The following is a 113,031-nucleotide window of genomic DNA, read 5'->3' on the forward strand; positions in this document are numbered from 1 at the left end:
CATCAAAACGCGCGCGCTGGAGGAGGAGCCCCCCGGCGGCACGACCGCCCGCGACCACGTCCTCAAGATCGTCTACGAGGAGATGGTCGACCTCATCGGCGAATCGACCGAGATCCCGCTGGAGGAGCAGACGATCATGCTCGCGGGCCTCCAGGGCTCGGGGAAGACCACCACCGCCGCCAAGATGGCGTGGTGGTTCTCCAAGAAGGGCCTCCGGCCGGCGGTCATCCAGACCGACACCTTCCGCCCCGGCGCCTACGACCAGGCCAAGCAGATGTCCGAGAACGCCGAGGTGGAGTTCTACGGCGACCCGGACAACGACGACCCCGTCGACATCGCGCGGAAGGGACTCGAAGCGACCGAGGACGCCGACGTGCGCATCGTCGACACCGCCGGCCGCCACGCGTTGGAGGACGACCTCATCGAGGAGATCGAACGGATCGACGACGCCGTCGACCCGGACCGGTCGCTGCTCGTGCTCGACGCCGCGATCGGGCAGGGCGCGAAGGATCAGGCGCGCCAGTTCGAGGAGTCGATCGGCATCGACGGCGTCGTCATCACGAAGCTCGACGGGACCGCGAAGGGCGGCGGGGCGCTGACGGCCGTCAACGAGACCGGGTCGTCGATCGCGTTCCTCGGCGCGGGGGAGACGGTCCAGGACATCGAGCGGTTCGAGCCCAACGGCTTCATCTCGCGGCTGCTCGGGATGGGCGACCTCAAGCAGCTCTCCGAGCGCGTCGAGCGCGCGATGACCGAGACGCAAGAGGAGGACGACTGGGACCCCGAGGACATGATGGAGGGGGAGTTCACCCTCAAGGACATGCGCAACCAGATGAAGGCGATGGACCGCATGGGCCCCCTCGATCAGGTGCTCGACATGATCCCCGGCATGGGCGGCGGGATCATGGACCAGCTCCCGGACGACGCGATGGACGTGACCCAAGACCGCATGCGCTCGTTCGAGATCGCGATGGACTCCATGACCGAGAAGGAGATGGAGAACCCCGAGATCATCAAGAGCGACCGGCTGGAGCGGATCTCACGCGGCTCCGGCGTCCCCGAGGAGCGCATCGAGGAGCTGCTCGAACAGCACAGCATGATGAAGCGGACGATGGATCAGTTCGGCAACATGGGCGACGGCGACATGCAGCGGATGATGAAGAAGCTGCAACAGCAGGGCGGCGGCGGCGGAGGCGGCGGCATGGGCGGCATGGGTCCGTTCGGGTGAGGCGAAGCGAGACGGAGTTCGGAGCGGTGCGGTTCCGAGCGAGCCCGACCGGCGGTGCGATCGATTCGTGCGGGGCTGGAACCGCCGATAACTAAATAGACGTTTCGCGGGTTCGATCGACCGTGAGCTATACGACCGTCAACTACCACGACGTCGAACCGGCCGCGGGCGCGATGCATTTCCTGCGCGAGCCGCTGGAGTGTGACCACGTCGGCGTCACGGTCGTGGACTGTGACCCGGGCTGGACCGGGAAGGAACACGACCACGCCGAGCGCGACCACGAGGAGGTGTACCTCCTCGTCGAGGGCGCCGCGACGGTCGCCGTCGACGACGAGGAGCTCGAGTTGGAGCCCGGCGACGCCGTCCGGATCTCGCCGGACGCGACCCGGCAGATCCGCAACGGCGACGCCGAGAGTACGTTGGTGCTCGCCGGCGCGCCGTAGCGCGGACGTCGTCCCCCGCGAACCGCCCCGAACGACCGCTTTCGCTCGCCTTTTGACCCCGACAGCCGTCCCCCGAATCGAATGGGAGCCGGAACCGCGATGAAGCGCAGCCTCCGCACGCTCGCGGAGTACGAGGTGCTCGCGCTCACGGCGCTCATCTGGTTTCTCGCGAAGTTCCTGCGGTACGCGTTTCCGCCGCTGTTTCCCGCCTTCCGGGACACGCTCGGCGTCTCCAACGCGGTTCTCGGGGTCGCGTTCACCGCGATGTTGACCGTCTACGCCGCGATGCAGTTCCCCAGCGGCGCGCTCGCCGATCGGATCGGCGCGCGGCGGGTGATCGTCGCCGGCGCGGTCGTCACCGGCGTCGGCGCGCTCGTGCTCGCGGTTCCCGTCCCCGAGCCGCTCGCGCTCGGCGTCCTCGGCGGCGGGATGTTGCTCGTCGGGCTCGGCACGGGCGTTCACAAGACCGTCGCTGTCCGCCTGCTCTCGCGGCTGTACCCCGGGCGGACCGGCCGTGCGCTCGGGGTGCTCGACACGCTCGGCGCCTTCGGCGGCGTCGCCGCGCCCGCCGCCGTCGTCGCGGTCACCGGCGCGACGGTCGCCGGCGTCGCCGTCCCGTGGCTCGACTGGCACACGCTGTTCCTCGCGGGCGCGCTGGCTGCCGGCGGCCTCGCGCTCCTGTTCGGTCGCAGCGCGCCCGGCCCAGGAGCGACCGACCTCAACGACGACGGAAACACGGGCGACACCGCGGACCCAGCTGATACCGACGACACCAACGACACCGGCGGCACCGACGACGGCGCCGCTAACGACGCCGACGGGCTTCGCCGCTACGCGGCGCTGTTTCGCGAGCCGGTCTTCGCCGTCTTCGTCCTCGCGACGATCTGTTTCTCGTTCGCGTACAACGGCGCCGTCGCCTTCCTCCCGCTGTATCTCACCGACGCCGCCGGGCTGTCCGAGACGACGGCGTCGCTTTTGTACTCGGGGCTGTTCGTCGTCTCGCTCGTCCAGTTGGTCACGGGTGACCTGTCCGATCGCGTCGGGCAGCTCCCGGTGATCGCCGCGACGCTCGCGCTCGCGACCGGCGGGCTGCTCGCGCTGCTGTCGGTCTCGGGCGTCGTCGCCGTCGGCGCCGCGGTGCTGGCGTTCGGCCTCGGCTCCCACGGCTTCCGGCCCGTCCGGGGCGCGTACCTTGCGGCCGTCATCCCGGAGGCGTCCGCGGGCGGCGGGCTGGGCGTCGTCCGGACGCTGTTGATGGGCGCCGGCGCGTTCGCGCCCGCCGTCGTCGGCGGCGTCGCCGACGCGACGGGCTTCGGCGCGGCGTTCGGCGTGCTCGCGGCCGCGCTGGTCGCGGCGCTGGGACTTACCGGCGTCGTCGCGGTCGTCGATCGGTAAACGGTGGCGGGTCGCGGCCGCCGATGCCGCCGGTGCCGACTCAGTCGTCGTCCGCGGCCGCCGCGGTCTCGCGCTCGGCGCGCCAGTCGCGGTTCACGGTGGCGATGAGGTCGTCCAAGCGCTCGGAGTGGACCGGCGTCTGCGGCACCCGGAGCGGGGAGACGCTCGCGTCGCCGTCGACGACGGCCGCGCGGTCGGACCACGCGGGGTAGGAGTCGGCCACCTGCTCCAGCGTCGGGTGCCGGCCCGGCTGGTCGAGGCGCGCCCAGAAGTCCGACTCGAGTCGCCAGTCTCCGTCGTGGGTCTCGCGCTCCTCGGCGGACGCCTCGCGCACGTCGACGCCGTAGTCGGCGAGCGGTTCCGTGAGCCGGAAGTCGCAGTCACCCGCGTCGACGGGGGCGTTCACCGAGAACAGGTCGGCGTCCGCGAGGTCCGCGCGGGAGTCGCCGGCGGCGGAGCCACCGCCGGTGGTGGCACCTGCGCCGTCGTCGCGGGCGTCAGCGTCGACGTGATCGGCGGCCCCTCCTCGTTCGAGGACCTGCTCGGCGAGCAGCCGGGTGAGCCGCGCGGGCGTCTCGAAGGTGAACTCCGCGGGCGGGAAGAACTCCTCGCGGTGGTACGCGGAGATCGCGAGGGCGGGCACGCCGAGGTACGCCGCCTCGACGGCCGCGCCGACGGTGCCCGAGTGGCCCATGATGTACTCGCCGCAGTTGGGGCCGTGGTTGCAGCCGGAGACGACGAGATCGAAGTCGGTCGAGAGCGCCCGGAGCGCGTAGGCGACGCAGTCAGCTGGCGTCCCGTGGACCGTGTGGCCCCACTCGTGGTCGTCCACGTCGACGGCGCGCGAGCGCGCCCGCCCCACACCCGACTGGTTCTCCGCCGGCGCGACGACGGTCACGTCGGCGACGGCGCGCAGTTCCTCGTACAGCGCCGCGAGGCCGGCGGCATCGACGCCGTCGTCGTTCGTCAGCAACACCCGCGCCTGCGAGTTGGTCATGTACCGTGTCTGGTCGCTCGCCACCAAGTGCGCATCGGTCGGTCAGTTCGCAACCAGGTCGAGATCGTACCACGACGGCGACGCGACAGCAACGCGGCGGAGACGCGAACGTGAACGCGACACCGTCACAGCGGAGGCGACGATGGCACCCGACTTTTGGTCTCCGGGGTCGTCGGTACGCGCGATGGGGATCCGCGAGACGGCCGAGGAGGCGTATCGCGAGGCACTTCCGGCGCTCGCGATGAGCGCGGTCGGCGGGCTGTTCGCCGGCGTCGTCCTCGGCGGGATGCGCGCCGAGCTTCGGGCGATCGAGGGACTGCTCGTGCTCGTGCCCGCGCTGCTCGCGACCCGCGGAAGCGTGTTCGGCAGCTTCGGCGCCCGGATCGCGACCGGACTCCACCAGGGGGTCGTCGAGCCGCGGGTCGATCTCGGCGACGAACGGCTGCGCGCGGCCGCGACGGCCGCGCTCGCCAACGGCGTGCTCGTGTCGCTCGTCGCCGCCGTGCTCACCGTCACGGCGCTCACGCTGCTCGGGAGTCCGGTCGCGCCGCTGCCGGTCATGCTCGGCGTCGCGCTGATCGCGAGCGTCCTCTCGGGGCTCGGGCTGACGGCCGTCGTCCTGCTGGTCGTGTTCGCGGGCTACCGTCGGGGGTACGACCCCGACACGTTCGTCGGCCCGGTGGTGACGACCACCGGCGACGTGGCCGGCGTGTTCTTTCTGCTGGTCGCGGCGCGGACCGTTCTCACGCTAGTGGGTGCGTTCGGGGGTGGGCCGTAGATGCCGACCGAGTGGTCCGTTCATGCGATCACCCGTGCGATGTTGCCGGTGTTGCTCGTGCTCGCGCTCGTCGAGTTGGGATCGGGGCTGGTGCTCGGGATCCTGGAGGACCGGCTGCTCCGGTCGCCGTCGCTGCTTGTGCTCGTGCCCGTCACCATCGGCACCGCGGGCAACCTCGGCTCGATCCTCGCGGCGCGGCTCTCGACGGCGTTCCACCTCGGGACGCTGTCGTTCGACCCGGGCGACGACACCCTCGCGGGAAACGCCGTCGCCACCGTCGCGCTCGCGGTCACGCTGTTCCCGGTTATCGGCCTCGCAGCGTGGTCGTTGGCGGCGCTCGTCGGGGAGACGACGCTGGCGCCCGGGACAGTGCTCGTGGTCGCGCTGTCGGCGGGGGTGGCGCTGGCCGTCCTCGCGGTCGCGGTGACCCTTGCGACGACGTACGCGGCCTATCGCCTCTCGCTCGACCCCGACGACGTGGTCATCCCCGTGGTCACGAACGTCTGCGACGTGCTCGGCGTCGTCGTCCTGTTCGCCGCGGTCGTGGCGTTCACGTAGGCGTCAGCGACGGTCCGGGTCGACGGGCGCGCCGTCCTCGGTCGGCGGCGCGAGGTGGTCGATGTACTCCTCGGCAGACGGCGAGCGGACAGTCACCTCGACCGATATCTCGCCCAGTTCGTCGGGCTCGCCGACGGCGAAGTTGACGACCCCCTGGAAGGCGGCCTGCTTCTTCAGGCTGAAGGTGAAGCCGTCGTCGGTGCGGTTGCGCTCGAACTCGCGACGGGCGGTATCGAGGATCTCCTGTTCGTGGAGCTTGTCGGAGAAGTCGTCGAGCGTGTGCGTCTCGGCGACGAGCAACCCCGGTTCGGAGACGAACTCGGCGTTGGGGAACAGCGCCTCGACGGCGTCGCGGACGCGGTCGGTCACCTCGGTGTCGCGCACCGGCGCCTCGATCCGCGCGTCGACGCTGTAGACGGTCGTCACTTCTCCACCTCCGCGCCGTCGTTGGAAGCGGCGTCGACGACGCCGGAGGCAGCGTCCCCGCGGAGCACCGCGCGGACGCGGTCGCGAAACACTGTGAGCGTGTCGGTGTTGTCGATGGTCACATCGGCGGCGTCGATGACCGCCCCCATACCGAACTCCCGTTCGCGCTCCTCGCGGTCGCGCAACGCCTCGACGTCGACATCGGAGTCGTCGCGGCCGCGCTCGCCCAGCCGTTCGGCGCGGAGATCGAACGGCGCGGTGATGGCAACGAGCGTGAAGTCGTCGCCGAAGCGCTCGCGGAAGCGCTCCAGTTCGACGGGCGCTCGGAGACCGTCGACGAGGACAGTGTCCGCGTCGGCCTGGCCGGCCGCATCCTCGATCAGCGGGACGGACCGCTCGGCGATGGCCGCGGGGCCGTTCTCCTCGCGCAGCGCGCGGGCGATCTCGCCGTGATGTTCGGCGGGATCGAGTCCACGGTCGCGACACTCCGCGCGGATGACGTCCCCCATCGTGACTACGGGGACGCCCTCCTCCTCGGCGACCGTGGCGGCCTCGCCTTTCCCGCTACCGGGCAGGCCGACCGTTCCGATAACTCGCATCACCGTCCGTTCGGCACTGGTCGGATTAAAGGCTGCGAGACGACCGACCTCCCCCGCTCGCTCGCGCACGACCGTGCAGGGTCACCCGGGACCGCGCCGCTTTTGACTGCCCCGTGTGTGCCCCTATCCGTGGGCGCGTAGCTCAGTCCGGATTCAGAGCGTCGGACTTCTAACCGCGCCGGGACTCCGGTGGGGGGAGCCATCCGACGGTCGCGGGTTCAAATCCCGTCGCGCCCGTGCAACGAGGAACGTAGTGACGAGTGAACCGGCACGGCGGGATCGGAAGTAGACGAGACGGGCGCAGCGAAGCGAGCACGTCTCGGCGTGGTTCAAATCCCGTCGCGCCCGTAGTGGTCGAGCGATAGCGAGACCTGGAGGGGGGTATACGGCGATTTGAACTAGAGAACGGGGAGCAATGCGACCCGTGAGCATCGTGTCGCGAGCGACGGCGAGCGACCGGAACCGTTCGTGAGATCGGATTCGAAGCAGGGAGCGAAGCGAGCGGTCGACACAAGGGATTCACCGCCTGAGCGCGTTTCCCCGGACATGGCACAACGCTCGCTGTTCACACGCGCGCTGTGGTTCGTCGCCATCGGCTGGTGGGCCACCCCCGCGGTCGTCAACGTCGCGTGGTTCCTCAACGCCACGATCGTCGGCCTGCCGATCGGAATCAAACTGATCAACCTCGTGCCGACAGTGTTGTCACTCAAGGAGCCTCGGTCGCTATCTGCACCCGACCGATCGCGCGGACAGCGGTCGCTGGTCGTTCGGGGACTCTACTTCGTCTTCGTCGGCTGGTGGCTCAGCTTCCTGTGGGCTAATGTCGCCGCGTTCCTCGCGGTGACGGTGGTCGGCCTGCCGGTCGCATACTGGATGTTCAATCGGCTCCCGTTCGTCACGTCGCTGTATCGGTTCAACGGCTGACCCGTCGGTCCCGGGCGAAGCGGGCGCAAAAGCTGAGATCAGCAGTGCCGGACGGCCGATTCAGTACCGCGAGGGCATGTACGCCATCCCCAGAAGGAGGAACGCGGACAGCCCGCTGAGGATCGTAACGCCCCACAGTCCGTTCGTCATCGTCGTCTGCGTCTCGGTTCCCTGTTGGTACTGCTCATAGGTGTCGAACTCCTGCGTGAGCAGCATCGTCGAGTTGTCCGGGAAGTACGCGAAGTACGTCGTTGAACCGACCGTAACGTTCGTCTCGTCGGCAACCGAGATCTCGTTGGTCCGTGGCGCGAAGTATTCCAGCGTCGCGGCGTCCGAACTCACGGACGCGACCGTCGCAGTGTTGTCCTCGATGTTCTCGAGTTCGTCGCCGACGGTGTACTCACGTGTCTCGGGCGCCGGGAAGTACTCGTCCGCAGCGATCAGCGTCCGGTTCCCGTCGCCACGTTCGACCACGTACTCTTGGCCGTCGACGGTCGTCGTCTCGTTCTCGACGTCGGAATCGTTCTGGAGGATTGCCGCGCGATCGACGACTTCCGTCAGGGTGAACGATTCGGACTCGTTGTCAGTGATGACGGTCCAGTCTTGCCCGGCGTAGGTGACAGTCGAATCGTTCGCCCACTCGACAGTGTACCGTGCCGATTCGTTGGTCGATTCAACGGTTCCGGACCGGGTCACCTCCCCCTCCTCGGCCTCCGCGGAGATACCGGAGACGGTGAACTCCTGTCCATCGACAGTGAAGGTGTCTCCCTGACTCAGCTCGTGATCCGGGTTCTCGAAGGTGAGCTGCGGCGCGCTCGCTGTCGTGATGAGCGAGAACGAAGCCGCCCCCACAACGAGGAAGAACGCGACGTAGATGGCCGCGGCGCGTCGTTGCATACGTGAGTCACGGGCCGCCCGGAGTTTAACCGTTTTCTTTCGGGTGACACGAGCCTCACCGAGTAACCGTCACGCGTACGTCGTAAGGAAGCCAAGGGCCGGCCCTGAATGAGGTATATAAGTATGGTTCAAGGCCACACCCAAACCATAATGTGGGTGCTCACGTAGTGTAAACTATGACCACACCCGAGACTCAACTCGAAAATCTACGCGATCGTATCGAAAGCTCCCATAAAATCGACGACGGAGATCGTGAATCTATCAGAGAGTTCGACGACGCGCTGACCCTGATGAAATCGAACTACTCCACCTACCGCCACCTCAAACTGCTCCGACACGTCACTATCCTCGCGGAGCGTGTGGGCGGCGTCAATGCAGCACTAACGGACAAGGAGGCCGCCAAGAACATCGTTCGATGGATTCACCGTAACTACGACAACGAGGAGACGAACCAAGACTATCGGGTGGCGCTGAAAGTGTTCGGACGACATGTGAGCGACGAAGGTGTTGGCGGCGATCCGTACGAACCGCCGGCCTCGCTCGATTGGATTCAGTCGAGTACGTCGAACAACTACGACCCGGCCCCGAAGCCAAGCGACATGCTTGACTGGCACGACGACATACTGCCGATGATAGAGGCGACGGAACACGCCCGTGACGCCGCCGCGATTGCACTCCAATTCGACGCTGGACTCCGGGGATTCGAGTTCAAAGACCTCACGTACGGCGACGTGACGGACCACGAACACGGGCTCCAAGTGACCGCCGACGGGAAACAGGGCCGACGGACCGTGCTACTGATCCCGAGTGTCCCGTACGTACGGGACTGGCTCGACGAACACCCCACGCCGTCCGACCGCGACGCACCGCTGTGGTCGAAACTCACCGAGGGCGAGAAGATCAGCTACCGGATGCTCACAAAAGTGTTCAAGAAGCCGGCTGCCCGTGCCGAGGTGGACAAGCCCGTCACACTGACAAATTTCCGCAAGAGCAGCGCGAGTTACCACGCCAGCAAGGGACTGAGTCAGGCACACCTCGAAAGCCGATACGGATGGGTCCGGGGGTCGACGACTGCCAGCCGGTACATCACCATCTTCGGTGAAGACGCCGACAACGAACTGGCGAAGCTCCACGGTCTCGAAGTGAACGAAGGGGAGACCCAACACATCGGACCGGTGGATTGCCCGAGGTGTGGGTATCAGGAAAAGCGCGAGGCCCACTTCTGTTCCCGGTGTGGCCAAGCCATGCGCGTCGAGGCCGCTGGCAAGACGGAGGACCTGCAGGACGACATCAAGTACGACTACGCCGATACGGACCCCGACGACATCAGCACTCAGGAAGGTATCGAGACCATCGACGCCCTACTCGACGACCCCGATGTGAAATCCGCCCTCCTCGAACGGATGGGGGCTACCGAGTAAAGACTCAACACCCAGCAGATGGTCAGATAGAGTGGTCTACTTTGGGTTTACCTCGTCGACGGCGATGAGGACGACCGCCTCGATCAGGTCGGCCTCAGTCTCGGTGAGGTCGGTGACCCGCAGCGGCGACAGGGGCTCAATCCATCCCTCCGTCCGCCTGTGCCCCGCCCGCCAGCCTCAACCCCGTTCTCCGGGCGTGCGGCGCGGGTCATGCGTTCGAGCGTGACGAACTCCTGGTCGCAGAGTTGGTCGGACACCTCGGACTCGTGATGGTTGAGTCGCCCTGTGCGAGCTTGTCTAGATCCCCACGCAAGGCCAGCGACCGCTTGAAGTTGTCGTCGACATCGTTGAGAAGGCGGCGTTCAATCTCCTTCTCGTCGACGCTGCGAGCGGCCTGCACCATCTTCCCACTCAGACGAACCCTTGTGGGGTTGAAGCCGCCGCCGGTCAAGCTCCGCCTGCGTGATACCCGTTTCAGACGAACCCTTGTGGGGTTGAACCACGGGGTTGGCAGAGATAAGTGCAGCGAACCCATTAATCACTCAGTATGTGAGGGATCGCTTACAGCCAGTCATCAGGAAGTTCATCCTGATGGTCATGGATCAATTGGAGTAGTGGCGCGATCTCTTCCCAGTTTGGACCCTTACTGATCTCATTGGTATCTCGGTTCCAACTTACGTACCCTAAATCGGCGAGTTTCGGGAGATGGGTGTGTACGAGTTCAATTTCAAGTACTTCTGGGTCAACTTCATCAGAGGCAACACCCAACGGGTCCAGATCACGGTCGTCCTGCGGGTTGTGGTCTAACAGAGCCACAAGTAATTGGCGTCGGTACGGATTCGCCAAGATCTCGAACAAATTGTCGGTAGGTTGGGATTTCTGCATACGATTACTCCTGTCACCCGAATAATCACATCTATGGCAGATAAGGTTTCCTGCAGGAATATTCTTGTTCGGTAAGCAACCCCACTTACCGGCTGTTTCACCGTTACCAGTATCGGACTAATAGGATTTCAATAGAGTCACATAGTTCACACATGTATTATACGACCACTTTTTCTGTAGTTATTGTATTTAATAACCCGACATGGCACTCCGGCGAAAGCTGTCGTTTCTCGCCCCAAATGTTACGGTTCGCGCGCGCGATCTTTGTCGTCAAACGGCGGGAGGTCGTCGAAGCCGGTCACGCGGTTGCTCGAAAGTGGCATCAACTACGGAGTTCATCCAGGGCGTCGATAAGCACCCTCTCAGGGACGAGGTCTTCAGTCAGGAAAATAGAGTCCCCCATCAAGCGAGTGGCAATCACGTCGCCGTAAGCGGTCGTCGTCCACCGATCGGTGCCGCCCGTTAGCAGAGGGCGTTCCTTCCAGATCAGGCCTCCATCTCGTTCAACCCCTGCCAGATCTCGTGCTATACGGGTCACCCCGCTCTGGTTGTTCTCCATATCCAGATCAGTGCTCACTTCGGCCGACGACGCAGTTTCGTGCCCGGCGATGGACAGGAGGACATCCTGAGCTGGGACGCTTTTCCACTTCTGGTCGCTCAGGTCGTTGATATCTCCCTGTACCTGTTTTTTGAGCTCAATTCGTTCGACAATCCGATAGTCGTCGAGCAACGACTGGACACGCTGTGCCGTAAGTTCCGATGCCACGTCGAACTCCGTGGAATCGTACTCACCGCAGAAGGCAGCCCACTGTTGGGCAGATCCGTGTGTACCGCCGTCCACCATCGAATCGATGAACCAGTCGACGATACGTCCTGCCAGTCGATAGTGTTCAACGTCTGTGGAGGCAACGGTGACTTCGCCGTCGCGTAGGAGGTCAACCACGCGGATTTCCATTGCCCGTTTGTGGTCTTGCCATCGGTCGGCGTCGTCGGAGTCGGCCCAGAATTTATCGTGGCGCTGTTTCCGGCTCTGGCTTCGGCGATCCAGCAATTCTATGGTTTCTGGAACATAGGCCGGCAACTCCTCACCGAGGATCTCTCGGCTGGGCCGATTCTCGATAAAGAGTTGGGAGAAAACTCCCCACAGAATATCTTGGCGAATTTGGTCGCGGTCGACTGCGCCGGGTGCGAGAAGCAGGTGATCCACCAGCTCACCAAAATTCCGTCCCAGTTCCGTCGGCTTCGAGGTTGGGCTCGCTCCGCTCGGGGGCGATTGGAAGGTGAACCCAGTATCCAGTTGCTCGCGTGTCGGTTCATCGGGGAATCCCAGCAGGTCATACCAGCCCGACGACCACGATTCGTAATCGAGCCGCCCGCTCTCGTCGAGCAAGGCCACATCTTCGAAGAGATGCTGTATCCTCACGGGGAGACTGTCGACCTTCTGCTGGACGAGTTCCTCGGTTTTCGGCTTGCTATACCCTCCCTTTGCCTCGCCCGTTTCGAGATACTCGCGCTCTCCGGCCGAGAGACGGTAACTTTTCTTCGGACCTCTCCGACTGTCGCTGTCTTGTGAGGACATATAAGAGTCGACGTAAGATAATCTCGTGCATGATATAAATCCATCTCTCGGCCCCTCTGGTCATGTATGCGCACGACAGCACGGGTAGTTGACTCGGGTAAAATCACGATACCGGTCGAAATACGCGACGGCCTCGGTATCGAGGAGGGATCGTTGGTCGAACTCGATGTCCGGCCCATCCAGTCGGCGGATTCCCGCACTCATCCGGCAGATGATACTGGTGATCAGCGATGACCTCCCGGGAGAGGTCCGTTGCCGAGAAGATCAACGAGCATCGCGACGACCTCGAAGCAATCGCCGACAGTGACTTCCGGTGCGCAAAGCACGCACAGACACTCCTTGACTTGGCTGACGAACATGGGGGAGGATCAGCGTGACGCTTCGATACTGCCCGACATGCGGGACCCGTCTTCGGATGGGCTCGACCCGAGGCGGTATCCCCCGGAAATACTGTCCAGAGCACGACACCGATTCCGTCTACCTGTGCACCGACGGTGGGGCCGAGCCCATCTGGGATCTACGAAACCTCAACGAAGGGGACGAAGTGATCTGGGACAAACGCAACTGGCCGCACACCGTCGTTCGAACCACCTTCGGCTCGTACATCATCGTCAAGGGGCTAAACGGGAGACGGTATCGGGTCATCCCCGACCCCCGAGAGCATCGCCCAGCGTTCCGACTGGCTCATGGTAGGCCGGTTCGAAACCTCCGTCGAATCGAACGCGCTCCGAACCGCGAGTTCGGACGACCGGAGGATAGGCTATGAAGATGGAGCGGTGCGGGCTTCGACCCTGTGTGCTGGTGCCGCAGACGCACGAACTACAGGTGTATCTAAACTACGACACGGGGTCGCTCGACCTCTATCACGCGGTTGTTGAACGGGCGCAAGGGATAGCCCCCGAGGATGTGTTGGCGTCGTTCGATCGCGACGGACGGACCTATGAGGTATCGCTTCAACCCAAATCGTCGGGCCTCGATGCGCCAAACGACGAGCATGGGTTCATGCTCGATACGAGCGAGGTACTGGAACCCATCGTAACGGTGAACCACCGCGAGACCGACACGAATCCGCTCCGGTTCTACCTAAAGCCCCGATGGCCGGGACAGACCGCCAACGGCGAGCCGATCGCCTTCGACCCGGATTACGTCGGTGTGGGCGTATTCGCTCAGGGATCGAATCACGACCCGGACGCGTATCCCGAATTGTTGCGGGCCGCGCTCCGTGCGCTCGGTCTCCATCCGGGCAATCTCCGTGACCCCCTCCCTTCCTCGTCCATCCTCCGGCTCGCTCGGTACGTCCGGGGCCGCCGCGAGCGGACGAAGCAGCTTGTTCGTGGTGGAGGAGTGTTCGATCGTATCGCTGAGACTGTCGAGACCGCCGACGGGACGCTCCGCGACGACCGGGGCGTCCCGGGCAACCAGCACATCATACCCATAACTGCCGACGGAGCGGCGTCGCTCATCGAGGGCCACAGCCATGCAAAGACGTTGAAGCACTATTACCCGAAGTTTCAACGTTCGGACGCGACCGCTGAGGCAGACGAGGACCCGCTGGCCCACCCGAAGATAGAGGTGTATTTCTCGAAGACACAGAACCAGAGCGGGACCGTCCCGTGGGGGGACCGTGACCGGCTGGTTCGTGAGATAGACGAGCTCCTCACGAACACACTTGTATGGGGTGGGCTCACGCCGACGGGCGACGAACGGTACTATGTCGCGGACGACTACTTCCGCGTCGAGGACGCTCCCCGGGATCTGACGCTCGCCAACGACCCGACAGAGGCGCTGGCTGACGACCAGCAATCGTGGGTCGAAGCGATGCTGTATGGTGAGGCCCGGCCGACGGACGCCGAAATGGACGTGCTGGACGCGGTTGCCGACGGTGGGTCCGCCAGCGTATCGACGGTCGCTGACCGGGCGGATGTCTCTAAGCGGACGGTGTACCGCGCCGCCAGGGACAACCCTGAGGTTCTGTCGGTGCGTGACAGCGTCGTCGATTTCGCGACCGAGGTCGTGCGTGGCGCGGTCGGTGGCCTTCGGGAGCGTGTGGGTCGTATCCTTGACGCCGTGCGAGGCGACGACGACGACACGGACGAACAACCTGACTCAGACGACGAGGCTCAATCGGCGTGGCAGATGTGGCTTGCGAAGTACGTCTCGTCGTTCGATGACCGGCATCCGAAACTCAAAATTGACCTCGGGGAACTCTCTGAGGATGCAGATCCCGACGAGATTCTCCGTGAGGGATACCATAAGTGGCGAGCGGCGGGAAACGAGCCGCGTAGATTCAAGATTGCCAAGGTCAAATACACCCTTCCTGACGAGACGCTGGTGACACACCAGGGTCTCACCCTCCGCTGACACTTGACTGACGAGTGGCAACACTCTCTCGCGGGTGGATTGACCCCAATTTCTCCCGGTAAAAGTAGGAGTAACACCCCCGTTTCAGATGGAAATTTCTCAAAGGTAGGGGTGGGGGTATCGGATTCGCCGGCTTAGGAACACGGCCTAACGGGATTTTGACAGCCGGCGTCACTACCGCAAGTTCGCTCTCATCGCCCTTCGAAGTGAAACACTGGGACTCGGATCCCGTCGACCATCCAGCTGGGTCTGGTCGTCGCCGGGGTTGTGATCACCATTGTGTCCTCCGCGGCGTTTCGTGGGGGATGTCGATCCGTACTCGGTCTCCCTCGGAGAAACGTCCCATTGACCGACGCGTAGCGGTCGTGTCGATAAATCTCCGGCGACTCTGTTGAAACCCTATTAGTTCGATACTGTCCTCGGTGAAACAGCCGTCAAGTGGGTTTGCGTATGTATCTCTGCAGATTCTGCTAAATTTCGTTGATGCCCACACAGCCCTGCGGAATACAGGGTGCGGATTGAGCAGGGCCAAGTTAGTCAACAAACGAAGACGTGGTAACTCGAAGAGGCCTTTCAAGCCCGATATGGTGTGATATCTCCTCAGCTATCCCCAGTAAGTGAACGTTCAAGTTCTTGGCAAAGGTCGAAATTACTCTCTCCGGTTTCGTGTTCCGGATTCGGGACAACGCCAAGGTCTAGAGCAGGCCTGACCCCATCCTCTCCTTCAACGAGGCCAGTCTCGTACCAGATGACACCATTGAGATGCTTGTCTAACAGATAATAGTCGCCTTCGAGACGTTCATCTGGGTTTCTAACGTAGTCCTCGCCAACGGTCTCTCCCGTCTCCTCATCGTAATAGATTCTCACCTGCATCGAGCCGAGGAGCGCTGCTACAACTTGCTCACGGTCAATCTCGGACCGATCGATATCGAGAGCGATGAAACACGGGTTTTCGGCCATTTCCCGTGCCCCGAGGAATTTACTCTTGAACTTGCCCAGAATTTTGCTCTCAGCGTTGTTCGGGATGAACCTGCCCCGGTTCGACAATGCCAGTGGAGTCCATGCTTCAGGTCGGTAAATATCGATGAAGATGTCGTCGACCACCAAGTCGACGTTTCCCCTCGGCTCATCCGTCTGCCAATCATGTAATGGGACCTCCGGCTCGAACGCAACGCTGTGGTTGTCCAAGTGGATGTAGAACATGATTTCGGAGAGAAAATCGTAGAATCCGGTGCTGGCTAGCAGATCGTTACGCTTATCCTGGGGTATCCGGTCCCAGTTGTCCTCAAGGAAATCGAGTTCCCTCCTTTCGTCGCGGAGCAGATACAGGAAGGAATGTGGGGTGCCTGTTTCTATCCTGGTTTCCACGAGATCATAAAAATGCGCTGACAGCGACTCATATTCATCAAGCGTGTCCAAGAGTTCATCGTCAAAATCCCGGATGGTGTGCAATTCGATGAGGAACTCTCTCAGCTCCCCAAGGGCTCGTTCCTCATCGTATGCGTCCGGATCATCCAGATTTAGCCGGTCACGGTCAAGCTCGTGAACGAATTGTTCGCTGGAAAAGTGTTCAACCAAGAACTCGTAAATGTCCGCTACAGTGGAACGATGCGTGTCCTCGTGCTCAAATAATTCACCGAGCGCCTTTCGCAGCAGTTCGATGTAGAACAGTGAGTTCTCTTCGTCATATTTGTCCAGGACGAGCTGTACGAGTTCGTCCGGTCTGGATCTGCCTGCATGAATAAACGAGAACTCTCCTTTGAGCGGGTGTTCGTAGTCGTCGAGCCGGCTGAAGAGTTCTGGGAGATACTCTGGGTTTTCCCGAGAGACATCCTCCGCCAACCGGTTCGACCTCAGCGCATCTCGATTGTCGAGCCAGATGGTGAACTTGGCTAAGGTATCGGTTGCATGGGCGAAGTTGGATTGGAGGAAATGGTTTGCGTGCGTTAAGTCTACGTCTTGGCCGTTTTCGATCCCGTGCTTGAGAATCTGGATGTACTCCTCAAGGTGCTCATCCTCGATTTTGTTCGCAAAGCGTCGGCAGATCCAAGGAATCGTTTTCGGGTTCCGCTCCGCAATTTCCACTGTCATATCCCAGAGTTGGTTGTTTTCCTCGAAGAGGACGGCATTTGCTCGGATCAGTTCCTGTAACGTCGCGGGTTCCGGTTTTAATGCCAATCCTCGAAATGCTGAGATATATTCCTCAGGAACTTCCTGTCCCTGATACTGCTCAAGTGTTGCTTGGAACCCAGCTCGCACCTTTGCACCTGCATCTGCATGGAGGAGGTCGAGAGTGGGTTCACGCATTTGATTCTCCTGGAATTGAGCCAGTGCTACTCCGGCCATCCACGTTAACCACTCGTCATCCGTTTCGATGAGGATCTCGTAGATGTCCCACGTCAAGTCTTCATTCCCGTCCACTCGGCTTCTAAATGCGTCGTGGAGTTCTCGCCAGGCCAGGTCGCCGTCGATATGAGGAGCTAGTCGTTCGAGATCCTCGACGAGTCTCGGTGGGTTGTCGAGGTTGTCCAGGGAGAGTTCGGTTACCAGCCTGAGGTAATGGAAGGGTTGTTCGTCAAAGATCCAGTGGAACAGTTCGTCTTTCTCGCTTCGGGTGAGCTCTTGGCGATTGGCTTCCCACCACTCCCGTTGCTCTTCGTGTCCGAGTTCTAGATCGCGGAGTTCCCCGAAGTCGATACTCATCCTATCCGTTCTACTTGTAGGACTGAAATGACTCTGTTGAAATTCTTCGTAGTTGATGTACCTACCACCGGGAGGGGAAATATTATCAATCGTTGATTAGGTGTATCGGCTGGGAGATTGAGCACCCACTCTGAGTTGCGCGCGCGGCATCTCACCATACAACAGGTATGGCTTTGAACTAAGTATATAAAGTCGGTATCAAGCCAAGGGCCGGATTTGAACCGGCGTGGTTCTCCTCTGCAGGGAGATGCGTATGGCCGGACTCTGCCACCTTGGCGCAGATGAAGAAAGTCGTGTGAGGCGGTTAAGTGTAGCGGATCCGTGTGTCGTAGGGTGATCAGGCGGTGCTGTTTGTGATCGCTGTCGCTCACGACTGCTGTAAATGGAAAAAGCCCACCAGCGGGATGCTGGTGGGCTTGTGTAGTATGAGTGGTGGGCGGCGAACCGGTGTTTCCAGAGGCTCTCGCACTCCAGGACTTACCGGAACGCTGGCGGGCTTAACTTCCGTGTTCGGGATGGGTACGGGTGGTGCCCCGCCGCTGTGGCCGCCCGAAGGCCGACCATCGGGAACGATCCGATGTGATGCCTGCGTCGGTCTCCGACCGATAATGTACGTGCAATCCAGGTAACGCCTGGACCCGTTCATGGGTCCCAGTGCATATGAGTGTGGCTTGGTCTGTTAGTGCTCGCGGGCTGAACGTCTCGTTGCCTCGACGCGTACACCCCGAGTCTATCGAACTCGTCTTCTACGAGTGACCTCCGTGGTACTTCTTTTTCAGGTGGGTTTCGAGCTTAGATGCGTTCAGCTCTTACCCCGTGTTGCGTAGCTTCTCGGCAGCTGCCCTTTCGGACAACCGATACACCAGTGGCAACCATTCGTAGTTCCTCTCGTACTATACGAACGTTCCCGTCAAGTACCGTAACACCCCCAATAGATAGCAGCCGACCTGTCTCACGACGGTCTAAACCCAGCTCACGACCTCCTTTAATAGGCGAACAACCTCACCCTTGCCCGCTTCTGCACGGGCAGGATGGAGGGAACCGACATCGAGGTAGCAAGCCACGCGGTCGATATGTGCTCTTGCGCGTGACGACTCTGTTATCCCTAAGGTAGCTTTTCTGTCGTAAATCCGGGCCATTGAGGCCCTTGATCCGTTCGCTAGACCACGCTTTCGCGTCAGCGTCACTCGCTTGGAATGACACTGTCAGACTTCCTTGTGCTCTTGCGCTCTTCCGCGGGTTCCTGTCCCGCGTGAGGAAATCTTGGGGCGCGCTCGATATCTTTTCGAGCGCGTACCGCCCCAGTCAAACTGCCCGGCTACCGGTGTTCTCCTCCCGGAGTGAGAGTCGCAGCCACTGACGGGTAGTATTTCAGTGATGTCTCGGTGGCCCGCTGGCGCGGGTACCTGTGTGATGACTCCTACCTATCCTGCACGTCAGCGGCCACGTCTCAGCGACAGCCTGCAGTAAAGCTCTATAGGGTCTTCGCTTCCCCTTGGGGGTCTCCAGACTCCGCACTGGAACGTACAGTTCACCGGGCCCAACGTTGGGACAGTGTGGCTCTCGTTGATCCATTCATGCGAGTCGCTACTGAAGCGACAAGGTACTACGCTACCTTAAGAGGGTCATAGTTACCCCCGCCGTTGACAGGTCCTTCGTCCTCTTGTACGAGGTGTTCAGATACCTGCACTGGGCAGGATTCAGTGACCGTACGAGTCCTTGCGGATTTGCGGTCACCTGTGTTGTTACTAGACAGTCGGAGCCACCGAGTCACTGCGACCTGCCCCGTCGAGGGCAGGCATCCCTTATTGCGAACGTACGGGACTAACTTGCCGAATTCCCTAACGTCGGTTGCTCCCGTTGGTCTTGGCTTGCTCTGCCAGGGTACCTGTGTCGGATCTCGATACGAACATCACGCTCGTCTTTTCACGGGCTCTAGATAGGACCGACTTGCGCTGTCTCAGGCTTCTCACGCTTCGTGCCATTACGGCTTCCACGCGGTTCCCTGATTGGACCGGGCGAATGCCCGGCTCGATCGTCTCCAAAGCGTCGACTTTCAGTGCGTGATGGCACTGGAATATTAACCAGTTCCCCGTTTGTCCGGTTCGAATTGCGGCCGGACTTAGGATCGGCTAACCCTCGGCTGATTGGCAGTGCCGAGGAACTCTTACCCTTCAGACCTTCGGGGTTCGCACCCGAATATCGCTGCTACTGTGACCAGGATTGTCGTTACTGAGCGGTCCACGCGAGCTCTAGCCCGCGCTTCCATCCGCACAGTACGCCGACCTACACGGTCCCCCTGTGATGGGGGCGGTTAGGTATCAGAAGTGGATTTGAGTCCCGTTCATTTTGGGCGCCTTGAACCTCGGCCGGTAAGCTGTTACGCTTTTCTTAGCGGGTAGCTGCTTCTAAGCTCACCTCCCGGCTGTTTAGGGCTCAAGACTACCTTCTGAGGATTACACTTAATCCACATTTTGGGTCATTAACCTAACTCTGGGTTGTTCCCCTCACGGTGCCCAAGCTTACCCCGGGACACCGGACTCCCTCCGTCGACAGCGTTCGTACGTTCGGAGTTCGACAGAGAGGCCGACTCCTCTCGGAGGCGGGTCTCTCAATCGGTGGCTCTACCGCACGAACTACCTTAGGAGAGGTCATGCTTCGACATGTTTCGGTCGGAACCAGCTGTTGCCGAGTTCGATGGGCCTTTCACCCCTACTCCAAGATCACGCGAGGGTATTGTAGGACACCAACGCTAACGGACCTCCACGTGCCTTTCGGCACGCTTCATCCTGCCTCGGAGTAGATCACTCGGTTTCGGGTCGTACTTCGTCGACTCCCCGCGCTTGAACACGGTGGCCCTCGTCGTAAGACTGCGGCCATATCGGTTTCCCTGCGCCTTCCTCGATGATCGAGTTAGACTCGCCGGAGAAGTACACTCCCTGGTTCGTTTTTCAAAACGCACGACGCGACTTCGGCTCCCCACTCGTCTTACTGGAGACTCGCGTCTCGGTCATTCTGAGTGGGGCCTTGTAAGCCCCGTCGCTCTATCGCCAGTTGATTTCAGGCCCTATTGCACCGCCCTTCTCGGGGTGCTTTTCAGCGTTCGCTCACGCTACTTGTTCGCTATCGGTCTCGAGGAGTGTTTAGTCTTCTCAGTCGATGCCTGAGATATTCACGAGGGATATCCAACCCCCGCTACTCTGGGAACTGATCCGCAGACCGCATTCGTGATACGGGACTGTCGCCCTGTATCGTGCTCCGTTCCAGGAGACTTCTCACGAATCCGAGCTGCTTGGTATCAGCCCGAACACCACATTGCCTGCGAGGTGTGAACCTCGAGGCTTCGGTTTGGACTGTGTCGCGTTTACTCGCCGTTAGTAACGACATCTCGGTTTGATTTTTCTTCCTGCTCCTACTGAGATGTTTCAATTCGGAGCGTTCCCCATTGCGCAAAGCAATTGTAGAGGGATTCCCATTCGGAGATCCGTAGTTCTTCGCCTCCATGCGGCTCCCTACGGCTTATCGCAGCTTGGCACGTCCGTCGTCGGCTCTCGAGCCGAGCCATTCACCAACTGGCACAGTAGCCAATTGACTGATGGTACACTGTGACCCAGTGAACGGGTCCAGTGGACGTCTGGATTGCACGTACATACGGTCGTCATCGCACGTCACGTGGGTGTCACGCGAGCGTGCTCAACCCTTCCCATCCCCGCTCTCGCGGAATGGTGCATCGGTCTTGCGTCGGGTATCATCGTATCGCCGTCGGCCGTATAAGGCACACGGTTCGCGATGACCCCGAAGACATGGACCCACTGGGATTCGAACCCAGGGCATCCTCCTTGCAAAGGAGGCACTCTACCACTGAGCTATGGGCCCACCCCCGTCAGGGGGCGTGAGCGAGCCTCGATAGTTCGAAGGTGCCCGATCGGCGTCGGGAACGGACCGAAAGGTGAGCCAGGGCGTCGCCCTGGTCTCGATCTGTGGAGGTGATCCAGCCGCAGATTCCCCTACGGCTACCTTGTTACGACTTAAGCCCCCTTGCGAAGCCCAGATTCGACCTGGCAACCCAGGCCTCATCCGGACCTCACTCGGGTGCTTTGACGGGCGGTGTGTGCAAGGAGCAGGGACGTATTCACCGCGCGCTTGTGACACGCGATTACTACCGAATCCAGCTTCATGTGGGCGAGTTTCAGCCCACAATCCGAACTACGACCAGGTTTCTGAGATTACCGTCCCCTTTCGGGGTAGGAACCCATTGTCCTGACCATTGTAGCCCGCGTGTAGCCCAGCCCATTCGGGGCATACTGACCTACCGTTGCCCGTTCCTTCCTCCGCCTTGGCGGCGGCAGTCTCCCTAATGTACCCAACGACCTCGTGGGTCTTGCTGGCAATTAGGGACGCGGGTCTCGCTCGTTGCCTGACTTAACAGGACGCCTCACGGTACGAGCTGACGGCGGCCATGCACCTCCTCTCTGATCGTCTGCTAAGCTCATCACACTGAGCGTCATTCGAACAGTCGGGGCTGGTGAGATGTCCGGCGTTGAGTCCAATTAAACCGCAGGCTCCTCCGGTTGTAGTGCTCCCCCGCCAATTCCTTTAAGTTTCATCCTTGCGGACGTACTTCCCAGGCGGTTCGCTTCTCGGCTTCCCTACGGCACAACACAGACTCGTAGTCTGCGTCGCACCTAGCGAACATCGTTTACAGCTGGGACTACCCGGGTATCTAATCCGGTTCGAGACCCCAGCTTTCGTTCCTGACCGTCGGATCAGTTCTCTCGAAGTGCTTTCGCCATCGGTGGTCCGTCCAGGATTACAGGATTTCACTCCTACCCCGGACGTACCCTTCGAGTCTCCCTGTCCCAAGCCGGGCAGTTTTCGCCGGACGCCTACCAGTTGAGCTGGTAGATTTCCCGACGAACTTGCCCGGCCGGCTACGAACGCTTTAGGCCCAATAAAATCGGTCATCACTCGAGCTGCCGGTATTACCGCGGCGGCTGGCACCGGTCTTGCCCAGCTCTTATTCGTGCACCGCCTTAGGGTGCACAAAAGCGAAGGCACTATGCCTCCGCACTCGGAGTCCCCCTATCGCACTGTCGTGCAGTGTAAAGGTTTCGCGCCTGCTGCGCCCCGTAGGGCCCGGAATCTTGTCTCAGATTCCGTCTCCGGGTTCTTGCTCTCACAACCCGTACCGATTATTGGCACGGTGGGCCGTTACCCCACCGTCTACCTAATCGGCCGCAGCCTCATCCTACGGCGTCGGAACGTTTCCGGCTCCCGGCGTTCCAGCGTGGGAGCAGTATCCGGGATTAGCCTCAGTTTCCCGAGGTTATACCGGTCCGTAGGGTAGATTGGCCACGTGTTACGGAGCTATTCGCCACGGGTCTGAACCCGTGCGACTAGCATGGCTAAATCGGACTCCGATAGCAATGACCTCCGGCAGGATCAACCGGAATGTTCCTCCCCGTGAAGGGAGGGGGTGGCGGGAAGTCACGCGCAAAGCGTGACTTCACCATTGCGTGGTCCATGTTCGGCGACACCGATCGGGTGACACCGAACTATCGAGGCTCACATCAGATACCGTCTTGCGGCGGACCGCAGGGGCGGAATCCTCATCTCTTGCGGATATCAACGTACTTCGCGTGAGGACTTAACCCCTTCGAAGCCCGTTGACGAGGCGAACCGCGGCGGGGTTGAACCGCCTCGACTCGCGTCGTGTCTTCGCATTACATCCGATGCCTTTGCCGCTGATAAGGGCATCGGAACGAACTTCGACACACCCCGGAAGGGTGTGCCGTGTCGCCCGGGGCGTCCCGTGCGACCTTCGCATTTCATCGGATGGTAGGGGAACATAAAAGGCCGTCGTCTCGGACCCGCCACGTCATGCGGTTTCACGGATCGGCGTTGTGAACGATCGTGTATGACAGGCAGTGACTGCAGTCGATCCCGCCCCCGAGGGCGTTCCCACACGGACTTCGAACCGCTCCGACGGTCGGCGGCGTCGTGACTGATGGACCGAGATCCAAAGAACGGACAGTGCGCAGATCAGCTCTCGAGGTGCTCGATACCCTTCTTAGCCACGTTGGCTTCGGTGATCTCGTCGGGCATCCAGTCGGGCTTATTGTCCGGTGCGGACTCTCGCCAGGACCACCCCTCGTAGATGTGGACCTTGTCAGTCCCTTTCTCTCGGAGCCGGAGTTCGATGCGTTCGGCCGCGTCCTCGGAGCTCGCCGGTTCGAGCCGCCGGGCGGCTTTCAGCGCTGCCTGTCGCGGCGTGTTGCCGGAGAAGACGCTCTCCTCGGTGCCGTCGCCCTCGCGTAGCGCGAAGTTCCGCTTACCGTCCTCACGTACCATGGTTTTTCGCCTCCGTGTGAAGCGAACACACACTGTATGATAAACGTATCGGGGAAATTACTGCATCTTCGGGGAAAGATTCATGTGTTCGGTGCGACGAACGCCGGTTCTTCCGGGGTTCATCGCGGCGTCTGACCGCGACGATGGACTCCCTGTGTCGGATCTCTCAGGGGCGTGCCCGAGGGCGACGCGTGCCCGCCCGTCGGACACGGACGGGCGTAAACAACACTTATGTGTCTCGTCGGGGGACTCACGGGGTACCGAAGGCGATGGTCCGGAAGAAGACGCTCAGTCCGAGTGGCGCCAAGGACGAGAACGGCGAGTACCACAACGTCCACGTGAACCTGCACGAGGACGAGCTCGCTGTCGCCGGCATGGAGATCGGCGACGAAGTGTTCGTTCGCGTCCGCGACGGCAAGATTATCATCCAGAAAGCGGACGCCGACGAGGTAGAACACGACTTCTGACGCCAGGTAACCCCCGCAGTTCAAGAGCGTGCCCGGTCTGAGACACCGACAAGCACCGCAATGAGGGCCTACGATTTCGCGAAGCCGGCGCTGTACGCACTTCCTGCCGAAACCGCCCATGAGACCATCCAACGACTGTTGCGCGCCGTCCAAGGAACGCCGATCCAGTCGTTCCTCCGCGATCGATACGCCGTCAGTGACGAACGGTTGGAGACGGACGCGTTCGGCGTCGGGTTTCCGACGCCCGTCGGCGTCGCCGCCGGATTCGACAAGAACGCCCGCGTCCCCCGCGCGCTAGCCGCGCTCGGCTTCGGCCACGTCGAGGTCGGCGGCGTCACTGCGGAACGCCAGCCCGGAAACCCGCGTCCGCGGATGTTCCGCCTACGCGAGGACGAGGCCATCGTCAACCGGATGGGGTTCAACAACGAGGGCGCCGACATCGTAGGCGACCGGCTCAACCGCGAGCCCGCGCCCGACGTCCCACTCGGCGTCAACGTCGGCAAGTCGAAAGCCACTCCCCTGGAGGACGCCGCCACCGACTACCTGTACACGTACGAGCGTGTGGGCGCACACGCGGACTACGTGGCGGTCAACGTCTCCTCACCGAACACCCCGGGGCTCCGTTCGCTCCAGAACCGTGACTCGCTGGAACAGATCCTCGGGACCCTCTCAGACGCCGGTGCTGACCCGCTCCTCGTGAAGTTCTCCCCGGATCTTCCCGAACCCGCCGTCGAGGAGGCGCTCGCCGTCGTCGACGACCTCGGTCTCGACGGCGTCATCGCGACGAACACCACGACCGAACGGCCCGACACCCTCCGGAGCCCCCAGCAGGCCGAACGAGGCGGACTCTCGGGTAAACCGATCGAAGCGCGGGCGACGAGCACGGTCCGGTTCATCGCGGAGCGCACGGACGTGCCGGTGATCGGGGTCGGCGGTGTCTCGGACGCCGCGGGCGCGTACGCGAAGATCAGAAACGGCGCGAGCCTCGTCCAGTTGTACACCGGCCTCGTCTACGAGGGACCGAGCATCGCCTGCGACATCAACGAGGGACTGCTGGAACTGCTGGAGCGCGACGGCTTCGACTCCGTCGCCGACGCGGTCGGCGCGGACTTGTAGCCGGATCAGGCACCGAGCGTGACGAGCAGGACTGCCGCCGAGATCGCTCCGAGGCCGACTCCGAGGGCCGCGAACGCCGGCCGAGAGGCGACCCCGTTCAGGTCGTCCCCGCGGACCAGCGGTCGGCCGAAGATCCACAGAACGCCGAGTCCGACGAGGAGGGACAGTCCGGCGTCGGAGAGCGCGCCGTTCGTGTACTCGACCACGCCGACCGCGATCTGGCACGCCCCCGAGAACGCGAAGCCGCCGAGCGAGAGGACACGCGGATCCGGCCTCACGCGAACAACACCCCGAGCGTGAGGACGGCCGAGAGGACGCCGGACGCGACGCCGACAGCGACGAACAGGGGCCGGGTCGCGAGGCCGTTCAGGTCGTCACCGCGCAGGAGCGCGCGGACGAACACGCCGGCGACCAGCAGCCCCCCGAGGACGGAGAACAGTGGGTTCGCCGGCGTGTCGGTGCTCGCGTACATGGCGGCGCCGAGGAGGACCTGCGAGACGCCGGCGACGACGAAGCCGCCCAGCGAGAGGGCACGTCGGTTCACGGGTGAAGGTGCGACCACGTCGAGAAGACGGTTGGGGTCGACGGCGAGGGAGTTTCCCGGTGAGCGGTTGACGCTGGGAACGCTACTCCCCGTCGTGAACGATGACGACCGCGTCCTCCGGCTGGAGCAGTTCCCCGGTGCCGGAGTAGCGCCGCTCGCGCTCGACCTCGAACAGGTCCGCGCCGAGCGTTTCGCCGGCGACGTGGAGTTCGCCGTCGACGATCTCGTAGTCCTCCTGTGCGAGCGCGGCCTCGATGTCGCCGACCTGCTCGCCGTACTGGGGACCGACCTGCGCGTAGTCGAGGTCGATGCCGACGATCACCGACTCGATCTCGGGCTCCTCGTCGAGGACGATGAGTTCGCCGACGTTCATCACGCCGCGGACGTCGTCGCCGAACGCCGCGAGGTCGCCCTCGCCGTACACCTCAACGCGACCCAATTCGGCGTTGAGCGGGAGCCCGCGCTCGCTCTTGTACCGACGGAGCGCCCCGACGACCGACATCGCGGCGACGCCGGCCTCGTGGTCGGCCTCGACGCCCAGCGGCTCGGGCCAGTCGCGTAAGTGGATCGAGTCGAAGTCGTCGCCCGCGCGGTCCTGGGCGTACATGTCCCGCCACAGTTCCTCCGTGACGTGTGCGATCATCGGCGCGAACAGCTTCAGGAAGCGCTCGTGGGCGACCGACAGCGTGTATCGGGCGGCCGGGTTGTCGTCCTCCGCCTCTCGGACGCGGGTCTTGGCGACCTCGAGATAGTCGTCACAGAACGTGTGCCAGAAGAACCCTCGTAGGTCGTCGCGGGCCTTCGAGAACTCCCGGTTCTCGAGCTGCTCGGTGAGCGTCTCGGTGAGATCGTCCAGTTCCGCGAGCAGCCAGCGGTCCAGTTCGCGGAGGTCCTCGTGGCCGAGGTCGGGGCGGTCCTCGCGCGCGTCGCCGACTAAGGACTCGACGAGCTTCGAGGCGTTCCACAGCTTCTGGAGGAGCTTCTCGCCCGCGCGGAGCCCCTTCTCGTTGTACGGGAGGTCGTCGCCGATGGCCGATCCGGCGGCCCAGAAGCGCGCGGCGTCGACGGGGTACTCCGCGAGCACCTCCCGCGGGAGCACGACGTTCCCCTTCGATTTGGACATCGCCTCGCGGTTCTCGTCGAGCACCATCCCGTTGATGAGCGTCTGCTCGAACGGCACCTCGCCGGTGTGCTCGTAACACTTGACGACGGTGTGGAACAGCCAGAAGCTGATGATGTCGTGGCCCTGGGGGCGCATGTCGAACTTGTACAGCTCCGGGTGCTCCATCGTGTACTCCTCTGCCTCCCCGTCCCAGTCCCAGCCGGCGTTGATGAGCGGCGTCAGGCTGGATGTGGCCCACGTGTCCAGCACGTCCTCCTCGGGTTCGAACTCGTCGTGGCCGCATTCCGGGCAGGCGTCGACCGGCGGGTCGTCAGACAGCGGGTCGACCGGGAGGTCGGTCTTGTCCGCGATGATCTCCTCGCCGCAGTCGTCGCAGTACCACACCGGGAACGGGATCCCCGAGGAGCGCTGGCGGGAGATGAGCCAGTCCCACTGGAGCCCCTCGACCCAGTGCTTGTACCGGGTGAACATCTTCTCGGGGAACCACTCCATCTCCCGACCCGCTTCCAAGTACTCGTCGGCCTTGTCGAGCATCCGGATGTACCACTGCTCGGTGACGAGGAACTCGACGCTCGTCCCGCAGCGCTCGTGGACGTTGACCGTGTGGGTGATGGCGCGGCGGTCCAGCAGCGCGCCCGCGTCGTCGAGGTCCTCGACGATCGCCTCGCCGGCCTCCGTCGAGTGCATCCCCTCGTACCCCTCGGCGACCTCGGTCATGTGACCGGACTCGTCGATGGCGACGCGCAGGTCCAGGTCGTGGATCTGGTACCACTCGATGTCGTTCTGGTCGCCGAACGTACAACACATGACGATCCCCGACCCGGTCTCCATGTCGACGCCGTCGTCCGCGAGGATCGGGACCTCGTGGCCGAACAGCGGGATCTCGGCGGACTCGCCGACGAGGTGCTGGTTGTCGTCGTCGTCGGGGTGGACGAAGACGGCGACGCACGCGGGGAGCAGTTCCGGCCGCGTCGTCGAGATAGTGAACTCCTCCTCGCTCCCTGCAACGCCGAAGGCGATGTCGTGGAAGTGGCTGTCCTGCTCGTCGTCCTCGGTCTCGACCTGCGAGATGGCGGTCTCGCACTCGGGACACCAGATCGCGGGCGCCTTCTCGCGGTACTCTCGGCCCTGCTCGTACAGATCGATGAACGAGAGCTGGGAGATGCGCTGGACGCGCGGCTCGATCGTCTGGTAGGTGTGGTTCCAGTCGACCGAGACGCCCAGTCCCTGGATGTTCTCGGTGAACTGCTCCTCGTAGTTGGCACACACCTCGCGGCACTTGCGCTGGAACTCCCTCCGCTCGAAGTCCTGATGGCGGATGTCGAGTTCGTCCTCGGTGAGCCGTTCGGAGGCGATGCCGTTGTCGTCGTAGCCGAACGGGAAGAACGTCGTCTCCCCGTTCATGCGCTCGAAGCGGGCGACGAAGTCCTGCAGGGTGAACCCGTACAGGTGGCCCATGTGGAGGTCGCCGGATACCGTCGGCGGCGGGGAGTCGATGGAGAAGACGGTGTTCGGGTCGGTCGCGGCCTCCTCGTCGTACGCGTACGTCTCCTGGTCGACCCAGCGCCGCTGCCACTCGGGCTCTGTGGTCTCCGGGTCGTAATCCCCACTGGGCATTTCACACGTACTTCCCCGGAACGCCTGTTAAGCGACTCGGTTGTGGGGAAGCGTGTGCCACGACCGACGGACGGTCGGGTGTCGCAGCGGCGGCATCCGCCACCGCGGCGGCGGCGACCGTCCGGCCAACGGTTATGCTCCGGCCCCCCGACGCCCCTCCCATGACCACAGCAGTCATCGCGGGCGTCGGACCGGGACTGGGCGAGTCGATCGCGCGGCGCTTCGCCGCCGAAGGCTGCGAGGTCGGACTGCTCGCGCGCAGCGGCGGGTATCTCGACGAGTTGGTCGCGGATCTCCCGACGGACGCGGTCGGCGTCGCGACCGATCTGTGCGATTCCGCCGACATCGCGGCCGCCTTCGACCGCGTCCGTGACGACCTCGGTCCCGTCGACGTGCTCGTGAACCACGCCAGCGCCGCCTCGTGGACCGGACTGCGAGACACCTCGCTGGACGCGTTCGACCGCGCCTACGAGGTCGGCCCGCGCGCGGACTTCCTGTGTTCGCAGGCGGCCGTCCGCGACATGCTCGACGAGGACCGCCCCGCCGACGAGCGCGGCGGGACGATCATCTTCACGGGCGCGACCACGTCCGTGCGCGGGCGCGAGGGCGCGGTGGGCTTCTCGATGGCGAAGTTCGGCTCCCGGGGGCTCGCCGAGTCGATAGCCAGAGAGCTCGGCCCGGAGGGCGTCCACGTCGCCCACGCCGTGATCGACGGCGGCATCCTCGGCCCCGAGGTGGAGACGGACACGCCCGAGGAGTACCTCGACCCCGACGCGATCGCCGACAGCTACTGGCACCTCGTGCAACAGGACCGCAGCGCGTGGACGCTGGAGCTGGACCTCCGGCCGCACGTGGAGGAGTTCTAACCGACCACTTTTCACGGGGGCCTCGCGCGCCTCCGGAAGACTCGCTACGCTCGGTCTTCCGTGCTCCCGTTCGCTTCGCTCACGGGAGCTTCGGCGCGCTCGACCCCCGCCAAAACCCGTCGATGCTGCAGGAACGCGAAGCGTTCCTGCTGCTAACCAGACGCCGCAGGCGTCTGGTGATGCGGTCGGATTCGAAGAATCCGACTGCTAATCAGAATCGCTCCGCGATTCTGATGATGATCAAAAGGCCGCTCGCTCGGCCTTCGGCCTCGTTCGCGGTACAACTGCTGGTGACACCGGAGGGGCGCGCGCCGACGGGCCTCCGTGCCCGTCGGACGCGCGCGAGGGACGAACGAGGGCGAAGCCCGAGTGAGTCGGCTGGGGAGGCTCACGCGAGCAAAGCGAGCGTGAGTTCGTCGGAGCTTGCTCCGACGTACGTGTGGCGGTGCGGTCGTGGTCGGGTGGGACTGAAAAGGGCCGCGAGTGTGCGGGAAGCCCGGTCCCGTAAGCACCGCAGCGAAGAGAACGAAGTGACCGTAGTGAGGAGGGCCGCGCGAGCGCACACTCGCGGGGGCTTTCGCGAATCGACCGCTCCTACTCGGACACGGCGGATACGTACACGAACACGACCCCGCCCGATCAACCGCAGAGGGAAAGGTTCATCCGCCGAAGCGCCCCGACCTACTCGTAGTTGCCGGCGCGGTCCGCCGACGCGATCTGACTCGATCCGATCCCCCAACCCCGACCGACCGCGGACCGCGCCACCCCGAGATCCAACCGCCCATGACGACACCCAACGAATGAAAGTCGCAGACGCCGTCCCGGAGTTCGCCGACGCGTTCGGCTTCGAGGAGTTCAACCGCATGCAGCGGGAGGCGCTGCCGGCCATCCTCGAGCGCGACGACAACGTCGTCGCCGCGGCCCCGACCGCCTCCGGCAAGACCGCGCTCGCCGAACTCGCGATCTGTGAGACGCTCAAGGACGACGGTACCGCCCTCTTCATCGCCCCGATGCGCGCGCTCACCAACGAGAAGGAGGCCGAATGGGAGCGATTCGAAGACCTCGGCTACTCCGTGTACGTCGTCACCGGCGAGCGCGACCTCAACCCCCGGCGCGCCGAGCGCGCCGACATTCTCGTGATGACGCCCGAGAAGACCGACTCGGCGACGCGCAAACACGAGTCCGCCCGCTACGACTTCATCAACGACGTGGACTGCTGTGTCATCGACGAGGTCCACCTGCTCGATTCCGACAAGCGCGGCGCCGTCCTCGAAGTCACGGTCTCGCGCCTGCGCCGTATCTGTGACCCCCGCGTCGTCGCGCTGTCGGCGACGATGCCCAACGTCGGCGACGTGGCCGAGTGGCTCGACGCCCCGCCGGAGACGACGTTCGAGTTCGGTGACGACTACCGCCCGGTCGATCTGGAGACCGGCGTCAAGACGTACACCCACGGCGACAATTCCTTCGCGGACAAGTACCGCCGCCTCTACCGCGCGCTCGATCTCGCGGAGCCCCACATCCGCGAGGAGGGGCAGGCGCTCGTGTTCGTCTCCTCCCGACAGGACACCGTCATGGCCGCCAAGAAGGCCCGCGACGAGGTCGGCGAGCGCGACCTCGAGATGGGCGCCCGCGGCGACTACGACTTCCACACCGCGGCGAAGGAACTGGACAACGACACGCTCCGGCACTCGGTCGTCGACGGCGTCGCCTTCCACCACGCGGGGCTCTCGAAGAACGACAAGGACCGCGTCGAGCGGTGGTTCAAGGAGGGGAAGATCCAGCTGCTCTTCTCCACCTCGACGCTCGCGTGGGGCGTGAACCTCCCCGCTCGCTGCGTCGTTATCCGGGACACGAAGTACCACGACCCGCTGGAGGGCGAGGTCGACATCAGCCCGCTCGACGTGCTCCAGATGCTCGGGCGGGCGGGTCGACCGGGGTACGACGACGTGGGGTACGGCTGGGTCGTCTGCGACCGCTCCGACGCCGACAAGTACCGGACCCTGCTGCGGGAGGGCAAGGAGATCGAGTCCCGGCTCGCGGAGGACCTCGACTCGCACCTGAACGCCGAGATCGCCCTCGGAACCATCTCCGGGCTCGACGACGTGATGTCGTGGCTGGAGACGACGTTCTACTACGTGCGCGCGGAGACGAAGCCGGACGCGTACGACTTCGAGGGCGTCCGCGACCGCGTGCGCGACACGCTCGACTCGCTGGTGGATCGGGGATTCGTCGAGACCGACGACCAGCTCGGGGTAGCGGCGACCACACTCGGCCGGCTCGCATCGAAGTACTACCTCCGGATGGAGACGGCCGAACGGTTCGCCGAGCTCGGCGAGCGGGAGACGATCGACGAGAGCGCCGTCCTGCACGTCGTCGCCTCGGCCGCCGAGTTCGACTCCGCCTCCTCGCGCTCCTCGGAGGCCGACGCCGTCGACCGCGTGCTCTCGGATGTGGACACCGACCTGGAGGACGGCAACCGAAAGGTGCTCGCTATCCTCCACGCGGCGGTCCGCGGATCGATGCCCTCGGATCTCCGGTCTGACGCGTGGATCATCCAGCAGAACGCGCTACGCCTGCTCGCGGCGCTTCGGGAGTTCGCCGACGCCGTCGCCGGCCCGCGCGCGGCGAACCTCGTGCGTCGCGTCGAAGCGAGGGTCGAACACGGCGTCAAGCGCGAGGCGGTCGGCCTCACCGCCATCGAGGGCGTCGGCGAGGGACGCGCGGAGTCGCTGTCGGCTGGCGGGCTCACCACCCCAGCGGACGTGATCGCCGCCGGGACCGACCGACTCACTCGGGCGGGTCTCTCGGAGGGGGTCGCCGAGCGCGTGCTGCGCCAGGCGGAGGACCTCCCGAATGCTGTCGTCGAGTGGGGCGCGTTCCCCGACTCGATCGGCGTCGGCGAAAACGAGATACTGGAGGTCACGGTGCGGAACGTCGGCGGCAGCGCCCGCGCCGGGATCCGCGTCACCGCCAACGGCGTCGAGATGACCGAGAAGACGCTCTACCTCAGCGACGAGACGACCGTCCCCGTCGGCGTGTTCGGCGCGCCCGGCGAGGCGGAGATGCGCTATGAGGTGGAGATCGTCTACCCCGAGTTGCCGTTGCTCCCCGAGACGGACTCGCGGATCGTCCGCGTGGACTGATAAGGTCGGTCGCACCTACGTATCGGGTCGACCGCACGCCGGCGTGCGGTCACTCCCGAAGTGACGTACGATCGACCCTGTGACGCACCGCGGCGAACAGCGCTTCCGGGTCGTCCCGGTCGACCACCAGATCCGCCGCCGAGAGGTCGGTGTCCGCGTTGTGGTCGTCGCGGACGGCGATCGTGTACGCGCCCGAGCGAGCGGCCGCGAGCACCCCATTCTCCGAGTCCTCGATCGCGACCGCGCGGTCGACCGTCCCGCCCATGTCGCGGATCGCCTCCTCGTACAGGCCCGGCTCGGGCTTGCCCGGACCGTCGAACTCCTCGGCCGGTGCGATCAGATCGAATGCCAGATCGAATCGGTCGAGTACCACCTCGATCCAGTCGCGCGGCGACGACGAGACGAGCGCGACGGAGACGCCCGCGTCGCGCAGTGCGTCAACGAACGCTCGGGCGCCCGCCAGCAGTTCGACCTGATCGCCGTAGATCGACTTCGCCGTCTCCTCGTACAGCGCCATGAACTCGGCTTTGTCGACGGTCACCTCGTAGTGCTCGGCGAGATAGTCGTAGATCTCGCCGTAGTACATCCCGGTCACCTCGTCCAGTTCCGGGGTCGGAGAGCCGTCGGCGAGCACCCGCGGCAGGATCTCCTCGCGCTCGGCGACGTGCCAGTAGTCCTCGGAGTCGACGAGCACGCCGTCCATGTCGAAGCAGACGACGACGGACGCGGCGGCGCTCGCCTCCGTCTGGACGGTCCCCGGCGTGGAGTCGGGACGGTCGGCCGTCGAGGAGTCGGTCGTGTCCGCCGAGTCGGTGGCTTGGGGAGCGTCGGTCCCGTCCGCCGCCTCCGGGGCATCGCTGTCGGATGACTCAGACATATCCCTACGATGCTCGGGCGCGGGGATGGGCGTTCCGGCCCGGCCACCGGGACCGACTGGCGCGCCCGATCTCCCGGCACGAAGCGAGAGTCCAAGTAGGGAAACGGCACCAGCCACCCTATGCCAGCGACCTCCACCGTCCTCGCGGGCGACTGCACGACGCGGTTCGAGACGACGACCGGCGACACCCGCACCCAGCGCGGGCGCGTCATCGTCCTCACGAAGCCCGACCGCACGCTCTTGGTTCACGACCGCTCGGGCTATCAGCCGGTCGCGTGGCTCACGCGCGCCGACTCGCTCACGGTCGAGGCCGACGACGACGGCTTCGCCGTCACCGCCCACGACGCCGGCCGCACCCTCTCGGTCCGATCGCACGACGCCGGCGAGGTTGTGGAGTTGCCGGTCAGCGACGCCGGCGTCCCCGTCGGCGAGTGTCCAACCTCCGACTGCGGGGCCGCGCTGGTACGCAGCGGCGGCGACGTGGTCTGTCTCGGCTGTGACGAGGGCTACGGTCTCCCGTCGGGCGCGACGGTCCACGACGACGACACCTGCGACGACTGCGGGCTCCCGCTGATGACCGTCGAGCGCGGCGAGTCGCTCCGACTGTGTATCGACTACGCGTGCGACTCGATGACCGAGGCCGTCCGCGACGCGCTCGACCGCCGCTTCGACTGTCCCGACTGCGGCCGGGACCTCCGCGTTCGGGAGCACCGCGGCCGGGCGTTCCTCGGGTGTGACGGCTACCCCGACTGTGAGACGGCGTTCTCGGTGCCCGCGGGCGTGTTTGCCGGCGAGTGTACCTGCGGCCTCCCGCGCTTCGAGACCGCGACGGGGGTGCGCTGTCTCGACGGCACCTGCGAACTGGACCGGCCGGCCGACCCGGACCGACAGCCCTGAGCGACCGTCGACGACGCGACGCATCCGCGGCAGCGATAGCTTCGACACGGCGTGACACGGCGAGACACACGATCACAGCCCCTATACGCCGACCACCCACCCGTACACACAATGAACGCGACACTCGACGGCGACGTCGTCCGCACGCGCGGCGACGCCCGCCAGCGCTTCCACGACGCCCGGGGGTACGGACGGGCCGACGGCCCGGACGTGACCCTCGCACGCGTGGAGGCGGCGCACCTGCTGTACCGCGGCGACCTCGAGTCGGTGTCGGGGAAGAACTTCCGGGCGTTCTTCCGCGACAGCGTCGCGAGCGAACCGGGCTTCGCCGCCCGGTTCCTCGTGTACGCCGACCTCCGCGAACGGGGGTTCTACCTCGCGCCCGCTCGTGCGGGGTGGCCGGGGAGCGCGGGCGGAGCCGACGGGGACGCGGGCCGCGACGGCAGCTCCGACGCCGACATCCTCGTGTTCGAGCGCGGCGAGAAGCCCGGCGGACCAGTCGCCCACCGCGTCCGCGTCGTCGGCGAGCGCGAGGAGTTGACGACCGCCGACCTCGTCGGCCGGACGCTCGCGGTCGTCGACGAGGAGAGCGAGGTGTCGTATTTCGGCTGCGCGGCCGGCGGCGGCTTCGACGGCCGCACCGAGTACGATCTGCCCGTCGACCAGGAGGCTGACCTGCTGGACGACCGCGTCGTCTGCTGGTCGCCGCCGGCGGCCCTGTACGAGTCGGCGTTCTACGGCCAGCCCGTCTCCGGCCGCGACGACGCCGACGTTGACGCGCTTCAGCTGTCGCTGCTGGAGGCCGCGGACCTCGCAGCCCGCGGCGCCGTCGACCTCGACGCCGACGCGGTGATCGACCGCGGCCGTGAGGTCGAGGGCGAGCGGTTCGACCGCCGGCTCTCGGTGTACCGCGAGCTTCGCAACCGCGGGGTCGTCCCGAAGACCGGCTACAAGTTCGGCGCCGACTTCCGGACCTACGACGCGGTGGAGTCCGTGGCAGATCTTCCTCACTCCGAGTGTCTCGTGCGGGTGGTGACGCCCGACCACCGCTTCCATCCGCGGGAGCTCGCGCTGGACGTCCGCCTCGCCGGCGGCGTGCGGAAGCGAATGGTTTTTGCGCTCGCCGGCGACGACTCGAACGACTACCTGACGGTCGAGCGACTCACCCCATGAGCGACGACGACACCAGCCCCGCACGGGGCACCGGCGGAGCCGACAGCGAGGAGGATCGGGCGCGAACAGGCGGAGACGAGGAGCGCTCGCGCTCCGAGGGACGTCGGGCCGTGCCCGACGGTGGCGTCGCGCTCGACCCGTGGGGCTCGGCGACCGTCGCCGACTACCGCGAACTGTTCGAGGAGTTCGGCATCGAGGAGTTCGAGGCGATCATCGACGAGGTGCCCGAGCCGCACTACCTCATGCGCCGGGGGGTCATCTTCGGCCACCGCGACTACGGCGCCGTCGCCCGCGCGCTCGCCAACGACGAACCCGCCGCCGCCCTCTCGGGGTTCATGCCCACCGGCGATCCCCATATCGGTCACAAGCTCGTGTTCGACGAGCTGATCTACCACCAGGGGCAGGGCGCCGACACGTACGGACTCATCGCCGACCTCGAAGCTCATTCCGCCCGTGGCCTGACGTGGGAGGAGATCGACGAGCACGCCCGCGACTACCTCCTGTCGCTGCTCGCGCTCGGGTTCGACCCGGAGGACGGTGAGCTGTACCGCCAGTCGACGAACCGTCGGCTGCAGGACCTGGCGTTCGAGTTGGGATCGAACGCCCGCTTCGCGGAGTTCGAGTCCATCTACGGCTTCGGCGGGGAGACGTCCGTCTCGCACATGCAGTCGGTCGTCACCCAGATGGCGGACATCCTCTACCCGCAGCTCGACGAGCCGAAGCCGACCGTCATCCCGGTCGGGCCGGATCAGGACCCGCACGTCCGGTTCGCGCGCGACATCGCGCGCAAAACGCGGTACTTCAAGGTGACCGAGGCGTTCGCCAGCCCCGAGTTCGACGCCCCGGAGCGCGTGCTCGTCCGCCGTATCTACGACGAGCGCGAGGCGTGGGCCGACGACCCCGAGACGCCGCGCTGTGAGGACGCCGCCGACTACCTGCGCGAGGCCGAGGTCGACGCGGAGTTCGAGACGGCCCGCACCGGCGCCGTCGAGAAGCTGGAGAACGCCGGCATGGAGCCGCTTCGTCCCCGGACGCGCTTCCTCGACCGCAACGCCGACGAGGACGCCTTCGAGGCGCTGATCGAGGCGGTACCGGGCGAGAAGCGCGCCTTCGATGCCCACATCGACTCCTTCGAGTTGGACCGCGAGGAGGCGGAAGAGCTCGCGCGGGAGGTCGAGGTCGACAACGGCGGGTTCGGCTTCTACACGCCCTCGTCCATCTATCACCGCTTCATGACCGGCCTGACGGGCGGGAAGATGTCCTCCTCCATCGAGGCGAGCCACATCTCGCTGCTCGACGACCCCGAGGAGGGGTACGACAAGGTGAAGTCGGCGACGACCGGCGGCCGCGAGACGGCCGAGAAGCAGCGCGAGTTGGGCGGGAAGGCCGACGAATGCCCGGTGTACGAGCTGTACGCCTACCTGCTCGCGGGCGACGACGACGACTTCGCCGAGGAGGTGTACGAGGAGTGCGTCGGCGGCGAGCGCCTCTGTGGCGGCTGCAAGGAGCAGGCGGCGACGTTGATGAAGGAGTTCCTCGCCGAGCACCAGGAGAAGCGCGAGGAGGCCGAGGAGCTGCTCGCGGAGCTGGACATCGATCTCGACGTGGACGGGTCGCGGCGGGGGATCCCCGGCGACGAGGAGTAGCGCGGCCGAGCGAACGGAGTGAGCGAGGCCGCGGGAAACGGCGTTCACAAATCGCTCCGCGATTTGTGCGCTCACGAGACCGACGGTCTCGTGAACGGCGAGCTTTCGGGTGAGCCGCCCAGAAGGATAGCGAGGCGCGAGCAACGCGAGCGCCTCGGAAGGACGGCGGCGAGGGCTCTGTGCCGAGCCGCCGATGTCGACCGGCAGCCGAATATCGGATCCGAGTCGTCGACCGAAAGAGATATTGACACGTCGTGTAAGGTAGGGGTAAATGGAGTATACGTTCGAGTGTGAGTGTGGCGAGGAGGTGTCGGACTTCACGCGGGGAGGCGACGTGGAAGTCAGCACCGTCGCGGTCTGTGAGGAGTGTGGCACGACCTACGGACTCACGATCACGGCGATCCAGAGCGGCGGCGAGTAGCCGGCAGACTCCCGCTCAGTAGCCCTCAGCCGTTCGCACCCGCGCTCAGAACGCGATCGCTATCCCGTCTTTCCCCCTCGCGTCCCTCCACAGGTAGTTCGCGGTCGCCGTGTCCAACACCGCCGAGCCGACGCTCTCGACGACGATCACCTCGTCGGCCGATTCCCGCCCGGCCTCGCCCTCGAACACGTCCGAGAGCGGTCGCAACCGCTCCGGGTCGACGCCGTTGTCGACGATGTCGCCGATACCGGCGACCTCGTCGGGCACGTCCGCGAACACTCGGTCCGCCCGCTCGAACGTCGCGCGGTCGAGTTCGCACATCCCGGCCTCGTAGGCGCCGACCGCGACCACCAGTGTCCCGTCGGCGAGCGTGTCCCCCGGGAACACCGGCGTCTCGCTCGTCGTCGCGGTGACGACCACGTCCGCGTCGCGGACGGCCGCCTCCGCCGAGTCGACCGCCACGGCGTCGATCCCCTCGTGGCGGAGGTCCGCCGCACAGCCCTCGCGCGAATCGGGCGTCGGGGAGTAGATCTGCGCCCCGTCGACACCGCGGGCCGCGTCGATCGCGCGGGTCTGCCAACGCGCCTGCTGGCCGGCGCCGATCACCGCGAGGTCGACCGGTCCCGTTCCCGCGGATAGTTCCCGAGCCGCGAGCCCCCCGATACAGCCCGTCCGGGCGTTCGTGATCCGTTCGCCGGCGAACAGCGCGAGCGGCTCGCCGTTCGCCGCGTCCGTGAGCAGCACCTGCGCCTGCACCGTCGGCCGGTCGACCTCAGCGGCGGCGTTACCGGGGAACACGGACGCGAGCTTCGTCGCGTACGCCGGGTCGCCGTGGATGTACGCGGGCATCGCGAGCCCGGTGCCCGCCGGCTCATCGCGGCCGTCGAGCCCCTCGCCGACCGGGAAGTGCGGCCGGTCGGGACGCTCGACCTCGTCGCGACCCTGCTTCAGGAACGCCCGCTCGACGACCCCGAGGAGGTCGTCCAGCGAGAGCAACGAGGCGACCGCATCGTCGTCGTAGACGTGCATGGACGATAGGTCGCTGGCGGCGGACTTCGGTGTTTCCTCGCGCTTCGAAACGTCGTCGGGCCGCCCGCCGGCCGGGCCGGCGGCAACGTTCATGTAATGCGGTACCATGGGTCGGGACATGCACGTCGCGGTCGTCGGCGGCGGGATCGTCGGGGTGGCGAGCGCGTACGAACTCGCCGTCCGTGGCGCCGACGTGACGCTGTTCGAGCGTGGGAGCCTCGGCGCCGGCAGCACCGACCGCGCGCTCGGCGGGATCCGCGCGCAGTTCTCAACCCACACCAACGTCGAGCTCTCCGTCGCCTCCATCGAGGTGTGGGACGAGTTCGAGGAGCGCTTCGGCGTCGATATCGACCGCCGTCAGACGGGCTACCTCTTCGTGACCCGCGACGGCGACACCGCCGACGTCTTCGCCGATCAGGTGGCGATACAGAACGAGTACGGCGTCGAGAGTCGGACCGTCTCCCCCGAGGAAGCCACCGAGCTGTGTTCCGGGCTCCGCGCCGACGAGTTCGTCGCGGGGACGTACTGCCCGGACGACAGCTTCGCCGACCCGCACCTCGCGCTCCAGGGATACGCCCGCTCGGCGCGGGAGGAGGGCGTCGAGATCCGCACGAACACGCCCGCCGCCGGGCTCGACCCGCGCGAGTCGGGCGTTCGGGTCGAACTCGCCGACGACCCCGGCGGGAGCGTCACGGTCGACGCCGCCGTCAACGCCGCCGGCGCGTGGGCGCCGCGACTCGCCGAAACCGCGGGCTATGATCTCCCGATCGTGCCGCACCGCAGGCAGACCGCGGTCGTCGAGCCGGAGCGCCCGGTCCCCGAGTCCGATCCGCTCGTCATCGACGCGGACACGACCGCGCACTTCCGACCCGAGCGCGACGGGCGCGCGCTCGTCGGCGGCCACTTCTCGGAGACGGACCCGGTCGTCGACGCCGATCGCTTCTCGGAGACGCCCGACACCGACTGGGCCGTCGAGGCGGTCGAGCGTGCCGGCGAGGTCGCCGACTACTTCGGCCCCGAAAGCTGTCTCGCGGGCGGGTGGGCCGGCCTATACGCGGTAACGCCCGATCACCACGCGATCGTCGAGGAGTCCGTACCGGGTGTCGTCACGGCCGCGGGGTTCTCCGGCCACGGCTTCCAGCACGCGCCGGCGACCGCGCGGGTCGTCGCGGAGCTAGTGCTCGACGGCGAGTCGTCGACCGTGGACGTGTCGGGGCTCGACAGGGGTCGCTTCGAGCGCGGCGAGGGCCCGACCGAACGGAACGTCGCGTGAAGCAGTATCGGAACGGCTGAGAGGGCTTCGGGTGAGCGCACGGCCGAGAACTGAGCGTCGGCCCCCCGATCAGATGCTCGCCGATTCCTCGACCGGTTCGTCGAACTCGGTCAGTTCCGAGTCGGGGTCCGAGTCGGATCCCGACTCGGAGCCCTGAGCGTCACCGCGGAGCCGGGCAGGATCCGTCTCGACGGGACCGTCGAACTCCTCGTTGAGCACCGCGCCGACGAAACCGCCGACGGCACCGAGGATCCCGCCGTAGATGACGGTGAACAGCAACGCGACGAGGAAGACGGCGAACGCGACGAGGAGCGCCGAGCGCTGGCCGGGACCGACGATGACGAAGATCGACGCGACGAGCGTGACGAGCACTGCGCCGGGGACCGCCGCCAGCAGCCCCGAGAGCCCGCCGACTTTCGCGCCCTCTGTCCGGTCTGGGCCGTGGAGGTAGCCGGCGACGCCGCCGCCGATCACCGGCGAGAACGGCAGGAAGAACGTCACGAGCGAGACGGCTGCGCCGATAGCCGCGTGTTTCAGGGTGTCCACAGTGGAGGAGTCCATGCGTATCTGTACGACCGCTGGAAGGATAAGATCCGCTGCGACGTGAGGTAGCAGCCGACAGCGACGGGCACATCGACCGAACGCTTTTGCCGGCTGCGACCGCCCTGCTCAGCATGGTGACCAGACCCGCCGCGACGACACAGGCACCGCACCCGACCGCCGACGGGGACGGGTCCGGATTCTTTTTCCCGCGTCGCTGACCCCGGCGGAGCGCGGCGGCGGCCGAGAGGTCGCCGACGCGTGAAACCGAAAGCGGGTCGTCGCACGCGGGTATCGGCCGGCTCCTGCCGGACCGCGCGCGCACCGGAACGACACGACTAACCACCGACCACACCGACACGCACACAACCGAATGCGACTCCCACAGGCGCAGGTCGCGTTGCTTGAGGCCGCCAGCGCGACCGACGCGAAGACGATCGAACAGCTCGCAGAAGAGACGGACTTGAAGCCGGAAACGGTGACCCGTGCCGCCTTCGATCTCCGCGACGAAGGCCTCGTCGCCGTCGAGGAGCGCGTCGAGGAGTCGGCGACGCTCACCGACGAGGGCGAGACGTACCGCGGCGAGGGGCTGCCCGAGGTCCGCCTGTTCCGCGCCGCCCACGACGCCGGCGGGGACATCTCGATGGGCGAAGCCATCGGCTCCGCCGGGCTGGAGGGCCCGGCGGTCGACATCGCGCTGGCCAACTACGCCCGGAAGGGGTACGGCGTCGTCGACTCCGGCGAGGTCTCGGCCGACGCGGACGCCGACCCCGACGCCGATACCGAGGCCGCCGCGCTGGAAGCACTCGCGTCGGGTGACGCCGTCGACGACGACGACGTGCTCGACCGACTGGAGAGCCGGGGACTCGTCGACCTCGACGAGCGCACGGTCCGTTCGGTCACGCTCACCGACGAGGGCGTCACCGCGCTGATGGAGGGCGTCGAGACCGCCGAGACGGTCGACCGACTCACGCCCGAACTCCTGACCAGCGGCGAGTGGGCGGACGTCGAGTTCGCCGAGTACAACGTCGAAGCGGACGCGCCGGCCGTCGAGGGCGGCCGCGAGCACGTCCTCCGCGGCATGTCCGAACGCGTGAAGGACGTGCTCGTCGGCATGGGCTTTCAGGAGATGGACGGCCCCCACGCCGACGCGGACTTCTGGATCAACGACTGCCTGTTCATGCCCCAGGACCACCCGGCGCGGACCCACTGGGACCGCTTCGCGCTGGACGTGCCGCCGGTGGCCGACCTCCCCGAGGGGCTGGTCGACCGCGTCGAGGGCGCCCACCGCGACGGCGTCGGCGAGGACGGCGACGGTTACCACTCGCCGTGGTCGGAGGATTTCGCGCGGGCCATCGCCCTGCGCGGGCACACCACGTCGCTGTCGATGCGTTACCTCTCCGGCTACGCTGACGCGGATCTGGAGCCGCCGAAGCGCTACTTCTCCGTCCAGAAGGCGTACCGAAACGACACGCTCGACGCCACACACCTGCTGGAGTTCTACCAGATCGAGGGGTGGGTGATGGCCGAGGACCTCTCGGTGCGCGACCTGATGGGCACCTTCGAGGAGTTCTACCGACAGTTCGGCATCGAGGAGATCCGGTTCAAGCCGCACTACAACCCCTACACGGAGCCGAGCTTCGAGTTGTTCGGCGAACACCCCGAGACCGGCGAAGAGATCGAGATCGGGAACTCGGGCATGTTCCGCGACGAGGTGCTCGAACCGCTCGGGATCGAGTGTGACGTGATGGCATGGGGGCTCGCGCTGGAGCGCCTCGCCATGCTCACGACGGGTGCGGAGGACATCCGTGACCTGCACGGAACCCTTGCCGACCTTGAGTTCCTGCGGAACGCGGAGGTGACCTACTGATGCCAGTTGTCGACATCGACACGGACGAGCTTCGAGGACTGACCGGCAAGGAGAACAAGAGCGACGAGGAGTTCACGGAGGACCTGTTCGCGCTCGGGCTGGAGTACGAGGGCGACACCGACGACGGCCTGCTCCAGTTCGAGTTCGGCCCCGATCGCTTGGATCGGCTCTCGGTCGAGGGGGTAGCGCGCTCGCTGCGCTACCAGTACGGCGCCGACCGCGGCGTGTACGTCCCGAACACGAACGACGCCGACTGGACCATCGAGGTCGACTCATCCGTTCCGGACGAGCGCCCGTACGTCACCGGCGCGGTCGTCCGCGGCGTCGACCTCGACGAGTCCGGGCTCGACTCGCTCATCCAACTGCAGGAGAAGCTGCACGCGACGATGGGCCGCGGACGGGCGAAAGGCGCCATCGGCGTCCACGACCTGACGATGCTGAAGGGACAGGGGCTCGACGAGGAGAGCGAGACCTCGGGCACGATCAACGCCGCCTCCGCGGACCTGAGTGCGACCGAGAAAACGATCACCTACCGCGGCGTCGACCCCCAGGGCGACCGGTTCGTCCCGCTCGACTCGAACGCGGAGATGACGCCCGGCGACGTGCTGAAAGAGCATCCCACCGGCGAAACGTACGCCGACCTCGTGAGGGGACTGGAGCGCTATCCAGCGATCTACGACGAACTCGGCCTGTTCTCGTTCCCGCCGGTGATCAACGGGAAGCGCACGGAGGTCGACACCGGCTCCCGGGACCTGTTCATCGAACTGACGGGGACCGACCAGTGGACCATCGACAAGATGTGCGTCATCCTCTGTTACGCTCTCTCGGCGCGCGGCGGCACCGTCGAGGAGGTGCAGGTCGACTACACGGAGGGCGCGACGTACCCCGACGAGTACGGTCCCGAACTGCTCCGGCCCGACCTCGAGGTCGACGAGAAGTCCGTCACCCACGGCCGCATCGAGACGATGCTCGGCGTCGAGTTGGAGCGCGACGAGGTCGTCGACCTGTTCGAGCGGTCCGGCCTCGACGCCGCCTACTCGCTGCGTCGCGACGAGGCGGAAACGGACTCCGCCGAGGTGGGCGAGGAGAAGACCGTCTACGACGTGGAGGTCCCGCCGTACCGCGTCGACGTGCTCCACCCGCTGGACCTGATCGACGACGTGGGACGCGCGTACGGCTTCAACGAGTTGGAGCCGACGTACCCCGACATCGGCACCATCGGCGGGCGCCACGAGCGCTCACGGCTCGAGCGGGCGGTGCGCACGAGCCTCATCGGGCTCGGCTTCGAGGACATGCTGAACTTCCACATGACCTCGGGAGGAGAGAACTACGACCGGATGCGCCTCGACGAACGCGAGGCGGGCGCGGACCTGTCGGACGCCCCGCTGGGCGCCGAGCCGCGCGCGGAGATCACCAGCCCGTACAGCGAGGACTACACCCAGCTGCGGACGTGGGCACTCCCCTCGCTGGTGCAGGTGCTGGAGAACAACACCCACCGGAGCTACCCGCAGGACCTCGCTGAGGTCGGGTTCGTCGCCCACCGCGACGACGACGTGAACACCCGCGTCGCCGAGGATTACCGCGTCGCCGGCGTGCTCGCGCGCACCGACGCCACCTACGAGGACGCGAAGGCGCGGCTCCAGGCCGTTTGCGACGACTTCGACGCGGAGCTGGAGACGCCCGCGACCGAGCATCCCAGCTTCCTCGACGGCCGCGTCGCCGAGGTCGCCATCGGCGGCGACTCGGTCGGCGTCGTCGGCGAACTCCACCCCGAGGTGCTTGTCGACCGGGACATGGAGGTGCCCGTGGCCGCGTTCGAGTTCTCGCTGTCGGCGCTGGAGTAGTCTGCCGGCATTGGAGTACCTCGTCGACGCGAAAGTGCCCTGTCAGCGCTGGCGTACCCCGGGTGACCGATCGTCGCGACGGCGGGGGGTCTCCAGTCCGAACCCACGGACTGCAAGCGATCGCAACGTACGCGAGGGGAACACCTTTCACGCCATCCGTCGCAGGCATCCGTATGAGCCTGACCGTCGAACGCGTGCTGGTCCCGGTGGACGGGAGCGACGAGTCACTGACGGCAGTCGAGTACGCCGTCGCCGTCGCCAAGCGATACGACGCGCAGGTCCACGCCGTGTACGTGCTCGGCGAGGAAGTCGTCCGCGCTATCGAGGAGGAAGTCATCGACCAGTCGGAGGTCGCCGAGGACACCGAGGCGTTCACCGACACGGTTCGGGATCTCGCCCACGCGGAGGACGTCGAGGTGTCCTCGTCCATCGCGTACGGCTTCTCGACGAAGCGCAAGACCACTCATCCCGGTTCGGTCATCCTCGACACCGCCGAGGACATCGACGCCGACTTCATCGTCATCCCGCGCGAGCCGCTCACCGGCGAGCCCGGGGAGGTGCTGGAGAAGGCCGCCGAGTACGTGCTGCTGTACGCGAGTCAGCCCGTGCTGTCGGTGTGACCGACGCGGAAGAACACGACACCGAACGCCACGGCCGGAAAGCCGGAAGTAACGCGTGGACCTACGCCGGATCCGCCAGCATCGCCGTCATCTCCAGCTCGAACGATTCGGCGTCGCTCGTCTCGAAGCCGACCTTCTTGTAGAGGCCGACCGCCGCGCGGTTCCACCGCTCGACGGTGAGCCATACCCTGTCGACGTCGTTGGCCGCGCCGTACCCAAGCAACGTCTTCATGAGATGCGTGCCGATGCCGGCGCCCTGGTACGCCTGAAGCACGAAGATGGCCAGCTCGTAGGCGTCGCCGTCGGGGACGAGCGTGGCGTGGCCCGCGACGGTGTCGCCGTCCCACGCGACGACGTTGTAGCCGTCGTCGCCGAGGATCGTCTCCAGCCACGAGCGCACGTCCGACTCCCGGCCCGGGGGGATCCCCTGTGCGCGGTCCGCGGGGTCGAATTCGGTGTACATCTCCACGAGCGCCTCGAACTCGTCCTCGCCGGACTCGCCGTCGGCGTCGTCGGGATACGGTCGGATCTCGATGTCGCGACCCTCGCCGTCGACGAACGACAGCGGCGGCGCCTCGAACGGGCCGGCGGGCTCGTCGGGGTAGACACGGTCGCCGCTCATCGGACCAGTTTCACCGAGACGTGAGAGTTCAGCAGGACGAACTGCGCGATGCTACCGAGGTTGATCTTCCCCATCGGGCTGGTCTCGCCGCCGCCGATGGCGATCATGTCGAATCCCTCCTCCTCGGCGATCGCGACGAGTTGGCTGCCCGCGTTGCCCTCGACGTGGCGGACGGCGGCGTCGATGCCCGCGTCCGCGAGCACCGTTCGAACGCGGTCGTCGACCTCCTCGGGGGAGCGCTCGGACCGGGGGTTCTCGACGACCGCGACCGTGAGGTCGTCGCCGGCGGCCTTCGCGCGCTCGACGGTGTCCTCGAGCGCCCGGAGGGAGTCGTCGCTTCCGCCGATTCCCAGCAGTACCTTCATGCGCCGACGGTCGGGAGGCCCGGACAAAAGCGTGCCGCCGACTCCTCCGTCGATCCTCCGCGTCGTCCGCCGACCGTCGGACGCGCGGGGGACGGGTTTTTCACGGTCGCTCGGCTACGGGGCGCCATGACCGACGACACGGGGAACGAGGCTGGCGGCGCCGACGCGACCGCCGCCGGCGGTGACGACGAGCGGGCCACCGACGGCGGCAAGGGCGCCGGCGAAGAGGTCGGCGGCGCGTCCCCGGACGACGAGGCGGCGACGGAGGAAGCGACCGCGACGGACGGGGCGGCCGAGACGGACACCGACCGAGCGGTCGACGGCGACGCGTCAGGGTCAGTTCCCGGGCCGGACGTCGGCGACGACGCAGTCGACGCCCCCGAGGACGCGGCCGACGACGTACCCGACGATGTGGCGAAGTACGACCGCTTCCAGAAGATGGAGCGCGCGGAGTACGACCGCGTCAACGAGTTCCTTCGCGACCGTACCTACGTGACTGCACGGGAGTGGGCGATCGCGCGGCTGTGTGCGGACTTCCGGACGGAGACGGGCGTCGAGATGACGAAGATCGGCGAGAACCTCCCGCAGTTGGTACCGTTCATGACGGACACCTACACCCCGCAGGCGGTGAATCAGGCGCGCGCCTCCTTCGAGGAGAAGGTGCGCAAGGCGGGCGCGACGTTTCTCTACGGCGCGATGTCGGGCTTCTTCACTGCCGAGGATCTGGACGACGTGATGTACGAGTCGACCGAGGTCGCGAAGTTCCTGCTGGAGGTCGAGGGCGCGGACCTGACCGTCGAGGAGGAACTCGCCGCCGAGGACAAGATCTCCTCGGTAATGCGCGACGTGCGCGAGGCGAGCGCGGAGGTGCGCGGCGAGGAAGTGAAGTGCCCCGAGTGCGGGCACGTCCACGAGCCGTAACCCGGTTACTCGGGCGCGATCGGGAGGTCCTCGATGGTCGTCTCGTGCCCGAGGTGAACCGTCACTTCGACCGACGATCCCTCGCGAGCCGCTCGGTGGGCGGCACACGCTCGGTGGTTCCCCTCCAACAGCGCGGGCGGCCACTCCTCGTCGAACTGTCGGGCGACGAGCGCTCGGACCACACGCTTGAGTAGTCAGCGTCGCGATGGGGAGGGCATGCGAGGATTGACCGACGAAACGGCGCTCGTGACGGGCGCCGGATCGGGGATCGGACGGGCGTCGGCGTGTCGGTTCGCCGAGGAAGGCGCGAACGTCGTCGTCGCCGACATCGACGAGGAAGGCGGTCGTGAGACGGTCGGTCGGATCAGGGACGCCGGCGGCGACGCCGCCTTCGTTCGGGTCGACGTGTCCGACACCGAGTCGGTTCAGCACATGGTCGAGGTCGCCGTCGAAACGTACGGGAGCCTCGACATCGCGCACAACAACGCGGGCATTCTCACCGACTTCGTCGAGACGACCGGCGTCTCCGAGGCCGACTGGGACCGACTGATCGACGTCAACCTCAAGGGTACCTGGGCGTGCATGAAGGCCGAACTGCCCGTGATGGAGGAACAGGGACGCGGCGCCATCGTCAACACCGCCTCCGAGAGCGGGCTGGTAGGCATCCCCGGACTCTCCAGTTACACCGCGAGCAAGCACGGGGTCGTGGGACTGACAAAGTCGGTCGCCCTGGAGTACGCGAGTCGAGGGATCCGCGTCAACGCGGTCGCACCGGGGCCGACGCGGACGAACATCCAGTCTGGAGTGCTCGGGACCGGCGACACCTCGCTCGTGGGGTGGCTGCGGACCGCCGTCCGATCGGTGCGGCTCGTCGTCCGGACCCTCCGTTCCCCGTTCGATACCGCGGCCATGCGCGAGACGCCGATGGGGCGCATCGCCGATCCCGAGGAGATAGCCGGCGTTGTGGCGTTCCTCTGTTCGTCGGACGCCTCCTACATCACGGGCCACACCGTCCCCGTCGACGGCGGACAGGCGGCCGACTGAGCAGCACCGACCCCACCACGTCGCGAGCGGCCGTTCGCCGGCCGCTCACCCGACCGGTGTCGACCGCCGCTCCGACAAGTTAAACCCGAGAACCCCGCTACCTCGGGTAATGAGACCCTCCGATCTCTCGACCCTGCCCGACGGCGTCCCCGAGGCGCTGGAGGCGGAGGGGATCGAGGAGTTCTATCCGCCCCAGACCGACGCCATCGAGAAGGGCGTCGCCGACGGCGCGAGCGTCGTCGCCTCCGTTCCCACCGCATCCGGCAAGACGCTCATCGCGGAACTGGCGATGCTTTCCGCGGTCAAGCGGGGCGGAAAGGCGCTGTACATCGTCCCGCTCCGGGCGCTCGCCAGCGAGAAGAAAACGGAGTTCGAGCGCTGGGAGGAGTTCGGCGTCGACGTGGGGGTCTCCACCGGCAACTACCAGTCCGACGGCGAGTGGCTCGCGAGCCGGGACATCATCGTCGCCACGAGCGAGAAGGTCGACTCGCTCATCCGCAACGGCGCGCCGTGGGTGAACGACCTCACCTGCGTCGTCGCCGACGAGGTCCACCTCGTCGACGACGGCGGCCGCGGCCCGACGCTGGAGGTGACGCTCGCGAAGCTCCGGAAGATCAACCGCGACCTGCAGGTCGTCGCGCTCTCGGCGACGGTCGGAAACGCCGACGAGGTGGCCGCGTGGCTCGACGCCGAGCTGGTCGAGTCCGACTGGCGCCCCATCGACCTGAAGATGGGCGTCCACTACGGCAACGCCGTCAACTTCGACGACGGGAGCCAGCGCGAGGTGCCCGTCGGGAAGGGACAAAAGCAGACGGCGGCGCTCGTCGCCGACGCGTTGGACGAGGAGGTCGACGGCCAGCGCGGCTCCTCGCTCGTGTTCGTCAACTCCCGGCGCAACGCCGAGGGCGCGGCCAAGCGCCTCGCGGACGTGACCGCAAGCCGGCTCGACCGCGACGAGCAGGCGGAGTTGAAAGGGCTGGCGCGGGATATCCGCGACGACTCCGATACCGACACCTCCGACGACCTCGCCGACTGCGTCCGGAAGGGGGCGGCCTTCCACCACGCGGGTCTCTCGGCGACACAACGCTCGCTCGTCGAGGACGCCTTCCGCGACCGCCTCGTGAAGTGCATCTGCGCGACCCCCACCCTCGCCGCGGGGGTGAACACGCCCGCCCGCCGCGTCGTCGTCCGCGACTGGAAGCGCTACGACGGCGAGTTCGGCGGGATGCAGCCGCTCGACACGCTGGAGGTCCACCAGATGATGGGGCGCGCGGGCCGCCCCGGCCTCGACCCGTACGGCGAGGCCGTCCTGCTGGCGAAGGACCGCGACACCATGGACGAGCTGTTCGAGCGCTACGTCTGGGCCGAACCGGAGGACGTTCGCTCGAAGCTCGCCGCCGAGCCCGCGCTGCGCACGCACGTCCTCGCGACCGTCGCCTCCGGGTTCGCGACGACGCGCGAGGGTCTGTTGGAGTTCCTCGATCGCACCCTGTACGCGAGCCAGACGGGCGACGACGCGCGCCTCGCGGAGGTAACCGACCGCGTGCTGGAGTACCTCGCGGTCAACGACTTCCTCGAACGCGAGGACGGGACACTCACCGCGACGGGCATCGGCCACACCGTCTCCCGGCTCTACCTCGATCCGATGTCGGCCGCCGAGATCGTCGACGGCCTCCGCGAGGGCGTCGACTCCGGCGGCGTCGACGCGGTCGCCGCGAACCGCCGGAGCCGCCCGTCGGACGACGACGAGGTGCCCGGCGACACCGCCGAGGTACCTGAGAACGCCGCCGACGCCGGCTTCGTCACGGGGAACGACCTCATGGCCGACGACGGGGCGGACGACGACGTGGACGACCCCGGCGACGACGCGGACGGCCCCGGCGACGACGCGGACGACCCCGGCGACGGCGAGGGAGGCGAGGAGGGGGACAGCGGCGGCGACGACCCGACGATCACCCCGCTCGGTCTGTTCCACCTCGTCGCGCGGACGCCCGACATGTACCAGCTGTACCTGAAGTCGGGCGACCGCGAGACGTACGAGGAGGAGTTCTACGAGCGCGAGGACGAGTTCCTCGGACACGCGCCCTCGGAGTTCGAGGACGTGGCGTGGGAGGACTGGCTGGCGGCGCTCAAGACCGCGCGCCTGCTGGAGGACTGGGCCAGCGAGTTGGACGAGGACGTGATCACCGAGCGCTACGGCGTCGGCCCCGGGGACATCCGCGGAAAGGTCGACACCGCCGAGTGGCTCCTCGGCGCCGCGGAGCAGTTGGCGAACGAGCTCGACCTCGACGTGGTGCTCGACGTCCGCGAGGCGAAAAAGCGCGTGGAGTACGGTGTGAGCGAGGAACTGCTCGATCTGGCGGGCGTGCGCGGCGTCGGCCGCAAGCGCGCCCGGCGACTGTTCGAGGCCGGCATCGAGACCCGCGCGGAGCTGCGCGAGGCCGACAAGTCGGTCGTGCTCGGCGCGCTGCGCGGGCGCGAGAAGACCGCGGAGAACGTCCTGCGGGCGGTCGGCCGGCAGGACCCCTCGATGGACGGCGTCGAGAAGGACGCGACCGCGTCGGCCGCGGCGACCGCCGGAAGCGACGCGGACGACGACGGGAGCGGACAGGCGACCTTCGGTGATTTCTCGTGAGACTCGTCGAAGGCGTCGCGACCATCGACGACCTCGACGCGTTCCTGGGCGAGCTGACCACGATCGGGGAGGAAACCGGCTGCACCGTTCAGGCGTTCGACGCCCGCTACGTCGTCGACCGCACGCATCTGGAACGCGCACTGGAGTTTGCCGACCGCGCCATCGACCGCGGCGAGAACGTCGCCCGCGACCGGGGCGTCGAGGTCATGCTGTACGCCGCCGGCCGCCGGCAGATCGACCGTGCGCTCACCCTCGGTGTCTCCGAGGGCGAGTGCTCCGTCGTGGTGCTCGTCGCCGCCGAGGAGGACGGCGAGGCGGGCGGCGACGAAACCGAGGGCAACGAGGACACCAGCGACGAGGCCGCGGCGGCGTCAGCCGTCCGCGACCTGCTGACGCCGAGTGACACGCTCGGCGACTACGACGAGGCGCTCGTCCGGGAGTACTTCGACGTGACCGAGACTGAGTTGGCGGCGACCGCGGGAACGCTCGCGGACGTGATCCACGAGCGCGTCGCGCTGCTGGACGTGCGGAAGTAGTCGGCCGCCCGTACGAGGCGATCGAACCGGGAGAGGCTACCGAAGGAAGTCGACGGCCCAGTTGACGGCGTTCACCGCGATCAGCAGCGCTCCCTCGGGTTTCGAGAGCACGCGACGCGTGCCGAAGAGGACGGCGACGAGGACGACCGTCGCCAGGAGCCACGTCGTTCCCGAGACGGCCGCGGGGCTCACGGGGAGCGGGGCGACGACGGCCGCGACGCCGAGGACGCCCAGGAAGTTGAATACGCAGCTCCCGACGAGGTTCCCGGCGGACAGTCCCGCGCGGCCCCGGCGTGCGGCCGCGACGGAAGTGACGAATTCCGGGGCCGAGGTGCCCAGCGCGACGACCGTCGCACCGACGACCCAATCGGAGACCCCCGCCGCCCCCGCGAGATCGGCCGCCGAGGCGACCAGCAGGTGCGCGGACACGACGACGATCCCGAGCCCGCCGACGAACCGAGCGGCGTCCGTCCGCTCGAACGGCTCGATCCCGGCCGTGTCCACGGCCACGCCGGCGGACCCCGACCGGACGAGCACGGCGAGGTAGCCGACGAGGAGGCCAAGCAGGAGAAAGCCCTCGACCCGTTCGAGCCGGAGGTCCCACAGCAGTCCGAGGACGAGCGCGGTGACGCCGACGAGCACGAGCGAGTCGCGCCACACCAGCTCCCGGGAGGTGGGCAGCGCCCGGACGAGCGCCGCGCCCCCGAGGACGAACCCGAGGTTGACGACGTTCGACCCGACGACGTTCGCGACTGAGATGTCCGGGTTGCCCGCGACCGCCGCGTCGACCGTGACCGCGAACTCGGGCGCGGACGTTCCGAACGCCACGACCGTGAGCCCGATCACGAGTCCCGAGAGACCGAGGCGGCGGGCCAGCCTCGTCGCCCCGGCGACGAACCAGTTCGCCCCGACCCACAGACCGCCGACGGCCGCCGCGACGAGGGCGAGGTCGATGGCGACCGCGCCGCCCCCCGTCTGGAAAAGCGACATATGCCCGTGTGTCTGTGACCGCAGGGAAGATTATTCCGGGCGATTCTCGGAGCCCGGTCGCGATTCCGTCGGCCCGGTCTGCTCGACGAACATGCGGCGGACGCGCTCGCCGTCGATCTGTTCGATCGTCACGGCGATTCCGCCGAGGTCGACCCGCTCGCCGGAGCGAGGGACGCGCCCGAGCCGGTGGTACACGTAGCCGGCGAGCGTTCCCGCGTCCGCGGGCGCGTCGGCCGAGAGCGTCGTCCCGAAGACGGCGTCGAGGCGGTCGAGGAACACGTCGCCGCGGACCATCACGCCGTCGGCGACCGCGCGGATGCTCGCCTCGGTCCCCACGTCGAACAGGTCGCCGACGACCTCCTCCAGCACGTCCTGCGTCGTCACGAGCCCGACGACCGCGCCGCCGTCGTCGACGACCAGCGCCATCCGGACGCGCTCGTCCTGCATCCGGGTCAACAGCGTGTCGATCGGCTCGGAGGCCGGGACCGACAGCGTCGGCGTCGCGAGCCGCTCGACGGGCACCGACTCGTCCAGCGCGAGCGTCCGCTCCAGATCGCGGAGGTCGACGATCCCGCGGGCGTCGTCCAGCGATCCGTCGAACACCGGAAGGCGGGTCACCCGCTCGTCGGCCGCCAGCGTCGCCGCATCGCGGATCGAGGTGGTCGAGTCGACGGCGACGACGTTCTCCCGGGGAACCATCACGTCGCCGGCGGTGATCTCGTGGAGCCCCAGCACCGACTCCACCATCCCGCGTTCGTCGGCGTCGATCTCGCCGCCGCGCTCGGCCGAGCGGACCAGCGCCGCCAGCTCGTCGCGGGTGACGTACGGCGCCTCGATCGCCGGCTCGCCTCCGACGACGGCGCTGAGCCGTCGCGTCACGAGGTCGAAGGCGGTCACGATGGGGCCGGCGAGCCGCTGGAACCGCCGGACCGTCGGCGCCGTCCGCAGCGCCCACGACTCCGCGTTCGCCACGCCGTAGGACTTGGGGACGATCTCCCCGAACACCAGCACGACGACCGTGAGGAGGACCGTCGACACCGTCACGGCGACGCCGGCGGGAAGCGCCGCTACGAGGATCGCCGTCGCTACCGATGACATGGCGATGTTGACGACGTTGTTGCCGACGAGGATCGTCACGAGCAGCCGATGGGGGTCCGAGCGCAGCGCCTCCAGCACGGCGCCGTTCCCGCCTCCCTCGGCGAGGACGCCGACGCGATAACGCTCGACGCTGAATATCGCGATCTCGCTGCTGGAGAAGAACGCCGAACACACGAGTAAGACGAGGATGACACCCGCCCCGACGACCGGGAGCGAGAGCGGATCGAGGGCGACCATGCGCGGAGGTGACGCCGGGGACGTAAATCGGTCGGGGACACCGTGACAACGGGATCACAGACGGGACCGACAGCGGCCTGTGTGGCGAGGACGATCGCACCCACGGAGAGCAGGCGCTGGATCGAGGACGGGGTAGACCCCCTTGTTTCGTGTGGAAACCCCGCGGCTACGGTACGAACGGGTTCTACCGGAAGCGTCGAGTGAGAAGTAGTCCATCCTGGATTCGAACCAGGGTCGTTGCCCCCAGAAGGCAACAGGATTGGCCAGCTACCCCAATGGACTGAGACGTTGCCGATCCGCGTACGCCTTTCGGCATCGATTGTATGTCGGTGGGAGTTATGAGTGTTGCGAAGTCGAGATCGGCCGACTGCGGACGAATACGGCCGTGTTTGGTCGTATTCGGGTAGCGACGGTATACTGATGCCCCGTCGCGGTCCACGTGTACGGAGAGATGCCCCCGCTCGAACTCGACGGACTCACGAAGTACTACGGAGACGTCCGCGGCGTCGAGGACCTCTCGTTCGCCGTCGGATCCGGCGAGGTGTTCGGCTTCCTCGGTCCCAACGGAGCGGGAAAGACGACCGCCCTCAGGACACTCATGGGCTTTCAGTCGCCGACCGCGGGCACCGCGCGGGTACTCGGCGCCGACATCACCGACGCGGGCGCGCTCCGTCGGGCCCGCGCGAACGTCGGCTTCCTCCCGAGCGAGCCGTCGTTCGACGACCGCGTCGCCGGCCGGCGCATCCTCGAGTACCACGCGGGGCTCCGGGGCGACGTCCGAAGCGACGAGTTGCTGGATCTGTTCGACCCGCCGCTCGACCGCGACGTGGGGGAGTACTCGCGCGGCAACCGACAGATGCTCGCGATCGTGATCGCGTTCATGCACGACCCCGACCTCGTGATCATGGACGAGCCGACGACCGGCTTGGACCCACTGAAACAGGAGCAGTTTCACCGGTTCGTCCGCGACGAGCGCGACCGCGGGACGACGTTCTTCTTCTCCTCGCACGTGCTGAGCGAGGTCCGGAAGGTGTGCGACCGCGTGGGGATCATCCGGGAGGGCAGGCTGGCGGCCCTAGAGGACGTCGAGGCGCTGCTCGAACGCAGCGGGAAGACCGTCCGGGTCCACGCCGCGAACGCGCTCGCACCCGAGGACGTCACGCTCGCGGACGCCCACGACGTCGAGGTGACCGAGACCGCCGCCGAGGCCGACGACGGCGCCTCCACGGTCTCGTTCACCTACACCGGCGCGTACGAGCTGCTGCTCGAGTGGCTCGGCGGGGTCGACCTGCTCGATCTCACCGTCGAGGAGGCGCCGCTGGAGGCGGTGTTCATGCGGTTTTACGACGAGGGGCAAAGCGAGGGCGCAGCGACCCGCCGACCGACCGGGGCGGACGCCGACGACCGCGGCGGCGAGCACGCAGCCGACGGCCGCGGCGCCGAGCACGCAGCCGACGGCCGCGAGCGCGAACCCGAACGCGAACGTGACGGCGAGCGTGGGGAACGCCCCACGGGGTCCACGGATGTTTGAGGTCGCCCGCTACGAGGGCGAGCGCCGGATCGTGGGCGCCGTGGTCGCCTCGGCGTCGCTGGCGGCCTTCGGCGGGATGATGCTGCTCGTCGCCCCTGGCCTGCTCGAACAGGTCGACCTGACGGCGTACGCCGAGCAGCTGCCGCCGTCGCTCGTCGAGTCGTTCGGGTTGGAGCAGATCGGGACGCTCGCGGGGTTCATGGCGGCGGAGCTGTACGTGTTCGGCTGGGTGTTCGGACTGGGAACGTACGTCGCGTACCTGGCGGCCGGGAGCCTCTCGGGTCGGATCGACGACGGCACGATCGAACTGGTGCTCGCGGCACCGATCACGCGGACACAGTTGCTCGCGGAGACGTACGTCGCGCACCTCCTCCCGGTGGCGCTCGCGAACGTCGTCGTTGCCGTCGTCGTGTACGGCGGGTCAGTGCTGATCGATGACCCGCTCCCGATCGCTGACGTGGTCGCCGTCCACGCGCTGTCGGTGCCGTACCTCCTGTGTTGTGTCGCGGTCGGGACGCTGTGTTCGGTGCTCGCGCCGAGCCGACGGGTCGCCGAGGGGGTCAGCGCGGGCGCGATCGCGGCGACGTACGTCGTCAGCGTCGCCGTGACCGGCACCGACCTCGACTGGCTGGCGATGGTCGCGCCGGCGCACTACTACGACCCGGTCGCGGTGCTCACCGCGAGCGAGTACGATCTCGCCGGAGCCGGGGTACTGCTGGGCGCGACCGTCGTCCTGCTCGCGGTGGCGACACTCCGCTTCCACGAGGTGGACGTGTGACGAACGACGTGGCGGACCCGGACTCCGCGCGGCGGCGACGCGGCGGCGACGCGACCGACCCCCGAACGCCGTCGAACGCGACGCTGACGATCGCTCGCTACGAGGCGGAGCGACTGGTCGTGCCGTCGGTCGCCGCCGCCGTGGCGCTGTCGCTGTTCGGGTCGCTGTACGTCTGGATCGGCCCACAGGTCACCGCGGGCGTCGACATCGAGGCGCTGACCGAGGCGCTGCCGCCGGCGCTGCGCGCGCTGTTCGGCTTGGAGTCGCTCGGAAGCGTCGCCGGTTTGCTCGCGTCCGAGTTCTACACGTTGGGGTGGATCGTCGGCCTCGCGGCGTACGTCGCGTACGTCGCCGCCGGGCGCGTGGCCGGCGGCGTCGCGACCGACCGACTGGACGCGACGCTGTCGGCGCCGACGTCGCGCGCGAGCGTCCTCGTCGGGACGTTCCTCGCGCTGCTGGTGCCGATCACCGTAGTGAACCTCGTCGTCCCGCTGGCGTTGTACGGCGTCTCCGTCGCCGTAGGCGATGCCCTCTCGTTGATCCGGCTGTTCGCGCTCCACGCGCTGTCGGTACCGTATCTCCTCGTGTGGGGCGCCGTCGGCCTGTTCCTCGGCGTCGTCGTCGACGGCGGACGCACCGCCGGGAGGGTCGCCCTCGGCACCGTGTTCGCCACGTGGATCGTGGAGGCGGTCGTCACCGGCAGCGACTACGAGTGGCTCGGCGCGCTCGCGCCGGCGCGGTATCTCGACCCGACCGCGGTCCTCGTTCGCGGCGAGTACGCCCTCGACTCGGTCGCGGTGCTGCTGGGCATGACGACGCTGTTCCTGCTCGCGGCGATCGCGCTGTTCGCCCGCCGGGACGTTTGATCCGCCGTTGCGACGGTGTTACGACCGATACGCCTCCCGCAGGAACGCCAGCGCCGCGCCGAACATCGCGAGGTTGCCGAAGAAGGCGAGCCGCTCGCCGCCCGCGTCGCCCTCCTCGTTCCAGAAGTCGTGCATCGTCGGCGTCACCGCCGCGAGGAACGTGACGACCGCGCCGGTCGCGATCCGTGGAAGTCGCCAGAGGGCAACGCCGAGTCCGCCGACCAGCATCATTCCCGAAGCGAACGGGGCCGCGAGTTCGGGAACGGGCACGCCCGCGGACTCGGCGTACTCGATCGAGTCCTCCATGTCGCGGAAATCCTCGGAGGCCTGCAGCGCGAGGCCGAGCCCGAACAGCACGCGTCCGAGACGAGAGAGGCGAGTGGTCGTCGACGCTGGCGAGTCCGCGGTCGGGTCGTCTGCCATTATCGATGACACTTCCGCCGGCGTCAAAAGCCTGTGCTCGCTGATCACTCCCGCGGCGCGCCGGTCCCCTCGTCGAGCCGGTCGCCGTGGGCTGATTCGGACGGCGCGCGGGCGAACTCGTCCACGTAGCCGTGAAGCATCGTCCGGACGGGCGTAACCACGTCGTAGTCGGCCGTGTGCCGCTGGAGCATCGCGCCGGAAAGCGTCGACAGGAGCCACGTCGCCGCCTCCTCCGGGTCGATCGTCTCGTCGATCGCTCCCGACTCGACGCCGTCGGCGATCGCGCTCGCGAGTCGCTCGCGCAGGTGGTCGTCGATGCGCGTGAACTCCTCGCGAAAGCGGGGCTCCGAGACCGCCTGCGCGCGGAGGTCGATCATCGCGCGCTGGGCCTCGGCCATCAGGTCGTCCACCTCGGCGCCGAGGTAGATGTCGACGAACGCGTGGATCCGATGCAGCGGGGAGTCGGCCTCGCGCTCCGCCTCGTCGAGCATCGCCAGGAAGTGATCGCCCGCGAACCGGAGGAAGCCCGCGATGAGATCGTCCTTGGAGTCGTAGTGGTAGTACAGCAGCGACTTGCTCTTCTCGAACTCCGCGGCGATGTGGGAGACGCTCAACTCGGCGTAGCCGTGCTCACACAGGGCGCGGTAGGTTGCCTCCATGATGAGCGTGTCCACGTCCGGCTCATCGCCCGCGTCGGGTCCGTCGTTGGTGCCGTCGCTCATCCCTCGCCACCTCTCGCGGACGAACGGTAATGAACTCCGCGAAGCCGGCGGAGCCGTCGACGGGGAGGACGCCGCGGGGTCGCAGCGATGTCAGCCACGCAACGCCTCCACGGGCCGCTCGCGGGCGGCCGTCCACGCGGGGTAGATCCCCGCGAGCAGGCTCGCGATCACGCCGAACACCATCCCCACCGCGACGTACTGGAGCGATCCCGGCGGGAACGCGAACGGGCCCCCCAGCAACGCGTCGTTGATCACCGCGACGATCCCGAGCGTGACCGCCCCGCCGAGCAGCGACCCGACGACGCCGAGCAGCGTCGCCTCCGCGAGCATGATCCGGACGATATCGAGCTTCTGGTAGCCGACCGCGCGCAACACGCCGATCTCCTCGCGGCGCTCGATCGCGGACATGAGCATCACGTTGGCGATGGAGACGCCGGCGACGACCAGCGAGATGGCACCGATACCGACGAGAAAGAGGTTGATCAGCCGGAACGCCTCGTCGATCTGCTCGGCGATGTCGCCGCGCTCGAAGACGGCGACCAGCTGGCGGCGGCCGTTGAACGTCCGCTTGATCTGCATCGCCGTCTCGTTGGCCGCCGTCGCGTCCTCGGAGCGGACGATCACCTGCGCGAAGGCGTCGTCGTCGAACTCGCCGGGCGGGAGCACGAACGCCTCGTTGGGGTTGGCGATGTCGGCCTGCCCGCCTTGCGCGAGTACGGCCGTCACGCGGTACTCCTCGGTCCGACGGACGGTCTCCCCGTCCTCGGTGACCGTGCGGCGGAGCGTCACCTTCGAGCCGGGTCGGAGGTCGTACCGGTCGGCGAGCGTCGACCCGACCAGTATGCCCTTGCGCCAGTTCGCCGGGATCGACCCCTCGCGCACCTCGTACAGCGCGGACGGCTCCTCGACGCCGTACAGCGTCGCGCTCCCGGCGGTCGAGCCGCCCCGGATCACGTCGGCGTTCTCCTGTTTCAGGGGGACGATCTCGGCTTGCCCGCTGACGCGGTCGATCCGGCCCACATCGGCAGCGGTGAGATAGCCGTTCTCGTTGTCCTCGCCGGCGAAGACCTGTATGTCCGCCCCGATGGAGCCGAGGGTCTCGAACTGCGACGCCTGGAAGGCGACGCCGCCGGCGCCGATGGCGCCGATGGCGACGACGCCGATGAGGATGACTGCGACCGCAAGCGCCGAGCGCGTCTTCGCCCGCGCGACGTTCCGGCGCGCCATGAGGAACGCCGGGAACGACCCCCACAGGCGGTCGAGGGGGTTCATCCGGTGACCGCCTCCTCGTCCTCGCGGACGGTGCCGTCGATGAGGTTGACGACGCGGTCGGCGGACTGTGCGACGTAGTCGTCGTGGGTGACGGTGACGACCGCAACACCCTCGTCGGTGATCGCGTCGAACTCCGCGAGGATCTGGTCGCCCGTGTCCCGGTCGAGGTTCCCGGTCGGCTCGTCCGCCAGCAGGAGTCGCGGCTCGTTCACGAGCGCGCGGGCGATGGCGACGCGCTGTTTCTGCCCGCCGGACAGCTCGTCCGGGGAGTGTGCGAGTCGGTCTCCCAGCCCCATCCGTTCGAGGAGGTCGGTGGCGGCGTCGCGGGTCTTCCGGGGCGTGCGGTCGAGCAGCCGGGGCACCTCGACGTTCTCGACGGCCGTCAGCGTCGGGATGAGGTGGAAGCTCTGGAAGACGAAGCCGATCGTCTCCTTCCGCTTGCGGGTGCGCTCGGCGTCGCCGAACGTCTCCACGTCGACCCCGTCCAACTCGACGAGCCCGCTCGTCGGCACGTCGAGCAGGCCGAGCATGTTCAGGAGGGTGGACTTGCCCGACCCCGAGGGACCGACGATGGCGACGAACTCGCCGGGGTCGACCCGGAAGTCGATGCCGCGCAGCGCGCGCACCGTCTCGCCGCCGGTGACGTACTCCTTCACCACGTCGTGGCCGGCGATGACCGGGCGGGTCACCCCCTCGTCAGTGTCCGCGTCGGCGGCGCCCATGTCCTCGGATCCCGCCATCACCGGCGGAGCACGAGCGCGCCCCCGAGCACGACGACGAGCACGGCGAGCACGGTCGGGAGCAGCGGGAGCCCCCCGAGCGGGCCGCCCTGCGGTTCGGGCGTCGGGGTCGCGAGCGCGGCCTGGCTCACGCGCACGTCGGTCGTGTACGAGCGCCGGACGTCGTCGACGACGTACTCGACGCGGACGGGAACCGTGGTTCGATCGCCGGTCAGCTCGGCGTTGAGGTCGAAGGACGCGAAGTCGCTGCCCTCCACGCCGCCGACGAAGTAGTCGGGCTGCGGGTCGGCGGCCCGGACCCCGTCGCCGTCGACGACGCTGACGAGGACGCTCTCCACGTCGGTGCTGCCGACGTTGGCCGCGCTGCCGGCGATCTGGAGCACGCCGCCGGGACCGCGCGTCACGCTCACCCCGGTGAGTCGGATCTCGCCGGGGTTCTGCGGCTCGGAGAAGTCGGCGTCGAACGTCCGGGTGACGGTTCGACGGTCGCCCTCGAGGGAGTACGCGAGCGTCACCTCGACGGGGAACTGTCCCGACTCGGTCGCCTTCACCGGGAAGGAGAACGCGGCGGTGTCGCCGCCGGCGAGCGTCGCGCGAACGCGGCCGCTCGTTCGGAACGCCAGCGCTTCGGAGGGCGAGGAGACGCGCACGTCGATCTGACTGACCGCCGTGTCGAGCCCGTTGGCGACAGTGACGTTCACCGTCCGCTCGGCGCCGACGACGGCGTCGCTCACGTCGAGTTCGAGCTGCGGGTCGGGTCGGTCGACGTCGACGGTCACCGGCTGGACGATATGCTTGCGCTCGCCGCGGGGGCTGAGCAGCGTCGCGTGGACGTAGACGGTCTGCTCGCCCGTGTCCTCGAGCGTGACCGAGAAGTCGTAGGTCCGCTCGGATCCCGGTTCGAGCGGGTCCGAAACGTCGAGAACCGCCAACTCCTCGTCGTCCTCGTCGTAGTTACGGTTCGATACCTCCGCGACCGAGAGGTCGGTGACGCGGTACGTGTCGTCGCTGTCGTCGTCGTTCGCCAGCGTCGTCGTGACCGTGAACGCCTCGTCGGGAACCGGGTCCTCCGTGGAAACGTCGGTGGTCATCGTGACGAACGTGTCGGCGGCGGCGGGCGCGGCGACGCCCGCGACCCCGCTGACGACGAGCAGCAGACAAACGGCGACGACGGAAGCTGAAGGAGTTCGCACGGGTTTCAGTCGATTCTCGTCGCCCGCCCCGATAAGCGTTCTGAACGTTCGTTCAGCACCGGCGTGTCGTGTGAAAGTCGCAGGAGGACCTCACACATGCATATATCATCACCTACTTATCGGCTCGTGGTACACGGTCGTGTATGTATATCGGACGATTCGTCGTCATCGGTCCGAAAGTCGGCGCGTACCGCGTCTCCTCGCGGTCGTTCCCGAACCGGAAGGTGACGCGGCGGGGCGACGACACGCTCACCGTGGTCCCGACCGCCGACGCCGAGGAGACGGACAACCCGTACGTCTCGTACAACTGCGCGCGGGCGGCGGGCGAGGGCGCCGTCGTCGGCAACGGCTCACACGTCGACCCCGTCGCCGAGAAGTACGACCGCGGCTACCCCGCCCGCGACGCGCTCGTCGAGGCGCTGCACGCGATGGACTACGAGAAGGACGACTACGACACCCCGCGTGTCGCGGGCGTGATCGAGCAGGACGCCGGCTACATCGGGATCGTCCGTCGCGACGCACTGCTGGTCCGCGAGGTCGACGAGCCCCACCTCGTGGCGACGTACGAGGAGAACGAGCCCCGGGCGTTCGAGTTCGAGCCCCGGACCGCGGTGGCGGCCGCACGGACGGCGTACGGACTCGACTACGAGCACACTGTCTGTGCGGCGGGAGTCCACGTGGGCGACGGGGGGAGTTCCTTCGCCGTGCAGAACACGAGCGAGGACGAGTAAAGCGAGCGGAAGCGAGCGAACGAGTCCTCGGACAGACGGCGGAGCGGTCCCGTGCCGCTCCGCCCACAAAGAGCGAGGAGTGAGCCGGGCGAAGCGAGGCGAACTCCTCGGGACAGCGGCGGCGAGCTTGTGGGCGAGCCGCCCACAAAGAGCGAGGACGAGTGAAGCGAGGCACGAACAAAGTGAGTGCCTCGTTGCGAACGGGGAACGAAGTGACCCGTGAGCGAGCGGGAGCGAGCGGGAGCGAGCGAACGAGGCGAGACGCCGGGACAGCCACGGGCCGACGGAATTGTTCGCTCGGTATACACTTATCCGGTTGCATGTTGTGCGCCATATCCATGACCGGGATTACCGACGCGGTCGCCGAATCGATCGGCGACGCGTCGACCCTCCTGCTCGTCGCCCCGTCCGACTCGTGTGCGGACTCGACGGCGTGTACGGACTTGCTCACGCGCGGCAGTCCGACGTACCCGAACGTGATCTGTGTCACACTGAACAAGGGACCGGACGACAGGCTCGGCGTCTGGCAGCAGTACGTCGGGGACGAGCTACCGAAACGGGCCGCGATCGTCGACGCTCGGGCCGACGGCGGCCGAGCGGGCGCAGCCGCAGTCGCGTCGGTTCCCTCGATCAAGCTCGAAACGCTCCCCGAGGATGCCGATCTGTTGGATCTCGCCGTCACGATCGCGGCGCAGATCGGCGCGTGGACCGACACCAGCGAGCCGACCCAGTTGTGTCTGGACTCGTTGAACACGCTGGTGAGCCGCTACGCCGCGCAGGATGTCGTCGACTTCGTGAGAGCGCTGAACACACTGTGTGACGACTTCCGCGTGTTCGCACACCATCACGTGGATCCGGACGACTGCCCGGAGTCGCTGCTCGCGATGCTCCGCCCGCTGTATGATGCGGTCGTCGAACGCGAGGGGGACGGCTGGACCGTCTCGACGGCCGCCGAGTCGGCCGTCGAGCCGTCGTTCCGGCGAACCGTCGACAGCCGAAGCGGACGCTCGTCCCGTGAATCCGTCCCTCCGGACGTGGCTCCGTTGCCGTATTCGTTCGACACGGTGTTGGAGTTGGTCGTCGACCCGATCCGGCGGATCGTGCTGTACGAGCTGAAGGATCGACCCGAAGGCGAGATCTCGTTCGACGAGTTGGTCGACGTGGTGGACAGCCGAATCGATGCGAGCCCTTCGGGGAACCCGGGAACCACCGGGAAGATCGCGCTCCGACTGCTCCACACGCACCTCCCGAAGCTACAGGAGACGAACGTGATCCGGTTCGACCGGGACGCGGAGACGGTCTCGTACCGACCGAATCCCGCGCTGGAGGCCCACCTCGAGTACCTGGAGCGGCTCGATCGAGGGTGAGTCGATCCCCTGGCGGTCGGCACCGATCGGCGCCGGAACTACTACTGCGGAGTCCGTGTACGGAGGCGTGCGACTGGGCCTGTTCTCGGATATCCACGGCAACCGGATCGCGTTGGAAGCGGTGCTCGACGACATGCCGCCCGTCGACGGACTCGTCTGTGCGGGAGACGTGGTCGGGTACAACCCCTGGCCCGCCGAATGTGTCACGGCGGTACGGGATCGCTCGATCCCGACCGTACAGGGGAACCACGACCGCGCGGTCGCCGCCGGCTCGGCACCCGGGTTCAACGCGATGGCCCGCGCGGGCGTCGACTACGCGCGCGGTGCGCTCGGCGGCGACGCGATCGCGTGGCTCGACGAACTCCCCGAACGCCGGACGGTCGCCGAGGGGCGCGTCGCCGTCGTCCACGGTCACCCCGATAATCCCGACCACTACACCCGGCCGCGGGAGTTCGCCGGCGACCTGATCGGCAGCGCCGCCGACCGTCTCGGCGTCGATGACGGCGACCTCGACGCGCTCGTGCTCGGCCACACCCATGTGCAGCACCACGGCGTGTTCCCCGAGGGTGTAGTCGTCAACCCAGGAAGCGTCGGACAGCCGCGCGACAGCGACCCCCGCGCGGCCTACGCGGTCCTCGACGTCGACGAGCGAACGGTCGACGAACGGCGCGTCGAGTACGACACCGAGGCCGTCGCGGCGGCGGTCGCGGACGCCGGACTTCCGGAACGGATCGGGAGTCGGCTCGCGGAGGGACGGTGAGCGGCCGAGACGGGAAACCGACCGGCCGATTCCGGATCGCGACCGGGGAACTCTCGGCCGCTGTGCCGGCCTGATCTCCCGGTCATGTCGGGGAATTAAGACCGTCCAACCGGATCGCCCCCACTAATGGATTGGATAGATCAGAACCTCCCCGACGATCTCGAGATCTCCGTCGTCAACGAGACGGGATCGCGGACGACGGCGAACGTCGGCTGTCGAACCGACGGGGACGTTCTGTTCGTCGATCGGGTGACGCTCGACCCCGGAGAACGACGCGAGTGGACCGAGTCGGTCGCCGGCGCCGTCGAGATCGGCGTACAAGTCAGGGGCGGTCCGGAGGCAACCGAGCGGTTCGATCCGGACGAGGGATCCGGTCGTGTCTCCGCGACGATCGCCGCGGGCACGATCGCGTTTTCGACCGCCGGAGGCAGAAGTGGAGTCGGCGGCGTCGATTCGTTCGCGGCGGCCGAAACGAGCGACGACGCGTTCGGTAGCGACGGCGGCGACTGGGGGTTCGGCGGAGCCTCGACCGACAGTGGCGACGCCTGGGCGTTCGACGACGGAACGGACGACGCGGATGCGACCGGCAGCGTCGGCACCGTCGACACCGGCGGCGATACCGCCGATTCGTCGTCGTCAGCCGACAACAGCTGGGGGTTCGGCGACGACGATACCGACTCCGACGACGAGTCGCACACGAACAGTGCCGCCACCACCTCGACGGCGGCCGATGAGATCGAACCGACAGATGTGGCCGACGAGGACCCACCGGACACCGGCAGCGGTCGGGACGCCGATCGGAGCCGATCCGAAAACGACCCTGATACCGGTGCCGACACCCAGAACAGCGACGGCGACAGTGACGGCGACAGCGACGGCGACGGGGATCCGGATTCCACGGACGAGAACAGCGGATCCGAACCGCGCGATGAAGGTTCCCGGGCCGGGAACCCCACTCCGGAAGCCGTCGGAAACGCGAGTTCAACTGCCGGTGGCGACGGGACGGACGGTGCCGGCGGAAACGCGAGATCAACTGCCGGCGCCGACGAGAGATACTGCACCACCTGCGGCGCCGTGATCAAAAAGCAGGCCGAGATCTGTCCTGAGTGCGGTGTTCGACAGTCGAGCGCGTCCGCCTCCGGGTCGAAGGACAGAACCAGCGCCGCACTGCTCGCCATCTTTCTGGGCGGGCTCGGTGCACACCACTTCTACCTCGGGAACACCGGTCGTGGGATCGTCTACCTCCTGTTGTCGTGGACGTTCATTCCGCTTTTCGTCGCGCTCATCGAGGGCCTCATCTACCTCACGAAGTCCGACGAGGAGTTCCACCGGAAGTACGGCGCGTGACCGTCGGCTGCACCCGACTCCCTATCGTCATCGGTCCACGACTCTCCGGCGAACTGAATACGATGAGTTCGGAGCGCGTGATTCTGAGCGAAGCCGATTCACGACGCAGCTGTATCCGTTGACACGTCTCTAACCGGTCGCATCCCGATCCAAAGGAGTCCGGCCGCCAGCGAGACGACGACGCCGACCGTCGAGAGAAACTGCACCGGACCGACCGCCTCGGCGACGCGGCCCCCGAGCACGTTCGCGGTGCCGGAGACCAGTGTGAGCGCCATCGAAACCCCCGACAGCACCGTGGCGCGTCCCACGTCCTCGACACGGTCGTTGACGTACTCCGTGCGAACCGGACGGGTGATGCGCTGGAGCCCGCGACGGACGAACAGCGCCGGGACCAACAGCACCGGGACGACGGCAAACGCGCCGTAGGTGATCCCGACCACGGGAACGAGGAGGAACAACACCCCGCGAGTGCCGAGCCGGTCGTGGATCGCGCCGGTCAGGCTCGATGCGATCGCCGAGACGAGCTTGAACCCGGCGTACAACACACCCAGCCCGGCGACTGGAACGCCGACCGTCCGCATCGCCGGCTGCTCAAACACTCGCGTCACCGAGAAGACGAGATTGAACAGCGCCGCGTACGCGACGATCCAGCGGATCGACGGCCGGAAGAGTTGTTCCCGGAGGATACGAGCGGCCTCTCGGACGCCGATCGGCGACGGATCCACCTCTGCTGACGGATCCGCCTCTGCTGACGGATCCGCCTCTGCTGACGGAGCTCCGTCGCCGACGGCGTCCGCGGTCCCAGCGTGGGTTCCATTCGTCCGCGGGAGCGTGAACAACACCGGCAGCCCGACCGCGGCTAACGCCGCGTTAGCGAGAAACGGAAGCACCGGGTCGACCGTGTACAGGAGGCCGGCTGACAGCGCCGCGCCGCCCGAGACCAGACGCAACGCCGAGTCGGCGCGGCCGTTGATACGAGAGAACTCGTCCTTGTCGTCTCGGATCGCGAGCAGTTCGTACAGCCACGCGTCGGCGGTCCCGGTTTTGAACGTCCAGCCGACGGCCCACAGCGCGTAGACGACGGCGAACTCGAACGTCGAGTTCGCGAGCGTGAACCCCGTCATCACGGCGACAGTGACGACACTTCCGAGCGCGAGCGCCGTCCTGCGGCCGAGCCGGTCCCCGAGATAACCGGTCGGGAGCTCCCAAACGACCATCGAGAACAGGAACGTCCCCTGCACGAGGCCGATCTCCGGGAGGCCGAGCCCGTTCGACTCCATGTAGATCACGGAGACGGGGATGTAGAAGCCCGACGAGAGCGACGTGCGGTAGAGGTAGTAGCGGCGGACCAGCGAGCCCATATCGGCGCTACTCGAAGCCGCGAAAAAGGCGTTCTCGGAAGCCGAGTTCAGTAATCCGCGTTACTGAAACGCGATTCAGACGGTCGAAAGAGATCAGAACACGGAGTCGGCCGTCGCCGCACCGATCACCGAGAAGACGGAGCCGACGCTCATCGCCTTCAGGGTGATGTACACCTGATCGCGCATCGCCACCGGCGGATCGACGTGGTTCGGGATGAGCGTCGCCGGCGCGTCGAACGACAGCGCGAGGATCCCGACCGAGAGGTACGAGACGGTGATGAGCGAGACGAACCGCAACGGAACCCCGGCGACCTCCGCCTCCCGGTCGGGGTCACGGTCGTCGTCGGCCTTATACAGCGCTCCGTACCCGACCGCGAGGACGATGCCGACGGTCACGACCACCTGATACCATTCCATCCCGACGGCGAGCCCCCACACCTCGTCGGTGACGACGAACGGTCCCGCGAGGAGGAACCCGCCGACGATCTGTTGGGCGGTGTCCGCGAGGGCGAACCGCCGACTGCGTCCGACCATGCCGCTTCGTTGCGGGGACGGGTGAAAAACTCCCCGTGACCGCGGACCAACAAGTGATCCACACGACCGCGGTCCGGCAAGTGACCGGACGGGTGAGTGCGGCCCGGAGTTGCAACCGTGCCCGGCCGCGAGGGCCGCGAAGGCCGCGAGTGCCGCGGCCGGCGACCCTTGCGACAGAGGACAGCGTTAAACGCGAACCGGTGTTATCCGGCGCCATGAATCGCGGAGAATCTGACGTACGTCCACCGCTTTCAGCCGGGGTACGATCGTAATGCGCGTCGTCGCGAAGTTCGGCGGCACCTCGCTCGGGTCGGGCGACCGGGTGGAGCGCGCCGCCGACTCCATCGCCGCGGCCGTCGAGCAGGGCCACGAGATCGCCGTCGTCGCGAGCGCGATGGGGTCGACCACCGACGACCTCCTCGACGAGATCACCTTCGAGATCGGCGACAAGGACCGCGCCGAGATCGTCTCGATGGGGGAGCGCACCTCCGTGCGCATGCTGAAGGCGGCGCTGGCCGCCCGCGGCGTGAACGCGATGTTCCTCGAGCCGGGACGCGACGAGTGGCCCGTCATCACCAACGAGGTCGGCGAGGTCGACGTCGAGGCGACGAAAGAGCGCGCAGCCGCGTTGGCCGCGCAGATGGACGGCGTCGTCCCGGTCATCACGGGGTTTCTCGCGCAGACGCTCGACGGCGGGGTGACCACGCTCGGCCGCGGCGGCTCGGACACGACCGCCGTGATGCTCGGCAAGTACATGGACGCCGACGAGGTCGTCATCGTCACCGACGTGGAGGGCGTCATGACCGGCGACCCCCACGTCGTCGAGGGCGCGCGCAACGTCGCCACCATCACCGTCGACGAGCTGCGGAACCTCTCGTTCCGCGGCGCCGAGGTGATCGCGCCGTCCGCGCTCGTGTACAAGGACGAGGGCCTCGACGTTCGCGTCGTTCACTACCAGCACGGCGACCTCCTCGGCGGCGGCACCCGCATCGAGGGGAGCTTCGAGAACCTCATCGACATGCGCGAGGACCCGCTTTCGTGCATCACGGTCGCCGGGCGCGCGATCCGAAACAGACCGGGGATTCTGGCCGATCTCTCGGAGTCGCTCCGTCAGCAGGAGATCAACATCGACGCCGTCGCCTCCGGGATGGACTCGGTGACGTTCTACGTCGACACGGCGGCATCCGACCGCGCCGAGGCGGCGCTTCACGACGAAGTCGTCGGCGACGGCTCGCTGTCGTCGGTCAGTACGGAGGGCGAGTACGCCGTCATCCGTGTCATGGGCGGGGAGCTCCCGAACCGATCCGGCGTCGTCTCGGACATCGTCGGCCCCATCGCCGAGGCGGGGATCAACGTCCACGATATCATCACCTCCGCCACGTCCGTCGCGATCTTCGTCTCCTGGGATGACCGCGAGGAGGTGCTCGAGATCGTCCAAGGCGAGTTCTGATCGTCGAGGCGTTCGATCGGCGGGATACCGAACGGCCGCCGGGGCCGGAGCCGCAACGGAATTTAAGTTCGAGCGGTCGCTGTCAGGTACATGGACTACACGCTCGCCGTCGGCGACACTGACACGACGATCCCCGGCGGGACGGGAGTACTGCTTCTCCACCCGAGCATCGGTGAAACCGACCGCATCGACACGGACTTCCTGAAGGCCGACACGGACAACTTCCTCGTCGTCTCCACGCGAACCACCGCCCGCGAGGTCGAGCAGAAGCTCGAGCACTACGATGTAGACGAGTCGCGCGCGGAGATCCTCGACACGATCTCCGTCGAACGGGGCTACTCTCGGCGGAGTTCGGACCACTTTCACTACGTCTCCTCGCCGGACGACCTCGACGGTGTCGTCGAACAGGTCGAGAACTTCCTCGCCGCCCACGTCGGGAAGCGCCGGATCAGCGTCGATTCGCTCACCGAGTTAGCCTACTACGCCGATGTCGACGGCGTTTACGATGCAACGGGGCGAATGCTCGGCCTACTGGCAGAGCACGACGCAGTCGGTCTGTTTCACCTCTCGCGAGAGGTTCACGACGACGACGAGATCCGACGGTTCCGCGAGCTGTTCGACGTGGTTATCGATCTCACCGACGACGGCGATGTGACGGTCGAACTTCCCGGGGAGTAGCTCCTCGGACGGGAGCTGAAACGCCTCGGTCGGCGATCTGAGGGGTTACTCGCCGAGCTTCTCGAACGTCTTCTCGGCCCACCGAACCGCGTAGCTTGGCCCGTGGTCGCGGTAGACTTCGGTATCCAGCGCCGAGAACGGCGCCGGGAGGTCGAGGTCGTGTTTCACCGCCGCGCAGGCGTACTCCGTCGCCGCGGTAAACGAGAGGTCGCCGCGGGCCACCTCCGCCGGGAGGTTCTCCAGACGGCCGACGAGGCGATCCCCGGCGTCGGCCCATGCAGCGTGGATATCAGGGTGTGGGGAGGTGTCATGGTTGGTGTCGCCAGTACCGCCGATGTCGCTAGTGTCGCCAGTGCCGGTGTCGGTGCCGGCATCCTCCCCCCACGATCGGAACACCTCGCGCGTCTGGATGCCGACCCAAGCGTCGAACAGTGCTGCCGCGAGCTGATACGTCTCGTTGGGGCCCAGCGGCGTCGCCGCCGCGAGATCGCGATACGACTCCCCGAAGAACGGGAGGAAGTGCTCGGGAACGTCGAGCGACAGCTCGACGAACGCCTCGGCCAGCAGGAATCCGAGGAAGTCCTCGGGCGTGCCCTCGGCCCGCTTCTTCGCGATGACCGTCTGCGGGGTCGTCTGGCGTGTCCACACGACGGTGCCGTCGCCGGGCATCCCGATTGTGAAGTCCGAGCCGGCGTACCGCCGCAGCTGCGACGGCGCGTCGTCCGGAAGCCACTCCGCGGGATACGCCGCGGGATCGAGGGCGTCGACCAGCAGGCCGAGTTCCTCGGCCGCTTCCGGCGGGAGCGTCTCGAAGTCCGCCCCCGCGTCGAGGACGACACACTCCGGAGCGTACGCCTCGCGGACGGCCGCGACGGGCGGCGCGAGCGTTCGTCGCTCGAAGCCGGCCATCTACCCGAACGCGAGAACGAGGATGATGCCGACCGCGAGGACGGCCGACACGCCGACGGTACCGAGCACGATCTTCGTCGCCTTGCTCATGCCTCGACGTGGCAAGGCGTGGTGCATAAAGGCTTCATTCCGTCGCCGTCAGCGGACGGCGAGACACCCGATACGCGGACGGCCGTGAAGCGCCAGCCCCGGAAATCGAGTGCGAAGCGCCGGCCCCGACGATCGGGTCATCGGGCGGTCAGTACGCGATCAGTCCGCCAACGCGCCGACGCCAGATTCGCGGGCGACAGTCTTCCACGCGTCGCTGTAGTAGCGAACGACGTTGACGGCGGCCCGGGCGTACATGTCGCCGAGGATGGCCGCGAACACCGCGACCAGTCCGAGGCCCATCCCCGGAAGCGGGACGGCCAGCGGGTCGATCCCGAGCGTCGCCGCGAGCGGACCGGTGAACAGGGTAACGGCGTACCCCGCGGGAAGCGCGAGCGCCGCGATCGGCAGTCGAACGGCGTACGTGCTGATGATGCCACCGTAGAACGGCCAGCGCGTGTCGCCGGCGCCGCGAAGTCCGCCGCGTATCGTCCGCGAGATAGCGAAGCCGGCGACGCCGAGGCCGAACACGCGGACGAACGTAACAGTGAGGTCGAGGTTCTCAGATCCGAAGGCGGCCGAGATCGGTCGTGCGGCTACTGCGATCACCGCGCCGATGACCAGTTGGGTGACGAGCGCGAGCCGGAGCGTCTGCCAGCCGTACTCGTCGGCCTCGTCGGGGTCGCCGGCGCCGATCGCCTGCCCGACGAGCGTCGAGGCGGCGGTGGAGTAGCCCCACGCGGGCATCAACGCGAGCAGCATCACCCGGCGGCCGATCGCGTAGGCCGCGACGACGTCCGTCCCGAGCACGCCCAGCAGGAACAGGAACGGGAACCGACCGAACGTCCGGGAGAGCCTGGTTCCCGCCAGCGGGAGGCTCACGCGAACGAGTTCGCGTGCGATCCCGGTGTCCCACTGCTTGCCGCGGATCGGGAGCCGAACGGAGTAGCGACCCGAGACCAGCGCCCAGGCGAACACGACCCCCGCGAGCGTCGTCGCGGCGACGGTCCCCCACGCCGCGCCGACGACGCCGAGTTCCGGGAACGGCCCGAGCCCGAAGATGAGCGCGGCGTTGAGGCCGACGTTCGTCGGGAGCGTGAGCAGGCGGACGTACATCGGCGTGCGGGTATCGCCCGAGCCGGCGAGCGCGCGGGCGGCGATCATCGACCAGAAGCGGAACCCGACGGAGTACATCACGACGCGGAGGTAGTCGCCACCGAGGGCGATCGTGCGCGGGTCGTTGGTGAGGACGCCGATCAGCTCCTCGGCGTAGAAATGCGTGAAGACGGTGATCGGCACCGCGAGTGCGATCGCCAGCCACAGCGACTGCTTGATCGCGAAGTTCGCCTCCGCGGGATCGTCCGCCCCCTGAAGGCGGGAGACGACGCTGATCGTGCCGGAGGTGAGTGCGAGCGCGAGGCCGAACGGAACGAAGTAGTACTGAAAGCCGAACTCCAGCGCCGCGATCGCCGCGCCGCCGGCGTACATCCCGACCATCAGGAAGTCGGCGACGCGGAGGAGCGTCCGCAGGCCGCCGGTCACCATCACCGGGACCGCCAGATCGAACGCTTCCTGGCCTTTCTTCCGATCGATCAGCCCGAACGTGGCCAACACGGAGGGGAACGCGAACAGCGCCGATCGGAGGCGCTCACGGAGCGCGGAGAGCATCCACTTCGGATCGGTGAGCCCGACAGCAAGGGAGTATCGAAACCAGAAGCTGACTCAGGTGGAACCGGATGGTTCGAGTGTGATGGTGTCGTTTGAGTGGGGTGGTGTATTTCGGGAGGAGGGGTCCAGTTCGAGTGGGGTGGTGTCGTTCGGGAGAGGGGTCTAGTTCGAGTGGAGGATATGATTCCACTGGAAGGGTGCGATTCGGGTGGACCGATGTGAGGCAGGTCGAATCAGCCGACTCGTCCGGTTGCGAAAGGAAGCCGTTTCGGGTGGAACAGGGCGTTCGGACCCGCGTTCAGCGGTCGTCCCAGCCTTCGGGCATCTCGATCACGTACCGCCCGTCCTCGCGCAGCGAGATGATGTACTCCTCTCGGTCGTACAGCTCCATGAGGTTCAGTTCGTACTGTCCCGGACTGACGATCCGGATGGACTCGAACTGGTCGTTGAGCTTCTGCCGGAGGGCATCGAGGTTCGGGTCCGAGGCCTCCGCGTCCGACGAATCGGCGTCGTCGGCTGACGAGGATACCTCCCCTTGTTCGGCCCGATCGGTTGCCGGCTCGGTCGACTCCGCGGCCGCCGCCAACTCGTCGGGCGACACGACATCGGAGCGGGCGCTCGCCTGTGCGCCGTCCTCCGTATCCGGCGCAGTCCGTGGCGACGTGGTGGTTCCCGTCACGTCGTCTGGGTCCGTTTCCGCCACGCCGTCAGCGTTCGTTTCGTCGCGCGAGGCTGTCGAAGTGTTGTGGTCGGCGGTGCCCTCCGCTTCGGGTGGAGCCGTGTCGCTCCCGCCGGCCGGGTCGAACTGGAACTTGTTGCCGCCGCAGTCGGGACACCCCGAGAGCATCTCCTTCGATCCGTCGGCGAACGTCCGTCCGCAGTTGGTACACTGGTGCGGCATTGCTACTTGCGGGAGACGAGCGCGCTGATGAGGTCCTCGTCTTTGTGCAGCGTCTCGATCTGGTTTGCCGGCCCGATCACGGTCAGCTTCTTCGCGGCCTCCTCCTTGCCGAGGAGCCGACCGACGAGCCCCTGGTTCGGCTGCTGGGTCGACGGGTACGTCTCGATCTCGATGCCCGAGAAGTCGTCGGGGCTGATCTCGGTCATCGTGACCTCGATGAGCTTCGATTCCTCCTCGGGCGAGAGGCCGGCCTCGAGAACGACGATGTCGCCGTCGCGGACGGAGTCGAGAATGAGCCGGATCTTCTCCATCGAGGTGAGCCCCTCCATCCGGCCGCCGCTGATCAGGTCGATACGGACGCCGTCCCCGTCGTCGGGAGCGGTTGCTTCGGGCATTATCCGAAGTACTCCGCGATCTTCTCGTACACTTCGTCCATGTTGTCCCCCTCCAGCGCCGACAGCGGCACCGTCTCGTGTTGCGGGAACGCGTCGGCGATGCGCTTCACGTCGGCGTCGTCGAGGTCGACCTTGTTCGCGAAGATGAGCACCGGGAGGTCCTGACTCTCGATGATCCCGATGAGCATCGTGTTGACCTGTGTGAACGGGTCGGTGGTGGAATCGAGCACGTAGATGACGCCGTCGACGTCCTCGCGGAGCCAGTGCATCGCCTCCGCGACGCCCTCGGTCGCTTCCCGCGACCGCTTGACGGCGTCTTCTTTCTCCATGTCGTGGTCGAGGAACTCCTTGTAGTCCACCTTCGTGGTCACGCCCGGCGTGTCCACGATGTCGATAGTGACGGTTTTGCCGTTCCGTTCGATCTCGACGTTTTCTTTCCTTCGCGCGCGACGCGTCTCGTGCGGGATGTGACTCTCGGGACCGACGGCGTCGCCGGTCCAGTCGCGGGCGATCCGGTTCGCCAGCGTCGTCTTGCCCGCGTTCGGCGGGCCGTATATCCCGATCCGTTTGGGCTCGTCGTCGGCAAACAGCCGATCGGTGGCCCGTGTAATACTGTCCCTGAGATTGGTGAGTAGACCCATCCTGGCCTCCGTTTCCCTCCGTCCCGTGTGGAGGGCGTTATCGCCTCAAACCATCCGTGCCACTTAAGCACTACGTCAGTCAGGTTACGCCAAGGTTTCTTGCCGACGAACGGGTAGTACGAACAGCAAACCGGTATGCATCCGATCACGAGTAGAAGCCTCGGAAGTGGCAGACTGCGAGTGGAACTAATAGAAACCCACGAAGTACGAGGCGACTACAATCGGGACGCTTGTTGTTGAATCGGGATGCCCGCCGTGTACACTTGGAGTGAAGCAGTAGGGTGGAACACACTCGAAGCGGATGCTAGGAAAGATCGCTAGCGCTCGCGGAACATATCTGATGTCCGATCGGATAGACGCACTGGCGCGACACTTGTTCACAATCTGTCCAGTCGATGTGGTTCACTGTCAGATGTCAGAAAGAATTGCCGGATACCGGTGAAGAAGACCCCGTATCTGCACACCCCCACCCCTCTGTTTCGTGTGGAACTCGCCGACCGTGGGGGCGGGGGAGAACGGCAGTTGGTTTTCTAGACCACACAACACAGTAAATAAAATATATTTGCTAGTCGTTCGGGTATCGTTTGTCTCTATATGTAATAAAGATACCGCTATCTAAGGTCTCCCCTCCCCCCTCCCTGCGACGACCGTCTCCACCAGAAACGAAGGGGTGGGGGGTCGTAGAACGTGGCTCACATACGGGTTTGCAAATGGATACGAGTGAGCCCCAAGAGGAACGTTTCTAGTCGAATCCGGTTACATACAAAGCAGGTCGAACTGTCGGAGTCGCCGTCTCAGTCACGGACCGAGCGAACACGCCCGTACGTCGGATCAGTCTATCTCCCCGGCCCGAGATCGACCACATATCTGAACTCCCGCTTGTAGTACTCCGATCGTTCTCCTCGAACGGATTATTTTGACGTCAAAACGCCCAACTCTGTTTCGACCGAACAGTAACGTTTTTTAATAGGCTGCCCATCCACTTCGGTTGCATCATCTGGAGCGGTCGGTTACCTGTCCGAGCTCAATATTCCCGATACACCGGGTGAGGACCTCCGATTCGGCAGGTGTCCGATGTGACTTCCAGTCGAAACAAAGGGGTATAAGGAACGGATGACACGGGACGACGAGCCGGAACACAGTACGAACGACGGCGGAACCGACAACCGGTCGGATGCGACGGCGCATTCCGATGAGAACGACGACTCCACCCGAAGTGACGGGCGGTCGTCCGAGTCGGAGAGCGGCGGCACCGGCTCCGACCAATCCGGTTCCGGAGTCAAGTCCGGATCGGAGACGGAGCCGGATTCCACCTCCATCGGAACCACCGCCGCGGACGATAACGGGGGAGAAAGCGCCGATCACGACGGAGAAAGCGCCGATCACGACGACGGCACTGACCGGGACACTGACGGCGACACTGACGTCGGCACGAGCGGAACGTCGTTCGATTTCGGGTCCGGATCGCGGTCGCGAACGGACGTCGATCTCGACGTCGACGAGGTACTCGCGGACGAGGACGACGAAGCGAGCACCGGATTGTTCGACGATCTCCTCTCGGGCGAGCCCATCTTCGAGAACAAGGAGGTGCTTCGTCCCTCATACACCCCCCACGAGCTTCCCCATCGGAAGGACCAGATCAACAAGATGGCGACGATCCTCGTGTCCGCGCTGCGCGGGGAGACGCCGTCAAATATCCTCATCTACGGGAAAACAGGCACGGGAAAGACCGCCTCGGCGAAGTTCGTCTCACAGGAACTCGAGTCGACCAGCCAGAAGTACGACGTTCCCTGTGAGGTCGAGTACATCAACTGCGAGGTGACCGACACCCAGTACCGCGTGCTCGCCCAGCTCGCGAACAAGTTTATCGAGAAGAACGACCGGGTGATCGGCGATCGTCTCGACGACCTCCGCGACCTCCGCTCTGCGGCTGCCGACGGCGGCGGCGCGCTCGAGGGAACCGAATTCGCGTCCGTCGCCGATGTCGACGAGCGTATCGCCGACCTCGAGTCGGACCGCGAAGAGATGGAGGAAGTACCGATGACGGGGTGGCCGACGGATCGCGTCTACTCGACGTTCTTCGACGCCGTCGACTATCACGAGCGCGTCGTCGTCATCATGCTCGACGAGATCGACAAGCTCGTCGAGAAGTCCGGCGACGACACGTTGTACAACCTCTCGCGGATGAACTCGGAACTGGCCAACTCACGTATCTCCATCATGGGGATATCGAACGACCTGAAGTTCACCGACTTCCTCGACCCTCGCGTCAAGTCGAGCCTCGGCGAGGAGGAGATCGTCTTTCCGCCGTACGACGCCAACCAACTGCGCGACATCCTCCAGCACCGCTCGGACATCGCGTTCAAGCCGGACGCCCTCACAGAGGACGTGATCCCGCTGTGTGCCGCCTTCGCCGCGCAAGAACACGGCGACGCCCGGCGCGCGCTCGATCTCCTGCGTACCGCGGGCGAACTCGCCGAACGCTCGCAGGCTGACCTCGTCGAAGAGGCACACGTCCGGCAGGCGCAGGACAAGATCGAACTGGATCGCGTCGTCGAGGTGGTGCGCACGCTCCCGACACAGAGCAAGATCGTCCTCTTTTCGATCATCCTCCTCGAACAGAACGGCGTCCACAACGTCAACACCGGCGAGGTGTTCAACATCTACAAGCGCCTCTGTGAGGAGATCGACGCCGACGTGCTCACTCAGCGTCGGGTGACCGACCTCATCTCGGAACTCGACATGCTGGGGATCGTCAACGCGGTCGTCGTCTCGAAGGGTCGCTACGGTCGAACGAAGGAGATCTCGCTGTCCGTCCCGATCGACGAAACCGAAGCGGTCCTCCTGTCCGACTCCCGTCTCGGCGACATCGAGGACGTTCAGCCGTTCGTCCAGGCCCGGTTCGACAACTGAGATTCCGGACACAACCGGGCGTCCGGAACCACTCGACACACCCGTGTGTCGGACGGGGTATCCGACTCACGAGATCCCCGCTCGACCGCTGGCTACGGATGCAGTTGCTACCCCCTCTCTTTCGACTCCAGAGTCCGCTTTCAGTACGCGTATTTCGCTTAGAGTACAGTTCCACGTGAAATGCTGCTGTTCCCGCTCGTACTCGGGTTCGGCTGCGGGGTTCGCTGGCCGCCGAGTTCGGCGGCAGTTGCAAGCCCGCTCCCAGCGCCGTCCGCCTGCACGAGCACCACCTCCGAGAAGACGAGCCGAACGTACCCGAGGTACGGGACGCGAACACGCGCGACGCCGCGGACCCACTCGGATTTCACGACGGGAGCGATACCGCTCACCTGGTCGTATTCGGCGTTCGCATCACCCTTCGTGATGAATCCGTCGTACGGCGCTGGACAGGCGGGAACGCCTTCGCACGAGGTTGCGGGGAGGTAGTCGGGGTTCGCACGGTCGACCCAGTTTTCGTCCTCCTCGACGTGCAGCCGCGCCCGGTGAATGATCGGCGAGCCGCCCGATCCCGGCGGGTGATACACGACCACGGAGCCGGGATCGCCGAAGGTGCCGTATCCCTCCGCGGCGCCAGTCTCGTAGGTAACGATTCCGGAGTCCCCGTACGCGAACTCGGGCGAGAACCGATCGGGTTCCGTGATAAACACGAGGTCGCCGCGTTCCATGTGCGGTTCCATGCTGCCGGACTCGACGGCGACCATCGGGGGCCAGACGCCCGAGACGGCGAACAGCAGGAGGCCGATCAGCGCGACCGCGAGCACCGAGGTAAGCACTTCGCGGATGAACGCCGACGCACCCGTCTCGGCGTGAAGGAACCGTGACAGCGGGTCGTCGGGGGACCGCCCGTCGTCGCTCATTACTCACATGAACCCGGCGACCGATGTTGAACTTTCTGTTACCGCCTCCGCTGGGAACTCGCTCCCGCGGCGATCTCGACACCGTGAGTCGGTTCACCTGTCATTATCGCCGATCGCACGGTCGACACCGTCGACATCGTTCTGTCCGCCCATCCGCTATCCTTTTGCCCGCCCCCGGCGGACCACCTGTCGTGCCGCTGGAGACGTCCTCCCGAGTCGTGCAGGCGCTCACCCGTCGCGGGTACAACGCCGAGCGGGAGGCCGTCACACTCATCGCCGAGTCGGCGACGCCGGAACTCGCCCTCGAAGCAGCTATCGAGACCGCTCCCGAGGACGCACTCGTTCTCACCGCGGACCACGTCCGTGAGGCCCTCGAAACGGACCCCGTTCCGGACCCCGAACAGATCGACGGTGCGACCAGATCGCCCGCGTCGACTGCCGCCGCATCCTCGGCGACGACAAACGACACCGCTCACGACGACCCCTCTGTTTCGACTGGAGACGCTGACGGGGAATCACTACAAGACACCGGGGGGATTCCAGACGAAACGATGGGGTCTGCGGTCGGCGATCGCTCCCCGCAGGCGCCCGTCGTCGCGAACGATATGACCGGCGCGTCGACGGGGACGGGAGCCTACGACGAGTTCGTCGGCGTGTTCCGTGACCGATACGAGCGGCTCTCCGGGCAACTACGGGGTCGCGTCAACCACCGTCCCGCCGACTCCATCGAGGCGATGGGCGGCGGCGCCGACGTGGAGACGATCGGCCTCGTCAACGACATCCGATCGACTGCGTCGGGCCACTGGCTCATCGAACTGGAGGACACGACCGGAACGTTCCCGTGTCTCGTGATGAAGGACCGCGACATCGCGGACTTGGTCGACGAGCTCCTCATGGACGAGTGCATCGCGGTGTCGGGGACGCTCGCGGACGACGCGGGCATCGTCTTCGTCGACGCGATCCACTTCCCCGACGTGCCCCGGACGTACCGCCCGAGCACCGCCGACCGCCACGTACAGGCGGCGCTCATCTCCGACGTGCACGTCGGCTCTCAGGAGTTCCTCGCCGACGCGTGGGGCCGGTTCGCCGACTGGCTCCACACCGAGGAGGCCGAACCCGTCGAGTACCTGCTCATCGCTGGCGACATGGTCGAGGGCGTCGGCGTGTATCCGAACCAGGACGAGGAGCTCGATATCATCGACATCTACGAGCAGTACGAGCGGTTCTCCGAGCACCTCAAGCAGGTTCCCGGCGACATGGAGATCGTCATGATCCCCGGGAACCACGACGCCGTCCGGCTGGCCGAGCCACAGCCCGGATTCGACGAGGAACTTCGGGAGATCATGAGCGCCCACGACCCGCAGATCGTGAGCAACCCCGCGGTGGTCGACGTCGAGGGTGTGAACATCCTCATGTACCACGGCGTCTCCCTCGACGAGGTGATCGCCGAGTTGCCGGAGGAGAAGGCCAGCTACGACGAGCCGCACAAGGCGATGTACCAGCTCCTCAAGAAGCGCCACGTCGCCCCGCAGTTCGGCGGACGCACTCGCGTCGCCCCCGAGGAGCGCGACTACCTCGTCATCGACGAGGTGCCGGACGTGTTCCACACCGGCCACGTCCACAAGCTCGGGTGGGGGAAGTACCACAACGTCCTCGCGGTCAACTCCGGCTGCTGGCAGGCGCAAACGGACTTCCAGAAGTCGGTCAACATCGACCCCGACGTGGCCCACGCGCCGATCCTGGATCTGGATACGCTCGACATGACCGTCAGGAAGTTCGTGTGAACCCGTATTGACGGGCTTCCCCTCGCTCGCACCCACGGCGCCGGCTTCGAGGTGGACGTAGCGACCGGTGTCAGGCCTCCTCGACGCGGTAGCGCGTCGTCGCGCGCCCTTCGAACCGTGGCCCCGGTCCCGACTCGGCGAACCCGGCGCTCTCGGCCGCGTCCCGGAGGTCGTTTTCGTCCTCGGTCACGAGTAGTTCGACGGCCATTCCCTCGTTCGCCGCGAATCGAAGCGGCTCGGCGAGCAGCTGTTCGGCGGCCTCGCGGGTACCGCCGAACTGCGTGACGTGAACGGTGTCGCCGCGGACGTCGAAGCTGACGAACCCCAGTAGGTCGTCGGGATCCGCGTCGACGTCCTCGTTCGGGTCGGTCGCCGCCTCCTCATCGGCGGCGACGCGGACCGTCCGGTCGTGGACCAGCCCCTGCATCGCGTCCGACGGCGCGTCGGCGATAGCTGCCAGCGCCTCGGCGTCCGCCTCCACCGCGTCCCGGACGTGCATACCCCCCGCTTGGCTCGCGTCCACCCTAAAGCCTCACCCCGCACGCTACAGTCTCACCCCGCACGCTACGGTCCCACCCAGTACGTCACAGGTCCACCTCGCCTCGGGCGACACCGGCGGGATATTACACGGCGGGTGCGAACTCGAGTCCATGAGTGTTCGCGAGGAGTTCGACGCCTGGGCCGCGGACGGCCGCGACAAGGGGATGGAGGAGCGTCACTGGCACACCGCGAAGCACGTGCTGGCGCGGATGCCCGTCGAGGACGGCGACCGCGTGCTCGATCTGGGCACCGGGAGCGGGTACGCGCTGCGCGCGCTCGCCGAGTCGACCGGGATGGCCCGCGGGTACGGCCTCGACGGCGCTCCCGAGATGGCGAACAACGCCCGCGAGTACGCCCTCGACGCGTCGTCGGCCGCCGATCTCGGCTTCGTCGTCGGCGACTTCGGACAGCTCCCGTTCGCGGACGACTCGCTGGATCACGTGTTCACCATGGAGGCGTTCTATTACAGCGCCGACCCGCACGAGACGCTCCGGGAGATCGCCCGCGTCCTGCAGCCGGGCGGCACGTTCTACTGCGCGGTCAACTACTACGACGAGAACGTCCACAGCCACGACTGGCAGGAGCACATCTCCGTCGACATGACCCGCTGGGACGCCGGCGAGTATCGCGCCGCCTTCCGCGAAGCCGGCCTCCACGTCGCCGAGCAGGACAACGTCGCCGACAGGGACATCGACATCCCGGCCGCCGAGGAGTTCCCGACGGAGAACTGGGACACCCGCGAGGCCATGGTCGAGCGCTACCGCGAGTTCGGGACGCTGCTCACCGTGGGCGTCGCGCCCTGAACGGCGGAATCGACGATTCGAGAGCGTCGGCCACTAGTACTATCGGCGCGAGGGATCTCCGGCTACCTACTCCCCGTCGGACGAGTGCTTCGGCAGGTCCGACACCGCCGGCCCGTCGATGACCGCCCCGTCGGCGTCGAACCGCGACCCGTGACATGGGCAGTCCCACGACGCCTCGGCGGGGTTCCAGTCGACGACGCACTTCAGATGGGGACACACCGCCGAGTGTGCGTGGAGGCGACCCGCCTCGTCGCGGTGGACCGCGACCGGGAGCGTCCCCTCACGGACGACGGTCCCCTGGCCGGGCGCGAGGTCCCGAAGCTCCCGCTTCCGGGGCTTCGAGAGCCAGTCGCCGAGGAAGTGCCCCGCGACGTCGAGGTTCTCCGAGAGGAAGTCCCTCGCGCCGGCCGCCCGGGCGAACCGCCCCGGGTCGAACGCGTCGATCCAGGGGTTCTCCTCCCCGAGCACCCGGTCGGAGAGCATCATCCCCGCGGCGACGCCGTTGCTCATCCCCCACCCGGCGAAGCCGGCGGCCGTCGAGACGTTGCGCGTCGTCGGCCCGAGGTCGCCGACGACCGGGAGCCCGTCGACGGAGACGTAGTCCTGCGTCGACCAGCGGTAGACGACCTCCTCCACGTCGAAGTGGCGCCGGGCCGTCGCCTCCAGATCCCGGTAGCGCCGCTTCGTGTCGCCGCCCTGTCCGGTCTTGTGGTTCTGCCCGCCGACGAGCGTCAGCGTCTCGCCGTCCACCTCCGCCGAGCGCGCCGAGAAGTACGGCGTCCCGTCGCGGTAGAGCATCCCCTCGGTCGGCGGGTCGCTCGCGCGCACCGCGACGACGTACGACCGCTTGGGGTACAGCCGCGAGAAGTAGCCCGCGCGGTCGAAGACGGGGAAGTGGGTCGCGACGACGACGTGGTCGGCGACGACGCGCCCGTGGTCGGTCGTCACCCGCGGGCGACGGCCGTCCTCCAGGTCGACCGCGCGGGTGTCCTCGTAGAGGTGCCCGCCGGCCTCGAGGAACCGCGCCGCCAGCGCGAGCAGGTACCGGCGCGGGTGGAACATCGCCTGGTCGTCGAAGCGGACGCCGGCGACGGCGCCGTCGACACCGGGGACGCCCTCGACGTACGACGCGGGCAGGCCGAGCGACTCGGCGACCCGCACCTCCGCCCGGAACTCCGCCTTCCGTTCGGGGTCGCGGGTGTAGGTGTAGGCGGGCAGGCGACGGAGGCCGGCGTCGACGCCGAGGCGCTCCGCGCGTTCGGCGACCCGCTCGACGGCGGCGGCGTTGGCGGCGGCGTACCGGGCGGCGGTCGGCCGGCCGAACCGGCCGAGGAGGTCGGCGTAGACGAGTCCGTGCTGGGCGGTGACCTTCGCGGTCGACTTCCCGGTGACGCCGGCGACGATCCGGTCGCGCTCGAGGAGCGCCACGTCGCGGCCGGCCTCCGCCAGCAGCGTCGCCGTCGTGAGGCCGACGATGCCGCCCCCGACGACCGCCACGTCGGCGGCGACGCGTTCGGCGAGCGGGCCGTAGTCGGTCGACTCGCTGGTCGCCAGCCAGAGTGACGTGGGCGTTCCGGGAAGCGGAGCGTCGTCGGTGTCGGTCGTGTCGTCACGTTCGTCGCGCTCGTCGCTCATGGTCCCGGATCGCGCCGCTGGAAGAATAATCGCCGTGCGCGTTCCAGCGACGCTGGTTTCGGACCGGTCGGGCGCCAGCCGAACTTCGCCCCCGCGGACCTATTCGCGGTCGACAACTCGAACGTCCGCGGAGGCGACGCCGAGGGCCACGGGTTCGTCCGCCTCGAACGACCGGCTCCCGTCGGTCCGGACGGTCACGCCGACGCCGTTCCAGTCGCAGTGGAGCCGCGTCGCGTCGCCGAGGAACTCCGTGCTCTCGACGGTCGCCGGCAGCCACGCGTCGGCGTCGTGGGTTCGGTCTGGATCCGCCGTCGGGTCGTCGCTGCCGACCGGGTCGCCGTCGCCCCCGCGACGGACGGAGAGTCGCTCGGGACGCACGCAGACGACGAGGCGGTCGCCGACATCGAATTGCCGGTCGCCGTCGACCCCTCGACCGCCGTCGGGGACGCTCGCGGTCGATTCGTCCACCGCCGGCAACGGCAGGGACCCGCCGCCGTCGATGCGGAGCACGAGGTCGTGGTCGTCGCCGGCGGCCGCCCCGCCCGTGGGTTCGTTCACGTGTTCCGAGACCTCGCTCCCCCGCCTCCCGGACTCGGCGCGGTCGACAACGCCAGCGAACACGTTGTTGTCGCCGAGGAACTCCGCGACGAACTGCGTCGCCGGCGCGTCGTACAACTCGCGTGGCGGCCCGACCTGCTCGATCCGGCCGTCGTTGACGACGGCGACGCGGTCGGAGACCGAAAGCGCCTCCTCCTGATCGTGGGTGACGTACACCGTCGTGATGCCCAGTTCCCGCTGGATCTCCCGCACCTGCACCCGGAGGCGCTCGCGCAGGCGCGCGTCAAGCGCCGACATCGGCTCGTCGAGCAGGAGGAGTCGCGGCTCGGGCGCGAGCGCTCGCGCGAGCGCCACCCGCTGCTGTTGGCCGCCCGAGAGCGTGTCGGGGTCGCGGTCGGCGAATCCCGGGAGGTTCACGAGTTCGAGCAGCTCCGCGACGCGCTCGTCTCTCGTGGTTCCCTCCGGCGGCCCCGAGAAGCGGAGGCCGTACGCGACGTTCTCGCCGACGCTCATGTGCGGGAACAGCGCGTAGCTCTGGAACACGACGCCGATCCCCCTCGATTCGGGTGGAACGCCGGCCATCGACTCGCCGGCGATGTGTATCGACCCCGCGGTCGGCTCCTCGAACCCCGCGAGACACCGGAGCGTGGTCGTCTTTCCGCACCCGGAGGGGCCGACGAGGGTGAAGAACTCGCCCTCCTCGACGGTCACGTCGACGCCGTCGAGCGCGATCGTCGACCCGTACTCGACCCGGAGGTTCTCCACCTGAACCGCCGGATCGGACCGCTCTGCCGGCCCGGATCCCTCACCCACGGAACTCACCCCCGACGCGCTCGATGACGACGAACGAGGCGGCCGTCACCGCCAGCAACACGGTCCCCATGGCGGTCGCGGGGCCGAGCCGCCGACCGATGAACCGCTCGACGGCGACGGGCATGGTGTAGGTTCCGCCGCCCTCCGCGAGGATGACGGTCGCGTCGAACTCCCCGATGGAGATGGCGAACGCGAACGCGGCGCCGGCGACGACGCCCGGCCACACGAGCGGCAGCTCGATGTCGAGGACGGTCCGCGCCCGCGAGGCGCCGAGCGCCCGCGCGGACTCCACGAGCGCCCGGTCGAGGCGGTCCAGCGGCGGGGCGACCGTCCGCACGACGAACGGGTAGGCGCCGACCGCGTGGGCGGCGACGATGGCGACGGCGCCGGTGACGGTGAACCGGTAGCCGAACGCCTCGACACCGAACACGAGCCCGCGGAGCAGCCCGAGGCCGACGACGATCCCCGACACCGCCAGCGGCGCCATCGACAGCGCGTCGACGAGCCAGCGCCCGCGGAACCGACGGGTCGTGAGCACGCCCATCGCGACGCCGAGCGGGAGTGCGACCGCGAGGGCCGCAGCCCCGAACAGCAGCGAGTTGACGATCGCGGGGAACGGCTTCACCTGGAACGTCGCGCCGGTCGCCTGCCGCTCCAGGAGGAACCGATAGGCGTCGAGTGTGAACCGTCCGTCGACGCTGACGCTCGCGTAGAGCATGCTCACGATCGGCGCGATGAACACGAACGCGACGACGACAGCGTAGCCGGCGATCGCGAGCCGACGCACGGCGCGCTCGCGGTTCCACGAGTCGGGCCACAGCGACTGACGCGCGAGCGTCCGGACCCCGCGGCGCTCGGCCGCCTGCGCGCGCTCGTACCGGAGGTACAGCGTCATCAGCGACAGCGAGACGCCGGTCTCCAGCGCCGCCAGCGACGCGGCGCGCCCGTACTCCAGCTGCCGCCGGGCCGAGTAGATGAACACCTCGATGGTGGCGTACTGCGAGCCGCCAAGCGCCAGCGGGATGGCGAACGTCGCGAACGTGAACACGAACGTCAGCGTCGCGCCCGTCAGGACCGCCGGGAGCAACTGCGGCACCACCACGTCGCGGAACGCCCGTCGCCGGGAGGCGCCTAGCGAGCGCGCCGTCTCGACGGCGCCGGCGTCCACGGACTCCCACGCCGCGGCGACGACGCGGGTTACGAGCGGCGCGTTGTAGAACGCGTGCGCGACGAGGATCGCCCCCAGCGACGGGAGCAGATCGAGTTCCGGGAGGCCGAGCGCCGAGAGCGCGGCGTTGAGGGTTCCGTTCGCGCCGAAGGTGGCGTAGAACGCCGCGGCGACGAGCACCGACGGGACGACGAACGGCACCATCGTCACCGACCGGAGCGTGTCGCGGCCGCGGAACTCGAAGCGGGCGAGCACCCACGCCCCCGGCAGCCCGAGGACGACGCTCAGCAGGGTCGACAGCAGCGCCTGATACGCGGTGAACCCCACCACGCGTACGAGGTAGAACTCGTCGGTGACGACCTCGACGAGCGGTCCGAAGGTGACCCGGCCGTCCTCGACGACGGCGTCGACGAACACCGTCGCGATCGGGTAGTAGAACAGCAGCGCGAGCAGGAGGGCCGTGACGGCCGCCAGCAGGGGCAACGCGTATCGTTCGGCGGCGGCGGTCGGACTGGCCGTCCGGACCCCGCTCACCCGCCGGCGAAGCGCCGCGCCCACTGGTCGGTCCATGTCCCGAGGTTGGCTTCGAGTTCGTCGTACGTGAAGGTGACCGACTCGGGCGGTTGCTTGGCGTACTGCGCGTAGTCGTCGGGCAGCGGCGCGTCCGCGATCGCCGGGAACGCGACGTTCCGCTGGGCGATCCCGGCCTGGATCTCCGGCCGGAGCATGAACTCCATGAACGCCTCGGCGAGGCGGGGGGCGTCGCTGTCGGCGAACCGGGCCATCCCCTCGGGGTTGGCGTACCCCTGGTCGTTCAGGAAGCGGATCTGGTGTTTGTCGAGGTCCTGGCCCTCCGCGGAGGCGAACACCTGGTCGGTGGAGTAGGAGACGACCATCGGCGCCTCCTCGTTGAGGTACGCCGAGTAGGAATCCGACCAGTTGCCGAGCACGGTGACGCCGTTGTCCTGGAGGCGCTCCCAGTAGTCGAGGTAGCCGTCCGCGCCGAAGGCGTCGATGGTGTGAAGCATGAACGCCTCGCCGGTGGTCGAGGTAGTCGGGTTCTGCGCGATGAGATCGTCCGCGAACTCGGACTGCGTCAGTTCCTCGAACGTTTCGGGGGCGACGAACTCGCCGTCGTCCATCGTCGCGTTCCACACCAGGGAGACGTAGCCGGTGTCGAACGGCACTGCTCGTCCCTGGGGGTCGAACTGAAGGCCGTCTCGGACGGCGTCGAGCCCCTCGATGGCCCCCGCCTCCGCGAACAGCGGTCCCGTGAACTGCCCCTCGCCGCGCTGGCCGTCCACGTCGATCAGCTGGCCGGTGTCGAGTCCGACGTACACGTCGGCCTCGAAGTCGACGCCCTGCACCGCGCGTTCGATGTAGTAGTTGAGCTCGCTGTCGGGGGTCTGGTACACGAGCGTCGCGTCGAACGCCGACTCGAACTCCTCTTTCAGCCACGCGCCCGGGCTCGTCGACGGCGCGTTCACGAACGGCGGGTACGTCGCGACCACGAGCGTGTCCGCCATCGACTCGGTCGGCTCGCCGGTCGTCGTGCCGGCGGTCGTCATCTGGTCGTCGTCGGTCCCGGCCGGCGGCTCGCTCGTCGCCTCGTCGCCGGCGGGTTCGGCCGAACACCCGGCCAGTCCGGCGACCCCGGCGGCGCCCACTGCCCTGAGGAACCGCCGTCTGCTTCGTCCGTTCGTGTCTGTCATTACCCGGTGGTCACACTCGGAGATAATTAATTCTCGCGGTTCGCGTCGGAGCTCGGAGACGAAACTGGACCGGCGCGTACGGGCAATCGTTTTGTACCGAGGGGTTCGGGGTAGGCGTATGCAGCCCAGTCGGCGGACGGCACTCGCGGTGCTGCTGGCCGGGCTCCTCGTCCTCGCGGCGTTCGTCCTCCAAAGCGTGCTTTCGACGGTCGTGTTCGCGATCACCGTCGCGTACGTGTTGTACCCGTTCCGGGAGATGGTGAGCGAGTACGGCTACTCCGGACGGATCGCCGCCGGTGCCGCAACGGCGGCGGGCTTTCTCGGGGTCGTGGCGCTCGCCTTGCCGCTCGCGTACGTGTTGTATCGTCGCCGCCTGGACCTCCTCGTGTTCCTCGAGGCGATCCCCGAGCGGATCGTCGTCGATCTCGGGGCGTTCGTGTACGTGCTGGAGACCGCGCCGGTGTTCCAGACCGCGCAGTCGGCCCTCCGGAGTCTCGCGATCTCGCTGGCGGGGGCCGCCCCGGTCATCGCGCTGAAGTCGGTCGTGTTCGTTATCCTCGTCTACGGGCTCCTCCTGAAGCCGAACGCGCCGCGCGTGGCCGCGTTGCGACTGTGTCCGAGCGAGTACCACGACGTGCTCTTCGCGCTCCATCGCCGCACGGCGTCGACGCTGCGGGCGATCTACGTGCTTCAGGGGGCGACCGCCGTGGCGACGTTCGCCCTCGCGCTGGTCACCTTCGCGGCGCTGGGATACGACTCGCCGTTCGCGCTCGCGGTCGTCGCCGGCGTGCTCCAGTTCGTCCCGGTGTTGGGGCCGAGTGTCGTCATCGTCACGCTGGCGGTCGTCGATGTCGTCGCCGGCAACGCCTTCCGCGCGATGATCGTCCTCGTCGTCGGGCTGATCCTCGTCGGCTTCGTCCCCGACGCGGTGATCCGGTCCCGGCTCGCCGGCGGCGCCACCGACCTCCCCGTCTCGGTGTACTTCGTCGGCTTCGTTGGCGGCCTGCTCACGCTGGGCGCGGTCGGGTTCGTCGTCGGGCCGCTCGTCGTCGCGCTGCTGGCGGAGACCGTGCGGCTGCTTTCGGAGAACGGGATTGCAACCCAACAACGGCTCCCGGGGATCGGCACGGATCCGGACCCGACGGTCGACGGAACGCCGTCGGAGACCGACGACGAGTCGGCCCCCTGATCTGCGCGCCTACTCGGCGACGATCTCCCCGCTGCGTTCCTCCCACTCGGTCAGACTCCCCTCGTAGAACAGCACGTCCTCGTACCCGAGGTGACGAAGGACGAGGTAGGTGTGACTGATCCGACGGGCCGTGTTGCAGTACAGGAGGACCTCCCGATCCGGGGTTATCCCCCGCTCGCGAAGCGTCGTCTCCGACTCCGCGCGTGGCCGCAGCCCGCGCGTGTCGGGATCAACCAACTCCAGCCAGTCGAGGTTCACTGCGCCCGGGAGGTGGCCCGCGGCGTACTCCTCGGGATCGCGGGTGTCGACGATCACCGCGTCGCCGCCGAGGCGGTCGCGAACGCCCTCGAAGTCGACCAGCGGGGAGTTCGCCGGTTCGCCGGGCTCGTAGTCCGTCGGGTCGACGTCGGCAGCCTCGCGTGCGGTCTCGTGTTCGCGGCTCCACGAGCTGTAGTCGCCGTCGAGCACGTGCAGCCGCTCGGGATCGTGGCCGTACAGCTCCGCCGTAACGAGAAACCGCGCCGCGAACACGCCGTGTTCGTCGTCGTAGGCGACGATCTCGTCGCGCTCGTCGATCCCCGCCTCGGACAACAGCTGCGCCCAGCGGTCGACGCAGGGGAGCATTCCCTCGTCGCCGGTACCTGAACGGAACTCGTCGAACGGGATCGAGACGGCGCCCGGGACATGCCCGATACCGTCGTACTCCCACGCGTCGCGCACGTCGACGACGCGGACGTCGGGGTCGTCCAGTCCGTCCCCGAGCCACGCCGCGGACACGAAGGTGTCGCTCATACCCGCCGTTCGCGAGGCGCGAACAAAAGGCCCGCCGACCCGGCGACGCCCGCGCGGCGTCAGAGAAACCGGAAAGTATTGCTTGTTTCTACACAGCCTCGCTCCGTCGGTGGTCGTGGTCGTCGCCGGTGACACGTCTCCCGGTATGGCGGTGGAATGATGGGGCAATATGTTCCGATTCAGGCGACGAATGGCCGCCTCTGCCGGGGCTGCGGGTATTATACGGCCGGGAGACGTACAGGCGATCGCAATGTCAAATTACGCGAAGGACGTACTCGTCGACGCCGATTGGGTGGAAGAACACCTCGACGAGTTCCAGTCCGACGACCCGGCGTACCGACTGGTGGAGGTGGACGTCGACACCGAGGCGTACGACGCCGAACACGCGCCCGGCGCCATCGGCTTCAACTGGGAGACGGATCTCCAAGATCAGACCCAGCGCGACGTGCTCACGAAGGAGGACTTCGAGGCGCTGAACGCAGAACACGGTATCTCGGAGGACTCCACGGTCGTCCTCTACGGCGACAACTCGAACTGGTTCGCCGCCTACACCTACTGGCAGTACAAGTACTACGGCCACGACGACGTGAAGCTGCTCGACGGCGGCCGCGAGTACTGGCTGGAGCACGACTACCCGACCACCGACGAGGTACCGTCGTTCTCGGAGACGAGCTACGAGGCCGACGAACCCGACGAGTCCATCCGCGCGTACCGTGACGACGTGGACGACGCCATCGGCGCGGGCGTTCCCCTCGTCGACGTTCGCTCGCCCGAGGAGTACAGCGGCGAGATCCTCGCCCCGCCTGGACTCCAGGAGACCGCCCAGCGCGGCGGCCACATCCCCGGCGCCCGCAACATCTCGTGGGCCTCGGTCACCAACGACGACGGGACGTTCAAGACGAAAGAGGAGCTGGAGGAGCTGTACGAGGACGTGCTCGCGGACGGCGACGACGAGATCGTCGCGTACTGCCGCATCGGCGAGCGCTCGTCGGTCGCGTGGTTCGCGCTCCACGAGCTCGTCGGCGCCGACCAGACCGTCAACTACGACGGCTCCTGGACCGAGTGGGGCAACCTCGTGCGCGCCCCGATCGTGAAGGGCAGCGAGCCCGGCGGCGAGTAAGGCGAGACGCGAGGAGAGCGAGGTCTCGGAGGGACGCCGGAGCGGTCTCCATGCCGCTCCGGTCACGAACGACGCGGGTCGCGTGACACCTGTCCCCCGTACCCGCCGCTCCCGCCCGCTACGTTGCCGACCACTCGGCGGTCCGTTCGTGCGCCTCGCCCGTGCGAGCCGGAACGCTGATCCGGACACTGTTCCCGCTTTCGTCGGCGCGTTCCACCGTGATATCTCCGTTCGAGAGCTCGATGCACCAGTAGACGAGCCAGATACCGAGTCCTCCGCTGTGTCGGATCGGGTCCCTGCCGAATTCGTGGCCCCCGGTCAACACGTTCACCTCGATGTCGGGGAGTGGAGCGGCGTCATCCGAGATATCGATCTCCACGACTCCGTCCCCGATCTGGACCGCGATGTCGACCCGCGGCTGTTCGTCGTCGCAGTGAACGATGGCGTTCTCGATCAACTCGGCCACCGCGGTTCTGGTCAGCGAGGGGACGACCGGCAGCTCGTCGTCGCTGTCGAACTCCAGCGAGCAGTCGACGACGCTACCGGGGTACCGGCTCCGAGCGCGTTCGATGGCGGTCTCGACGGCGTCAACGAGATCGATCCGCTCCCGGAACTGGCGGTCGACGAGCAGCTCGATGATCTGTCGTTCCTTGGTCGCGGTCCGGAGCAACCGACGGCCCGTCTTCCGGATCTGCTCCGTCAGCGTCGTGGTTTCGGGATGCTCCCCGGCGATCTGCTCGGCCGTACCCAGGATGACGTTGAGGTCGTTCCGGAGGTTGTGCCGGAGGAGGTTGTCCATCACGACCAGGTGTTGCTCCCGGCGGTGGCGCTCGGTAACGTCCCGACTGAACCCCGCGATCCGTGTGACGACCTCGTCCTCGACGATCGGGATCGCTTGCACCCACACCCACTTGTTGAAGTCCTCATCGGCGTTGACCCGGTACTCGATGTCGACGGACTCCCCGTCGCTGAGTCGCTCCATCGCATCGATCACCCGCGTCACGTCGTCCGGGTGGACTGCATCGAGGAACGCAACCGGGTCGTCGTACAGCTGTTCCGGGGGGATCCCGTAGATATCTTGGACGGCATCGTTCACGAACAGTGTCTCCGACCAATCACCCGTGAACAGCCAGAGCACGTCGCTCGACACCGACGCGATCGTGTTCAGCCGTGTGGCGGCCTCTTCCCGCGTCTCCTCTGCCTCGATCCGATCTGTGATGTCGCGGGAACTGACGACGTAGCCGTCGATCCGCTCGTCCGTCAGGTTCGACATCCGGCTTTCGAGCCACACCCAGTCACCGTCGTCAGTCCGGTGCCTGTACGTGACAGTCGCCTCGTTATAGCCGTCCGACTGGCGCGTTCTGGTGAACTCTTGGCGCACTATCGGCGCGTCGTCCGGATGGATGTATTCGAAGGCGTTCTCGCCGAAAAGGTCGTCCGGATCGTACCCCAGAATCGTCTCGGCGGCGGCGTTGACGTACGTAAACGTACCGTCCTCGGTTATCACGGCGATCTTGTCCTGCGCGCGGTCGAGGAGCATCTCACCGAGCGGCAGGTCGCTCATACGCGAGTTCGTGAAGGGAGACGATAAAAAGGTGTGCGCGGATATCTCATGGCTGATACGATGCCGATGGCTCTGCTCGGCGGCAACGGCCCTACCCGCCCACCACCGCCGCCGCGATCTGTGGCGTGAGGAACGCCTCGATGGCCGAGGCGATCACCAGCAGAACCCCGATCCCGACGAGTACGTACGCCGCTCGCTCCAGTTCGCCGGCGACGGTCTCGGCGTCCGCGCGGCCCCGCACCGCGCGCCAGCCGACGCCGCCGAGGTGGAGCCCGAGTCCCCCGGCGACGGCGATCACCGGGAGCTCGAGCACGCCGTGGGGCGCCACCAGTGCGAGGAACGCCGTCCGGTCGAACACGCCCGCGAGCGCGCCCACGAGGACGCCGTTGAACAGCAGCCCCGACACCGCCGGGACGCCGAGCGCGAGGCCGCCGTAGGCCAGTCCCGCGCTCACGAGCCAGTTGTTCGCCGCGATCGTGACGAACGGCCCGATCGGGACCGCCCCGAACACGCCCGCCACGTCGCTCGGGCCCGACGCGGTCACGCCGTACGGTGCGGTCGTGGCGTACCCCGCGGCGATCCCGCCCGCGAGCGTCGCGAGCGCGGCGAGCACCGCGATCGCATGGCCGCGCACGAACCCCGCCAGCTCGCTCCACCCCAGTCGGAGCGCCCGCCGGGCGCGCGCGCCGGCCCCCCGGCGCTCGACGGGTTCCGGTCCGTCGCTTCCCGCGTACAGCGCTGTCGCGCCGGTATCGAGCAGCGGTGCGACGAAAAGCGGCAGCACGATGCCGCCGAGGCTTCCCGCCCCCGCGGCGTTGGCGACGCCGACGGCGACCGCGGCCGCGACGTAGCCGCCGACGGCGACGAGCGCGAACCCGAGCGTGTGTGCCGGGTGGTCGCGGACGAACCCGAGGCTCGCGCGGATCGACCCGACGGTTCCGGCGTCGTCGACGATCGCGGCCGACTCCGCGAACGCGAGGAGGAAGTACGCGAGGAGGACGAACACGACGCCGAGGCCGACGAGCGCGACGGTCAGCAGGACCGCGGCCACACTCTCGGCGGCGTCGCCAGCGATCACCGTCGGCGAGACCGCGAGGTTCACCCCGGCGAACAGCGGGACTCCCACCGCGACAAGTATGACGACCGCGCGCACGAGCGCGAGTCCGAGAAACGTTCGCCAGCGCCCGGCGGATCGGACCCCCGAGACGAGCGGTGCGCGTCCGTCGAGCCCACCCCAGACGGTCCCGTACGTCACCGCGGATCCGAGCGCGCCCGCGAGCAGGCCGACCAGGACCGCGCCGACCGCGCCGATCCCGACCGCGGCGACGACCGTTGGAGTCACGGCGGTGGCCGCGGCGTCGGTCAACGCTTCGCCGGCGCCCGCGGGGAGTCCACCGGCGCCGGCACCGGGGTCGGAACCCGCTCCGGGAGCGAGGCCGGCGCCGGACCCGTCGCCGTCGCGGACGGCCTCCTGTAGCTCGACGGCGGCGCGAACGAGCGGTTCGAGTCGACCGGTCGCCGCCAGCGACGCCACGGCGACGCCGATCCCGATCGTCAGCGGGACGCGGGCGGCGGCAGTGAGACCGATCGAGAGGAGATACGCCGGGAGGACCGCGGCGGGACGGTCGCGGAGGAGCCGCCCGGCCGCCCCGAGAGCGGTCGAGACGGACCGAGACTCGCCGGAGGGACGCGACATGGTCCCGACTCTCCGGCGCGAGTGGTAAGCGTGTCGCCGGCGAGGGTTTCAAGCGCCGCACGGGCGTACGTCCGTGCATGAACCCAGACGCCTTCTCCGAGGAGTTCCGCGACGACAACGAAACCCCCCTCTCGCGGCTCGGCTCCTCGAAGTCGCTGTACGCGCTCGCCGGCGGCGAGATGGACGCCGACGCCGTGCGAACCGCCGTCGCCGCCGAGTTCGCGCTCGCCGGGCGGACCTTCGAGTCGTGGAGCGCCGACGAGGCGAACGGCGACGCCGCGGCGCTGTTCGGTGACGCCGCAGAGGACGCGCGCGGACACCGCGACGTGGCCGACCCCGACTTCGACGCCGAGGCGGACGAGCCCCACGAGTACCCGGAGTACGACGTGCTCGGGGACCTGACCGGCACCGTCGAGCGCGTCGGCGGGCTGTACGGCCGACTGGTCGTCGCCCACACCCGCGCCGAACAGACGGTCGGCTTCTTCGTCGGCGACGCGGACCCGGCGTCCTCGAACGATTTCCGCGGGATCCGCGACGATCTGGCGGACAGTCTCGACGACGCGCTCGACGTGCTCGCCGAGGTGTGCGACGGCGACGAGGACTGGAGCGACGCCCGCGACGCCGCAGACGCCGTCGTGGAGGCCGCCTACGACGACTACGTGACGACGCTCGAGGGAATGGGCGTCAAGCCGAAGAACGTCTGCTGAGACCACCCGTCGACCGATCGCCCGCCGATCCGTCCGCCGGCCCGATCGTGGCTCAAAACAGCGGATCGAGCCCTTCCGCGTCCCAGATCCCTGCGGACAACCCGGACCGTTCCGCGATATCGACGACGTTGCGCTGGGCCTCGATGGCCGCTGCGCGTAGCTCCGCCAGCCGCGGCGCCTCCGTCACTCCGCCCAGAAGGACCGTGGCCGCGAGGTGATCGGTGTCCCGGATCGGGTAGTCGCCGCCGCGCACCTCCGGCGTGCCGGTCGCCTCCTCCAGCCACCGGCGTGCGTCCTCGACTCCCTCACGCGAGATCGTCTCCGGCGGCCCGCTGACGACGACGAGCGCCCGTTCGACGTTCGACAGCTCGCACGGGAGCGTCAGCCCGCCAAGCGCCGCCCGACGGACCGTCGCGGTCACGCGCGTCGTCGACGCGAGCGAGTCCTCCTCGATCGTCTTACGACCGCCGAACAGCCCGCGCTTGCGCTCCAACGGCGCCGACGCGTACCCGAGCGAGGCCACGCCGCCACCGCGTCCGAGCGTGTTGATGATCTCGCTGGCGTCGACTACCTTCTCGGGGGTCGGACCCCGTGCTTCCCCCGCCGAGAGGAGAACGCCCAGCCGTCGCGCTACCTCGTCGTTCACGCGACCGTAGCCGCCCGCGAGGCTCTCGCCGGACTCGCGGTGGGCGTCGTTGTCGAACAACAGCGTCGCGTCGGCGTGCTGGACGACGGTCTTGAGCGACCGGGCCGCGTTGAGCGTGTAGATCCCGCCCTCGTCGCGGGCGGGGAGCACGCCGAAGGCGTACACCGGTTCCTCGTAGATCCGCCGAAGCTCCCGGCAGATCACCGGCGCGCCGCCGGAGCCGGTACCCCCGCCGAGCGCGGCGACCACGAGGAAGGCGTCCACGTCGCTCGTCGGGATCGCGTCGGCGGCGTCGCGGACCTCGTCGATGTCATCGCGGGCGAGTTCGGCGCCGAGTTCGTTGTCCGCGCCGGCGCCGTGGCCCTTCACCCGGTCGCCGCCGATGAGCACGCGCCGCTCGGGGTCGATCTCGCGCAACCCGAGGAGGTCCGCGCGGGCGGTGTTGACCGCGACCGCGTCGGCGACGATGTCGACGCCGGCGTTTCGCTCGTACCGCAGCAGCGCGTCGGCGATCTTGCCGCCCGCCTGTCCGACGGCGATGAGTCCAACCTTCATGCCCGGGCGTTATCGGCGTGGGTGATAAATCGCGGTCCCGATCCGCGTTCGGTTCCCGTCCCGGATCAGACCCCGGGGACGCCCTCGCGGTACTCGTTGATGCAGTCGACGGCCGCCTCGGCGTGTCCCTGCGCCTCCTCGTCGGCGTCGCCGGCGGCGTCGCGGATGGTGTGCGTGTGCTTCGCCAGCCAGCCGTGATCGACGCCGCTATCGTCGGCCGCGGCCTTTGTCAGCACGTCTGCCACCCGGTCAAATCGATCTGCTGTGTCGCCCTCGGCTGCCTCGGCGGCACGCCGGAGGTGCTCGCCCGCATCCGCCAGTAGGTCTACGGTCATGGCTCACACGTCTCGGGTCCGAGTTGTAGGCGTTTCGTTGGGTGCAGTCGTCGCCCGTGACCTCGCTCGCGCTCTCTGTGAGCGGCGCTTCCTCCGAGCGCGGTCTCGTTCGTGCGCACGCTTCGTGGGCGGAGCGGCACGGAGACCGCTCCGCCGCCGGCCGCGGTCTCGCTCGCTCACTTCGTTCACTCACTCGACCGCGCTCGTCAAGTGCCTCGACCCCCACAAACCGCCAATGAGCGAATCCGAGGGCCCCCTCTCCCCGGACAGACCGGAGGCCGAGAAGCCGTTCCGCGTCGACGCCCCGTTCGACCCCGCGGGCGATCAGCCCGACGCGATCCGCCAGCTCGTCGACGGGTTCGAGTCCGGGATGTCCGAGCAGACCCTCCTGGGGGTCACCGGCTCCGGGAAGACGAACACCGTCTCGTGGGTCGTCGAGGAGCTGAACACCCCGACGCTCGTCATCGCCCACAACAAGACCCTCGCGGCCCAACTGTACGAGGAGTTCCGGAACCTCTTCCCCGACAACGCCGTCGAGTACTTCGTCTCCTACTACAACTACTACCAGCCCGAGGCGTACGTCGAGCAGACGGACACCTACATCGACAAGGAGATGTCCATCAACGACGAGATCGACCGCCTCAGGCACTCCGCGACGCGGTCGCTGTTGACGCGGGACGACGTGATCGTCGTCGCCTCCGTCTCGGCCATCTACGGGCTCGGCGATCCCACGAACTACCGCGGGATGGCGCTGGAGCTGGAGGTCGGACAGGAGATCGGTCGCGACGAACTGCTCAAGCAGCTCGTCGACCTGAACTACGAGCGCAACGACGTGGACTTCCAGCAGGGGACCTTCCGCGTGCGCGGCGACACGGTCGAGGTGTTCCCGATGTACGGCCGCCACGCCGTCCGCGTGGAGCTGTGGGGCGACGAGATCGACCGCATGCGAAAGGTCGACGTGGTGAACGGCGAGGTCGTCAGCGAGGAGCCCGCGGCTCTCATCCACCCCGCCGAGCACTACTCGCTCCCCGAGGAACAGATCGACGGGGCCGTCTCCGAGATCTCGGAACTGATGGAGCGGCGCGTCTCGCACTTCGAGCGCCAGGGCGACCTCGTCGCCGCCCAGCGCATCGAGGAGCGCACCACCTTCGACATCGAGATGCTCCAGGAGACGGGCTACTGCTCGGGCATCGAGAACTACTCCGTCCACCTCTCGGATCGGGAGTCCGGCGACGCGCCCTACACCCTGCTGGACTACTTCCCCGACGACTTCCTCACGGTGATCGACGAGTCCCACCAGACGCTCCCGCAGATCAAAGGCCAGTACGAGGGCGACAAATCGCGCAAGGACTCGCTGGTCGGCAACGGCTTCCGCCTGCCGACGGCGTACGACAATCGCCCGCTCACCTTCGAGGAGTTCGAGGAGAAGACCGACCGCCGACTGTACGTCTCGGCGACGCCCGCGGACTACGAGCGCGAGCGCTCCGAGCAGATCGTCGAGCAGATCGTTCGCCCGACCCACCTCGTCGACCCCGAGGTCACCGTCGAACCGGCACAGGGGCAGGTGGACGACCTGATGGACCGGATCGACGACCGGATCGAGCGCGGCGAGCGTACCCTCGTCACCACCCTCACGAAGCGAATGGCCGAGGACCTTACGGAGTATCTCGAGGAAGCCGGCGTCGAGGTGGCGTACATGCACGACGAGACCGACACCCTCGAACGCCACGAGATCATCCGCTCGCTCCGGCTCGGCGAGATCGACGTGCTCGTCGGGATCAACCTCCTTCGGGAGGGGCTCGACATCCCCGAGGTCTCCTTGGTCGCCATCCTCGACGCCGACCAGGAGGGGTTCCTCCGGTCGGAGACGACACTCGTGCAGACGATGGGCCGCGCCGCCCGCAACGTCGAGGGCGAGGTGATCCTCTACGCCGACGAGACGACGAGCGCGATGGAGGCGGCCATCGAGGAGACGAACCGCCGCCGCGAGATCCAGCGGGCGTTCAACGAGGAGCACGGCTACGAGCCTCGGACCATCGAAAAGGAGATCGGCGAGACGAACCTCCCCGGATCGAAGACCGACACCTCGGGCGTCTCGGGCGACGATGTCGCCGACGAGGAGGAGGCACAAGCGCGCATTCAGGCGCTGGAGGAGCGCATGGAGGAGGCCGCGAGCAACCTGGAGTTCGAACTAGCTGCGGACATCCGCGACCGCATGCAGGACCTGCGTCGGGAGTTCGATGTGGACCCGGAGGAGGTCGGGATCGAGCCGCCCGCGGAGGACGACGAGGGGATCGCGCCCGTCGACGACGACAGCTTCTGACCCTCTGGCGGGTCGGGTCAGATCCGGGCGGGTCCAGTCATCCGACCGGCCCGGACGGACTTGGACGCATCCGGGTATTCAGTCGTCGGCCGCGACCCCGGCGTCACCGTCGCGACCGGCGCTGTCGGCCGCGCGATCGTGGAGCCCCTCGCCGGTGGAGTAGCGGAAGTAGCCGACGAGCCCGACGGCGGCGACGACGTTCGAGATCGTCACCGCCCAGAACGGGCCGAGCGCGCCCCACCCGAGGACGAACGCGCCGATCGCGGCGATCGGCACCCGAACGCCCCAGTACTGCAGCATCGTCGCGTACATGCTCACGTCCGTGCGACCGGCGCCGTTGAACCCGGCCTCGACCGTCCAGATCGCCCCGAGCGCCCAGTAGCCGAACGCGAGGATCTGGAGGTACGCGACCGTCAGCGTCAGCGCCTCGCCCGCGATCCCGGGCACGAACAGGGTGGCGACGGCCTCGGGCAGGAGGTACTGGACGACGCCGATCGCGCCGAGGCCGATCGCGCCGACGCCGACGCCGAGCCACGTCGCCCGCGTCGCACGGCCCGGCTTGTCGGCGCCGAGATTCTGTCCGACGAGCGTCGTGCCGGCCGAGCCGATGGCGGCGGCGGGAACGAACACCACGGTCGCGATCCGCGCCCCGATCGTGTAGGCGGTGAGAGCGGCGGCGCCGCCGGTGAGCGAGACGATCGCGACGACCACGAGCCGGGCGACCTGTCGAGCGACGCCCTGGCCGATCTTCGGGACGCCGACGGAGACGAGTTCGCGGAACTCCTCGCGGTCGAGCGAGACGGCGTCGAGATGGAACGTGAACCCCCGATGTCCCGAGCGCGCGGCGGCGATCATGACGAGCGCGCCGACGCCGAAGCCGATCGCCGTCGCGTAGGCGGCGCCCGCGATCCCGAACCCGGGGATCGGGCCGTAGCCGAAGATGAGCACCGGGTCGAGGCCGATACTGATCCCGATCGACAGGAGGTTCACCAGCAGCGGGGTGCGGGAGTCGCCCGCGCCGATGAAGCCGTACTCGAACACGTCGCTGACGGTCGAGACGGTGTACGCGACCGCCATCGTCCCGAGATAGATCGCACCGAGCCGTGCGACCTCGGCCCCCGGGTCGAACAGCGCCGTGAGGTGGCGGCCGAACGCGTTCGCGATCAGCACCATCGCCAGCATCACTGCGACGCCGGCGACGAGCGCGTGGAACACCGCCCGACTCGCGCCCCGCTCGTCGTCGTCGCCGATGCGCTGGGAGACGAGCACGTGCTCGCCCGTGAAGACGCCGCCGACCGCCGCCGTCATCAGCCCGATCAGCGGTGCCACGAGGCCGACGGCGGCGACGGCCTCGCCGCTGAGGCGGCCGAGCCAGAGCACGTCGACGATGCTCTGGGCGGTGACGGCGAGCTGCTGGGCGACGATCGGAATCGAGAGGAACGCGAGCGCTCTCCCCAGCCGCCCCTCGGTGATCTCCTCGGGGGAGACGTCGAACATTCGTGGGTCTGTTCCACACTCTTAGGGACATAATAAATCGCTGTCGATTCAATCTGTTATCATTTCCGATGCGTGGGGTTCACTTTCGGTCCCGCCCATCCGTCGGTCCTGTCCACCCGCCGGTTCCGACCGAACCATCGACCGCGGCCGTTCCCCGCCCGCACCCCGATCGGGGGTATACCGCACGTTTTTGCCCCCCGCGACGAACGGTGCGGTATGAGTAGTCGGCGGCGGAAGCCGGACTGGCTGAAGATGCGCCCGCCGTCCGGCCGGCGCTTCACCGAGATCAAGTCAACCCTCCGCGACCGCGACCTCCACACCGTCTGCGAGGAGGCGAACTGTCCGAACCTCGGGGAGTGTTGGTCCGGGGGGAGCGGTCCCGGGACGGCGACGTTCATGCTGCTGGGCGACCGCTGCTCGCGCGGCTGCAACTTCTGTGACGTGAAGACTGGCGGGATGGAGCCGCTGGACCCCGACGAGCCGGCGAACGTCGCCGACGCGGTCGCGGAGATCGGGCTCGACTACGTCGTGCTCACCTCCGTCGACCGCGACGACCTCGCCGACGGCGGCTCGCGTCACTTCGCGGAGACGATCCGTGAGATCAAGCGTCGCGACGCCTCGATCCTCGTGGAGGTGCTCATCCCCGACTTCGGCGGCGATCCCGCGGCGGTCGACCGCATCATCGACGCCGAGCCGGACGTGATCGCTCACAACATCGAGACGGTCGAGCGACTCCAATGGCCCGTGCGAGACCGTCGCGCCGGCTATCAGCGGACGCTCGACGTGCTCGAGCGGGTGGACCGTACGTCCGACATCCGCACGAAAACGAGCGTCATGCTCGGGCTCGGCGAGTACGACCACGAGGTGTACCGCACGCTGCGGGACCTGCGGGGGGTCGACGTCGACATCGTCACGCTCGGGCAGTACCTCCAGCCGTCGCGCTCGCACCTCGACGTGTTCGAGTACGTCCACCCGGACGCGTTCGACACGTGGGCCCGCATCGCCGAGGAGGAACTGGGGTTCCTCTACTGCGCCTCCGGGCCGATGGTTCGGTCGTCGTACAAGGCGGGCGAGTTCTTCGTCGAGGCGCTCGTCCGCGACGGCGCCAGCCTCGAGGAGGCCCGCGACGCCGCACACGCCGCCGACTGACCCCGAACTCTCGCTGCGAACGCCGAGTTCCCCAGTAGCGTACACTCCGTCGCGGGTCGTCCGCAGGGCAGTACCCACTGAGCCCACACGGTGCGTTCCCGTCCCGTGTCTCCAGACTGCATTAACGATTGTCAAGAATACCGGCTCCTTTTCGGCCGTTCGCAAACCGACATCGGGAATACTCAACACAATTCAGACGAACGTTCGAGTAGCTGGGTGTACATTCGACGCCCTGCCAATTCTTGGCAGTATTTCTGTTCACAGTAAACTATTTACGAAAACACTATCAGGCGGGGCGGACAGCGTTCTGGTATGCGAAGGTGGGTACCGTGAGCACGCTCGAGCGCGACCCCGGCGACGGGATGGTTCAGGTCATCGACGAGGAGGGCGGCGTCGTCGGTGACGTTCCGGACCTCTCCGAGGAGGAGTTCGTCGCGATGTACCGCCACATGAAACTCGCCCGCCACTTCGACGAGCGGGCGGTGTCGCTCCAGCGCCAGGGGCGGATGGGGACGTATCCGCCGCTGTCCGGACAGGAGGGCGCACAGGTCGGTTCCGCGATGGCGCTGGCCGAGGACGACTGGCTCGTCCCCTCCTACCGTGAGCACGGCGCCGCGATGGTCCACGGACTGTCGCTCACGGAGACGCTGCTGTACTGGATGGGTGACGAGCGCGGGAGCCTCATTCCCGAGGACGCGAACGTCTTCACCCCCGCCGTCCCGATCGCGAGCCAGATCCCGCACGCGACGGGGATGGCCTGGGCGGACAAGCTCAAACACGACGGCGAGACGGACACGGCGTTCATCTGCTACTTCGGCGACGGCGCCACCTCGGAGGGCGACTTCCACGAGGGGTTGAACTTCGCGGGCGTGTTCGACACGCCGAACGTGTTCTTCTGCAACAACAACCAGTGGGCCATCTCGGTCCCGCGCGAGCGCCAGACCGCCAGCGAGACACTGGCGCAGAAGGCGGTCGCCTACGGCTTCGAGGGCGTCCAGATCGACGGGATGGACCCGCTCGCGGTGTACAAGGCGACGACGGAGGCGCTGGAGAAGGCCAAAACCCCCGGCGAGGGCGAGCGTCGTCCGACGCTGATCGAGGCGGTTCAGTACCGCTTCGGCGCACACACGACCGCCGACGACCCGAGCGTCTACCGCGAGGACGACGAGGTCGAGGAGTGGAAACGGAAGGATCCGATTCCACGACTGGAGCAGTTCCTCCGGAACCAGGACGTCCTCGACGACGAGCGCGTCGCTGCGGTCGAGGAGTCGGTCCGCGAGGAGGTCGCCGACGCCATCGACGCCGCCGAGTCGACCGTGCGGCCCGACCCGGGGTCGATGTTCGACCACGTGTTCGCCGAGCAGACGCCGGAGCTCCGGCGGCAGGCCGAGGAGTTCGCACAGCTACGCGAGAAGTACGGCGACGAGGCGTTCGTCGAGGAGTGAGATCATGAGCACGCAAGACCAAGATCGAGAGCAGACGGCCACACAGAACCTGACGCTGGTACAGTCGGTCCGCGACGCGCTCGCGACCGAGATGGAGTTGGACGACGACGTCCTCGTCATGGGCGAGGACGTCGGCAAGAACGGTGGCGTCTTCCGCGCGACCGAGGGCTTGTACAACGAGTTCGGTGAGAACCGCGTCATCGACACGCCGCTGGCGGAGTCGGGTATCATCGGCACCGCCGTCGGCATGGCCGCGATGGGCCTGAAGCCGGTCCCCGAGATCCAGTTCTCCGGGTTCGCCTATCCCGGATTCGACCAGATCGTGAGCCACATGGCCCGACTGCGCACGCGCTCGCGGAGCCGCTACACGCTCCCGATGACGCTGCGCATGCCCTACGGCGGCGGTATCCGCGCGCCCGAGCACCACTCGGAGTCGAAGGAGGCGTTCTACACCCACGAGGCCGGGCTGAAGGTGGTCATCCCCTCGACCCCGTACGACACGAAGGGGCTGCTCATCTCGGCGATCCGCGACCCCGACCCCGTGGTCTTCATGGAGCCGAAGCTCATCTACCGCGCCTTCCGCGGCGACGTGCCCGAGGGCGACTACGAGGTACCGATCGGCGAGGCGAAAACCCGCCGCGAGGGCTCGGACGTGTCGGTGTTCACCTACGGCGCGATGACCCGCCCGACCATGGAGGCCGCCGAGGAACTGGCGGAGGAGGGCATCGACGCGGAGGTCGTCGACCTGCGAACCGTCTCTCCGATGGACCGGGAGGCGATCGTCGAGTCGTTCAAGAAGACGGGCCGCGCGTGCGTCGTCCACGAGGCGCCCAAGACCGGCGGGCTCGCCGGCGAGATCACCGCGACGCTCCAGGAGGAGGCGCTGCTGTACCAGGAGGCGCCGGTCAAGCGCGTCACCGGCTACGACGTGCCGTACCCGCTGTACGCGCTGGAGGACTACTACCTCCCGAACGCGGCGCGAGTCGCTGACGGTATCAAGGAGGCCGCGGAGTTCTAACCCATGGCAGAGAAGGAGTTCAAGCTCCCCGACGTCGGAGAGGGCGTCGCCGAAGGGGAACTCGTCAACTGGCTGGTCGCCACCGGCGACACGGTCACCGAGGACCAGCCGGTCGCCGAGGTCGAGACCGACAAGGCGCTCGTGGAGGTCCCGTCCCCGTACAACGGGACGGTGAAGCAACTACACGTCGAGGAGGGCCAGATGGTCCCCGTCGGCGACGTGATCGTCACGTACGACGTGCCCGAGGAGGGCGAAGACGAGCTCGACGAGTCCACTGAGCCGGTCGCCGAATCGGAGTCGGGTCCGGAGACGGAACCGGACACCGAGCCGGATCAGGAACCTGCCGCAACCGACGACGGAGCGGTCGACGAGGCGCCCGCACCGTCCTCCGGCCGCGTGTTCGCGCCCCCCTCCGCGCGCCGCCTCGCCCGGGAACTCGGCGTCGACATCGCCGCCGTCGAGGGGAGCGGCCCCGGCGGCCGCGTCAGCGAGGGCGACGTTCGCGCACACGCGGAGTCGGGCGAGTCCGGAGACGACGGCGCTGCGGGCGAGTCGTCCGGTCCGAAGAAGGTCGACATGGGCAGCAAGAAGTCCGCCGTCTCCCGGAAAGGTGCGAGCGACGCCGGCGGAGCGGCGGCCGAGGCCGCTGCGGGTTCCACTCCCTCGTCCGTCGAGGCCGCGGGGCGCGACCGCACGCTCGCGGTTCCCGCGACCCGCAAGGCCGCCGAGGACGCGGGCGTCGACCTCGACGACGTGCCGACCGACGAGACGCGCGACGGCGAGGCGTTCGTGACGACCGAGCAGGTCCAGGGGTACGCGCAGGCGGTGAAGGAGGCGAAGGCCGCCGAGGCCGAGGGAGCCGCGGCCGGCGGCGACGGGGCGGGCGCGCCCGCCCGGTCCGCCGCGGCGGGCAACGGCGCGGCCGCCTCGCGCGAGCCGGAGTCAGTTCCCTATCGCGGCGTGCGCCGGACGATCGGGAAGCAGATGGAGACCTCGAAGTACACGGCGCCGCACGTCAGCCACCACGACACGGCGGTCGTCGACGACCTGGTCGACGTGCGCGCGGACCTGAAGGAGCGCGCCGCCGAGCGCGACGTGCGACTCAGCTACATGCCGTTCATCATGAAGGCGCTCGTGGCCGGGCTCAAGGAGTTCCCGTACCTTAACTCGGAGCTCCGCGAGGACGACGAGGAGATCCTCCTGAAGAAGGAGTACAACCTCGGGATCGCGGTGGCGACCGACGCGGGGCTGATGGTCCCGGTCGTGAAGCACGTCGACGAGAAGTCGATCCTCGAACTCGCCGCGGAGGTGAACGACCTGGCCTCGCGCGCTCGCGAGCGGAAGGTCTCCCGCGAGGAGATGCAGGGCGGGACGTTCACGATCACCAACTTCGGCGCCATCGGCGGCGAGTACGCCACGCCGATCATCAACTACCCGGAGACGGCGATCATGGGGCTGGGCGCCATCGACGAGCGCCCGGTCGCCGAGGACGGCGAGGTCCGCGCGGCCCACACGCTCCCGCTGTCGCTGTCGATCGACCACCGCGTCATCGACGGCGCGGAGGCGGGCCAGTTCACGAACTTCGTGATGGAGCGGCTGGAGAACCCGAGCCTGCTGCTGTTGGAGTAGCTCGGCTCGGCCCTCCGTCGTCCCTCCCCCGTCCCTCGGCGCTCTCCGACCGCCGACACCGACTTCCGATCCGCGCAATTTTTGCACCGCGCTGGCGACACCGCCAGCAACGAATGACTTCCTCCGTCACGATCACCGACATCCGGCGCGCACGCGAGCGGTTCGACCCCGACATCGTCCGCGAAACGCCCGTCGAGCGCTCCCGATCGCTCTCGGAGATGGGCGGCGCGGACGTCCGCCTCAAGATGGAGCACCTCCAGCGCACGGGCTCGTTCAAGACCCGTGGCGCCTCGAACAAGCTTCACGGGATCATCGATGCCGGCGACGCGGAGCGCGTCGTCGCCGCCAGCGCCGGCAACCACGCCCAAGGCGTCGCGCTCGCGGCCTCGAACGCCGGCATCCCCGCCGTCGTCGTGATGCCCGAGGACGCCCCGCAGGCGAAGGTCGACGCGACCCGCGGCTACGGCGCGGAGGTCGTCCTCCGCGGCCGGGAGTTCCAAGCGGCGGTCGAGCACGCCCGCGACCTCGCGGATGAGCCCGGCTCCGTCTTCGTTCACGCCTACGACGACCCCGCCATCGTCGCCGGCCAGGGAACGCTCGGGCTGGAGGTCGCCGAACAGGTCCCCGACGTCGACACGGTGATCGTTCCCATCGGCGGCGGCGGCCTGATCGCGGGCGTCGCCACCGCGCTCGCGGCCGTCGCCCCCGAGGTCCGCGTCGTCGGCGTGCAGGCCGAGGACGCCGCGACGGTGCCCGAGAGCCTCGACAAGGGCGAGCCCGTGGATCGCGAGCACACTCGGACGATCGCCGACGGTATCGCCACCGGCGGTGTCGCCGACCTCACCTACGACCTCATCGAGCGCCACGTCGACGAGGTCGTCACCGTCAGCGACGACGAGATCGCCCACGCCATCCTCACGCTGCTCCAGCGCGCCAAGCAGTTGGTCGAGGGTGCCGGCGCCGCCAGCGTCGCCGGCCTGCTGTCCGGCCGGATCGACGTGACCGACGAGACGGTCGTCCCGCTGCTGTGTGGCGGCAACATCGACATGTCGATGCTCGATATCGTGCTCGAACACGCGATGACCGACCGCGACCAGCTTCTCCGCCTGCGGGTCCGTATCGAGGACGAGCCGGGCGAACTCTCGACGCTCTCGACGGTGCTGGCGGATCGCGGCGCGAACGTCCGTCACGTCCGACACGACCGCGCCGTCGAGGACCTGCGCGTCGGCGAGGCGTACCTCGTGTTCGAGGTCGCGGCGGCGGGCCGCGAGCACGCCGGACAGCTCATCGACGAGATCCGTGACCGCGGCTACGAGGTCGCGCGGGTCAACTGAGGGTCGGGTCCCCGCCCACAACGCGGGCGGTTCGAACGTTTACTCGCCGCGTGGTACCGACCACCATTCCAGTCGAAACCAAGGGGTCGTCGCCGCGAAGTCCGTCGATTCGACGATCTATTTTAAATAAGGCTCCCGTTTCTCGTTGTCCGACGACCGACTGACGCTGGGCCTGCGGACGACCCACGCTCGACGGACGCGTTCGTCGTCGTCGACACGTCGGTCCTCACCGCGTCCTCGCCGACGGACCGTTTCGGGAGCGGGTGACCGGCTCGTCGTTCGCTCGGTCTCGCCGCCGTCTTTCGAGGGCTCGCTCACTACGTTCGCTCGCCCTCGCCCGCCCGATGTTCGGAGATGATCTCGTCCATCATCGCCTCGGTCTGCTCGCGCTCGCGCTCCTCGGCGCGTCGCTTCCAGTCGTTGATCACCGCCTCCACGTCGCTCTCGCGGGCGACCGCCAGCTCGTCCACCTCCTGCATCGTCACGTCGTCGGCCGGACCGACGGGGATCTCGTGGTCGAACAGCACTTCCTCGGCGGCGCCGGAGAGTCCCCCGTTCCGCAGGATCACCCGGGGCTCCGTCTCCGCGAGGCGCTCGGCCGTGGCGCGCCCGGCACCGGAGGCGTCGCGGAGGTACACCACGTCGCCGGCGGCGAGGCCGTACTGCTCGTCGGCGCGCTCGATCGCGCGCTTCGTGAACTGCTCGACCGCCTTCACGGGCACCAGATCGCGTCCCCTCGAGACGTCCGCGAAGTTGTCGTGATCCAGCTTCCACAGCGTCTTCATGCGCGCGAGTTTGTCCTCCAACTCCTCGACCGTCTCTTCGGCCTCGTCGCGCTCGCGCTCCAGGCGACTGTTCTCGCGGCGGATCCGCGTGACCTCGCGGTCGCGGCGGGCTTCGAGGCGCTCCTCGCGGCGCGCGTCCGATAGCTCCTCCTCCAACCCCTCGATCTCGTCGTCCTTCTCGTCGAGTTCGTCCTTGAGGTCGTCCACGTGCGCCTGGAGGCGGTCGACCTGCGACTCCAGATCTCGGATGCGCTTCTCCTCGTCGGTGAGTTCGCGCGGCTCCGGGCCGGACTCCTCTTCCTCCTTGCCGTCGTCGTCCCGGAGGTCGGAAAGCGCCCCCTCGACGGACTGCTCGTCGGCGACGACGCGGGCGATCACCTCCGCGCGGTCGATCCCGGCGGGCGTCTTCCGCCCGACGCGCTCGAACTGGTCCTCGTGGCTGTCGAACGCGAACAGCGCCGCCGCGAGCGCGTCGCGCTCGTGGTCGTTGTCGTACGCCTCATCGCGCGTGCGATGGAGTTTCTCGTCGACCGGGAGGTCGCTGCCGGGCGTCCATCCGGCGGCGTTGAAGCTCCGCCGGAACGTCTCGACGGTCTCGGGCATCGGCGTCACGTCGGCGGCGACGATGACGGGGCGGCCGCGCTCGACGAGCCACTCGATCACCTCGGCGGTGTCGGCGGTCCGCGTCGAGTACACGTCGAACACCGTGCCATCGAGACCGATGACGGCAGCGGCGGTCGTCGTCCCCGGGTCGATGCCGACGATCACGCGGTCGCGACGCTTCACCAGCGGCTCGAACTCGATGCCGTCGCGCCGCTCGCGTTCGATCTCGACGCGGGTGTCGCCCGACCGATGGGCGCTCACGGGGATGTCCTGCGGCCGCGCCGACACGGAGAAGACGGCGTTCGAGTAGCCGCCGTACTTCTCGGTGATATCGACCTCGTAGTCGAGCCCCGCGTCGTCCAGCTCGGACTCCACCTCACGGGCTTGCCGCTTCACGTTCCCGTGAATCCGGCGCGTGTAGCGGTCCTGACTCCAGCCGCCCTTTCCCGTCGAGCGGCCGCGGGACACCTTCACGGTCGTCGTGTCGGTGAAGGCGGTCACCTCGTAGCCGACGTTCGCGGCCGCGAGGCGGGCGCTCGCCTCCGCCTCCTGCATCGGCTTCTTGCCGTACGGGACGCCGTGGCGCGAGGCGACCCGCGAGAGCGGTTCCGGACGCTCGGCGCCGGTCACCTGCACGAGCGAGGTTCCGTGTGGGAGCGACCGCAGGAACCGGACGAGGTCGTCCTTGTCCGCGGCGAGTTCGTAGGCGTTGTCGGTGGCGACGACGGCGGGCTCGTCGGCCTCGATCCGCCGGCGGAGCTTTCGGTGGGAGACGACGTCCCGTTCGATCGACTCGCCGTCGAAGACGACGAGCGCGTAGGAGGGCGCGTCGCCCCGGATGTCGCCGCTTTGAATGTCGACTCCGAACACGAGGGAGTCGAGCGCGCTCGTCCGGGCGTTCACGCCCGCGTGTTGGCGGCTGGCGCGTAAAAACTCCGCGCCGGTCACTCCTTCTCGCTGCCGGTCGCGTCCCATCGTCGCCGGTCAGTCTCCGCCGACGCCGGTCACTCCTCGTCCGCGTCCGGGTACGGAACCTCGATCTCGTCGCCGTCATCGGGAAGGAACGCCTCGCCGTCGAACGCCTCTCGCGCCTCCTGCTCCAGGTATCGGGCCCGCCCCGCGTATCGCGAGGAAACGTGAGTGAGCGCGAGTCGTTTCGCGCCCGCACGGCCGGCGATCTGCGCGGCCTCGACGGCCGTCGAGTGGGCGGTCTGGCGGGCACGGTCGGCGTCCTCGTCGAGGAACGTCGCGTCGTGGACGAGCAGGTCCGCCCCCTCGGCGACCTCAACGGTGGCGTCGACCGGACGGGTGTCGCCGGTGTAGACGACCCGACGACCGGGACGCGGCGGCCCGACCACCTGTTCGGGCTCGACGACGCGGCCGTCGTCGAGTTCGACCGACTGGCCGTCGTGGAGCTTGCCGTACGCGGGGCCGGGCGGGATATCCAGCTCTCGTTCGGCCTTCTCGCGGTCGAAGCGGCCCTTCCGGTCGGCCTCGACGAGCGCGTAGCCGACCGATGAGGTCCGGTGTTCCGTCTCGAAGGTCCGTATCTCGTACTCCTCACGATCGAGCGCGACGGCGCCGGGGCGGACTTCGTGGATCGTCACGGGGAAGCACGGGTCGTGACCGGCGGCATGGACCAGTTCCCTGAGATGGCGTTTCGACCCGGGGGGACCGTGGATCGCGAGCGGCGCCTCGCGGTCGTTGAAGCTGAGGCTCTGGATCAGCCCCGGGATCCCGAGCACGTGGTCGCCGTGGAGGTGCGTGACGAACAGGTGCGAGAAGCCGAAGCCGGTGCCGAAGCGCATCATCTGCCGCTGGGTCCCCTCCCCGCAGTCGAAGAGGAACTCGTCGCCCTCGCGGTTCAGGTACAGCGCGCTGGGCGCGCGCGCCACCGTGGGCACCGCGCCGCTCGTCCCGAGGAAGGTGACCCGGATCATACCTCGGAGTGGTGGTGCCGACGGTGAAACGCTGTCGAAGCGGCGTGTGGCCGCCCGGACTGCACCGTCGCTCTCGTCTCCAGAACCGGACGCAGCAGAAGTCGTCGCCGTCCGGGGATTAATTCGGATGAATCCAGAGGAAATCCCGGTTCGTGGCCGTACCGGTATATGCTGGTGCCGCCGGTAGGACCGGACACGATGTCACGACACACGACCGGTTGGGCCGCCGTCGCCGCGGCTCTGATGTTGGTCCTCGCCGGCTGTGCGGGTGGCGTTCCCTCCGGGCCCTCCGGAGGCGACGCCGGTACCGCAGACGGCACGGGCGGGGACGACGGGGGGACCGTCAACTTCTACATCAGCGACCAGCAGAACGCGATCGACCAGTTCGAACACCTGAACGTTACGATCACCGAGGTCACGCTTGTTCGGGCGGACGACGGCGATGCAGACGACGCTGACGACGCGGACGATGCAGACGACGAGAACGAGACGGAGACGACTGAACCCGCGGAAACGGAGTCGACCGGGACGCCCGAGTCCGTCGCCGCCGACGCCGCCGACGACGCGGACGGCGACGCGGACGACGACGAGGGCGAGCAGGTGACCTACGAGGTCGACAACGTCACCCTCGACCTGACCGAGCTGCAGGGCGCGAACGCCTCCAAGCTGGGTTCGGTGCCGGTGCCCAACGGCACGTACACGCAGGTGTCTATCGAGGTCGAGTCGGTGAACGGCACCCTCACCGACGGCTCCTCGGCGGACGTGAAGCTGCCGTCGAACAAGCTCCGACTGAACAAGGAGTTCACCGTCGGCAACGGCGAGGAGGTGGACTTCGTCTTCGACGTGACCGTGTTCGAGCGCGGTCCTAACGGCTACATCCTCAAGCCGGTCGCCGGTGAGTCCGGCACGGGTGACGAGGTCGAGATCCGCGACGTCGACCGTGACGACGACGACGCGGACAACGCTGACGACGCGAACGAGCCGGACGCGGACGACACGGACGACTCCGACGCGGACGACGACTCTGACCGCGGCGAGGACACCGCTAACGACTCGTCGGACCAGTCCTCGATGAACTTCTACCTCAGCGACGAGGAGAACGCGATGGGCGACTTCGCCCACCTCAACGTCACGGTGACGGAGGTCGGGCTCCAGCGCGGCGGCGAGTCGGGCGGCTGGGTCGAGAAGGACGTCGACGACCGGACGATCGACCTGACGACGCTGCCGGGCGCGAACGCGACGAAGCTCGGCACCTTCGGCGTCGAGAACGGTACGTACACGAAGGTGTTCGTCCACGTCGACGAGATCAACGCGACGCTGGAGAACGGCGACTCGACGAACGTGAAGCTGCCGTCGAACAAGCTCCAGCTGAACAAGGAGTTCACCGTCGGCAACGGCGAGGAGGTGGACTTCGTCTACGACATGTCGGTGTTCAAGGCCGGCAACTCTGGCAAGTACGTCCTCAAGCCCGTGGTGGGCGAGTCCGGCACCGGCGACGAGGTGCCCATCGAGGACGTCGACGAGAAGGACTCCGACGACGACACCGACGAGGAGCCCGAGGCGCTCGAGCTGAACGCCTCGTTCGTCGGGAGCGTCACCGCGGGCGAGAACGCGACCGTCGAGGTGACACGCAACGGCTCGGCCGTCGAGAACGCCACGGTCGAAGTCACCCAGTCGATCGACGGCGAAGAGACGACCGAGACGTACACCACCGACGCGAACGGAACGGTCACCTTCGCCGTCGACGCGAACGTGACCGAGTTGACGGTCGAGGTGACCGCCGGCGACGATGACGTCGAGTTGGAACGGGAGTTCGAGACGACCGGCGGGGACGGCGGTGACGGGGCCGACGACGAATCCGACGCGGCGGCGCTGCGCGCCGCCGGAGTCTGACCGCCGATCGTCGATCAACGATCAGGCAGTATAGCACCGCTCGCGCCCACTTTCGCCGGCTTTCACCGACTGGGAACCGGGTGTCGTTTATACCGGGATAGCCGTCCAATCCACACCTGTGAGGTGAGACCTATGGCATACTCGGAAACCAACCCAATGGCCGAGGACTTCGGCTTCGACATCGGCGGACCGCTCGCCGCGTACTGGATCGCGCTCCTGCGCGTCATCACCGGCTGGTGGTTCTTCCACGCCGGCGTCACGAAGCTCATTGAGGACGGCTTGAGCTTCACCTACGGCACGATGTACATGCAGGGGATGACCGGCACGGCGCTCGGTCCGATCCCGGTGTGGATGGGCAACAACCTCGGGTGGCTCATCGCGCCCGGCGTCCCGCTGTTCGAGACGCTCATCGGGCTCGCGCTGATCGCCGGCGCGTTCGTCCGACTGGCGGCCTTCGGCGGGGTCATCTTCATGACCCTGTTCTGGGTCGGCAACGCCGGCTTCGGGAACGGCCTCGTCAACGGCGACCTGATGGGGCTGCTCCTGTTCGCCACGATGATGGTGTTCGCCGCCGGCCGCTACTACGGCCTGGACGCGCTCATCGAGCGCCTCGACGTGGTGAAGGCGTACCCCAAACTCCGCTACCTGCTCGGTTAAGGAGGTGACACCAATGCAAGAATTCGACATCACGGACAAGATCGCGACGGCGTTCGGTGCGGGACTGATGCTGCTCGGCATCGTGGGGCTCGGCCTCGTCGAGATCGTCGCGGGGCAGCCGTACAGCCCCGTCCCGCTGACCAACGAGGCGGGCGACGTGATCGCGACGCCCGCGATCGACCCGACGCTGCGAACCGGACTGGTCCTGCTCGGACTGGCAGTCCTGTTCGCCTGGGGCATCTACCGGGCGGCCACGCCCGACACCGGAGCCGACCGCACGCCGAAGGAAGTGACCGCGGACTAAGCGACGACCGTCCGCGAACCAACTGCAGACGACGCGACGACCGCCGTGTCGACCGCGCGGGTCGATCCGGTTTCCGACCGCCGCTTTTCGCGCCGCGCTCGATCCACAGCGACGGCGCCGTCGCCCCAGTCGGACCCTGCCCGGAAGCCTCGCCCTCGCCAACGACAGGGTTCAAGCCGCCCGGACCGCTACCGTGGGGTAATGGACGCCCCGCTGTGGACGGACACGCACGCCCCCGCGCTCGCCGACCTCCCGCAGGAGGACGTTCGTGAGCGCCTCTCGCGGGCGGTGGACGAGCCGATGAATCTCGTGCTTCAGGGTCCGACGGGGTCGGGGAAGACCGCCGCGGTGCGCGCGCTCGCGGAGGCGGCCCACGACGACCCCGACAACGACCTCATCGAGATCAACGTCGCGGACTTCTTCGGACGGACCAAAAAGGAGATCCGCGAGGACCCCCGGTTCGCCTCGTTCCTGGAGGGACGCAGCCGGATGGCCAAACGCGACATGATCAACCGCGTGTTGAAGGAGTCTTCGGCGAACGCGCCGATGTCGGGCACGTACAAGACGGTCCTGTTGGACAACGCCGAGGCGATCCGCGAGGACTTCCAGCAGGCGCTGCGCCGCGTGATGGAGCAGTACCACCGCACGACGCAGTTCGTCATCACGACGCGCCAGCCCGCGAAGCTCATCCCGCCGATCCGCTCGCGGTGTTTCCCGGTGCCCGTGCGCGCGCCGGCGACCGACGAGACGATCGAGGTCCTCCGCAGGATCTGCGAGACCGAGGGCGTTGCCCACGACGATGACGGGCTGGAGTTCGTGGCCAGCGCGGCCGCGGGCGACCTCCGGAAGGCGATCCTCTCGGCGCAGACGGCCGCCGTCGAACACGACGAGGTGACGATGTCGGCCGCATACGAGACGCTCGGCGAGGTCGGTACCGACGAGGAAGTCCTCTCGGCGCTGTCGGCCGCGCAGGCTGGCGACCTGAAGGAGGCACGCTCGACGCTCGACGACCTCCTGCACGACGAGGGGTACGAGGGCGGCGACCTCCTGCGGGAGATCCTCCGCGTCGCACGCTCGAAGTCCGAGGCCTCCCCCGAGGCGGTCGCGCGCCTCCACACCCTCGCGGGCGAGGTCGACCTCGACCTCGTCGAGGGGAGCGACGACCGCATTCACCTTACCCACCTGCTCGCGGCGTGGGGAGCGGGTCGGACGACGACCGAGGCGACCGTCCGCGACCCCGTCGACGCATGAGCGCGGGGACTCCGACCGAACCGCGCTCGCTTCCGGGCCCACTCCCCGACCTCGCCCCCGGGAGCGAACGTCGCGTGCTCGCTCCGTTCGCGCTCGCGGTCCCGTTCCTGCTCCTCGTGCCGCCGCTGGGGCTGCTTCTGCTGGGTGTCGGGGCCTTCTCGGCGTACTTCTACCGCGACCCCGAGCGCGAGCCCGCGGGCGAGGGTGTCCTCGCCCCCGCCGACGGCCACGTCTCGGTGATCCGCGAGGACGGCGACCGCGTCCGCGTCGGCGTGTTCATGAGCCCGTTCGACGTGCACGTCTGTCGTGCGCCCGCCGCTGGCGCCGTGACGCGCCTGGACCA

General features: G+C 67.3%; 99 protein-coding genes, 4 tRNA genes, 3 rRNA genes and 1 pseudogene (2 of these 107 only partly in view). 53 read left to right on the plus strand and 54 right to left on the minus strand.

The features are described 5' to 3' along the window. The 3 genes from ABJD39_RS07625 to ABJD39_RS07635 all read left to right on the plus strand — a co-directional run. Positions 1–1,228: the 3' portion of a signal recognition particle protein Srp54 gene (locus ABJD39_RS07625; protein ID WP_348613585.1), read on the plus strand. 164 nt of this gene lie to the left of the window's left edge; only the last 1,228 of its 1,392 coding nucleotides appear in the window; its start codon lies off the left edge, out of view; its stop codon occupies positions 1,226–1,228. Between the two features lie 122 nt (positions 1,229–1,350). Further along, complete coding sequence (locus ABJD39_RS07630; protein WP_348613586.1) at positions 1,351–1,671, plus strand: cupin domain-containing protein; 321 nt, start codon at positions 1,351–1,353, stop codon at positions 1,669–1,671. Positions 1,672–1,752: 81 nt separating this feature from the next. Beyond that, positions 1,753–3,066: an MFS transporter gene (locus tag ABJD39_RS07635; RefSeq protein WP_348613587.1), complete on the plus strand. Its 1,314-nt coding sequence runs from the start codon at positions 1,753–1,755 to the stop codon at positions 3,064–3,066. 40 nt (positions 3,067–3,106) lie between these two features. Here ABJD39_RS07635 and surE read toward each other — a convergent pair whose 3' ends face one another. Beyond that, a complete protein-coding gene (surE, locus tag ABJD39_RS07640) occupies positions 3,107–4,063 on the minus strand; it encodes a 5'/3'-nucleotidase SurE (protein ID WP_348613588.1) in 957 nt (318 codons plus the stop codon). A gap of 184 nt (positions 4,064–4,247) precedes the next feature. Here surE and ABJD39_RS07645 point away from each other — a divergent pair, with 184 nt between their 5' ends. Both ABJD39_RS07645 and ABJD39_RS07650 read left to right on the plus strand, forming a co-directional pair. Further along, positions 4,248–4,841, plus strand: a complete 594-nt coding sequence (locus ABJD39_RS07645) for a magnesium transporter (protein ID WP_348613731.1) — start codon at positions 4,248–4,250, stop codon at positions 4,839–4,841. Next, the gene (locus tag ABJD39_RS07650; protein ID WP_348613589.1) at positions 4,842–5,399 is read left to right on the plus strand and encodes a magnesium transporter; all 558 of its coding nucleotides are present in this window, start codon (positions 4,842–4,844) and stop codon (positions 5,397–5,399) included. A gap of 3 nt (positions 5,400–5,402) precedes the next feature. On the opposite strand, the gene ABJD39_RS07655 is transcribed toward ABJD39_RS07650, so the two are convergent. Together ABJD39_RS07655 and ABJD39_RS07660 are read right to left on the minus strand one after the other, a co-directional pair. After that, positions 5,403–5,825 carry an RNA-binding domain-containing protein gene (locus tag ABJD39_RS07655; protein ID WP_348613590.1) on the minus strand — a complete coding sequence of 141 codons (423 nt, stop codon included), beginning with the start codon at positions 5,823–5,825 and terminating at the stop codon, positions 5,403–5,405. Continuing rightward, complete coding sequence (locus ABJD39_RS07660) at positions 5,822–6,424, minus strand: AAA family ATPase (RefSeq protein ID WP_348613591.1); 603 nt, start codon at positions 6,422–6,424, stop codon at positions 5,822–5,824. Before ABJD39_RS07660 ends, ABJD39_RS07655 begins: the two co-directional genes overlap by 4 nt. 131 nt (positions 6,425–6,555) lie before the next feature. Here ABJD39_RS07660 and ABJD39_RS07665 point away from each other — a divergent pair. Both ABJD39_RS07665 and ABJD39_RS07670 read left to right on the plus strand, forming a co-directional pair. After that, positions 6,556–6,661, plus strand: a tRNA-Arg gene (locus ABJD39_RS07665). Between the two features lie 309 nt (positions 6,662–6,970). Then, positions 6,971–7,348 (plus strand): YccF domain-containing protein, encoded by a 378-nt coding sequence (locus ABJD39_RS07670; protein WP_348613592.1) that lies wholly within the window; start codon positions 6,971–6,973, stop codon positions 7,346–7,348. Between the two features lie 60 nt (positions 7,349–7,408). On the opposite strand, the gene ABJD39_RS07675 is transcribed toward ABJD39_RS07670, so the two are convergent. After that, positions 7,409–8,245, minus strand: a complete 837-nt coding sequence (locus ABJD39_RS07675; protein ID WP_348613593.1) for a hypothetical protein — start codon at positions 8,243–8,245, stop codon at positions 7,409–7,411. Positions 8,246–8,421: 176 nt separating this feature from the next. Between ABJD39_RS07675 and ABJD39_RS07680 the strand changes: the two genes are divergently transcribed. Further along, positions 8,422–9,666, plus strand: coding sequence for a tyrosine-type recombinase/integrase (locus tag ABJD39_RS07680; RefSeq protein ID WP_348613594.1), 1,245 nt, complete (start codon positions 8,422–8,424; stop codon positions 9,664–9,666). 51 nt (positions 9,667–9,717) lie between these two features. On the opposite strand, the pseudogene ABJD39_RS15020 reads toward ABJD39_RS07680, so the two are convergent. The 4 genes and pseudogenes from ABJD39_RS15020 to ABJD39_RS07695 all read right to left on the minus strand — a co-directional run. Beyond that, positions 9,718–9,804, minus strand: a pseudogene (locus tag ABJD39_RS15020) (restriction endonuclease); the annotation flags it as partial. A 70-nt stretch (positions 9,805–9,874) separates the two neighbouring features. Beyond that, the gene (locus ABJD39_RS07685) at positions 9,875–10,069 is read right to left on the minus strand and encodes a hypothetical protein (protein WP_348613595.1); all 195 of its coding nucleotides are present in this window, start codon (positions 10,067–10,069) and stop codon (positions 9,875–9,877) included. A 158-nt stretch (positions 10,070–10,227) separates the two neighbouring features. Further along, positions 10,228–10,551 carry a DUF7344 domain-containing protein gene (locus tag ABJD39_RS07690; RefSeq protein ID WP_348613596.1) on the minus strand — a complete coding sequence of 108 codons (324 nt, stop codon included), beginning with the start codon at positions 10,549–10,551 and terminating at the stop codon, positions 10,228–10,230. Between the two features lie 322 nt (positions 10,552–10,873). Next, positions 10,874–12,130, minus strand: coding sequence for a hypothetical protein (locus ABJD39_RS07695; RefSeq protein ID WP_348613597.1), 1,257 nt, complete (start codon positions 12,128–12,130; stop codon positions 10,874–10,876). A 66-nt stretch (positions 12,131–12,196) separates the two neighbouring features. Here ABJD39_RS07695 and ABJD39_RS15025 point away from each other — a divergent pair, with 66 nt between their 5' ends. The 3 genes from ABJD39_RS15025 to ABJD39_RS07705 all read left to right on the plus strand — a co-directional run bounded on the left by ABJD39_RS15025 (position 12,197) and on the right by ABJD39_RS07705 (position 14,491). Then, on the plus strand, positions 12,197–12,364 hold the full coding sequence (locus tag ABJD39_RS15025) for an AbrB/MazE/SpoVT family DNA-binding domain-containing protein (protein WP_431357874.1): 168 nt from the start codon (positions 12,197–12,199) through the stop codon (positions 12,362–12,364). Beyond that, on the plus strand, positions 12,361–12,507 hold the full coding sequence (locus ABJD39_RS07700; RefSeq protein WP_348613598.1) for a hypothetical protein: 147 nt from the start codon (positions 12,361–12,363) through the stop codon (positions 12,505–12,507). Before ABJD39_RS15025 ends, ABJD39_RS07700 begins: the two co-directional genes overlap by 4 nt. Before the next feature lie 385 nt (positions 12,508–12,892). Beyond that, on the plus strand, positions 12,893–14,491 hold the full coding sequence (locus ABJD39_RS07705; protein WP_348613599.1) for a hypothetical protein: 1,599 nt from the start codon (positions 12,893–12,895) through the stop codon (positions 14,489–14,491). A gap of 600 nt (positions 14,492–15,091) precedes the next feature. Here the strand turns inward: ABJD39_RS07705 and ABJD39_RS07710 are convergent. The 7 genes from ABJD39_RS07710 to ABJD39_RS07740 all read right to left on the minus strand — a co-directional run bounded on the left by ABJD39_RS07710 (position 15,092) and on the right by ABJD39_RS07740 (position 23,545). Continuing rightward, positions 15,092–17,194 (minus strand): hypothetical protein, encoded by a 2,103-nt coding sequence (locus tag ABJD39_RS07710; protein WP_348613600.1) that lies wholly within the window; start codon positions 17,192–17,194, stop codon positions 15,092–15,094. 201 nt (positions 17,195–17,395) lie between these two features. Further along, positions 17,396–17,471 (minus strand) — tRNA-Cys (locus ABJD39_RS07715). A gap of 154 nt (positions 17,472–17,625) precedes the next feature. Further along, positions 17,626–17,747 (minus strand): 5S ribosomal RNA (gene rrf / locus ABJD39_RS07720). 108 nt (positions 17,748–17,855) lie between these two features. Next, positions 17,856–20,787 (minus strand): 23S ribosomal RNA (locus ABJD39_RS07725). Positions 20,788–20,998: 211 nt separating this feature from the next. Further along, a tRNA-Ala gene (locus ABJD39_RS07730) sits at positions 20,999–21,070 on the minus strand. Positions 21,071–21,175: 105 nt separating this feature from the next. Further along, a 16S ribosomal RNA gene (locus ABJD39_RS07735) occupies positions 21,176–22,647 on the minus strand. Together the 16S, 23S and 5S rRNA genes with 2 tRNA genes alongside form the textbook arrangement of a ribosomal RNA operon. A gap of 589 nt (positions 22,648–23,236) precedes the next feature. Continuing rightward, entirely contained in the window at positions 23,237–23,545 is a 309-nt protein-coding gene (locus tag ABJD39_RS07740) for a non-histone chromosomal MC1 family protein (protein WP_348613601.1), read from the minus strand. A 269-nt stretch (positions 23,546–23,814) separates the two neighbouring features. Between ABJD39_RS07740 and ABJD39_RS07745 the strand changes: the two genes are divergently transcribed. Beyond that, positions 23,815–24,012: a hypothetical protein gene (locus tag ABJD39_RS07745; protein WP_348613602.1), complete on the plus strand. Its 198-nt coding sequence runs from the start codon at positions 23,815–23,817 to the stop codon at positions 24,010–24,012. A gap of 60 nt (positions 24,013–24,072) precedes the next feature. Next, positions 24,073–25,128, plus strand: a complete 1,056-nt coding sequence (locus ABJD39_RS07750) for a quinone-dependent dihydroorotate dehydrogenase (protein WP_348613603.1) — start codon at positions 24,073–24,075, stop codon at positions 25,126–25,128. A gap of 5 nt (positions 25,129–25,133) precedes the next feature. Here the strand turns inward: ABJD39_RS07750 and ABJD39_RS07755 are convergent, their stop codons facing one another. The 3 genes from ABJD39_RS07755 to ABJD39_RS07765 form a co-directional block, all read right to left on the minus strand. Beyond that, positions 25,134–25,406 carry a hypothetical protein gene (locus ABJD39_RS07755; RefSeq protein WP_348613604.1) on the minus strand — a complete coding sequence of 91 codons (273 nt, stop codon included), beginning with the start codon at positions 25,404–25,406 and terminating at the stop codon, positions 25,134–25,136. Next, positions 25,403–25,672, minus strand: coding sequence for a hypothetical protein (locus ABJD39_RS07760; protein WP_348613605.1), 270 nt, complete (start codon positions 25,670–25,672; stop codon positions 25,403–25,405). The genes ABJD39_RS07755 and ABJD39_RS07760 overlap by 4 nt, the downstream gene beginning before the upstream one ends. Before the next feature lie 82 nt (positions 25,673–25,754). Beyond that, entirely contained in the window at positions 25,755–28,412 is a 2,658-nt protein-coding gene (locus tag ABJD39_RS07765) for a valine--tRNA ligase (RefSeq protein ID WP_348613606.1), read from the minus strand. A 161-nt stretch (positions 28,413–28,573) separates the two neighbouring features. On the opposite strand from ABJD39_RS07765, the gene ABJD39_RS07770 reads away from it, so the two are divergent. After that, positions 28,574–29,278, plus strand: coding sequence for an SDR family NAD(P)-dependent oxidoreductase (locus tag ABJD39_RS07770; RefSeq protein WP_348613607.1), 705 nt, complete (start codon positions 28,574–28,576; stop codon positions 29,276–29,278). 800 nt (positions 29,279–30,078) lie between these two features. Further along, the gene (locus ABJD39_RS07775) at positions 30,079–32,421 is read left to right on the plus strand and encodes a DEAD/DEAH box helicase (protein ID WP_348613608.1); all 2,343 of its coding nucleotides are present in this window, start codon (positions 30,079–30,081) and stop codon (positions 32,419–32,421) included. Between the two features lie 49 nt (positions 32,422–32,470). Here the strand turns inward: ABJD39_RS07775 and ABJD39_RS07780 are convergent, their stop codons facing one another. After that, positions 32,471–33,124 carry an HAD family hydrolase gene (locus ABJD39_RS07780; RefSeq protein WP_348613614.1) on the minus strand — a complete coding sequence of 218 codons (654 nt, stop codon included), beginning with the start codon at positions 33,122–33,124 and terminating at the stop codon, positions 32,471–32,473. Between the two features lie 294 nt (positions 33,125–33,418). Between ABJD39_RS07780 and ABJD39_RS07785 the strand changes: the two genes are divergently transcribed. The 4 genes from ABJD39_RS07785 (at position 33,419) to ABJD39_RS07800 (ending at position 37,435) form a co-directional block, all read left to right on the plus strand. Next, positions 33,419–34,195, plus strand: a complete 777-nt coding sequence (locus ABJD39_RS07785) for a topoisomerase DNA-binding C4 zinc finger domain-containing protein (RefSeq protein WP_348613609.1) — start codon at positions 33,419–33,421, stop codon at positions 34,193–34,195. Between the two features lie 111 nt (positions 34,196–34,306). Next, positions 34,307–35,368, plus strand: coding sequence for a tRNA-intron lyase (gene endA / locus ABJD39_RS07790; protein WP_348613610.1), 1,062 nt, complete (start codon positions 34,307–34,309; stop codon positions 35,366–35,368). Continuing rightward, positions 35,365–37,014 carry a tryptophan--tRNA ligase gene (locus ABJD39_RS07795; protein WP_348613611.1) on the plus strand — a complete coding sequence of 550 codons (1,650 nt, stop codon included), beginning with the start codon at positions 35,365–35,367 and terminating at the stop codon, positions 37,012–37,014. Before endA ends, ABJD39_RS07795 begins: the two co-directional genes overlap by 4 nt. Positions 37,015–37,285: 271 nt before the next feature. Continuing rightward, positions 37,286–37,435, plus strand: a complete 150-nt coding sequence (locus tag ABJD39_RS07800; protein WP_159663173.1) for a hypothetical protein — start codon at positions 37,286–37,288, stop codon at positions 37,433–37,435. A gap of 45 nt (positions 37,436–37,480) precedes the next feature. Here the strand turns inward: ABJD39_RS07800 and ABJD39_RS07805 are convergent, their stop codons facing one another. Beyond that, positions 37,481–38,464 (minus strand): ornithine cyclodeaminase family protein, encoded by a 984-nt coding sequence (locus tag ABJD39_RS07805; RefSeq protein WP_348613615.1) that lies wholly within the window; start codon positions 38,462–38,464, stop codon positions 37,481–37,483. A 118-nt stretch (positions 38,465–38,582) separates the two neighbouring features. Between ABJD39_RS07805 and ABJD39_RS07810 the strand changes: the two genes are divergently transcribed. Further along, positions 38,583–39,737, plus strand: coding sequence for an NAD(P)/FAD-dependent oxidoreductase (locus ABJD39_RS07810; protein WP_348613612.1), 1,155 nt, complete (start codon positions 38,583–38,585; stop codon positions 39,735–39,737). Positions 39,738–39,806: 69 nt separating this feature from the next. On the opposite strand, the gene ABJD39_RS07815 is transcribed toward ABJD39_RS07810, so the two are convergent. Next, on the minus strand, positions 39,807–40,298 hold the full coding sequence (locus ABJD39_RS07815) for a DUF5518 domain-containing protein (protein ID WP_348613613.1): 492 nt from the start codon (positions 40,296–40,298) through the stop codon (positions 39,807–39,809). Positions 40,299–40,650: 352 nt separating this feature from the next. On the opposite strand from ABJD39_RS07815, the gene ABJD39_RS07820 reads away from it, so the two are divergent. The 3 genes from ABJD39_RS07820 to ABJD39_RS07830 all read left to right on the plus strand — a co-directional run bounded on the left by ABJD39_RS07820 (position 40,651) and on the right by ABJD39_RS07830 (position 44,611). Continuing rightward, a complete protein-coding gene (locus ABJD39_RS07820; protein ID WP_348606724.1) occupies positions 40,651–42,147 on the plus strand; it encodes a phenylalanine--tRNA ligase subunit alpha in 1,497 nt (498 codons plus the stop codon). After that, positions 42,147–43,991, plus strand: a complete 1,845-nt coding sequence (gene pheT / locus ABJD39_RS07825; protein WP_348606726.1) for a phenylalanine--tRNA ligase subunit beta — start codon at positions 42,147–42,149, stop codon at positions 43,989–43,991. Before ABJD39_RS07820 ends, pheT begins: the two co-directional genes overlap by 1 nt. 173 nt (positions 43,992–44,164) lie before the next feature. After that, positions 44,165–44,611 (plus strand): universal stress protein, encoded by a 447-nt coding sequence (locus tag ABJD39_RS07830; RefSeq protein ID WP_348606729.1) that lies wholly within the window; start codon positions 44,165–44,167, stop codon positions 44,609–44,611. A gap of 61 nt (positions 44,612–44,672) precedes the next feature. On the opposite strand, the gene ABJD39_RS07835 is transcribed toward ABJD39_RS07830, so the two are convergent. Together ABJD39_RS07835 and ABJD39_RS07840 are read right to left on the minus strand one after the other, a co-directional pair. Next, positions 44,673–45,233 (minus strand): GNAT family N-acetyltransferase, encoded by a 561-nt coding sequence (locus ABJD39_RS07835; protein WP_348606732.1) that lies wholly within the window; start codon positions 45,231–45,233, stop codon positions 44,673–44,675. Further along, positions 45,230–45,598 (minus strand): universal stress protein, encoded by a 369-nt coding sequence (locus ABJD39_RS07840; protein ID WP_348606735.1) that lies wholly within the window; start codon positions 45,596–45,598, stop codon positions 45,230–45,232. Before ABJD39_RS07840 ends, ABJD39_RS07835 begins: the two co-directional genes overlap by 4 nt. Before the next feature lie 126 nt (positions 45,599–45,724). Here ABJD39_RS07840 and ABJD39_RS07845 point away from each other — a divergent pair, with 126 nt between their 5' ends. Further along, on the plus strand, positions 45,725–46,519 hold the full coding sequence (locus tag ABJD39_RS07845) for a DUF5806 family protein (RefSeq protein ID WP_348606737.1): 795 nt from the start codon (positions 45,725–45,727) through the stop codon (positions 46,517–46,519). A gap of 5 nt (positions 46,520–46,524) precedes the next feature. Here the strand turns inward: ABJD39_RS07845 and ABJD39_RS07850 are convergent, their stop codons facing one another. Beyond that, positions 46,525–46,701, minus strand: a complete 177-nt coding sequence (locus ABJD39_RS07850) for a hypothetical protein (RefSeq protein ID WP_348606739.1) — start codon at positions 46,699–46,701, stop codon at positions 46,525–46,527. Positions 46,702–46,735: 34 nt separating this feature from the next. Here ABJD39_RS07850 and ABJD39_RS07855 point away from each other — a divergent pair, with 34 nt between their 5' ends. The 3 genes from ABJD39_RS07855 to cgi121 all read left to right on the plus strand — a co-directional run bounded on the left by ABJD39_RS07855 (position 46,736) and on the right by cgi121 (position 50,734). Then, the gene (locus ABJD39_RS07855; RefSeq protein ID WP_348606742.1) at positions 46,736–47,563 is read left to right on the plus strand and encodes an SDR family NAD(P)-dependent oxidoreductase; all 828 of its coding nucleotides are present in this window, start codon (positions 46,736–46,738) and stop codon (positions 47,561–47,563) included. Positions 47,564–47,672: 109 nt separating this feature from the next. Continuing rightward, positions 47,673–50,198 carry an ATP-dependent DNA helicase gene (locus ABJD39_RS07860; RefSeq protein ID WP_348606744.1) on the plus strand — a complete coding sequence of 842 codons (2,526 nt, stop codon included), beginning with the start codon at positions 47,673–47,675 and terminating at the stop codon, positions 50,196–50,198. Further along, positions 50,195–50,734: a KEOPS complex subunit Cgi121 gene (gene cgi121 / locus ABJD39_RS07865; protein ID WP_348606747.1), complete on the plus strand. Its 540-nt coding sequence runs from the start codon at positions 50,195–50,197 to the stop codon at positions 50,732–50,734. Before ABJD39_RS07860 ends, cgi121 begins: the two co-directional genes overlap by 4 nt. Positions 50,735–50,770: 36 nt before the next feature. On the opposite strand, the gene ABJD39_RS07870 is transcribed toward cgi121, so the two are convergent. The 3 genes from ABJD39_RS07870 to ABJD39_RS07880 all read right to left on the minus strand — a co-directional run bounded on the left by ABJD39_RS07870 (position 50,771) and on the right by ABJD39_RS07880 (position 53,341). Beyond that, a complete protein-coding gene (locus ABJD39_RS07870; protein ID WP_348606750.1) occupies positions 50,771–51,724 on the minus strand; it encodes a calcium/sodium antiporter in 954 nt (317 codons plus the stop codon). Positions 51,725–51,754: 30 nt separating this feature from the next. Next, a complete protein-coding gene (locus ABJD39_RS07875) occupies positions 51,755–53,059 on the minus strand; it encodes a hemolysin family protein (protein WP_348606753.1) in 1,305 nt (434 codons plus the stop codon). Positions 53,060–53,267: 208 nt separating this feature from the next. After that, positions 53,268–53,341 (minus strand) — tRNA-Gln (locus ABJD39_RS07880). A 169-nt stretch (positions 53,342–53,510) separates the two neighbouring features. On the opposite strand from ABJD39_RS07880, the gene ABJD39_RS07885 reads away from it, so the two are divergent. The 3 genes from ABJD39_RS07885 to ABJD39_RS07895 are packed head-to-tail and all read left to right on the plus strand — an operon-like array spanning position 53,511 to position 56,234. Beyond that, the gene (locus ABJD39_RS07885) at positions 53,511–54,590 is read left to right on the plus strand and encodes an ABC transporter ATP-binding protein (RefSeq protein ID WP_348606756.1); all 1,080 of its coding nucleotides are present in this window, start codon (positions 53,511–53,513) and stop codon (positions 54,588–54,590) included. Then, the gene (locus ABJD39_RS07890; RefSeq protein WP_348606759.1) at positions 54,583–55,368 is read left to right on the plus strand and encodes an ABC transporter permease subunit; all 786 of its coding nucleotides are present in this window, start codon (positions 54,583–54,585) and stop codon (positions 55,366–55,368) included. Before ABJD39_RS07885 ends, ABJD39_RS07890 begins: the two co-directional genes overlap by 8 nt. Further along, entirely contained in the window at positions 55,365–56,234 is an 870-nt protein-coding gene (locus tag ABJD39_RS07895) for an ABC transporter permease subunit (RefSeq protein WP_348606762.1), read from the plus strand. Before ABJD39_RS07890 ends, ABJD39_RS07895 begins: the two co-directional genes overlap by 4 nt. Before the next feature lie 18 nt (positions 56,235–56,252). Here the strand turns inward: ABJD39_RS07895 and ABJD39_RS07900 are convergent, their stop codons facing one another. The 5 genes from ABJD39_RS07900 to ABJD39_RS07920 form a co-directional block, all read right to left on the minus strand. Further along, positions 56,253–56,657, minus strand: a complete 405-nt coding sequence (locus ABJD39_RS07900) for a DoxX family protein (protein WP_348606765.1) — start codon at positions 56,655–56,657, stop codon at positions 56,253–56,255. Between the two features lie 44 nt (positions 56,658–56,701). Beyond that, positions 56,702–57,379, minus strand: a complete 678-nt coding sequence (locus ABJD39_RS07905) for a TetR/AcrR family transcriptional regulator (protein ID WP_348606768.1) — start codon at positions 57,377–57,379, stop codon at positions 56,702–56,704. 90 nt (positions 57,380–57,469) lie between these two features. Then, a complete protein-coding gene (locus tag ABJD39_RS07910) occupies positions 57,470–58,651 on the minus strand; it encodes an ABC transporter permease (RefSeq protein ID WP_348606771.1) in 1,182 nt (393 codons plus the stop codon). After that, a complete protein-coding gene (locus tag ABJD39_RS07915) occupies positions 58,648–59,373 on the minus strand; it encodes an ABC transporter ATP-binding protein (RefSeq protein ID WP_431357875.1) in 726 nt (241 codons plus the stop codon). The genes ABJD39_RS07910 and ABJD39_RS07915 overlap by 4 nt, the downstream gene beginning before the upstream one ends. A gap of 17 nt (positions 59,374–59,390) precedes the next feature. Next, a complete protein-coding gene (locus ABJD39_RS07920) occupies positions 59,391–60,584 on the minus strand; it encodes a hypothetical protein (RefSeq protein WP_348606777.1) in 1,194 nt (397 codons plus the stop codon). Between the two features lie 143 nt (positions 60,585–60,727). Here ABJD39_RS07920 and ABJD39_RS07925 point away from each other — a divergent pair, with 143 nt between their 5' ends. The 4 genes from ABJD39_RS07925 to ABJD39_RS07940 all read left to right on the plus strand — a co-directional run bounded on the left by ABJD39_RS07925 (position 60,728) and on the right by ABJD39_RS07940 (position 64,789). Further along, complete coding sequence (locus ABJD39_RS07925; protein WP_348606780.1) at positions 60,728–61,315, plus strand: IMP cyclohydrolase; 588 nt, start codon at positions 60,728–60,730, stop codon at positions 61,313–61,315. Between the two features lie 338 nt (positions 61,316–61,653). Further along, positions 61,654–62,682, plus strand: a complete 1,029-nt coding sequence (locus tag ABJD39_RS07930) for a DUF7504 family protein (RefSeq protein ID WP_348606783.1) — start codon at positions 61,654–61,656, stop codon at positions 62,680–62,682. A 67-nt stretch (positions 62,683–62,749) separates the two neighbouring features. Then, entirely contained in the window at positions 62,750–63,442 is a 693-nt protein-coding gene (locus ABJD39_RS07935) for a metallophosphoesterase family protein (protein ID WP_348606786.1), read from the plus strand. A gap of 126 nt (positions 63,443–63,568) precedes the next feature. Continuing rightward, entirely contained in the window at positions 63,569–64,789 is a 1,221-nt protein-coding gene (locus tag ABJD39_RS07940; protein WP_348606789.1) for a TM2 domain-containing protein, read from the plus strand. A gap of 98 nt (positions 64,790–64,887) precedes the next feature. Here ABJD39_RS07940 and ABJD39_RS07945 read toward each other — a convergent pair whose 3' ends face one another. Together ABJD39_RS07945 and ABJD39_RS07950 are read right to left on the minus strand one after the other, a co-directional pair. Next, complete coding sequence (locus ABJD39_RS07945; RefSeq protein ID WP_348606792.1) at positions 64,888–66,150, minus strand: MFS transporter; 1,263 nt, start codon at positions 66,148–66,150, stop codon at positions 64,888–64,890. 93 nt (positions 66,151–66,243) lie between these two features. After that, positions 66,244–66,684: a DUF2391 domain-containing protein gene (locus tag ABJD39_RS07950; protein WP_348606795.1), complete on the minus strand. Its 441-nt coding sequence runs from the start codon at positions 66,682–66,684 to the stop codon at positions 66,244–66,246. Positions 66,685–66,955: 271 nt separating this feature from the next. Here ABJD39_RS07950 and ABJD39_RS07955 point away from each other — a divergent pair, with 271 nt between their 5' ends. After that, positions 66,956–68,134 (plus strand): aspartate kinase, encoded by a 1,179-nt coding sequence (locus ABJD39_RS07955; RefSeq protein WP_348606798.1) that lies wholly within the window; start codon positions 66,956–66,958, stop codon positions 68,132–68,134. A 90-nt stretch (positions 68,135–68,224) separates the two neighbouring features. Beyond that, complete coding sequence (locus ABJD39_RS07960; RefSeq protein WP_348606801.1) at positions 68,225–68,812, plus strand: DUF7090 family protein; 588 nt, start codon at positions 68,225–68,227, stop codon at positions 68,810–68,812. Between the two features lie 45 nt (positions 68,813–68,857). On the opposite strand, the gene ABJD39_RS07965 is transcribed toward ABJD39_RS07960, so the two are convergent. From ABJD39_RS07965 to ABJD39_RS07985, 6 genes are all read right to left on the minus strand, one after another. Next, positions 68,858–69,721, minus strand: coding sequence for a DUF7089 family protein (locus tag ABJD39_RS07965; RefSeq protein WP_348606804.1), 864 nt, complete (start codon positions 69,719–69,721; stop codon positions 68,858–68,860). Further along, on the minus strand, positions 69,722–69,811 hold the full coding sequence (locus ABJD39_RS15030) for a hypothetical protein (protein WP_425600880.1): 90 nt from the start codon (positions 69,809–69,811) through the stop codon (positions 69,722–69,724). A 159-nt stretch (positions 69,812–69,970) separates the two neighbouring features. Beyond that, positions 69,971–71,476, minus strand: coding sequence for an MATE family efflux transporter (locus ABJD39_RS07970; protein ID WP_348606806.1), 1,506 nt, complete (start codon positions 71,474–71,476; stop codon positions 69,971–69,973). Positions 71,477–71,774: 298 nt separating this feature from the next. Further along, positions 71,775–72,377, minus strand: a complete 603-nt coding sequence (locus ABJD39_RS07975; protein WP_348606809.1) for a Zn-ribbon domain-containing protein — start codon at positions 72,375–72,377, stop codon at positions 71,775–71,777. Between the two features lie 2 nt (positions 72,378–72,379). Then, positions 72,380–72,772 carry a DUF2073 domain-containing protein gene (locus ABJD39_RS07980; protein ID WP_348606812.1) on the minus strand — a complete coding sequence of 131 codons (393 nt, stop codon included), beginning with the start codon at positions 72,770–72,772 and terminating at the stop codon, positions 72,380–72,382. Continuing rightward, entirely contained in the window at positions 72,772–73,413 is a 642-nt protein-coding gene (locus ABJD39_RS07985) for an Era-like GTP-binding protein (protein ID WP_348606815.1), read from the minus strand. Before ABJD39_RS07985 ends, ABJD39_RS07980 begins: the two co-directional genes overlap by 1 nt. A gap of 1,113 nt (positions 73,414–74,526) precedes the next feature. Between ABJD39_RS07985 and ABJD39_RS07990 the strand changes: the two genes are divergently transcribed. Then, positions 74,527–76,326, plus strand: coding sequence for a Cdc6/Cdc18 family protein (locus ABJD39_RS07990; protein ID WP_348606818.1), 1,800 nt, complete (start codon positions 74,527–74,529; stop codon positions 76,324–76,326). Positions 76,327–76,484: 158 nt separating this feature from the next. Here ABJD39_RS07990 and ABJD39_RS07995 read toward each other — a convergent pair whose 3' ends face one another. Beyond that, positions 76,485–77,243, minus strand: coding sequence for a S26 family signal peptidase (locus ABJD39_RS07995; protein WP_348606821.1), 759 nt, complete (start codon positions 77,241–77,243; stop codon positions 76,485–76,487). A 191-nt stretch (positions 77,244–77,434) separates the two neighbouring features. On the opposite strand from ABJD39_RS07995, the gene ABJD39_RS08000 reads away from it, so the two are divergent. Next, a complete protein-coding gene (locus ABJD39_RS08000; RefSeq protein WP_348606823.1) occupies positions 77,435–79,027 on the plus strand; it encodes a DNA-directed DNA polymerase II small subunit in 1,593 nt (530 codons plus the stop codon). A gap of 70 nt (positions 79,028–79,097) precedes the next feature. Here the strand turns inward: ABJD39_RS08000 and ABJD39_RS08005 are convergent, their stop codons facing one another. After that, positions 79,098–79,526, minus strand: coding sequence for a hypothetical protein (locus tag ABJD39_RS08005; protein WP_348606826.1), 429 nt, complete (start codon positions 79,524–79,526; stop codon positions 79,098–79,100). A gap of 151 nt (positions 79,527–79,677) precedes the next feature. Between ABJD39_RS08005 and ABJD39_RS08010 the strand changes: the two genes are divergently transcribed. Continuing rightward, entirely contained in the window at positions 79,678–80,370 is a 693-nt protein-coding gene (locus tag ABJD39_RS08010; RefSeq protein WP_348606829.1) for a class I SAM-dependent methyltransferase, read from the plus strand. Between the two features lie 66 nt (positions 80,371–80,436). On the opposite strand, the gene ABJD39_RS08015 is transcribed toward ABJD39_RS08010, so the two are convergent. The 4 genes from ABJD39_RS08015 to ABJD39_RS08030 form a co-directional block, all read right to left on the minus strand. Then, positions 80,437–82,005, minus strand: coding sequence for an FAD-dependent oxidoreductase (locus ABJD39_RS08015; RefSeq protein WP_348606831.1), 1,569 nt, complete (start codon positions 82,003–82,005; stop codon positions 80,437–80,439). Between the two features lie 99 nt (positions 82,006–82,104). Further along, positions 82,105–83,385: an ABC transporter ATP-binding protein gene (locus ABJD39_RS08020; protein ID WP_431357837.1), complete on the minus strand. Its 1,281-nt coding sequence runs from the start codon at positions 83,383–83,385 to the stop codon at positions 82,105–82,107. Further along, positions 83,369–85,114, minus strand: a complete 1,746-nt coding sequence (locus ABJD39_RS08025; RefSeq protein ID WP_348606836.1) for an ABC transporter permease — start codon at positions 85,112–85,114, stop codon at positions 83,369–83,371. Before ABJD39_RS08025 ends, ABJD39_RS08020 begins: the two co-directional genes overlap by 17 nt. Then, on the minus strand, positions 85,075–86,256 hold the full coding sequence (locus tag ABJD39_RS08030; RefSeq protein ID WP_348606839.1) for a thiamine ABC transporter substrate-binding protein: 1,182 nt from the start codon (positions 86,254–86,256) through the stop codon (positions 85,075–85,077). The genes ABJD39_RS08025 and ABJD39_RS08030 overlap by 40 nt, the downstream gene beginning before the upstream one ends. 118 nt (positions 86,257–86,374) lie before the next feature. Between ABJD39_RS08030 and ABJD39_RS08035 the strand changes: the two genes are divergently transcribed. Beyond that, a complete protein-coding gene (locus tag ABJD39_RS08035) occupies positions 86,375–87,445 on the plus strand; it encodes an AI-2E family transporter (protein WP_348606842.1) in 1,071 nt (356 codons plus the stop codon). A 9-nt stretch (positions 87,446–87,454) separates the two neighbouring features. On the opposite strand, the gene ABJD39_RS08040 is transcribed toward ABJD39_RS08035, so the two are convergent. Then, positions 87,455–88,237 (minus strand): sulfurtransferase, encoded by a 783-nt coding sequence (locus ABJD39_RS08040; protein WP_348606845.1) that lies wholly within the window; start codon positions 88,235–88,237, stop codon positions 87,455–87,457. Positions 88,238–88,487: 250 nt separating this feature from the next. Between ABJD39_RS08040 and ABJD39_RS08045 the strand changes: the two genes are divergently transcribed. After that, the gene (locus ABJD39_RS08045; protein ID WP_348606848.1) at positions 88,488–89,357 is read left to right on the plus strand and encodes a sulfurtransferase; all 870 of its coding nucleotides are present in this window, start codon (positions 88,488–88,490) and stop codon (positions 89,355–89,357) included. A gap of 118 nt (positions 89,358–89,475) precedes the next feature. Here ABJD39_RS08045 and ABJD39_RS08050 read toward each other — a convergent pair whose 3' ends face one another. Both ABJD39_RS08050 and ABJD39_RS08055 read right to left on the minus strand, forming a co-directional pair. After that, positions 89,476–90,921 (minus strand): PAS domain-containing sensor histidine kinase, encoded by a 1,446-nt coding sequence (locus ABJD39_RS08050; protein ID WP_348606850.1) that lies wholly within the window; start codon positions 90,919–90,921, stop codon positions 89,476–89,478. A 91-nt stretch (positions 90,922–91,012) separates the two neighbouring features. After that, positions 91,013–92,617: a stage II sporulation protein M gene (locus ABJD39_RS08055; RefSeq protein WP_348606853.1), complete on the minus strand. Its 1,605-nt coding sequence runs from the start codon at positions 92,615–92,617 to the stop codon at positions 91,013–91,015. Positions 92,618–92,694: 77 nt separating this feature from the next. Between ABJD39_RS08055 and ABJD39_RS08060 the strand changes: the two genes are divergently transcribed. Beyond that, entirely contained in the window at positions 92,695–93,324 is a 630-nt protein-coding gene (locus tag ABJD39_RS08060) for a transcription antitermination protein (protein WP_348606856.1), read from the plus strand. A gap of 52 nt (positions 93,325–93,376) precedes the next feature. Here ABJD39_RS08060 and ABJD39_RS08065 read toward each other — a convergent pair whose 3' ends face one another. Next, positions 93,377–94,525 carry a tubulin/FtsZ family protein gene (locus tag ABJD39_RS08065; RefSeq protein ID WP_348606859.1) on the minus strand — a complete coding sequence of 383 codons (1,149 nt, stop codon included), beginning with the start codon at positions 94,523–94,525 and terminating at the stop codon, positions 93,377–93,379. Between the two features lie 65 nt (positions 94,526–94,590). Further along, a complete protein-coding gene (locus ABJD39_RS08070) occupies positions 94,591–94,860 on the minus strand; it encodes a DUF7553 family protein (RefSeq protein ID WP_348606861.1) in 270 nt (89 codons plus the stop codon). 235 nt (positions 94,861–95,095) lie between these two features. Between ABJD39_RS08070 and uvrB the strand changes: the two genes are divergently transcribed. Further along, complete coding sequence (gene uvrB / locus ABJD39_RS08075) at positions 95,096–97,183, plus strand: excinuclease ABC subunit UvrB (protein WP_348606864.1); 2,088 nt, start codon at positions 95,096–95,098, stop codon at positions 97,181–97,183. Positions 97,184–97,261: 78 nt separating this feature from the next. On the opposite strand, the gene ABJD39_RS08080 is transcribed toward uvrB, so the two are convergent. After that, positions 97,262–98,680, minus strand: a complete 1,419-nt coding sequence (locus ABJD39_RS08080; RefSeq protein WP_348606867.1) for an MATE family efflux transporter — start codon at positions 98,678–98,680, stop codon at positions 97,262–97,264. Between the two features lie 216 nt (positions 98,681–98,896). Between ABJD39_RS08080 and lipA the strand changes: the two genes are divergently transcribed. The 5 genes from lipA (at position 98,897) to ilvA (ending at position 105,255) form a co-directional block, all read left to right on the plus strand. After that, the gene (gene lipA, locus ABJD39_RS08085) at positions 98,897–99,829 is read left to right on the plus strand and encodes a lipoyl synthase (RefSeq protein WP_348606870.1); all 933 of its coding nucleotides are present in this window, start codon (positions 98,897–98,899) and stop codon (positions 99,827–99,829) included. A gap of 329 nt (positions 99,830–100,158) precedes the next feature. Further along, positions 100,159–101,274, plus strand: coding sequence for a pyruvate dehydrogenase (acetyl-transferring) E1 component subunit alpha (pdhA, locus tag ABJD39_RS08090; protein ID WP_348606873.1), 1,116 nt, complete (start codon positions 100,159–100,161; stop codon positions 101,272–101,274). A 4-nt stretch (positions 101,275–101,278) separates the two neighbouring features. Then, a complete protein-coding gene (locus ABJD39_RS08095) occupies positions 101,279–102,292 on the plus strand; it encodes an alpha-ketoacid dehydrogenase subunit beta (RefSeq protein ID WP_348606876.1) in 1,014 nt (337 codons plus the stop codon). A gap of 3 nt (positions 102,293–102,295) precedes the next feature. Further along, a complete protein-coding gene (locus tag ABJD39_RS08100; RefSeq protein WP_348606879.1) occupies positions 102,296–103,921 on the plus strand; it encodes a dihydrolipoamide acetyltransferase family protein in 1,626 nt (541 codons plus the stop codon). 113 nt (positions 103,922–104,034) lie between these two features. Further along, complete coding sequence (ilvA, locus tag ABJD39_RS08105) at positions 104,035–105,255, plus strand: threonine ammonia-lyase (RefSeq protein ID WP_348606882.1); 1,221 nt, start codon at positions 104,035–104,037, stop codon at positions 105,253–105,255. A gap of 317 nt (positions 105,256–105,572) precedes the next feature. On the opposite strand, the gene ABJD39_RS08110 is transcribed toward ilvA, so the two are convergent. Together ABJD39_RS08110 and rnz are read right to left on the minus strand one after the other, a co-directional pair. Then, a complete protein-coding gene (locus ABJD39_RS08110; protein WP_348606885.1) occupies positions 105,573–107,546 on the minus strand; it encodes a DUF460 domain-containing protein in 1,974 nt (657 codons plus the stop codon). Between the two features lie 101 nt (positions 107,547–107,647). Beyond that, on the minus strand, positions 107,648–108,583 hold the full coding sequence (gene rnz, locus ABJD39_RS08115) for a ribonuclease Z (protein WP_348606887.1): 936 nt from the start codon (positions 108,581–108,583) through the stop codon (positions 107,648–107,650). Positions 108,584–108,781: 198 nt separating this feature from the next. Between rnz and ABJD39_RS08120 the strand changes: the two genes are divergently transcribed. From ABJD39_RS08120 to ABJD39_RS08140, 5 genes are all read left to right on the plus strand, one after another. Then, complete coding sequence (locus tag ABJD39_RS08120; RefSeq protein WP_348606890.1) at positions 108,782–110,476, plus strand: DUF4382 domain-containing protein; 1,695 nt, start codon at positions 108,782–108,784, stop codon at positions 110,474–110,476. A 132-nt stretch (positions 110,477–110,608) separates the two neighbouring features. Beyond that, positions 110,609–111,133 (plus strand): DoxX family protein, encoded by a 525-nt coding sequence (locus ABJD39_RS08125; RefSeq protein WP_348606893.1) that lies wholly within the window; start codon positions 110,609–110,611, stop codon positions 111,131–111,133. 13 nt (positions 111,134–111,146) lie between these two features. Continuing rightward, complete coding sequence (locus ABJD39_RS08130; protein WP_348606896.1) at positions 111,147–111,437, plus strand: hypothetical protein; 291 nt, start codon at positions 111,147–111,149, stop codon at positions 111,435–111,437. A 201-nt stretch (positions 111,438–111,638) separates the two neighbouring features. After that, a complete protein-coding gene (locus tag ABJD39_RS08135; RefSeq protein ID WP_348606899.1) occupies positions 111,639–112,688 on the plus strand; it encodes an AAA family ATPase in 1,050 nt (349 codons plus the stop codon). Next, a protein-coding gene (locus tag ABJD39_RS08140; RefSeq protein ID WP_348606902.1) for a protein sorting system archaetidylserine decarboxylase crosses the window boundary here: on the plus strand, positions 112,685–113,031 show its 5' portion. It continues 385 nt past the right edge of the window; the window shows 347 of its 732 coding nt (coding positions 1–347); it begins with the start codon at positions 112,685–112,687; its stop codon lies off the right edge, out of view. The genes ABJD39_RS08135 and ABJD39_RS08140 overlap by 4 nt, the downstream gene beginning before the upstream one ends.

The sequence above is a fragment of the Halobaculum rarum genome (genome assembly GCF_040025155.1).
Classification (GTDB): domain Archaea; phylum Halobacteriota; class Halobacteria; order Halobacteriales; family Haloferacaceae; genus Halobaculum; species Halobaculum rarum.

What these genes read in the sequence shown, in the direction of transcription:
- ABJD39_RS07635 (WP_348613587.1), top strand. Translation starts at nt 1,753, where the DNA reads ATGGGAGCCGGAACCGCGATGAAGCGCAGCCTCCGCACGCTCGCGGAG.
- surE (WP_348613588.1), bottom strand. Translation starts at nt 4,063, where the DNA reads ATGACCAACTCGCAGGCGCGGGTGTTGCTGACGAACGACGACGGCGTC.
- ABJD39_RS07645 (WP_348613731.1), top strand. Translation starts at nt 4,248, where the DNA reads ATGGGGATCCGCGAGACGGCCGAGGAGGCGTATCGCGAGGCACTTCCG.
- ABJD39_RS07650 (WP_348613589.1), top strand. Translation starts at nt 4,842, where the DNA reads ATGCCGACCGAGTGGTCCGTTCATGCGATCACCCGTGCGATGTTGCCG.
- ABJD39_RS07660 (WP_348613591.1), bottom strand. Translation starts at nt 6,424, where the DNA reads ATGCGAGTTATCGGAACGGTCGGCCTGCCCGGTAGCGGGAAAGGCGAG.
- ABJD39_RS07670 (WP_348613592.1), top strand. Translation starts at nt 6,971, where the DNA reads ATGGCACAACGCTCGCTGTTCACACGCGCGCTGTGGTTCGTCGCCATC.
- ABJD39_RS07675 (WP_348613593.1), bottom strand. Translation starts at nt 8,245, where the DNA reads ATGCAACGACGCGCCGCGGCCATCTACGTCGCGTTCTTCCTCGTTGTG.
- ABJD39_RS07680 (WP_348613594.1), top strand. Translation starts at nt 8,422, where the DNA reads ATGACCACACCCGAGACTCAACTCGAAAATCTACGCGATCGTATCGAA.
- ABJD39_RS07685 (WP_348613595.1), bottom strand. Translation starts at nt 10,069, where the DNA reads ATGGTGCAGGCCGCTCGCAGCGTCGACGAGAAGGAGATTGAACGCCGC.
- ABJD39_RS07690 (WP_348613596.1), bottom strand. Translation starts at nt 10,551, where the DNA reads ATGCAGAAATCCCAACCTACCGACAATTTGTTCGAGATCTTGGCGAAT.
- ABJD39_RS07695 (WP_348613597.1), bottom strand. Translation starts at nt 12,130, where the DNA reads ATGTCCTCACAAGACAGCGACAGTCGGAGAGGTCCGAAGAAAAGTTAC.
- ABJD39_RS15025 (WP_431357874.1), top strand. Translation starts at nt 12,197, where the DNA reads ATGCGCACGACAGCACGGGTAGTTGACTCGGGTAAAATCACGATACCG.
- ABJD39_RS07700 (WP_348613598.1), top strand. Translation starts at nt 12,361, where the DNA reads ATGACCTCCCGGGAGAGGTCCGTTGCCGAGAAGATCAACGAGCATCGC.
- ABJD39_RS07705 (WP_348613599.1), top strand. Translation starts at nt 12,893, where the DNA reads ATGAAGATGGAGCGGTGCGGGCTTCGACCCTGTGTGCTGGTGCCGCAG.
- ABJD39_RS07710 (WP_348613600.1), bottom strand. Translation starts at nt 17,194, where the DNA reads ATGAGTATCGACTTCGGGGAACTCCGCGATCTAGAACTCGGACACGAA.
- ABJD39_RS07740 (WP_348613601.1), bottom strand. Translation starts at nt 23,545, where the DNA reads ATGGTACGTGAGGACGGTAAGCGGAACTTCGCGCTACGCGAGGGCGAC.
- ABJD39_RS07745 (WP_348613602.1), top strand. Translation starts at nt 23,815, where the DNA reads ATGGTCCGGAAGAAGACGCTCAGTCCGAGTGGCGCCAAGGACGAGAAC.
- ABJD39_RS07750 (WP_348613603.1), top strand. Translation starts at nt 24,073, where the DNA reads ATGAGGGCCTACGATTTCGCGAAGCCGGCGCTGTACGCACTTCCTGCC.
- ABJD39_RS07765 (WP_348613606.1), bottom strand. Translation starts at nt 28,412, where the DNA reads ATGCCCAGTGGGGATTACGACCCGGAGACCACAGAGCCCGAGTGGCAG.
- ABJD39_RS07770 (WP_348613607.1), top strand. Translation starts at nt 28,574, where the DNA reads ATGACCACAGCAGTCATCGCGGGCGTCGGACCGGGACTGGGCGAGTCG.
- ABJD39_RS07775 (WP_348613608.1), top strand. Translation starts at nt 30,079, where the DNA reads ATGAAAGTCGCAGACGCCGTCCCGGAGTTCGCCGACGCGTTCGGCTTC.
- ABJD39_RS07780 (WP_348613614.1), bottom strand. Translation starts at nt 33,124, where the DNA reads ATGGACGGCGTGCTCGTCGACTCCGAGGACTACTGGCACGTCGCCGAG.
- ABJD39_RS07785 (WP_348613609.1), top strand. Translation starts at nt 33,419, where the DNA reads ATGCCAGCGACCTCCACCGTCCTCGCGGGCGACTGCACGACGCGGTTC.
- endA (WP_348613610.1), top strand. Translation starts at nt 34,307, where the DNA reads ATGAACGCGACACTCGACGGCGACGTCGTCCGCACGCGCGGCGACGCC.
- ABJD39_RS07795 (WP_348613611.1), top strand. Translation starts at nt 35,365, where the DNA reads ATGAGCGACGACGACACCAGCCCCGCACGGGGCACCGGCGGAGCCGAC.
- ABJD39_RS07800 (WP_159663173.1), top strand. Translation starts at nt 37,286, where the DNA reads ATGGAGTATACGTTCGAGTGTGAGTGTGGCGAGGAGGTGTCGGACTTC.
- ABJD39_RS07805 (WP_348613615.1), bottom strand. Translation starts at nt 38,464, where the DNA reads ATGCACGTCTACGACGACGATGCGGTCGCCTCGTTGCTCTCGCTGGAC.
- ABJD39_RS07810 (WP_348613612.1), top strand. Translation starts at nt 38,583, where the DNA reads ATGCACGTCGCGGTCGTCGGCGGCGGGATCGTCGGGGTGGCGAGCGCG.
- ABJD39_RS07815 (WP_348613613.1), bottom strand. Translation starts at nt 40,298, where the DNA reads ATGGACTCCTCCACTGTGGACACCCTGAAACACGCGGCTATCGGCGCA.
- ABJD39_RS07820 (WP_348606724.1), top strand. Translation starts at nt 40,651, where the DNA reads ATGCGACTCCCACAGGCGCAGGTCGCGTTGCTTGAGGCCGCCAGCGCG.
- pheT (WP_348606726.1), top strand. Translation starts at nt 42,147, where the DNA reads ATGCCAGTTGTCGACATCGACACGGACGAGCTTCGAGGACTGACCGGC.
- ABJD39_RS07830 (WP_348606729.1), top strand. Translation starts at nt 44,165, where the DNA reads ATGAGCCTGACCGTCGAACGCGTGCTGGTCCCGGTGGACGGGAGCGAC.
- ABJD39_RS07835 (WP_348606732.1), bottom strand. Translation starts at nt 45,233, where the DNA reads ATGAGCGGCGACCGTGTCTACCCCGACGAGCCCGCCGGCCCGTTCGAG.
- ABJD39_RS07840 (WP_348606735.1), bottom strand. Translation starts at nt 45,598, where the DNA reads ATGAAGGTACTGCTGGGAATCGGCGGAAGCGACGACTCCCTCCGGGCG.
- ABJD39_RS07845 (WP_348606737.1), top strand. Translation starts at nt 45,725, where the DNA reads ATGACCGACGACACGGGGAACGAGGCTGGCGGCGCCGACGCGACCGCC.
- ABJD39_RS07855 (WP_348606742.1), top strand. Translation starts at nt 46,736, where the DNA reads ATGCGAGGATTGACCGACGAAACGGCGCTCGTGACGGGCGCCGGATCG.
- ABJD39_RS07860 (WP_348606744.1), top strand. Translation starts at nt 47,673, where the DNA reads ATGAGACCCTCCGATCTCTCGACCCTGCCCGACGGCGTCCCCGAGGCG.
- ABJD39_RS07870 (WP_348606750.1), bottom strand. Translation starts at nt 51,724, where the DNA reads ATGTCGCTTTTCCAGACGGGGGGCGGCGCGGTCGCCATCGACCTCGCC.
- ABJD39_RS07875 (WP_348606753.1), bottom strand. Translation starts at nt 53,059, where the DNA reads ATGGTCGCCCTCGATCCGCTCTCGCTCCCGGTCGTCGGGGCGGGTGTC.
- ABJD39_RS07885 (WP_348606756.1), top strand. Translation starts at nt 53,511, where the DNA reads ATGCCCCCGCTCGAACTCGACGGACTCACGAAGTACTACGGAGACGTC.
- ABJD39_RS07890 (WP_348606759.1), top strand. Translation starts at nt 54,583, where the DNA reads ATGTTTGAGGTCGCCCGCTACGAGGGCGAGCGCCGGATCGTGGGCGCC.
- ABJD39_RS07900 (WP_348606765.1), bottom strand. Translation starts at nt 56,657, where the DNA reads ATGGCAGACGACCCGACCGCGGACTCGCCAGCGTCGACGACCACTCGC.
- ABJD39_RS07905 (WP_348606768.1), bottom strand. Translation starts at nt 57,379, where the DNA reads ATGAGCGACGGCACCAACGACGGACCCGACGCGGGCGATGAGCCGGAC.
- ABJD39_RS07910 (WP_348606771.1), bottom strand. Translation starts at nt 58,651, where the DNA reads ATGAACCCCCTCGACCGCCTGTGGGGGTCGTTCCCGGCGTTCCTCATG.
- ABJD39_RS07915 (WP_431357875.1), bottom strand. Translation starts at nt 59,373, where the DNA reads ATGGGCGCCGCCGACGCGGACACTGACGAGGGGGTGACCCGCCCGGTC.
- ABJD39_RS07925 (WP_348606780.1), top strand. Translation starts at nt 60,728, where the DNA reads ATGTATATCGGACGATTCGTCGTCATCGGTCCGAAAGTCGGCGCGTAC.
- ABJD39_RS07930 (WP_348606783.1), top strand. Translation starts at nt 61,654, where the DNA reads ATGACCGGGATTACCGACGCGGTCGCCGAATCGATCGGCGACGCGTCG.
- ABJD39_RS07940 (WP_348606789.1), top strand. Translation starts at nt 63,569, where the DNA reads ATGGATTGGATAGATCAGAACCTCCCCGACGATCTCGAGATCTCCGTC.
- ABJD39_RS07945 (WP_348606792.1), bottom strand. Translation starts at nt 66,150, where the DNA reads ATGGGCTCGCTGGTCCGCCGCTACTACCTCTACCGCACGTCGCTCTCG.
- ABJD39_RS07950 (WP_348606795.1), bottom strand. Translation starts at nt 66,684, where the DNA reads ATGGTCGGACGCAGTCGGCGGTTCGCCCTCGCGGACACCGCCCAACAG.
- ABJD39_RS07955 (WP_348606798.1), top strand. Translation starts at nt 66,956, where the DNA reads ATGCGCGTCGTCGCGAAGTTCGGCGGCACCTCGCTCGGGTCGGGCGAC.
- ABJD39_RS07960 (WP_348606801.1), top strand. Translation starts at nt 68,225, where the DNA reads ATGGACTACACGCTCGCCGTCGGCGACACTGACACGACGATCCCCGGC.
- ABJD39_RS07965 (WP_348606804.1), bottom strand. Translation starts at nt 69,721, where the DNA reads ATGGCCGGCTTCGAGCGACGAACGCTCGCGCCGCCCGTCGCGGCCGTC.
- ABJD39_RS15030 (WP_425600880.1), bottom strand. Translation starts at nt 69,811, where the DNA reads ATGAGCAAGGCGACGAAGATCGTGCTCGGTACCGTCGGCGTGTCGGCC.
- ABJD39_RS07970 (WP_348606806.1), bottom strand. Translation starts at nt 71,476, where the DNA reads ATGCTCTCCGCGCTCCGTGAGCGCCTCCGATCGGCGCTGTTCGCGTTC.
- ABJD39_RS07975 (WP_348606809.1), bottom strand. Translation starts at nt 72,377, where the DNA reads ATGCCGCACCAGTGTACCAACTGCGGACGGACGTTCGCCGACGGATCG.
- ABJD39_RS07980 (WP_348606812.1), bottom strand. Translation starts at nt 72,772, where the DNA reads ATGCCCGAAGCAACCGCTCCCGACGACGGGGACGGCGTCCGTATCGAC.
- ABJD39_RS07985 (WP_348606815.1), bottom strand. Translation starts at nt 73,413, where the DNA reads ATGGGTCTACTCACCAATCTCAGGGACAGTATTACACGGGCCACCGAT.
- ABJD39_RS07990 (WP_348606818.1), top strand. Translation starts at nt 74,527, where the DNA reads ATGACACGGGACGACGAGCCGGAACACAGTACGAACGACGGCGGAACC.
- ABJD39_RS07995 (WP_348606821.1), bottom strand. Translation starts at nt 77,243, where the DNA reads ATGAGCGACGACGGGCGGTCCCCCGACGACCCGCTGTCACGGTTCCTT.
- ABJD39_RS08005 (WP_348606826.1), bottom strand. Translation starts at nt 79,526, where the DNA reads ATGCACGTCCGGGACGCGGTGGAGGCGGACGCCGAGGCGCTGGCAGCT.
- ABJD39_RS08010 (WP_348606829.1), top strand. Translation starts at nt 79,678, where the DNA reads ATGAGTGTTCGCGAGGAGTTCGACGCCTGGGCCGCGGACGGCCGCGAC.
- ABJD39_RS08015 (WP_348606831.1), bottom strand. Translation starts at nt 82,005, where the DNA reads ATGAGCGACGAGCGCGACGAACGTGACGACACGACCGACACCGACGAC.
- ABJD39_RS08025 (WP_348606836.1), bottom strand. Translation starts at nt 85,114, where the DNA reads ATGGACCGACCAGTGGGCGCGGCGCTTCGCCGGCGGGTGAGCGGGGTC.
- ABJD39_RS08030 (WP_348606839.1), bottom strand. Translation starts at nt 86,256, where the DNA reads ATGACAGACACGAACGGACGAAGCAGACGGCGGTTCCTCAGGGCAGTG.
- ABJD39_RS08035 (WP_348606842.1), top strand. Translation starts at nt 86,375, where the DNA reads ATGCAGCCCAGTCGGCGGACGGCACTCGCGGTGCTGCTGGCCGGGCTC.
- ABJD39_RS08040 (WP_348606845.1), bottom strand. Translation starts at nt 88,237, where the DNA reads ATGAGCGACACCTTCGTGTCCGCGGCGTGGCTCGGGGACGGACTGGAC.
- ABJD39_RS08045 (WP_348606848.1), top strand. Translation starts at nt 88,488, where the DNA reads ATGTCAAATTACGCGAAGGACGTACTCGTCGACGCCGATTGGGTGGAA.
- ABJD39_RS08050 (WP_348606850.1), bottom strand. Translation starts at nt 90,921, where the DNA reads ATGAGCGACCTGCCGCTCGGTGAGATGCTCCTCGACCGCGCGCAGGAC.
- ABJD39_RS08055 (WP_348606853.1), bottom strand. Translation starts at nt 92,617, where the DNA reads ATGTCGCGTCCCTCCGGCGAGTCTCGGTCCGTCTCGACCGCTCTCGGG.
- ABJD39_RS08060 (WP_348606856.1), top strand. Translation starts at nt 92,695, where the DNA reads ATGAACCCAGACGCCTTCTCCGAGGAGTTCCGCGACGACAACGAAACC.
- ABJD39_RS08065 (WP_348606859.1), bottom strand. Translation starts at nt 94,525, where the DNA reads ATGAAGGTTGGACTCATCGCCGTCGGACAGGCGGGCGGCAAGATCGCC.
- ABJD39_RS08070 (WP_348606861.1), bottom strand. Translation starts at nt 94,860, where the DNA reads ATGACCGTAGACCTACTGGCGGATGCGGGCGAGCACCTCCGGCGTGCC.
- uvrB (WP_348606864.1), top strand. Translation starts at nt 95,096, where the DNA reads ATGAGCGAATCCGAGGGCCCCCTCTCCCCGGACAGACCGGAGGCCGAG.
- ABJD39_RS08080 (WP_348606867.1), bottom strand. Translation starts at nt 98,680, where the DNA reads ATGTTCGACGTCTCCCCCGAGGAGATCACCGAGGGGCGGCTGGGGAGA.
- lipA (WP_348606870.1), top strand. Translation starts at nt 98,897, where the DNA reads ATGAGTAGTCGGCGGCGGAAGCCGGACTGGCTGAAGATGCGCCCGCCG.
- ABJD39_RS08095 (WP_348606876.1), top strand. Translation starts at nt 101,279, where the DNA reads ATGAGCACGCAAGACCAAGATCGAGAGCAGACGGCCACACAGAACCTG.
- ABJD39_RS08100 (WP_348606879.1), top strand. Translation starts at nt 102,296, where the DNA reads ATGGCAGAGAAGGAGTTCAAGCTCCCCGACGTCGGAGAGGGCGTCGCC.
- ilvA (WP_348606882.1), top strand. Translation starts at nt 104,035, where the DNA reads ATGACTTCCTCCGTCACGATCACCGACATCCGGCGCGCACGCGAGCGG.
- rnz (WP_348606887.1), bottom strand. Translation starts at nt 108,583, where the DNA reads ATGATCCGGGTCACCTTCCTCGGGACGAGCGGCGCGGTGCCCACGGTG.
- ABJD39_RS08120 (WP_348606890.1), top strand. Translation starts at nt 108,782, where the DNA reads ATGTCACGACACACGACCGGTTGGGCCGCCGTCGCCGCGGCTCTGATG.
- ABJD39_RS08125 (WP_348606893.1), top strand. Translation starts at nt 110,609, where the DNA reads ATGGCATACTCGGAAACCAACCCAATGGCCGAGGACTTCGGCTTCGAC.
- ABJD39_RS08130 (WP_348606896.1), top strand. Translation starts at nt 111,147, where the DNA reads ATGCAAGAATTCGACATCACGGACAAGATCGCGACGGCGTTCGGTGCG.
- ABJD39_RS08135 (WP_348606899.1), top strand. Translation starts at nt 111,639, where the DNA reads ATGGACGCCCCGCTGTGGACGGACACGCACGCCCCCGCGCTCGCCGAC.